Raw genomic sequence first — 115343 nt, 5'->3', positions numbered from 1 at the left:
TATTGATATGTTACGCCAACGTTCACGCCCTTATTTATTCAGCAATACATTAGCACCAAGTATAGTAGGTGCAAGTATTAGTGTGCTTGATATGTTAACTGAAACTACTACCCTGCGCGATAAATTGTGGGAGAACACCAAATATTTCAGAAGCAAAATAGTAGAAGCAGGCTTTGATGTAAAACCTGGCGAGCATGCTATTGTACCCGTTATGTTATATGATGCTAAATTATCCCAAGACTTTGCTTCAAAATTATTAGAAGAAGGTATTTATGTAATAGGTTTCTATTATCCGGTAGTGGCTAAAGGGCAAGCCCGTATAAGAGTGCAGATATCAGCCGGACACGAAAGAGAACATTTAGATAAAGCCATAGCAGCCTTTACCAAAGTAGGCAAAGAACTAGGCGTTATTAAATAGATAATAAAAAGAGCGAAAACTAAAATTTTCGCTCTTTTTGTTAAAACCAATAACAATTCAGCCATACTGTCATTGGTTTGATTTTTGTAACATGGTAGAAAAACTAATACCTGTTGAATGACAACACCATTTGAAAATATGCCGGCCCACGCTAAAGTTTGGGTATATGCAAGTGATAAATTATTAACACCCACCCAAGTAAACCTTATTCAAGAAAAAGCAGCTCCATTTATTCAAAGCTGGACAGCCCATAGCAATCAGTTAAAAGCAGCATTTGCCATTTTACACAATTGTTTCTTGGTATTTATGGTTGATGAAAGTTTTAACGAAATAAGCGGGTGCGGAATTGACAAATCCGTTCATTTAGTAAAAGAAATAGAAGCTGAAACAGGTCTTAACTTATTCAATCGTTTAGCTATACAGGTTTTAGATAACGATGAATTAACCGTTTATAGAAAATCAAATCTATTGGAAAGCATCCATCAAAATTTAGTAAGCCCGTTAGCTAAAACATTTAACAATCAAGTAAGCACCAAACAAGAATTTGATACCAACTGGATAATACCCATAGAAAAAGCATGGTTCTATCCAAAGCAAAATATACTACAGAATTAAAATTACATTTTGCTAGCTCGAAACTATTTGTAGTTTTGACAAAGCAATAAACTTTAACATAACCTAACACAAATAATAATCTCAATAATCAATGGCTGATATTAATTCAAATGATTTAAAACCTAAAAACGACAACAACCCCATACCCAAGAAACCCAATATGCCTAAGTTCAATTTCTATTGGATTTATGGTGTTATTGCAGTAGTAATGCTGGTTTTGTGGCTTATGCCACGCGACTTTGCAAAAAAAACTACTTGGTTTGATGTGCGTAACAACATGATTTTAACACATGATGTAGAACGTATAATGGTGGTGAATAAAGAGCGAGCTGAAGTATTTATAAAAAAAGCGGCTCTTAACAATGCAAAATATAAAGAAATAAAAGGACAGGGAACTTTTGTAGAAGAGGTAGGTCCGCATTATTATTTTGAAATTGGCGACTTACAACAATTTGAAAAAAACATGGATGAAGTACAAAAAGACTTTACCACAAATGAAAAAATTCCTGTTGAGTTTGCCAATACCAGAGAAACCTCTAACTTTTTAGTAAACTGGTTACCTATTTTACTGTTAATTGGATTTACCTTTTTTATGCTGCGCAGAATGGGTGGCAACGGAGGTGGAGGCGGTGCACAAATATTTAATATAGGAAAAAGCCGTGCCCAGTTATTTGATAAAGAAAGTAACGTAAACATAACCTTTAAAGATGTTGCAGGCTTAGATGAAGCCAAAGAAGAGGTAATGGAAATTGTTGATTTCCTTAAAAACCCAAAAAAATATACAACCCTTGGTGGTAAAATTCCAAAAGGAGCTTTATTAATTGGTTCACCGGGAACAGGAAAAACCCTTTTAGCCAAAGCCGTTGCAGGTGAGGCAGGTGTACCTTTCTTCTCGCTTTCAGGTTCTGATTTCGTAGAAATGTTTGTGGGTGTTGGAGCTAGTCGTGTGCGCGATTTATTTAAACAAGCCAAAGAAAAAGCACCTTGTATTATATTTATTGATGAGATAGATGCCGTTGGACGCGCCCGTGGTAAAAATGCCATGCAAGGAGCCAATGACGAAAGAGAAAATACCTTAAATCAATTACTAACGGAAATGGATGGTTTTGGTACCGATATAGGTATTATTATTTTAGCCGCAACCAACCGTCCTGATATTTTAGATTCAGCTTTATTACGTCCGGGACGTTTTGATAGACAAATCTCTATTGACAAACCAGACTTAAAAGGCCGTGCTGCTATTTTCAGAGTGCATTTAAAACCACTTAAACTAGCCAACGATGTAGAAGAAACCAAGTTAGCTACACAAACTGCTGGTTTTGCCGGAGCTGAAATAATGAACGTATGTAACGAAGCTGCTTTAATTGCCGCCCGTAGAAACAAGGAAATGGTCGACATGGCTGATTTCCAGGCAGCTATTGACAGGGTAATTGGTGGATTAGAAAAGAAAAACAAAGTAATCTCGGACCACGAAAAACAAATAGTAGCTTACCACGAAGCTGGTCACGCTATTGCAGGTTGGTTCTTAGAGCATGTTGACCCATTGGTAAAAGTAAGTATAGTTCCGCGTGGAGTAGCAGCTTTAGGCTATGCGCAGTATTTGCCTAAAGACCAATATTTATATACCACCGAACAAATGGTAAATATGATGTGTATGACTTTAGGTGGTCGTGTAGCAGAAGACATTATATTTAACAGAATAAGTACAGGTGCACAGAACGATTTAGAGCGTATTACTAAAATGGCTTATGCTATGGTGACCGTATATGGTATGAATGATAAAGTAGGGAACTTAAGTTTTTACGATGCCAATCAGGAATACGGTTTTCAAAAACCATACAGTGATAAAACAGCTGAATTAATTGATCAAGAAGTCCGTTTATTAATTGACACTTGTTACCAGAAAACGAAAGCTTTATTAACTGAAAAGAAAGACCTTTTAGAAATATTAGCACAAGAGTTATTGAAAAAGGAAATCATATTCCAAGCCGACTTAGAAGTTATTTTAGGCAAACGTCCGTTCGAATACCGCAACCAGGAAATAGAAGCCATGGATGCAGAGAAATTACAACTGGACGAAGAAGCAAAACGAATAGCTGAAAAGAAAGCAGAAAACAATCAGCCATTGACAAGCCCACTTGCCGATACACATCCTGATGCTTAATTAAACTATAAAATTAAAAACTGCTTTTGAAATAAAAATCAAAAGCAGTTTTTTTATTGCCATTATTTTTCAAACAAGTATTGATATCAAAAATACACATACCAACAAGTTCGCTAAGTCAATCAATAGATTGCTTTTACTTAAACCTGGCCGATCAGTTTGAAACATCGCTCATTACGTACCCCATGCTTAACCAGGAATTGGTTTTTAACCTAGGAGAATGCTTTGAAGTAAAAGACCTGAATGATACCTATAGTACCAAATATCTAAGCAGTTGGATTAGTGGGTTGCATACAAACCCTATCCTTACGCAAACCAAAGGTAAACACCTTTCTGTTGGCATACTTTTTAAACCTTGGGGTTTATACCAAATATTCGGAATCAGTCCGGCAGCATTAACCAATACAGCTATAGATACCCAAATAATAGGCAATAAGCTGATGAAAGAGTTTGTACACGAACAAACCGAAAACATTTCCTTGGATAGCTTCCTTCCTTCATTTGAAAATTTCATGCTTCAACATTTCAAACCAAAAGAAATTAAACAGGAAGTCATTCAAACTATTCATACCATCCAATCCAGCCAAATACAAAAAGGAACCATGGGAAAAATAGCCGGTGAATTAAAAATAAGCCCTAAAACATTTATACATTATTTTAACCAAACAGTAGGCGTAAGCCCAATTCAATACCTGCATTTACTGCAAGTCAACCAAGCCATTCAGCTTATCACAAAATGTCCAACTAAATCATTAACCGATATTGGCTTACAAGTTGGTTTCTACGACCAGTCACACTTTATAAAAACCTTCAAAAAAATTTGCAACCTATCGCCCAACGCATTCAGAAACAACAGCCGTAAGCAGGTAAATTCTGTACAATTTGGATTGTTTACACATCCATACTTTTGCTAAAAAACAAACCATGAACAGCGAAAGAAAAGTAATTGTTTACATAGCAACCAGTTTAGATGGGTATATAGCTACTCCCAATGATGACCTTACCTTTTTAAATACAGTTGAACAGGAAGGAGAAGATTACGGATACCAGGAATTTATGAAAGGTATTGATACCATTATTATAGGGCGTAGAACCTACGACAAAGTATTAACTATAGTTCCGGAGCACTCATATCCGGGTAAAGACGTTTATGTGATTACACGCACACCCAAGCCCGGTAAAGATAAACTGAAATTTTATACCGACAACCTGCAGCAGTTAGTTAAAGACCTAAAACAACAACAGGGAAAAAACATTTTTGTTGATGGTGGAGCCCAAATAATTAACGAGCTGCTCAAAAGTAAGCTGATTGATGAGTTCTACATTTCAGTCATTCCTGTTTTATTGGGAAAAGGCATTCCCTTATTTGATAATAATGGACCTGAGCAACGCTTAAAGCTAAACAGCAGCAAACAATTTGAGAAAGGATTGGTGCAATTACACTATACAGTTCAGTAACAAAAAGCATAAAAATGCTTATATTCCTCATTACTAAAACCTCCTTTTTAGCCAATAATTTTGTCTTATCCTTTTGTTAACAAACCATTAGAAATTACTTATTTACGTAAAAATAATTTAGCATATTCCAATTTTCCACTAAAAACCTATATTGCACGTTCAAATTTTTGAACTAAAACCTATAGAAGACACATCTCTACTAAACATTAATTACATTATTAAAAAACACGTTGTAAAATATCCTTTTGCAACCCGTTAAAGAGATGAGAAATATAACGATGCCGAATTTTAAAAAACTAGGATTAGCCATCATTGGCGCACACTTATTTTTAAATGCTTTTAGTCAAGCAAAAAAAATCACTACTGAGGATTTACAAAATGGTCAAAACTCAATAAGTACTGCTGTGCCTTTTTTAGGTATTTCGCCTGATGCCCGTGCGGGTGCTCTAGGTGATGCCGGTGCTGCGTTACCTGACGATGTAAATGCAATGCATTGGAATTTAGCCAAAGTCCCTTTCAATACAAAAAATGGAGCCGTGGCTATTTCATATACTCCTTGGTTACGTAATTTAGTTCCCGATATTTCATTATCATATTTAACCGCTTATTACAAGTTAGATAAACGTTCAGCCATAGCAGGTTCATTGCGTTATTTTTCGCTTGGACAAATTCAGTTTACCGATAATTATGGTGCAAGCACAGGTAATTTTACACCCAATGAGTTTGCTATTGACTTAGGCTACAGTACCAAATTAAATGAAAAATTCAGTTTAGGTGTAGCTTTCCGCTACATTTATTCCAACTTAGCCGGAGGGTTTAACCAATCGCAAACCCCTATTGATGCGGGTGTTTCTTATGCGGGTGATATCAGTGCTTATTACCGCAACGATTACACTTATAAAGACAGAGCATCTGGCAATAAATACAAAATCAGTTATGGTTTTGGTGGTGTTATTTCTAACATTGGTTCAAAACTAACTTATACTTCAGCCCAGTTTGAAAACTTTATTCCTATTAATTTACGTTTAGGTGGTTATGCTAATATTGATATTGATAAATACAACAGTATAGCCATTATGGTTGATGCCAATAAATTACTGGTTCCTACCAATCCATATAAATTACGTAACTCAAGAAATAATGGTGACTCATTGCGTAACGGCAAACCAATTTACGATAAAGGAATGGATCCTAACGTACCGGTAGTACAAGGAATGATTCAATCGTTTTACGATGCACCGGGTGGATTTAGTGAAGAGATGGATGAAATTAATATAGCTTCAGGATTAGAATATTGGTACAATAAACAATTTGCTTTGCGTGGTGGTTATTTCCACGAGCCTTTTACAAAAGGTAACAGACAGTATGCTACTTTTGGTATAGGTATTAAATACAATGTTTTTGGATTAGACGTGGCTTACATATGGCCTTTCCAACAACGCCATCCATTAGAAAATACTTTACGTTTCAGTTTAACATTTGACTTTGATGCATTTGTGGAACAAAAAGATGAAACAGGTAAAAAGAAAAACGCTGATGTTCCTTTAGATAATTAATACAAGCACATGCGTATAGGTTTTGGTTTCGATGTTCATCAGCTACAGGAAGGACGTGAATTTTGGTTAGGAGGTATTAAAATTCCTGCTCAAAAAGGTATTCTTGGCCACAGTGATGCTGATGTATTATTACATGCTATTTGCGATGCTATTTTAGGCTCATTGGCTTTAGGCGATATTGGCAAACACTTTCCCGACACAGACCAATCATTTAAAGGAGTTGATAGTAAAATTCTGTTACAAAAAGTAATGGAATTAATTACCGATAAAGGTTATAAAATTGGCAATATTGATACCACAGTAGTATGCCAACAGCCTAAAATTATGCCTTATGCAGCCAGTATGCAAAGTTGTATTGCACAAATATGTAATATTACTATTGATGATATCAGTATAAAAGCCACCACCAATGAAACCATGGGTTTTATTGGCCGCGAAGAAGGTATAGTAGCTTATGCCGTGGTATTATTATTAAAAAAATAAATCAATTGGTTTTACCAAAAGTTTTAAAAGTATAATCAAACTTATTTTTCTCATCTGCTTTACAAGCCGTTTCTTCCAGTAATTTCCAACTGTTACCCAATGCAGGAAAGAAAGTATCTGCTTCAAAAGTATGGTGAATGCGGGTTAAGTAAACTACATCTGTTTGTTCCAGACTTTGTTTAAAAATACTATCCCCTCCAATAATAAAAAGCTCTGTTTCATTCAATGATTTTGCATAATCAATGCCTGCTGTTACAGTATCAAAGACAACGCATCCATCAATAGCCTTTACATTTCTCGAAATAACAATGTTTACTCTGTTAGGTAAAGGTTTACCAATGCTGTCAAAAGTTTTTCGGCCCATTAAAATAGCATGGCCTGTAGTTAAATTTTTAAAATATTTTAAATCAGCAGGTAAATGGCAAAGCAATTGGTTGTTTTTACCAATTCCGTTTTGCTCATCAGCAGCTACAATCATTGAAATTTTCATGTGTTAATGCAATTGGAATACAAGTGCAATTACGCTTTAATAAGCTAAAGTCCCAAAACACTTTTTAATTTAGGATAGCCCGTTTTACTTAAAGGAATACGTACCCCTGTTTTTAAAATGGCAGCGTGTGTGTCCTTATCCAACTGTTCAATTTTAGTCAATTGGTTAACCTGTATAATATACGAGCGGTGAACGCGCACAAATTGCGTTTGTTGCAGCGTTTGCTCAAAATAACTCATTGTTTTTTTCTTCACAAAAATGTTTTCAGCCGTATGTATTTTTACGTAATCATCGTACGCTTCAAAATAAAAAATATCAACGGTAGGAATAATTTTTATAACCCCTGCATGTTTCACCACTACCCTTTTCTCTGCTTCATTGTTAGCCGTGGTTAATATTAACTCCTCGCCTTCTTTCTGCATGTCTGTTTGATTGGTATTATTCATTAGTTTAAGCATGGCTTTATCAAATCTTTCTTTGCTAAAAGGCTTTAACAAATAGTCTATTGCATTTTGATCAAAAGCCTTAATAGCATACTCATCAAAAGCAGTTGTAAAAATAACCTGAGGCCTATAGTCTAACAATTCCAGCATTTCAAACCCTGTAATTTTAGGCATTTGTACATCCAAAAAAACCAAATCAGGCTTATGTTGCATAATGGCTTTTATACCCTCAAAACCATCATTACACTCTGCAACAACCTGCACTTGCGTGTAAGTTTGCAGGTACTCCGCTACGAGGCTTCTGGCTAAAGGTTCATCATCTATAAGAACAGCTTTCATCTTTATTTTTTACAGGTTGAGGAATAAAAAGTTGAACATTAAATACATTATTGGTATTGGTTATTTTTAACAAATCATTTCGCATAAACAATAAATAAAGCCTGCGTTCAATACTCATTAATCCAAAACCTTCCCCTTTACTTGCCTGGTAAGTTTCGGCATCAAAAGGATTGCTGATTTCTATAGCCAACATATCGTTTATTTTTTTACAAACAATACTTATTACAATATTTTCGGTAGTGCCATATAAACCAAACTTAATAGCATTTTCAACTATAGGTTGAATAATAAGGCTGGGAACTAATAATTGTTCAGTACCTGCTTCTATATTGGTTTCCACCTGTAACCTGTGTCCAAAACGAATGGTTTCAATGTTTAAATACAATTGTACATGCTGCAATTCGGTAGCCAAAGTAAGTAATTGCTGATCGTCCTTTTTTAAAGTACCTCGTAAAAAATCAGCTAATTCCTGAATCATTTTACGCGCTAACTCGGGCTTTGAACCTAATAAAGCACTGATAGAGTTAAGACTGTTAAATAAAAAATGGGGTTGTATTTGCTGGCGTAAATTTAAAAGTTCTGCTTCACGCAATAGTTTTTCATTATCGTTTTGAATCTGCAAATCTTCGTGCATAGTCGATTTGTAATTCCACATCCAACTTAAAATGGCTACACTTAAAATCATGAGGAAATTAAATGCGAGCCTCAGATTCATAGCTCCGGTAAAAAATTCACAATAGGCTTCGTTATTGTCAAGAATATAAAATATAAGCAGCCTTTCCATATGGTAGGCTATAAAAACACAGGCTGCTAAAATTATGATGGGATTGGTAAGTAACTTGCGTGTAGGCTGCGTGTTTTTGCCAATGTAAAACAACGCACAAGCAATGGTTGCGATAACGGAATTGGTTACAATAGCATCAACCAATGTAAATGAAAGTGATGGATGAAACCCTAGTAAAATACCCCATTGTATAGAGGCCCAAAGTATAAACCAACTACCAAAAAAAATGAGTACGCGTATATTATTATTCAATACTTTATTTTTTACAATTCAATCATTTCTACAGCCAGGTTACGGGCTGTTTGTTGCACATAAGCAGCATAACTATCGTTTGGCTCATTCTCGCGGGTATGTGAATATAATTCCATGCCATCCTGCAAATCTGTCAATGCCTTTATTTCCATTACATCAACAAATTTCCAACTAACCGAGGTAAGTGAATCATTCATAAAATGCTCTTCCTCTTTAATTCCCAAAACTTTAGCTTTCATTAATGCCTCATGTTTATTACCTGCCATGATAACACGTAACTGATCATCAAAATGAAAACCATTGTCAACTGTTGAAATACTAAATACTAATTTTACTAAAAATACCATACTTGTAATGTTTAACTAATTATTACTTAAAATGATTTAATATCTATTCCCCCCAAAACACTAGTACCACGCAAAATGAGTACTTTGCCATCTGCAATGTTAAGTGCCGATAAATTTTTACGTTTATCTTCAATGCCACCCAATACTGCTGTTATTTCCGATTTTACTTCCCAATGAGCCGGTAAAATTAACTTGGTACCGCCAAATACTTGGGTAATTTCCAACTCCACTACTCCGTTAATATCAGACTGCGATAAGTCAATTTCCGTGCCACCAAAAACATTAAAAATTTCGCCTCCTTTAAAATCTTTACTTACAATATTTTTTTTTACGCCACCTAATACGGCCGTAGAATCAATAAAATCATTGGTGTTATTTATACCGTCTCCGTCAAAACGGTCATTTTTGTTATTCCATCTGTTCCATGCTTTTTTTCTATTAGGAGCAAGAATCATGGTGGCTCCCAAAATCAATATAACTGTTGGCCAAAAAAACTTAATCAATCTTATATCTATAATCAAATCATCAATTAAGAAAAAAGAGCCTATTAAAACCAAAACTATCCAGCCATTCCGTCTAAAAGAATCTTTAGCCCCCATAAAAACACCCAGTACTATTAAAAACATTTCCCAGCGAAACAACCAGTAAGGTAAGTCTGCACCTAATTGACGAGCAAATAAAACTACTCCCACAATTAATAAAACTATTCCGCCCAACACTTTACCCGTACCTTTTGAATGAGTTCTGTCGTTAATTGAATTTTCCATTTTTATTTATAATTATGGTACAAATGTAAAATCAATTTACAAACACAAAATAGTGTTTAGGCGAAGCGTTTAAAAAAGTAGGTGAACCGTAAAAAATAGTAGGTGAAAAATACTTAATATTTTTACCCGACAAAAAGAGGCAATTCAAAAGTAAAAGTAGAACCTTGCCCTTCCTCACTGTTGGCGTATATACAACCCTTGTTTTGCTTAATAAAATCGTAACACAGCATTAAACCTAAACCGGTTCCTTTTTCATTGGCCGTACCCTGTGTACTTGGGTTTTGGTGCTCGGTAAAAAGTTTATCTAATTTATCTTTACTAATACCCACACCATTATCAATAACCGATATTTTAACAGCCTCAGCCAATTTAACCGTTTCAATACCCACCACACCACCTTCAGGGGTAAACTTAATAGCATTCATTATTAAATTACGGAGTACCAGGTTAATTGTATTTAAGTCGGCATAAACAGCATAGTCTGCTTCGCAACGGTTTTGTAAATCAATATTTTTTTGATGTGCAACACTCGAAGCCAGCTTAATATTGCTCTCCACCATTTCAAATATATTGATGGCTTCAAACTTTAAAGGTACCCCTTTTATTTGCGCAGCAGCCCATACCAATAAGTTTTCCAGTAAATCTATATTGTTTTCAACCGATGAAGCTATCTGTTTGGTTAACTCTTCCGTATTTTCAGGCTTGTATTTCTTATTGCTCATCAAATCAAAATACAATTTCATCGTAGTTAAATTGTTTCTTAAGTCGTGGCTTATAATGCTAAAAAAACGGTCCTTTACTTTATTCAATCCACGCAACTCATCTGTTTGGTTAGCCAACAGTTTATTCCGTTGTTCTAATGACTGCCCGATTAATTTATTTTTCCTGTAAAAATAGAAAAACACAAAACCCAGTAATATCATTAAGGCAACAATAGCCAATAACATATTACGCACTTGTATTTCTTTGGCTAATTGCTCCTTGCTTAGTTCCTCGTTTTGCTTTAATAAGGCAACCTGCTGCTGCGATTTTTCTTTATCGTAAAACAACTGGATATTTGTAATACTGGCCAATATGGAATCGTTAAACAACGAATCTTTTATTTGATTACTTAAAATGGAATAGGTTTTTGAACTAAAACTTTGGTTATTTATTTTGGCTATTAAACTCAATCCATCGTATGCATCTTTTAGTTCAAACCTTTGATTCAGTGATTTGGCTTTTTGCAAAGCTTTTTTATAATATTTTTCAGCCTCGCCATAATTGTTTAACATAAACTCTGCATTACCTAAACCAATCAGGTTACTGGTAGCCAATGCTTCGGACTGAGCCATTTGTGCAATTTTATACGACTGCTGATAATACTTCAGTGCCTGATTATATTGCTTTAGCTGGTAATACAGTTTACCTAAACTTTGCAGTGTAACAGCCTCACCTGCTTTGTTATTTAACGATACATAAATTTGTAATGCCTTGTTATAATAAGCAATAGCGCGTTCGTATTTTTTTTGCAATGAATAAATATTACCAATGTTTTCAATAATATTTAACTGGCGCAACGGAGCTTTGGTTTGCTCGAAAATACTTGAGGCTTTTAAGTTGTATTCAATAGCCTTGGTAAAGTTGTTTTGTCTTTCATAAACAGCGGCTATAGAAACATAGGAGTTTAATAAATCGGCAGATAATTTTAAGTATTCGAAAATTTTTAATGCCTCCAAATGAAAACCAATAGCTTGTGGCAGATTACCTAAAGCATAGTTAATATTACCAAGTGCAAATAATAGCTCCGCTTGGTCTTTGCTGTTTGCATCAACCAGCTTTAGTGTTTTTTGGTAAGCGCCAATAGCCGGATAAAAATTGCCCGCTAAGTAGTAATAAGCTCCTAATGTTTTATAGGCTGTTATTTTATGTGCTTTAGAATTTGTTTCATCAGCTAGTGCTGATGCTTGTTTGGCAAACTCTAACGCTTTAAAAATATTGCCATAACCTATTTGATTGGCTTTTTCAACCAATAGAGTAATGCTGTCGTTTTTCGAAAGGTTATTTCCATTGCTTGTTTGCGCACAAATATGATTTGAGCCCATCACTAAATACAAACAAAAACTTAAAATAATAAACCGCATGTTATTGATGAGTGTAACGAAGCCTTCAAACAAATCTAATAAAAGCTATATGCTTTCAAAATCATTAAAACTTATACTTCCACCATTTTAAAGCCACTACCATGTATATTATCAATAGAAACAGAAGTATCTTCCTTAAGTAGTTTTCTGATTTTATTAATGTAAACATCTAAGTTTCGGGCAGTATAAAAGTCATTTCGCCCCCATACATGCAGTAGTATATTGGCTCTTGGCAAAAGTGCATTTTTATTAACAACCAATAGCTTTAACAAAGTAGCTTCGGTATTACTTATTTTTTTATCAATACCACTTACCTGAATGGTATTATTGATTAAATCAATCCTAGTATGGCCTATTTCTATTACTTCATCTTTGGCAGATAATTCTGTTTCAGGTTTAGCGGAACTGCGTTTTAAAATAGCTTTTATCCTTGCTAATAACTCCGGTGTACTGAATGGTTTTGTTATGTATTCGTCAGCTCCTATTTGAAACCCTTTTAACTTATCCTCTTCATTTGAATTGGCTGTTAAAAATATGATAGGCACATGCTCATCTTTTTCACGTACTTTTTCTGCCAGCTCAAAACCGGTCATTTTTGGCATATTGACATCAAAAATGCACAAATCAAACCGTTCGTTTTGAAAAGAACGTAAACCTTCTTCACCATCCTTGCACAAACGAATGGTATAATCTTCTACACGTAAGGTTTCTTTTAATAAAAAGCCCAGCGTACTTTCATCTTCCACTAATAAAATATGAGGTGTAACTTGTTTTGCCATACGCTTTGTTTTTTTTACGAATTTATTAATACTTTAAAAAAATACGACTGTATTTATACATTTAAGTTATTTTTATGATAACGTAGATAAATAGCCTGTCTAGCTTTATTCCTGCAAGTTATTCTAAAAAAGTAAGTTAACCGACATATTACAAAACAAAAACATATTCATGTAACTTCAATTTAATATTAAAGCTGTAATATGCGGTGTGCTTAACATTTTTGATAAAAATACCATCAAGCTACTGCGTATACCATTTAGCCTTTTTTTAATGCCGGTATATTTCTTTGCTTTGGCTTGCTTAAACAATATTGACTTAACCAAAGCCATTACCGGCTTTTTAGCTTTGCACTTATTTATTTACCCTGCAAGCAATGGTTACAACAGTTATATGGATAAAGACACAGAAAGCATTGGCGGTTTAAAAAATCCACCCATGCCAAGTAAAAACTTATTCTATGCAAGTTTCATTTTTGATATGATTGGTTTGGTATTGTGCTGTGTAGTTAGCCTTGGCTTTGCTTTTTTTATTATGTTATATATATTGGCTTCACGTGCTTATAGCTTTAAAGGCATTCGCTTAAAAAAGTTCCCTTTTGCCAGTTGGATAACAGTTAGCTTTTTTCAAGGAAGTTATTTATTTGCTGTTTTGTTCTTTTGTTTAAGCAGTAATATTAAAGCAGAAACATTCCCATCGTTTATATTTTTTGTCCCCTCCTTGCTTATTGGCGCCACCTATCCGTTATCGCAAATATACCAGCACAAGCAAGATAAAGCTTCGGGCGATTTTACACTGAGCTTGTTATTGGGCTATAAAGGTACTTTTATATTTTCCGCCATGCTCTTTATTATCGGAACACTTTTATTTTTTATACAAACTGTATTTATTACACCTCAATTCTTGCATTTTTATTGGTTCCAGGGCTTTTTAGCACCGGTGGTTATTTATTTTTTGTGGTGGGCTTACCAAGTATTCAACGATTATTCAAAGGCAGATTTTAAAAACACTATGCAAATGAATATGTTATCGTCAGTAAGCCTGAGTGCTTATTTTATTTTAGAAATAGTAGTTAAACAATTACACTGATGAGTTTTATTAATACCATTGGAACAGCCACTGCACCCTATAAAATGAATCAAATGGATATTGCAGCCTTTATGCAAAACTTTTACTCCATTGATGAAAAAGACAAAAGGCGCATTCAACTGATGTATGAAAAATCAGGTATTGAAACACGCTACAGTGCTATTCCTGATTATGGAGCGCAAGCCAATGAACGGGAACTATTACCTTTTGATTTAAACAACAACTTTCCTTCGGTAAACAAAAGAATGGATGTATTTTTTAAGGTAGCTCCGCAAATGTGTAAAACAGCTATTTTAAATTGTCTTGAAAGCCCCAACGAATTAAACACCATTACACATTTAATAACTGTTAGCTGTACAGGAATGGCAGCTCCGGGGCTTGATTTAATTTTATTAGAAGAACTACAGTTGCCCAACTCAACCAACAGAACATCTGTTAACTTTATGGGTTGTTATGCTGCTTTTCATGCTTTAAAAATAGCCAATGCCATTTGTAAAGCGGACGCTGATAGTAAAGTATTAATTGTATCGGTTGAATTATGCACGCTCCATTTTCAAAAACATTATTCCATGGATAATGTAGCAGCCAATTTATTGTTTGCAGATGGTGCTGCTGCTTGTATAGTGAGCGGTAAGGCCTTACATAAAAATGTAATAGAGCTAAACCGGTTTTATAGCGAAGTAATGTTTGATGGCAAAAAAGACATGGCCTGGCATATTAATGAAAATGGTTTTTTAATGACCTTAAGTGCTTTTATTCCGCAATTAATTGAAAGTGGTATCAGTAAAATGTTACATAAGCTTTTAAAACTGGCCCAATTAAATATAAGCGATATTGACAACTGGGCCATTCATCCCGGAGGAAGAAAAATTATTGAAAGCATTCAAAAGGAGCTACAATTGAGCAACACTCAGGTAAGCGCTTCGTATGATGTATTGAAACATTATGGCAATATGAGTTCAGCTACTATTTTGTTTGTGCTCCAGAAAATGATGTACGAAAAGCGAAGTGGAAATGTATTTGCCTGCGGTTTTGGACCCGGTTTAACATTAGAAACCTGCATTGGAAAATTCATTTCTCAATAATGATTTACTAGTTAACAAATCCTTTGTTGCGATAAATGAGAAAGGCAAGTAATGTGTATAGTAAAGTAGATTTACCCCGTAAAATTTGATTTTTTGTTCTTAGAAAAAGTGTTTACTTGCCAACACTAAAATGAACAAATAAAATGAAAAAAAGACTACTACAGGTACTTAGCATTGTTACATTGGCACTAATTAGCCTAGGTGTAAATGCACAAACGCGTTATGTTGATGAGGTTTTCCAAAACTACAACAAAGTTTCTGACATTGAATATGATAGTAACCGTACTATCAATCTTCAATATCAACCGGGAGTAAACTCTCCTATTATTACCGCTAAATTACGTTGCGATATTTACACTCCAACAGGAGATACTATTGCAAAAAGACCTGTAATTATATTAGCACACACAGGAAGTTACTTACCGGCTATTATTAACCAACAGCCTACCGGTAACAAAAACGATAGCTCAATTGTTGAAATGGCTACCAAATTTGCTAAAAGAGGTTATGTAGTATTTGCTATTAACTACCGTTTAGGATGGAATCCGCAAACTACAGTTCAGGTTGATGCAGCACAACAATTAATTAAAGCTACTTACCGCGCTATCCAAGACGTACGCAATGCAATCCGTTTTGCTAGAACAAACGCTACCGCATACGGAATTGATACTTCAAAAATTATTGTTGGCGGACAAGGTACAGGTGGATACGTTGCTTTAGGTGTTGCAGCAGTTGATAAAGTACAAGATATTATTACCAATCCTAAATTTCAAATTGGTTTCGATCCAATGATTAACATTGACACTTTGGGCGACTGGAACGGTTTAGGTGGTCTTCCATTCTTTAATTATGGTGGCGAAACTACTGTTTCAGGTAATGCACATATGGTATTTAATATTGGAGGTGCAATGGGCGACTCTGCCTGGATGGATAACAACACTTTACCGATTGTAGGTTTACAATGCCCTAGCGATCCATACGCACCTTACAGAACAGGAAATGTTGTGGTACCGGGTAGTAATATTACTGTTATTCCTAGTGCCAGTGGTGCAGGTGTAGTAGTACCTTTTGCTAATTCGCTAGGTATTAACAGCACAATAAATGCACGTGCTTATAACGATGCTATCAGCGTAAGAGGTTTAGCTGTTACCAGCAATACCAATAATTTATATCCATTTATTACAGGTTTCCCTTACGAAAGTGCTCCTTGGGAATGGTGGGACAGACCAACTGTTCAATCTATTGATTTTCCAAGTGCAGGTGCAGGAAGAAGAGCTGATTCATTATCAATGTTAACTAACCCAATGATGAGTGCAACCAGAGGTAAAGCTTATTGCGATACTATCGTACGTTTCGTAGCTCCTAGAATTGCTGCTCAGTTTAGCTTAAGCGTTGGTGTAAAAGAAGTAGTAAACTATGCTAACAGTGTATTATTATTCCCTAACCCTGCTAAAGATGTATTAACAGTTAGTATGGACAGAAACAATGCCCGTATCAATGAAATTAACATTTTTGACGTTACAGGTAAATTGGTGAATACTACTACTGCGTTAAATAGCTTTGAACAAACTATTCATATTGACTATTTAAACAAAGGTATTTACTTAGTTAATATTAAATTAGACAATGGCGCAAGCGCAACAAAACGCTTGGTAATTGAATAATATTTAATAGAAAAACAATTAGAAAGGCTGCCAGAATTTGGCAGCCTTTTTTTGTGCTTTAAAAAGTCTGAATAAACTTTAATTTGGATTTTAGCCTCAAAATCACTTACTTTTGCAGCCTCAAATTTTAAGACTAAAAAAATATTTATAGTGAGAATTGTTGTAATTGGAGGTGGGGCTGCAGGTTTTTTTGCAGCAATTAATGCCGCTTCTGCTAACGCAGAAGCCGAGGTAATTATTTTAGAGAAAACAGCTAAATTATTGCAAAAAGTTAAGATAAGTGGCGGTGGCAGATGTAATGTAACCAATGCTTGTACCGACTTGAAACAACTTTCGCTTTCATACCCTAGGGGCGAAAAGCACTTAAAAAGCGCTTTTAGCCGATTTACCACTACTGATACTGTTAAATGGTTTGAATCGAGAAAGGTAAAATTAAAAGCTGAACCCGATGGCCGTATGTTTCCTGTTAGCGATGACAGTCAGACTATTATAGACTGCTTGATGAAGGAAGTAAAAAAACTTAAAATTGAAATTTTAACGAATAAAGAAGTTAGACGAATTGAAACGCGCGATTTGAGTTTCAAAGTTTATATAGCTGACGGTGAAAACATTGAGTGTAACAAAGTAATTGTAACAACCGGTGGTGGTCCCAAAGAAGAACAATTTAACTGGATAAAAACTTTAGGCCATGAAATAATAGCTCCAGTACCTTCTTTATTTACATTTAACTTACCTAATAACCCTATTACCGAACTTACTGGTGTATCTGTTAATCCGGTAAAAATAAGAATTCCTGATTTAAAACTGGAGAATAATGGTCCATTATTAATTACGCATTGGGGTTTAAGTGGACCTTCCGTTTTACGTTTATCAAGTTTTGGAGCCCGTTTAATAGCTGAAAAAAATTACCATTTTGAAGTAATTATAAGCTGGTTAAACGATAAAAAAGAAGAGTCGTGCCGCAATGAATTAATGAATATAAAAGCGGCTAACCCTAACAGACAAGTAAATAATTTATTCCCTTTTAAATTACCGGGTCGTTTATTGGACTACCTTTTTGAAAAAAGCACTATCAACCCAAAATTAAACTGGGCTGAAATAAGCAAAGAACAAGTAAACAAGCTAGTACAAGCTTTACTATATGACAGTTACCAAGTAGAAGGAAAAACAGGCTTTAAAGAAGAGTTTGTTACCTGTGGTGGTGTAAACTTAAACGAGATTGATTTTAAAACAATGCAAAGCCGTAAAATAAAAGGTTTATACTTTGCCGGAGAAGTGTTGGATATTGATGGTGTTACCGGTGGTTTTAATTTCCAATCAGCTTGGACAACCGGCTTTTTAGCAGGTGTAGGAGCAGGTAGCTAATTTACTCTTACTATCTTTCAATTACAATTTATGCTGTTGTTTTCATCCCTTCGGTGAAACAATACCTGCAGCGGGCTTCGTAAGTATCTTGCTCGCCTAACATAACCAAACTTGCATTGTTAATTTTGCGAAATGAATGGGTAGCAATATCGCCACATACCATACATATAGCGTGCACCTTGGTTACATACTCAGCAATAGCCATTAAAGCAGGCATAGGACCAAATGGTTTGCCTAAATAATCCATATCAAGACCTGCCACAATAACCCTTACTCCTTGTTCTGCCAATTTTTCGCAAACAAAAATTAATTCGCTGTCAAAAAACTGTGCCTCATCTATACCAATAACACTGGCATCGCCTGCCATGAGCAAAATATTAAGTGAAGAGTTAACGGGTGTAGACGAAATGGAATTTTTATTGTGCGATACAACTTCTGTTTCATCGTAACGGGTATCAACAGTTGGCTTAAATATATGCACCGCCTGATTAGCAATTTTTGCCCTATTTAATCTACGTATTAGTTCCTCTGTTTTACCTGAAAACATAGATCCACAAATAACTTCAATCCAGCCTTTCTTTTTATCGGTATGTGCGCGAGGTTCAATAAACATGGTCAGGCGAAAGTAATTATTTTATTTTTTAATTATACGATGCCATTAGAAAATAGCTGAAGAATAGGTAGTAAAATATGGGCTTAGGTTAATAACACATGTTTATTACTATTTATTGTATGATTATTTTATTTGGTGAATTTTGCCATTATGAATGCTATTCAATTAATTACAAAAATAAATACCCGTATAGAAGATTTGGCTATGTACAGTAGCGAAATATTAAAACCACATGCTGATTTAAGTGAAGTTGAAAAAGAAGTTTTAAAAAGAAATTGTGCTGATTTGTACGAACTTATTTTGCGTTTAAAAACAACCAATGATTTAAACGAAGAGCAAATTCAGTTAAAAGAAAACATATCGAACGAGTTGAAAAAAGAAGAGCTTAACTTTAAAGATATTGTTATGATGGGCTCACAGGAAGAGTTAAGCATTAATAATATTGCAGAGGTAGCCGAAACAACTATTCAACAAACGGAAGTGGCACCCAATATAGTTTTCTTTGAACCTGAGCCAACCTTAGTTGTTCCTGTACAGGAAGAAACACCTGCAGCTGTAGAAGAAATTGTAGAACAACCGGCTATTATTAATGAACCTGTTATTGTAGCAGAGGTTCGAACAGAACCAATTATAGCAGCGACACCTGTGGAAGAAATAATTGTGGAACCAAAAGCGGAGGAAATAATAGAAACCAGAAGCCCCGTTACTGCTCCTCATTTTGAAATAAACACACCTGCACAGGAGCCTAAAGAAAAACCTGCTCCATTTTTCAGTATTGGTAAAACGGTGATGCCTGCAACTGAAATAAGTTTAAACGAAAAAATGGCGCACAACAAAGAAGGATTCCAACATGCTGAAAAAATTGTTGAACCTAAAATTGATAGTTTAAAAACCGCCATTTCATTAAACAAAAAAATAGCTTTTGTAAATGAGTTATTCAAAGAAAATGTAGTGGAATATGCCAAATCTATTGATAAAATAAACAGTGCAGATGATTTAACAGAAGCCAACTTAATTTGGACTGAATTAAAGATTTCGCATAACTGGAGCCATGATAATGCACTGGTAAAAGACTTAGAAAAATTAATACAACGTAGATTTAGTTAAGCATAAACGTTATCAGAGTCATTGCAAGTAAAATATTACTACAACTTGCAATGGTTATTTTTTATACTTATTGATAATACCTTCAATAATAGCAGCCGTTTCATCTTTATAATTAACGGGAATAGGTTTACCAAAATGTAACCAGTTTTCTATTCTTTGGTAAAAATTGTCTTCTATTTTTTTTACGCGTGTTCCACCCAGCAATTTAAATGCTTTGGCATTGCACAGTTGCTCATACTGATTAGCCATAGGAATACACATTACTTTTTTACCTAAAAAACTAGCTTCCGCTGGACTTTCAAACCCACCATTGGTAATTAAACCATTGCTACTGGCAAGGCTTGTAATAAAATCGTTATTTAAAACCGGTTTTACGGTTACGTTCTTTTTGGTATATGCCTGTTTGGTATGTTTACTAAACACTTCAAACTGAACTGATGGAATTTTATTGAAATGTTTTAGCAATATTTCATCGGCATAAGCCGGCAAATAAACAGCAATATGTTCTTTATTACTTACCTCCATTTGCCTTACCTCACTCCTGATAACGGGTGTATGTATAAAGTCATCGTAGGTATCAAAGTGAAAGGCTACTTTATCCGTACAAGGAGCATAATTTTTCAATACGTTTTCTGCAAACTTATCGCGCTTTTTTATACGTGGCGTATTTTTACTCAGGAAAGAAGCCTGGTGACTAATAGCTACACAATCTAACTGATGTATTTTACAAGCCCAGGCACTCACTGGCTCATAATCGTTAATCACCAAATCATATTCTTTAACAGGTATTTTATAAATGTCTTTTATAAACTTAATGGGGTGTAAGTCTTTCACACTTTTGCCCATATCTATACCACCATCTTTACCAAAAACAAAACCAACTCCCTGTAACTTATATTTTACTTCGTATGGTAATTGTACATCGGCTTGTGTACCGCTAATGAGTAAATCCAATTCGCAATAGTTTTTTAGAATAGGAATTACTTCGCGAGCCCTGCTTATATGGCCGTTTCCGGTTCCTTGAATGGCATAAAGTACTTTCATTTTTTTGTTTATTTAAACCAGGCCTGTACATCTATATTGAACAGATTCTGCAAGGTTATAATGAGTATTGACCAAAAGCTCAATGAAAAAAACATGACTAATTTAATATGCCATTTGTTTTTTTCTATAGCTCTGCAAATAAGTGTACCCACCGGCATTGATATAATAGTAGGTGTTACCAGTGCTATACCGTAAATACCCCACGTTCTTGAAAAACGAACCATTCTACGAATGCTCTTGTTAATTTTTATATGCACTACATGTGGTTTTGGCTTTACTATTTTCTTTTTTATAAGCAATATAAAGTCCCAAAGGTATAGGTAAATAAACACCCCCAGCATACCTCCGCCAACTGTAGTCAAGTAAAAAACAACCGGTTTAAAATTATAAGCCAATGCCATTCCTAAACCAATAATAAATTTAATGGTACAAATTAATGTAACACTAACTATTTGCCACCAATCGTTCATTTAGTATATCAATAATTAAGCTCCAATATTAGCAATAGTTTTGCTTTATTGTGTTAAACCAAAAATAAATCAGCGGCAATGCCATCGGCTAAAAACTTACCTTTTGGGGTAGTTAATAAAATACCCTGCTGAATAGTAAGTAAATCTTGTGTTATAAACTTTGTTGCTGCTTTTAGTATACGTTCTTTATGTGCCACACCAAACTGCTGTTCAATAAAACCCAAATCGCAACCCCAAATGGTACGTAAACCTGTCATTATGTATTCGTTTATCTGGTCATTTACACTGAGTATCTCCTCCGTTAATTCAAAGTTATCATTTTGTAATGCCTGTATATATGCCTGGTTATTGGCTACGTTCCAACTGCGAGACAGGGTATTAAAGGAATGTGCAGAAGGACCAATCCCTAAATAATGTTTGCCTTTCCAGTAATTGCCATTGTGTTGTGCTAAAAACCCTGCTTTACCAAAATTGCTTATTTCGTAATGTATAAAGCCATTTTCTGTTAGGGTTTTTACCAAAATATCAAACTGCTCTGCGGCTTGCTCATCGTTGGTTTGGGCATATTTTCCTTTTTCTATAAATGAGGCTAATGCTGTTTTAGGTTCTACTGTTAAAGCATAGCTGCTTACATGGTTTACACCTAAAGCCAAAGCGGTATTGATATTGGTTAGCCAGTTGGCATTACTTAAACCGGGTGTTCCATAAATTAAATCAATGGTAATATTATGGAAACCAATCTCTTTGGCCAAAGCGATCGCTGTTTCTGCCTGGTTGACATTGTGCGCACGATTCATCCATTTTAAATCAGCATCAAAAAAACTTTGTACACCAATACTTAAGCGGTTAATTGGTGTTTGCTTCAGTTCCTTTAATTTTTCTGCGGTTAAATCATCCGGATTGGCCTCCAATGTTACTTCGGCTCCTTTGGCTATAGTAAAATACTGTTGTATGGCTTCAAATATTTGCCCTATTTGTTGGTTATTAAGTAAACTGGGCGTTCCCCCACCAAAATATATGCTGGCTAAAGTTTTGTCTTGTAAATAATGATGGCGCAAATGTATTTCCTTGCAAATAGCCTCCACCATATCGTCTATATTTTTCAATTGGGTTGAAAAATGGAAATTACAGTAGAAACACGCTTGCTTACAAAAAGGAATATGGATATAAATGCCCGACAAAACTTAAATTGGAAATATTTGGCAATTTAAGATTAAAAAGGTTCTGTTGGAATATGGCAAATATTTTCTCTTTGTGCTGACGCTTAATTAAAGCCACATCTGGCTAATTTTTAGGGGAATGTTTGTTTCCTAATAAAAACTTTTTACATTTGCAGCCTTATTCATTAAAAATAAACAAAATAGATCATGCATTTGACAAGCGAGGCTAAACAAGCCATCTTCGAAAAATTCGGTACAGCTAAGTCTAAAACAGACACTGGTTCTGCTGAAAGTCAGATTGCTCTTTTCACTGAGAGGATCAATCACATTACTGAGCATTTAAAAATTAACAAAAAAGATTTCTCTGCAGAGTTAAGTCTTGTAAAGTTAGTTGGAAAAAGACGCTCTTTATTAAATTACTTGATGCGTAAAGACGTTTTCCGCTATAGAGCAATTATCAAAGAACTTGAAATCCGTAAATAAGATATTCGGATTAAAACTAATGTTGCCTTTGAATTTAAAAAAAGAGGTAACACTACATTAATTTATTGAAAGCAGGGGCCAATTATATAGCTCCTGCTTTTATGTTTTTAAAGGAGTAAAATTTAAAACAGAAAAATCTTTCGTTTACTAATCCCATCTTAGTAAGTAAAAGTTATAAAAGTAAAACAGATGGGGCTGAAAATTTAAAAAATATGTCACAAGCAACAATTAAAACATTTGAAATTGGTGGTAAAACCATCAGTATTGAAACTGGCCGTTTAGCTCGCCAAGCTGATGGAGCAGTAGTAGTAAAAATGGGTGATACCATGATCATGGCTACTGTAGTATCGGCTAAAGAAGCCAAAGAAGATATGGACTTTATGCCACTTACGGTTGATTACCAAGAAAAATTTGCTTCCGTAGGTCGCATACCGGGAAGCTTTCACCGCAGAGAAGCTAAATTATCTGATTACGAAGTATTGATTAGTCGTATAGTAGATAGAGCTTTACGCCCATTATTCCCTAGTGATTACCATGCTGATACGCAAGTAGCATTAACTTTAATATCGTCTGACCAAAACATTATGCCTGATGCATTGGTTGGTTTAGCTGCTTCGGCTGCTTTATTAGTAAGTGATGTTCCTTTTAACGGACCTATTTCTGAAGTACGTGTTGCACGTATTGATGGTCAGTTTGTTATCAATCCATACAAAGACGAATTAGAGCGTGCTGATATGGACTTAATAGTAGCAGGTACTGAAAAAGACTTAAACATGGTTGAAGGTGAGTGCCAAGAGGTAAGTGAAGTGGATATGTTAGCTGCTTTAAAAGTAGCTCACGAAGCCATTAAATTACAAATAAAAGCACAGTGGGAATTATGCGAAATGTTAGGAGGCAAAAAACCTGTACGTACTTATAACCACGAACGCAGCAATCCTGAATTAGAAACTGCTATTCGTGCATTTGCTTACGATAAAGTATATGCAGTAGCTAAATCAAAAGCAGGTAAAAATGAAAGAAGCGCTGGCTTTAAAGCTATCAGAGAAGAGTTTAAAGCTTCGTTACCGGAAGGAACTGAAGTTGATAAATTTTTAAGCAATAAATATTTTCATGATGTAGAGTACGATGCAGTTCGTGCGATGATTATGAATGAAAGACAACGTTTAGACGGTAGACAATTGGATGAAGTACGCCCAATATGGACAGAAGTAAGTTATTTACCTGCTGCTCATGGTTCGGCTTTATTTACCCGTGGCGAAACACAATCATTAACTACGGTTACTTTAGGTTCTAAATTAGATGAGCAATTATTGGATAGCCCAATGTTAGCCGGTTATGCTAAGTTTATGTTACATTACAATTTCCCTTCATTCTCTACTGGCGAGGTTAGACCTAACCGTGGACCGGGAAGACGTGAAATTGGACACGGTAACTTAGCTTTACGTGGTTTAAAACGTGTATTACCTCCTTTAATTGAAAGTCCATATACTATCCGTATTGTATCTGATATTTTAGAATCAAATGGTTCATCAAGTATGGCTACTGTTTGTGCGGGTTCATTGGCATTAATGGATGCAGGTATTAAAATTACCGGTGCTGTTAGTGGTATTGCTATGGGTTTAGTAAGCGATGAAACTACCGGTAAATATGCTATTTTATCTGATATTTTAGGAGATGAAGATCACTTAGGTGATATGGATTTTAAAGTAGTAGGTACTGCAAAAGGTATTACTGCCTGCCAAATGGATATAAAAATAAACGGTTTACGTTGGGAAATGGTTGAAGAAGCATTAAACCAAGCTAAAGCCGGTCGTGAGCATATCAGAAACGAAATGAATAAAACTATTTCGGCTGCTGCTGACGATTTAAAACCACATGCTCCGCGTATTGAAACTTTACTAATTGATAAAGAATTTATTGGTGCAGTAATAGGACCAGGCGGTAAAATTATTCAAGGTATTCAAAAAGAAACGGGTGCTACTGTTTCTATTACCGAAAATGATAAAAACGGTGTGGTTGAAATAGCATCGAGCAACGCTGAAAGTTTACGCAGAGCTATGCAGTTAATTAAAGGCATAGTAGCTGTACCGGTTGTTGGTGAGGTATACGAAGGTAAAGTTAAAAACATAATGGACTTTGGTGCATTTGTTGAATTTTTACCGGGTAAAGACGGTTTATTACACATTAGTGAAATAAGCTGGAACCGCATTGATAAAATGGATGGTGTATTACAACAAGGTGAAACAATACAGGTTAAATTAATAGAGGTTGACAAAAAAACAGGTAAATTCAGATTAAGCCGCAAAGCTTTATTACCTAAACCTGAGCCAACTCCTAAGCCTGAAACTCCACAAGAGCCACAAGCTTAATTTTAGCTTATCATACAATAACAAAAAAAGAGAACCTAGGTTCTCTTTTTTTATGGGGTTTGTTTCAATTAGCTTTAGCAAACAAACTAACTAATTATATTACAATATTAACTCTTTACCGAATCCAATCAATTTAATTTTCACCCTGCTACTGTTTGTTGGATTTCTGAGTGATTGTAAATCAAAACATAAATCCTCGGTAAAATAAGCTTGGCACATTTCTGGTACTGCATCTGTTAGTTTTATTTCATAGGTTAAAGTACTTCCTTTACTAATTAATTTGCCAACTAAACCGAATTTTTCGGCATTCTTACTGCATCCGCTATAACCAATATTTAGTTTTAAACTGGTTCCTACAATTGATGCTTCGCCTATGTTTACCTGCGCTAAATCCAGTTGGTCGTAGTTATTAGGTACAGTAACAGGTTTGCATGTACCTACGGGCTTGTTTATTACGGTCATAAAATCAATGGTAACTCTTTTAAAAGGAAACATCATCATATCGCAATAGGGTTGAAAATCGGGATAATCACCCTTGTAAGCACTATAGCTTAATTCTACCCTGTCGCCTTCATGCAAAACAATAGGGCAAAGTGTTTGAAACGATTGGGCACAAGGTTGTAATAAAGTGCCATCATCTAATTTAATCCATAAGCCATCTCCGTAAATACCAATTCCACAGCCTTGGGTATATATGATTCCCTTTACATGTGTTTGGCCACCTTTACCTCCCCCGCCTTTACCTCCACCACCATTTTCTTCTTCATAACCCCACCAACCTTTTTTACAGCTTGTAAAACTCAAGCTTAAAATCATTGCCAATAACACTATTGTCTTCATTGCTAAAATTGCTTTTTTCATAAAAGTATTGTTTAATTATTTTCATGCTTTTTGACAATACCAATTTTCAAAATGTTGCATTACTAAATAACGATAGTTCTAAAAGTTAAATTTATTCTGGGTTTGGAAACCAATTTTGTTGGTGGCAATCTATGCAGCCAATTGGCTTGGGTAATGTCTTTCATGAGTAATAAACTACCATGCTCCAATAGCATTGAAACGATTGCTTTGGTTTGTTTATGTTTAAAGGCAAATTTACGTTCGGCACCAAAACTTACAGAAGCAATGGTTCCATTCTTTTTTAAATCTTTTTCTGCATCGCTGTGCCAGGCCATACCTTCTTCGCCACTATGGTATAGGTTTAACAAGCAAGAATTAAAGGTTTCGCCTGTTTTAGCTTCTATTGTATTCTTTATGGTTAATAGCTCTTTTGTCCAGCTTAAAGCTTTTTTAGTCATATTGGAATAGGTATAGTTAAAATCGGTATCGCCATACCAGGCTACTTTCCGTTTGGTAACAATATGTTTACCAAAAATAACGGCTTCGTCATTTTTCCATGCTATGGTATTTAACAAATCTGTTAAGTATTGATTGGCTTCTTCCTGGTTAAATAGCTTACCATAATAATTTACTACACCATCGTAAGGCAATAGGTTTTTGTCATGGTCTGTTTCGTCAGTGAATAAATTCATATTTATAAATTTATTTGCGATGCTTCCCAACCTATCATAGCTGTTTTACGCGTAGTGCCCCACATATAACCACCTAACTTTCCTGTTGCTTGTATTACTCGGTGGCAAGGTATTAAAAAAGCAACTGGATTATCGCCAATGGCGGTACCCACTGCTCTTGGGGCATTGGGCTTATCTATTTGTTGTGCTATTTTTCCGTAGGTTGACAACTCGCCCAATGGTATTTTAAGTAATGTTTCCCAAACTTTTAATTGAAAATCAGTTCCTTTTAAATGCAATTTTATTTGTGGCAACTTTTGCCAATCGTGGTTAAAAATAAACAAAGCATTTTGTTGCATTGCATCGGCATGTCGGTTAAACTGTGCATTGGGAAAATGACTTTGTAATATTTGAAAAGCTTGTGCTTCATCATCGGTAAATGCTATATGGCAAATACCTTTGGGTGTAGAAGCTACTATTATATTACCAAAGGGGCTTGCTGCAAAACTGTAATTAATGGTTAAATTTTTACCTCCATTTTTATATTCGGCCGGACTCATCCCTTCTATGTTTATAAACAAATCGTGCAAACGGCTGGTACCAGAAAGACCTGTTTCAAAGGCTGCTTCAAACAAAGTAACCTGATTTTCTTTCAATAAACTTTTTGCATACTCTATACTTATATACTGTAAAAACTTTTTAGGACTGGTGCCTGCCCATTCGGTAAAAAGTCGTTGAAAATGGTAGGGACTTAAATGCACTTTTTCTGCTACTTCTTCTAAACTAGGTTGTGTTTTAAAATTGTTTTGTATATAGTTAATGGCATCAGCTATGCGTTGGTAATTGATGTTTTCTTCGTTATTCATTTTCTGAGCTTTTACTATACAAATGTCGGACGTTTTTTATCATTATAAAATCTGAAACTTGCCTTATTTTTTATGTACTATCATACCCTATGTTGTTCGCTTTGAGACAGCGCACATCCATTTTTTTAAAAATTAGCAGAAACTATTCTGTTAAGAAATAATTATTACTCAAAAACCCAACATAACTTTATAAGTTAACGTACCAGCATTTTATAGAAACAGAACTATTTATTTTAATGATGTAATTACTAATAAAATTAATTAACCTAATGGTATATAGTTTTTATTTATAACAGCTACATACTTACTAATACGTATATGTTATGGTCTATGAGTTCAACTTACTATTAAATGATGTTCGCTTATTCTTTAAAAAAGTAATCGCATCAATGGTTTTCAGCAACCATTTTATTTCGCCTGCGCAACTGCACGAAAAATTTATTCAAAACGAACTACCTAAAGGACAAGATGTTTTTTGGTTAAACCATAGCCATACACTAAGCAAGGAAACAAATAAATACAATAACATAAAACAGCTGACTTACACAGGTGATTTGCTTGTTTACTACTTAACAGCACCTAAAGAAAAACAAATTGTTTTTAACGAATCGGTTGATACTTTATTTTATTCCACTACGCTACATGAAAGAGATATTGAAACTTACCTTATTCAACTGTGTTTTAAACTAAAAACCAAGGGAACTATTTTTATTGGCATTCAGTGCCATACTAACGATTGCTCCAATGCTTCCATGCATGAGCTAATACAACTCATTAAAAGGTATTTTAGCAATGCTGTTATTTATAGTTCGAGTATGGATAAAGGTTTTACTGATTTATTTAAGCAAGCTCAAATACCTACAGTACGTTTAACAAACAATGAGTATTTGCCTGCGGTTGCCAGCCAAATGCAACAAACCACCAATCTTATATTTAAGGCTGAAAAGTTAAACACACCTAAAACATTTCGCAATAGCCGGTTTTTCCACGACTAAAATTTTAAACTTATATTTAGCATGATATTTAATAGAGAACGACCAAGTTTTGAAACAGCTAATAATGTAACAGTAAAACGTTGTTACTATGCTTACCAATTTTCTAACACGTATATAAAACCTCAACACAAAGTAGTTGATATTGGCTGTGCCAATGGATACGGAACGGTTGATTTTACTTTAAAAAGCAATAACGTTATCGGGTTGGATTACTCTAAACAAACCATAGCTGATGCCAGTAAAAAGCAATTACTAAACAAACGTATTACTTTTAAGCAAGCCAAGGTACCACCTATACCTATGGATGAAAACTCTGTTGATATACTAACCTCATTTCAGTTTATTGAACATATAGAACAAAGGGAGGAATTTGTAAAGGAAGCACATCGTTGTTTAAAAACGGGTGGGCAGTTTATTTGTACTACACCTAACCGCTTGCAATCGTTTGCGCGAAACCCTTACCATGTTTTTGAGTATACATTTGAAGAAATGGAAACGGAAATAAAAAAGTACTTTTCATCGTATACCATTCTGGGTTTACATGGCAACGACTCTGTAAAAAAATATTATAAAGACAACCAAACCTGGGTGGATCTGGCCTTGAAATATGATAAGTTTGAGTTACATAAAAAACTCCCTTCTTGGTTACTTACTTTACCATATAATATTATAACCAGCATTATGAGGAAACAGCTTTTAAAACAGGACGAAAGAAGGGCCTCTATTTCAACACACGATTTCTTTTTAAGTGACAGGAATCTGCACGAGGCAATTGACATATTTGTAATAGCTACTAAATAAGCTTGTTTTTATATTGATTTTGAATGGTAATATCCGTAGTTATAGTAATAGCTACGGATATTATTTTTATTTCAATTGTTAGTCTCAATGGGTTGACTACACCTTCACCGGAAATATTGTTATTATTACCTAGCTCACTTTCAACCAAAACAATATTTTTTTACATTTTATTTTTCTAAAAACCCAACACATACGCCATACGCATACGTACCCAATAACAGAAAGAACAATTAATCAATTATTATATGAAAAAAATAATCAAACTACCCTTCACTTATTGTATGGCACTGCTAGTTTATTGTGCTTTGTTTTTAAACACAAGCACACTTAAGGCACAAACTTGTAATCCTTATTACACCTCTTTGGTTGGCACAGGCACTGCCAACAAAACAGTTAACTTTAACAGCACCAATTACGACAGTACAGTACAACACTTCTGGACATTTGGTGATGGAAGTACAGGCATAACCAGAAACCCGACTAAAACTTATGTTAATTATGGCACCTATATGGTTTGCCACCGTGTAACCAAACCAGGTGTATGTAATGATACTTTTTGTACCGTACTTTATTTAACGCCTTCAAGCCCGTGCACGGCTAATTTCAATTACTTTAAAGATACCATAAACAGTACGGTGTATTTTAACAATACTTCTACCGGCACTAATTTATTATATACCTGGACGTTTGGTGATAGTACAGGCTCTACCTTGCAAAACCCAAGCCATGCGTATGCTAATCCCGGAACTTATACTGTTTGTTTAACTATACGTGGTGCGTTTGACTCTACCTGCTACAGCACAAAATGCTCTACCATTGTTGTTACCAATGGTAACAACCAACCATGTATAGCTAATTTTACTTATTCTAGAGATAGTTTAAATAATGTTCATTTCATTAATTCGTCAAGCGGCAGTAACTTAGCTTATTACTGGACATTTGGAAACAACAGCACTTCTACAGCAATGAACCCAACTAAAACATTTACACCGGGTACTTACACTGTTTGCTTAACGGTACAAAATTTATTGGATTCTAATTGTTACCATACCAAGTGTTCAACCATTACTATACCTGCTGCAAACATACCATGTGTGGCTAAGTTTACTTATTACAGAGACACCATTAATAATGTTTTCTATTTTAACAATACATCAACAGGTAATAACTTAGGATATTACTGGAACTTTGGCGATGGTACTACTTCTACTACCATGAACCCGAATAAAACATTTACTTTACCGGGTACTTACAATGTTTGTTTAACCGTTAGAAACTTATTAGACTCTACCTGCACCAATACCAAATGTTCAACCATAGTGATAAGTGCAGGTAATACCCCATGCCATGCTAATTTCACCTACTCGTTAAACCCACAAAAAGTTAATTTTAACGATTACCCTTGTTTGTTTAATGCAACAAGCAGCACTGGTAACAACTTATTGTACTATTGGAATTTTGGCGATGGATGGACAGCAACAAGCGCCAACTATTTACACCTTTTTAAACCCGGCACTTATAATGTTTGCTTAACGGTAAGAAATGCATTTGATTCAACCTGTATAGATACCAAATGTACAACAATAACTGTAACAGGTGATTCTTCACAACCATGTCATGCAGATTTCGTTTTTTGGCAAAGCAATGCATCAGCACATTTTAACAACACGTCAACAGGAAATAATATAAACTTCTCATGGAACTTTGGTGATGGAACTACTTCTACCAGCCAACATCCTATTCATTACTATACATATGCTGGTAATTTTACTGTTTGCTTAACTATTTCCAGCACAACTGATTCCTGCTACGACACTAAATGCAAAATAATATATGTTGACTCTGGTTTATTTAAATGTAATGCAGCATTTAATTACCACTTAGACAGTTCACGTGTGGGTGTTTTCCAAACATTAAATCCTCAACCAAGCGGCACTAATTATTTCTGGGATTTTGGTGATGGATCCTCGTCTAATTCTCAAAATCCAGCGCATCAATATGCTACAAATGGCTGGTATCAAGTTTGTTTAACAGTATGGAATAACATTGACTCGTGCCACCAAACAGTATGCGACAGTATACACATTAATAATGTAGGCACAGGAGTAAAAACTGTAGAAGGCATGAGCATCAGCAATATGTACCCAATACCTGCCAACAATGAACTGAACATTGATTTACTTAGTGTATTCAACCAACCGGTTGAAGTAAGTATTACTGATATGGCCGGAAAAGTATTTTTAACTAAAACTTTTACAACACATGTTGGACAAAACAATATTAAATTAGATATTAGTGATTTATTTGGCGGCATGTATATGGTACAAATAAGTAACGAACAGGGACGGATAAGTAAAAAAATGATCAAGTAATATATATTCAACAATAAACACAAAAGACAGTAGACTAAACTCCTACTGTCTTTTGTTATAAGTAAATGCAGGAACTCAACGAGATTATAGCACAATGTAAAAAACAGGATACAAGGGCAGAGTATGCCTTGTATCAAAAGTGTTTTACACTGCTTATGCCTATATGTTACCGATATAGTACCAATCGCGATGATGCCTTGGATTTACTGAATAAAGGCTTTCTAAAAATACTCAACAACATTTCAAAATACAATAATGAACTGGCATTTAGTAAATGGGCAAAAAGTATTTTAATAAATTCCATAATTGATGAATTTAGAATGAATAAAAAATATAGAGAAAATCAGCAGGTAACAGACTTTTCTACATTTAGTAGTAACGAACATCCATTCGATATTAACAAAGCCGAACAAAAACTGAGTGCAGAAGAAGTTTTAACTCAAATAGGCAAGTTGCCTAAAATGAGTAAAGAAGTACTTAACCTTTATGTATTTGAAGGATTGAGTCACAAAGAAATTAGTTTATCATTAAACATTAGCGAAGGAACATCAAGGTGGCACTTGTCTAACGCAAGAACACTTTTAAAAGAGAAGCTGAGTACTATTTTATCATCGCTTAAAATGTTAGTATTATGAAACAGGAAGATGAATTATTTGATGAGTTTCTGAGAAAAAAAGGAAACGATGCAAATATACAGTTTACGGAAAGCGACTGGATAATGGCAAAGGATATGATTGCCAACGATCGCTTACAAAAAAAGAATAGAAAACGCTTTTTTCTGCTCTTTTTAACCATGCTGTTTATTGCATTTATTAGTGCTGTTACCTGGAACCATGTAATGTCATTAGATGCTACGGACAATAACAATGCTACCGTTGCTTCATCATCTCATTCTACTACCCCTGCTAACAATAGCCCTGCTACTAATACTACACCATCAACAAATACTGCTAACAACAACGCTGCAACTATAAACACAAAAGATAAAAACAATACAACTGAGGCCGGCAATGATACTCAGGAACCTAACAAACAACAAACTGCTGTTAATGTAAAGGATTACAAAACACGACCTGATAAAACCAATAATATGAGTAATACTGCTAACTCCAATAACTCACAAAGCAGAAAATATAAAAAATTAGCTAGTGCAGCTTTAGCCAATGGAAACAAATTGGATGTTGCATCGCCAGCAGAAAAAGAAGCGCTGATTGAAGAACAAAACAGTGATTATTTATTAATGGATAGTAAAAAATTAGCTGGCTTTAATGTTCAGCTAAACACCTGCGATACTTGCGTACAGGAAAAATCAATAGCTTATAAAATATATAAAAAACAAAAGCAGCGTGCGCAGCAACAAGTTTGGCTGGAGGCAGGGTTAACTTACTACAACCCAAACAACGCTTGGTATAATCCCATTGATTTTTATGCAGGTTTAAAATACCAATACTTTATGGGTGCTAAAACTTTTTTAAGCAGTGGTATCTATTACAGCCGCATTAACCAAAACCAACAAGAGCGTATTATTACCGAAAAAACATATAGTTTTGGTGTGAATGAAAACATAAAAAAATTGAGAACCACTCGTCTTGATTATATTGAAATACCCCTTATGTTGGGTTACTGCATTACACCCAAACACAGTGTACAAGCTGGCATTTCATTTATGTATGTAATAGAGTCTGCTGAAGTTTTAAAAACTACACTGAGCAAAGAATCAAATAAAGAAAGAACTGATTATTTAAATGGATACAGAAACCATATAAATGATATTGACTGGCAAATCAATTTATCATACCAATATTACTTACGCCAAAACTGGCTTATTAATACCGGTTTTTATTATGGCTTAACCAATGTTTCTGTTACCGATAACAATAACAACATCGGCTTGCGTTTAGGAGGCGCCTACAAATTTTAAGCACATGAAAAAATATATTGTTTACATATTACTAATGTGCATTGTTTCCTGCAAAAAAAACATTGATCCCGTTGGCAACACTGGTAATCCTGAGTTTAATGTAACAGGGTTGGTAAACAGCCAAAACCTTAACATAACAGCGGGTATTGATGATTTTTATTTATTTACCGACTATGGGTACGATTCAACCAATGATATAATAACTTATGTAAGTGAGTTCAAAAAACCATGTATTGATTGCAAGGAATCTTTAAAAATAATTATCAGAAATAACCATAACGGAAAAAACGTACCTTTTGCTTTTGACTCTATTTTTGGTTACAGCAATTACAATTATTACATAGATAACCCCACCAACTATAAAGTAAACTTTTTTGCTGCTGATACGATAAATACCACTCATCAGTGGGATTTTGGTGATGGAACTTCTTCTACACTATCCAACCCAACAAAATTATTTCCATCCAATAACAATCCAATTATTACGTACAAAAGTACAAATACGGTAACGGCATGTACTTCAAGTATTGCTAAAAAAATATTCATGAATGCAGATACTATTAATTTAGTTTATCCTGATATGAATATTTTTCCTGATGCTGACACTGCACAAAACGTATCCATATATTTTAACGACACCAGTAATATAAAAACCATATCCTGGCAACTGGGTGATGGTGATACATCAAGCAGTAAATCTGTTTATCATAAATATACAAATCCGGGTATATACCTGGTAAAAGCTACCATTACTACGGTGTACTTAAACCAAACAATAGAAGTAAGCAAAAACATAGCTATTAATACTACTGCCTGCAAGGCTAATTTTAATTTTACTATTACCCCTGAACATAACATACCACAGTTTTCCACTGTAATTATTGAATATACGGATAAAAACGGAGAGGTTTGGCGCTCCAATATAGCCAAACAGGATGCAAGCAGCTATTTTAAAGTATTATCAAAAGAGCCTTATCTGCTTAACGAAAAAAACCAAGCAACACATCGTTTTGATGTAGAATGGAATTGTATTTTAAGCAATGGCAGCAGCAAAATAAATATGAATAATGTGAAAGCTAAAATAGCTTTTGCGCACCCTTAGTTTTTAACTACTCTATTAGTTTGCCTTGTTTTATTTTCTCGTCTAAAAACTCACCGCTTGAATTGTTGTCTTTGGCTTTTTGCCAATAACGCATAGCAGCTTCTTTATCGTTTAGCCTATACATTATATCACCCAAATGTTCTAAAACATCTGCACTTTTTGGCGATATTTTTAACGATTGTTCAATGTATTGTTTTGCTCTTTGGTAATCTTGTTTTTGGTATAAAATCCAACCATACGTATCAAGGTAACTTGGGTTATCAGGGTCTAACTGTAAACTCAAATAACTCATACTGTCAGCTTTATTTAAATTGGTTTTGCGTAAGCTTAAAAAATAAGCATAATTGTTTAATGCATACGCATTATTGGGTTGCAACTGCAAAGCCTCATTATATACAGAATCAACCAAAGCAGGACGCTTAGCATAATGGGCGGCATCGCCAACTATACTTAACAACTGTACTTTTAAATCATCATTATCTACTACATATTCTAAACCTTGTAAAGCGGCAGTAATAGCTATGTCGTAATTTTTTTCCTGTACGTTAATCAATGCTTTAAAATTATAAAACAAAGGCTCGCTTGGAAACAATGTTAAAGCCTCTTCGCAATCTTCTAAAATACCTTTGTTATCGTTTAACTCCTGCCCACAATACAATATTTGTTGCCATACCGCAAAGTTGCTTCCATCCAGCTTGGCTGTTTTTCTATATTCTTCTCTGGCCTCTGCATATTTTTTATCCTGCATATACAAATCGCCTAACAACATAGTGGCTGTAGGTTCGGCCTTATGTGCATTTTTATATATCTGAACCAATTCGTAGGCTTGGGATTTGGCTGATTTGCCAGCTTCCGGTGTAACAAAAGGCACTAAAATTTGTATCTTACTTTTTATCTCTAAATCGGGCGATGCAATGGCCTTTTTCAAATAAGCATAAGCCAAATCAATTTTGCCTTTTGAACGGTAATACTCGCTTAAAGCTATACTGGCATAACCGTTGCTTGAGTCTTGCGCCAATATCTGGTTATAAATCTCCAATGCTTTTGCATCCTCTTTGTTGGTTATATATAAATCGGCCAACATGCCTTTGTACCTTACATCAGGATATAATTTTATTAAGCGCTCTACCTCTTTTATAGCTTTGCCTATTTTATTTTGTTGCAGATATATTTGTTCTTTCTTAATAATCACTTCTTCTTTCTGCCCCTGCCCTGTTGCTTCTATTCTATCCAGTATTTTAATTGACTTGCTATACTTTTGTATATAAAAATAACAAGTAGCGGCTTCGTATAAATAATTAACCTCTGGCTTTATCTTATCGTACATGTAAAGGTATTGCTCTGCCGATTTTTCATAGTTCCTGGTTGATTTATATAAATCAGCCAACAGGTTATTATACCATACATTAGTGGCATTTAGCTTCACGGCTAAAGCTGCGTACTTTAAAGCTTCGCTGGGATTTTTTTGGGTATACAGAATTTCTGCTATCTGGTAATAGACGTTAGCATTATCAGGGTCTAAAATAATAGCTTCTTTAAAAGCAAATGCAGCCTCGCTTAAGTTGCCCTGCATCTTATCCTTCATGCCTCTAAAAAATACTTTATCAAAAGCTAAGCGTTGTTCTTCTGTTAAATTTCCTGTTTGTCCATGTACGCCATATATCATGCCCAACATCAATACTATTACTAGTTTTATACTATTCAATTTCAATTGCTTTCTCCAATCTTTAATCTAAACAAACATACATATTTTCATACGGTAAATTCAATACTTTCATCTGGCATAATTACCTCTTAACAATTTTTATCATCTCATTGTTTCCCCACTGTGCCATAGAATTTAACACCGGATCCAATGATTTACCTAAGGCACTTAACGAGTACTCCACATACGGAGGCACAACAGGTTTAGCCTTACGCACCACTAACTGATCCATTTCCAATTCCTTTAGTTTTTCAATAAGCATTTTTTCCGATACGTTGGGAATGGCTTTTTTTATTTCATTGTAACGCTTGGTTCCCTGCGAAAGTTGCCATAAAATTAATGGTTTCCATCGCCCTCCAATTACACTCAATGTTAGCGTTACCGGGCAATGATAATTTTCAATTTGGTTTTGAAAATTGGTTGAGGTCGTTTTTCTTTTATTCATTTTTTAACACACTTTTTAGTAAGTACTAGTAAAAAAGTAAGTACAAATTTATGTTTGTCCCACAATTAAACAACATAAAAAAAATGAAATACATTATCACAGGATCGTTAGGCCATATTAGCCTACCAGTAGTAAAAAATTTAGTGGCCGCAGGCCACCATGTAACAGTAGTTAGTAGCAACGCAGATAAGACCAAAGCTATTGAAGCATTAGGAGCCCAGGCGGCTGTTGGTTTAGTAAGCGATGCTGCTTTCATAAACAAAACCTTTCAGGGTGCCGATGCCGTTTATTTAATGATTCCTCCCAATTTTGCAACTACCGATTTGCTGCAATATCAAAAAGAAGTAGCTGACATTTACACGCAAGCCATTGAATTAAACAAGGTAAAAAACGTAGTACAATTAAGCAGCATTGGTGCACATATGCGCAATGGAGCCGGACCGATTGATGGCGTAGCTTATTTGGAAGAAAAACTAAATCAATTGAGTAATACCAATATAAAAATGTTACGACCTTCCTACTTCTTTTACAATTTATTTAACATGATTCCTTTAATAAAAAATGCAAATATTATGGGAAGTAACTTTGGCAATACGGATGAGAAATTGGTATTGACTCATACCAGTGATATAGCCGATGCAGTAAGCCACCATTTATTAAACTTAAACTTTACAGGTGCAAGCATTCAATATGTAGCCAGCGATGAATGCTCCGTTGCTGATATTGCCACAGCCTTATCAAGTGCAGCCAATAAACCAAACACACCTTGGATAACTTTTAGCGATGCCGACTCCTTAAATGGCATGTTACAAGCTGGTTTGCCGGAAACTATTGCCAATGGGTATGTACAAATGGGTAAATCAATACGTGAAGGTTTAATACAGGCTGACTACTGGAAAAACAAACCACAATTAGGTAAAGTAAAGCTAGCTGATTTTGCAAAAGAATTTACTGCTGCTTACAACGCTTAATAACCTGCCTATTACTTAGTCAAATGCCAAGGGATATTTTCCTTTGGCATTTTTTTTATAAAGTAACGTTTACTCTTCTACACTAAAACTTTGCTTGCCGCTTAATAATTCAAAGTATAAAATAAAATCGCTGAGTAAGCTATACAAGGGATAGGTAAAGGTAGCGGGTTTGTTTTTTTCAAAAAAATAATGCCCAACCCAAGCAAAACCGTACCCAGCTATTGGGCAAAACAGAAACCACTTGGGTTGATGAAAAATAAAAGCCCCGAAAAAAATAAACAGAAACAGGCTGGTGCCCGCAAAATGAAGCACTCTACTGGTTGTGTTTTGGTGTTGGCTCAGGTAAAACGGATAAAATGTTCTTAAACTGGTGTACTTTTTTTCCATACTGCAACATAAAATTAAAAACCTACATTTTAAACTAACAAGGTTCAGGTATTTTATTAATCGAAATTTGATTTTGAATATTGATACTAAACCGTATTTTAGCTGCCATAAATAAACAATAACATTTTATAACAATGAACTTTCCAGAAAACTTAAAATACACAAAAGATCACGAGTGGATACGTATTGAAGGCGATGTAGCATATATCGGAATTACTGATTTTGCACAAAAAGAATTAGGCGATATCGTTTATGTAGATATACCTAGTAAAGGTAAAACAATTGCCAGACATGAAGTATTTGGAACAGTTGAAGCCGTAAAAACAGTATCCGACTTATTTATGCCACTTTCCGGTGAAATTCTAGAAGTAAATAGTGGTCTTGATCAAACTCCTGAAGATGTAAATTCAGATGCTTATGGCAAAGGATGGATGGTTAAATCAAGCATAACTGAGCAATCGGAAGTTGCCGATTTATTAGATGCTGCTGCTTATAAAACCTTAGTAGGTGCTTAATAGCAAAAAAAAATATACCAATGCCTTATTCAAACTTGTATTGAATAAGGCATTTTTATTTACCCTAGTTGCTGGTTTTGGCACTTTACATACTTTTGGGCAAAACAGGAACCAATTAGGCAATTTTATCAGTGTAAATGGCTTTGTGAATGGCCAAAGTAAATTAAGAAGCAACGATTCCCTACTCAACAACAGCGCTTATCGTTTTGATTACCGACAAGCTGGTATCAGTTACAAACACAATCTATTCTCTAAATTTAACCTGATAGATAACAACCTTACATTTAGTCAAGTTAGTATAATACCGGGTTTACAACTGGCACATGCCGATTTTGGTAAAGACCAGTTTACCAGAAATTTTATAAACTTAAGTTTAGGCTTATTAGGTATTTTTCATACCTCGCCTAAAAATACTTTTATTGGTGCGGCAACAGCTATGGCCAATGAAGATGAATATACTTTACCCAATGCCTATTTAAAATACGCAGGCGCTTTTATTTACACCAGAAAAGTAAATCCAAAATTTTCGTATAGAGTGGGTATTGCTTTAAGCTATGTTTTTGGCGACCCACGTGTGTTACCCTTGTTAGGGGCCAGGTGGCAGATTAACAAAAAATCTATTTTAAACTTTACGCTACCACTTAATATAAACTATAAGCACAGTACCAAATACCAAAACTTGTTTTATGGTTTTAGCAGCAGAAGTTTTGGTGGTTACAACCGTTTTCAAAACAAATTAAACATTGACACCATTAACAGAGTGCTGGTTATGCGCAGAAGGTCGTTTCAAATTTCAACTGACCTGAAATACATCGGTAATAAATGTTCCATTATTGGGCAACTAGGTATTAATGCCAATCAAAACGTTCGGTTTACCGAAGAAGACAATAACAATATATTAAACAATTTTGAGTTTAGTGGCACCAATACATTGTTTGCACGCATTAGTTTTATAATTCCTGTCGGACAGGTAAAACATAGAAAAAATAAGGATAACAAGCTGGAGTCTGTAGATAGCGAAGACCCCGCCATCAATGATGAAATAAACGATTCATGGATGGATTTTTAGCTTTCCAGATTAGCCACTATGACTGCTACTGCATTTTCATTCACCTCGTGCTTACCTTCAAAGGTTTTAAATACGCAATTGGCATTTGCAAACAATAACTGGTGTGCTTCAATTTTCTCAGGTTTAATAATTTGTTCTTGGTCGCCCACCAAATACAAACTTTTCTGGGTAGCTAGTTTTGGAGGCAATACTTCCTGAAACTCCTTCCCAATTTCGCCTGCAATCATTACCGCATAATCAATTGGGTAATTACTTTGGTTAATAAAACGTGTTTGGGTTGATACACCTTGGCTAAAACCTAAAACAATATGTTTGGCTTTGGTAAACGAGGTTAGTTGTAATGCCTCAACCAGCGTATTTAAATAATGGGTGTAATCGGCTATTTCATGCTCACGTTCTAAACTGGTCATCCAACTGGCTACAGGGCTGCCGCTAAAACCACGGGAGTAAAATCTATTTAAACCTTCGGGAGCTATTACAAAATGTTCATCGCCTAAACTTTCAAAACTGTTTAGAAAAGCTTCGGCTGTTTGCGCATAACCATGTATAACTATCCAGATATATTTTGTGCTATCCGTTAAAGTACCTTGGGTAAAATAACGGGCAGTTTTGCTAACTGATAGGTAGTGTTTTTGCATTTGTATAAAGCAATGACAATAACCAAGTATTGTCATTGCTCAATTAAATCTATTTCAGTTTGTTTTCTAACGCAGTATTGTAAATAGTAGCAAAATCGGCAGCTTTACCAAAATCAATTCCATTTACCTGAATGTTATTATCGGTTACTGTTCCTAGTTTTTCAAAAGGCATATTCAAACCTTTCAAGAAACTTTCTACCTGTGCGCAATTGCTTTCTTTTACTGAAACAACTACCCTGCCTTGTGCTTCACCAAACAAAAATGCATCATTTCTAATGGCTGTCGTGTTGAGCGGAGTCGAAACATCGAAACTTAAACCTCTGTTCATGGCACTTTCTAACAAAGTAATAAATAAACCACCTTCACTTACATCGTGAGCTGACTCAATATGATTGCCATTGATTAAACCTAAAACAGCTTTGTGTAATTGGTGTTCTTCATCTAAGTTAAAGTATGGTGCCGGAGAGTATTGTTCTTTTTTATAATGTGCTAAGTAATGAGATGAACCAATATCGTTTTTACTGCTACCTAATAAATAAACAGTATCACCTGCATTTTTAAAATCCATGGTCATGTGTGCTTTGTTACCACCTATTAAACCCACCATTCCAATGGTTGGGGTTGGAAACACCGCATCGTTATCGCTGCTTTGGTTATAAAAACTTACGTTTCCACCCGTTACAGGCGTATCAAACTTTATACAAGCTTCGCCCATTCCTTTTATAGCATATACAAATTGGTAATATACTTCCGGGTTATATGGATTTCCAAAGTTTAAGCAATTGGTTATAGCTGCTGGCTCAGCACCGCTGCAAACCAAATTACGTGCTGCTTCGGCTACCGCAATTTGTCCACCAACAAAAGGATCAGCCCAAACAAAACGGCTGTTACAATCTACCGTCATAGCAATTGATTTATCGGTACCTTTTACTTTTACAACCGATGCATCGCTTGGTGCATTGGTAGTTTGGTTAATGGTTCCAACCATGCTGTCATATTGGTTATAAACCCATTTTTTAGAAGCTATATTTGGATGAGCTGCTAAAAATTTAGCTATATCAACAGCTTGTTCTATGCTGCAATCTGCTACTTTGTTTAAATCAAATTTTGCAATCTCTGCAAAATATTTTGGCTCGGTATATTCTCTGTGGTACACAGGAGCACCACCACCTAATACTAAACTTTCTCCGGGAATATCAGCACGTAATTCATCATTCATATAATATTGAACACGGCCTGAATCGGTTACTTCACCTATAATATTGTAGGTTAAATCCCATTTACGCAATACATTTTCCACTTGCGCTTCCATTCCTTTTTTCACAATCACCAACATACGCTCCTGGCTTTCTGATAAAAGAATTTCCCAATCTTTCATTCCCTCCTGGCGCATAGGTACTTTATCCAACCACACTTTCATACCTGTTCCACTTTTAGCGCTCATTTCGCTGGTTGAACAAGTAATACCTGCTGCACCCATATCTTGCATACCAACTATGGCATCGGTTTCTAAAAGTTCCATGCTGGCTTCTAAAATTAATTTCTCCCAGAAAGGATCTCCTACTTGTACCGAAGGTAAATCCTTGGCTGAATCTTCTGTAATATCTTTACTGGCAAATGCAGCTCCATGAATACCATCTTTACCCGTAGCTGAACCAAATATATAAACCGGATTGCCAATACCTTCAGCAATAGCCGAAACTGTTTTTCCTACTTTGGCTATACCCACACTCATGGCATTTACCAATGGGTTTATCTGGTAACAATCGTCAAAATACACTTCGCCACCCACTGTTGGAATACCAAAAGCATTTCCATAATTACCAATTCCTTTTACTACACCGCGAACCAGCCATTTGGTTCTTTCATTGTCAATGTTTCCAAAACGCAACGAGTTTAATTGCGCAATAGGGCGTGCTCCCATGGAGAAAATATCGCGGTTAATACCACCAACACCAGTTGCAGCGCCTTGGTAAGGCTCAATAGCACTTGGATGATTATGGCTTTCTATTTTAAAACAACAAGCTAAACCATCCCCAATATCTATTAATCCCGCATTTTCTTCGCCTGCTTTAGCCAACATTTTTTCGCCTTCTTTTGGCAATGTTTTTAACCAAACAATTGAGTTTTTATATGAACAATGCTCACTCCACATTACAGAGTATATACTCATTTCGGTAAAAGTTGGAGTACGTCCTAGAATTTCTTTGATTTTTTCAAACTCTTCTGGTCTTAAACCCAACTGTTTTGCTTGTTCAAGCGTGGCTAAATTGCCATTTGGAATTGATTGATTCATGTTGTGCTAAAAATAGTTTGCAAATTTGTTCAATAATTTAACCTATCCAAAACCTAATTTCATTATTTTTGGCCTATTATTTGCAAAAGCAAGTTTTATTAAACAACCAACCATGAAACGCCTTAGTTTTATTTCTCTAATATTTCTGTGTTCATTTATGCCACAGAACCAAGTACCACAGTCAGAGTTAGACGATGTATTATCAAAAATAAAAAAAGTGAATAATGCATTTACCTATGGCGAAAAATTAACGTACCGCGTTCATTACGGACCTCTGGACGGTGGTAAAGCGTACTTTAGTATAGATGCTGCCCCCCAAGTGGTAAATAACAGAAATACTTATTATGTTAAAGTGCATGGCAAATCAGCCGGCTTGGTTGATATGATGTTTAAAGTAAAAGATGAATTTGAAAGTTATATTGACCAGGAAGCTTTGGTGCCTTTAAAAGCCACTAAAAAAATTAAAGAAGGAAAATATACTGACAGCGATTTTATTTTATTTGACCATACAGCCAAAACTGCAACCGGACGTAGGGGCAAAACAGAGATTGTAACCAATACCCAGGATATTATTAGCGCAATATACTATGCCCGTAGCATGGATATGGGTGCAGCAAAACCCGGTGATGTATTTCCTGTTCCGTTTTATATGGATGGTAAAACGTATGAGTTGCGCTTTAAATTTGTGAGCAGAGAAACTTTAAAAACAGATATGGGTACCTTTAAAACCATAAAAGTAAAACCTCAATTAATTGAAGGCCGTGTTTTTAAAGACAACGATGCATTAACCTTGTGGGTTACTGACGATGAAAACAAAATACCTATAAGAGTAGAAAGCGATATTTTTGTAGGAAGTATAAAGGTAGATTTGGAAGAAATGAGTGGACTACGGAATCCACTAACATCGAAAATAAAATAAAAAAAGAGGCCACGTGCCTCTTTTTTTATGTTTATACATTATTCAATAATGAGTTTTTTATACTGCAATTGATTGTTTGTGTTTATTTGTAAATAATAAACACCTGCTGGGTATTTATTATCATTAATGTCAATGGCTAATTGATGCTGACCTGCTTTTAACACTTGCTCAAAAACCATTTGATTTGTTTTTCCATCTATACTCATTAACTGCATAGTTACCACATCAGCTTTCGTTAAGTTTAAATCAACCTGGAATACATTTTTAGCTGGATTGGGAAATACATTGAACAAGCTATTATTAGCAACACCTGCTATATTGGTTGACGTTTGTTCATGAACAGTTAAAGTCTGTTTACTTACATTATTATAACCATTTACAAAAGCACCATATAAGTTTACATCGCCAGTTCCGGCAACGGGTGCAGTCCATAAAAACGTCCATACTGAAGATGTGCTGGTTTTAGCTGCTGAATGTGTAATATACTTTGCACTCAATAATCTGGAACCTGAACCGGCAGCCAGACTGCCTACTATTTGTCCATCGGCATTTTGTGGCGATACTTGAAAACCTTTACGGGCTGTAGTGCCAGCAATGGTAACGGTAATAGTATACGTTTGGCCTGGTACGTAACCTGTACCCGGTACATTACTGGTTAATACATTGCTTGCCTCGGTAGTAGCTACGCCATGACAACTGCCACAAGTTTGTCCATCCGCAGGTGAGCCTGAATAACCAGCAGGTGCTCCTGTAGGATTGGAGATAACCTGCGTACTTAAAAAAAATGTGATAGAAATAAGGGAGATTAAGGTATATATTTTTTTCATTTTTAAAATTTGCTGCCAATATTGTAAAAAAAGTTCATAATCATACATACCTATTGCCGGCAACCAGCATAATATGACATGTACATTATAAAACAGTTAAATTAAAATAGAAAGCCCGACTTTATATAAAGCCGGGCTTTCACCATTAATAAGCTATCAATTATTTTGTAGCTACTACTCTAATTTTAACGTTGAACTTATCGTCAATTGCTTTGTCGCCAATACCTTCAAAAAAGCTTTTTGAACCATACTTAATATCGTATGCTGTTCTGTCAATATCAAAGCTAGCGTTTGCAACTACTTCACCTGTTTTTTTAATTACTACCATAGCAGGGAAAGCAACTTCTTTAGTAATACCTTTAATAGTTAAATCAGCTACTACATTGTAGTTATCAGCACCTGCTTTAGCACCTTTAATAGCTGTAGCTGTTTTAATTTTAAGATTAGCTGTTTTGAAATTATCAACTGCAAAAAAATCAGCTGATTTTAAATGTCCAATCAATTTTTCATTCCACTCACCGGTTAAATCAGTACAAGAAATAGAAGTCATGTCAACATCAAAGTTTCCACCTATTAAAGTAGTTCCGTTAGCTTCAATAGTTCCAGTTGCAAATTTCACTAAACCCATGTGCTCACCGGTTACTTTTTTAGCATGCCAGTTAAATGTTGATTTTTCAGCACTTACTTTGTAAGAAGTTGAAGTTGTTGTTGCCGGTTTAAAGGCCACAGCTGCCATTGAGATTGCTGCTACTGCAGCGATGATTAACTTTTTCATTTTATTTATTTTTAGTTTATGTTTATGTTGTTTCGTTTTGTCTTATTCTATCTAAAATATTATTTATAATATCTGCTTCATCATCAGATAAGGTAATGCTCCCTTCTGAATCAATTAACTTTTGATCAATTTCTAAAAGCAAATCAAGTCCTGATTGCGTAATGGAGATATCCATTTGTCGCCTGTCATTTGGACAAACAAAACGATGAACCAATTGTTTTGCTTCTAATTTATCAATCAATCTTGATGCATTAGATTGTTTATCCAACATCCTGTCTTGTATTAAACTTATACTTACAGGATTTCCATTTTGCCCCCTTAAAATACGCATTACATTGTACTGTTGGGGTGTTAAATTATAAGGCTTTAAAAGTTTACCTTGTATAGTATTGATATAACTGGCCGTTACAATAATATTCAACATAGCTTTTTGCTGCTTACTCCTGAATTTCTTTTGTTTTATTTCGTCTTCTAGTTTCATTCAATTCAACGGCACAAAATTATATGTATATACATGTAATTTCCTAATAATTTATTCTTCATACTATTAATTTACTTTAAATCAGTTGATTAATTATTGGATAGTGTAGCGTAAACTAAAGCCACCGCTTGAAATAATGGTTGGAAATTGGTTGGAGGTAGATGGATTGGTTTGTCGTCTGTCGTAAAAAATACGAAGCATTAATTTTTCATTTATCTGGTAGTCAACACTCGGTCTGAAACTATAAATAGTTTGCCCTAAAACCGGTTCATTGCTTATTCTATCTAAGTTTCTAATTTTTGTTTCATTCTCGCGTATGGAGAAATCAATCCTGAAATTAACATCGTTTTCCAATACAATCTGGCGTGAGCGTCCCAGTGGAATTTTCAATTTTTTAGTCCTGTAACCAAAACCAAACGTAAACTCTTCGCCTATTTGTTCATTCAGCTGACGTGAACCTAAGGCCAGATTCAACATTCTATCTTTATTATACTTAACTGATGTTGTTATATTGTTAATCAAAGTAATCTCTACACCTATTAACGGAGCAAATCGCTCACTTATACTTACACCACGTATAATATACTTTGAAGGCACATCGGTTTCACCTGCAGCGGTATCTCTTTCTAAAGCTGTTGGTGTTAAAAAGTTGCCAACCGTATAGGTTGATGAGTAGCTATGGCTTAAGGCTATATTATTAGCCCATTTTTTAACAAACGATAATTTCGATAATCCATTGTAGTTAATACGCCAGTTTGGAATAGGCAATTTAGGGAAAGGAGTCAATGCTATACTACTTGCACTATTGCCACTGTATGCAGCTAAAAAAGCAGGTATTAATACATCTTGGCTATAGCGGCTGTAACCAATCACATAACCATTATCATCGCGTGCTAATCCTGTGGTAGTTCCCCCATTTTTTTCGGCAGCTAAACGATTGGATATTTCAAGTCTGTTGTTTTCAAACTGGGTAAATACGGACGATATTCCTTGTGCATTGTCACTGGTAAAAGCAGTGCTCCAAGTTCCGTAACTAATACTATAGCTTCCCGTTTCCTGGTAGCCAAAATCTTTAAATGGTTTTCCGGTAACATCAAATTCATCGTAACGGAATATAGAAGTAATATTATTCTGGGTTGACTTTTCTACACTTAGCTCTACCCTAAAATCCTCAAAAGGTTCCAAGGTAATTCTTCCATTTATACGCTCCTGAATGTTTTGCCCATAAGCATTATTCATTCTAGGATCCGTACCCAACCAACCATTTTTAGCTGCTTCGAACCTAAAGTTAGGATCCTGGTCTCCCAATATAAATCCATATCCGGGAGCATTTAAATCATTGTTTTGTCCAAAATAGTTTGGCTTGGGCTTAAAGCCCGGCATAATGGTTCCCTCTGTTAAACTGTATGAACCTGAAATATTTTTGATAGCCATTAAGAACTTGAAGGCAGCAGTAGCCGCGGCTGGCATTTTCTTGGCTTCCTCCTCTTCCTCTTCAGGCGTTTCTTCCTCTACCACTTTTTTACCTTTATTGTCTTTCTTATTGTTTTTATTTTTTGGTTTAGGCTTAGCTGCCGGTTTAGGTTTACTGGCTTGCTGTGGTGTATTTATATCGCGCAAAAACTTAAACTTATTGTACAGTGTAGTAACATTAGCTCCTAAATTAAATTGTTGCTGACGCGAGTTTTGAATAGTGTTACCCAAACTATCAGCAGCAGGTGGTGCTTGTTTCCACTGATAAGTAACTGCGTATGTATAACTTGATTGATTGATAAAATCTAAAAACGGTAACTTAGCTATTGGTACATTATAATTGGCTCTGATTGTTTGGTCGTATTGCGTTAAACGCCCTCCTTTCCAAAAATTATTATAAATACTATCTGTTTTATTAGGTGTTGAACCATCTATTCTTCCATTGGGTTCATCAATTCTGGCATCAGCTATCGCATTGTAATCTATCCGAATGCTCTTGGTAAATTGCCAGCCTAAATCATACGTTCTGCGCATGGTAAATAACTTATCGTAAAAAGCAGGCATAAGTAATGAACCAGTATTGTCATTGGTTCTGTTAATGGTTTCACCATAACGCCTGTCTACTTGTACCCTTGCTCCCCAGTTAGATGGCAAATAGTTAAAGTTTATATCCTTTATCAGTGCCAAATGTTTTGATTTTACAACTTTGGCAAATGGTTCTACGGGCTTGTTCACAAAAGTATAATTATACCCAAGTATGGTTTGATAAATCTGTAACAAATAACTTTCGTACTGTTGGTTTCGCCTAAAGGTTTCGCTAAATGAATAAGTAGCCGATAAATTTTCTACATCCCAAGGATAGGCTTTTTTACTGCCTACCCTGTTTTTCCTGACATTGGTAAAATTATAACTCCGCCTTGTGGTGTAATCATCTGCAGCCCGCGATACTTGTTCCCGCCTTGTTGGATTGGTTGTTTCATCTAACTCCTTTTGTAATTTGGTATCGGGATTTAATGGATTGTATAATGGTCTGATTAAAGTATTACCGTATGAAAAGAAGAATGGAATAGATAAACCTGATTTTACCGGGAAAAATTTACCCAACTCAAACTGTGTTGTTAAATCATATTGGTAAGTATCATCCATAGCACGTTGCTGCAATTTTTTATCTACACCACCCCAACCATTGGTAACAATACTTCCTGCTAACTGAACGGTTCCTAAATCGGCTAACTTAGCCTGCATTCTACCATTTGCAGCCCAACCACCTCTGGTATTAAATTCAGTCATACGCAACTCATTAAACCAAACCTCACCACATAAAGGTAAACCATTATCGATTGTACTACCCGACTCACGCTTAGGATTACGAATACCCACCATTAAAACACGGGCCTGGCTAAAGTCAGGCATACCTACTACGCTTATTCTTCCATTTCCTTTTTGTACAGAATAAGGTAATGTAAAAGCCCAATTGGCATTGTTACGTGCTATCTTAGCTTCTACTAAATCTTCTAAGTTAATAACCATTTCATTAGCCCAAACTTCACTTTTGTTCGAGGTTCCTGATAATGATGTTAAGTTTAATGGTATTTCGTACTCGTAATAGTTATTTATTAAATCTGTTCCTAAACGAATAAATGCACGTAAATCACCATTCTTAGCTTGCGCACTTTCAGCATGCACAAACATGCGTAATTTACCGTACTGACGCATATCAACGTTGGCTGTTTTAAATGCAGCTCTCGCATCACCATCTTTTAAATTACATACCAATAAAGAAAGCGATTGCTCATTTTGTTGAATGTTTTGTGGGGAGCTGAAATCTATCTGCCTGTCAATGCCAGGGGGTGTGGTATAAGGTACGGGTGTTCTGCTACCGTTTTTTTCAATATTAACTGTTGATACTACAAATTGGGTATTATCAGTTGGATCAACAGGTTTATGCTCGCCACCTGTTTCCAAGTTATTGGTATATTTACGCCAATCCGCTCTTACCAATTGCAAATAGGCAAAACGCAATACGGTACTGTCTTTAAAACCTCTCATAAACATACGCATAAAACGTACTGATTTAAAATCGGTAATATCACCCACCTGGCGCTGAAATTCCCTTACCGGAATTTTCAATTGGTACCATGTTTCAGGAGCCGTATTTTGATTGGCAAACGAAACAACATTTCTTACACTGTCCGTCACATAGTTTTGCCCGATTACAAATTTCTCTTTCGATATATCTATTTTATACTGGAAATAAGCTTCAATATCATTCGTAGTAAAATCTCTGTTTATATCTTCTACATCGGGTTGGTTGGAAGCTGCCGTGGGGTATGACTCAGGACCCTGACCAACAATTGGCGAGTTTCCTTGTGACATATTATACTTTTTATAACGCTGCAATACATCTAAGTTACCTTGGTCATAATCACCTCCCAAAAAGTAATGGTAGTTATCGGCAGATGGATCTTCATTAGCTAAGTTATAAGCAGTAGAAGTAGGGCCAAACTTTTGAGCTATTGCACCCAAATAACTGGTTTTAAAAAACTCTCTTTCTGCATTATCGTCCAAACCATCCAAACCCACATCCTGTCTTTGGCGAACCCCGGCATCGGCATCAAAAGCATAATTAATAACCTGGTTATGCGGTACTCTTCCCCATACAGTCGTATCTGTTGATTGGGCTATGGATAAACTATCAGCTTCTTTAGCCAAACCATTCTCAGCCATTCTTCTGTTATCACGTAATATATCCTCACTTACGTTTCCTATGTTAATATACAACTCTCCTTTATCCGTACTGGCCGGATTGTCTTCATACGGATTTTGCATCCATATTTCTATATAGTCAATATTAGATTGTTCAAAGTCATTCTGATCAATCCTTCTCATAATACCACCCCAGTTACCTGTTGGATTACCTAACCTTCCATCCGCCTGTAAATTGTTTACGTTATAATTAAACGGCCCTCTTTCACTTGGATAAAAAGATAAGTCTAAGGTTGGTAAAGTATTTGGCAAACCTGGTTGAATTTGTTTAGCCGCAAAAATATCCTGTACAATAACTTGTCGTACATTGTGTTTTGAAATAACACCCGGATTGTCCTTTATATGTTGTGGCATATAAGGATCGTTGGAGTTATGGAAATTTGTAGCAATAGTATACCACGCAATTTTTGCTCTCTTGTATCCATTTTCCAATGAGTTTAAAGTATTCCCTTCCGGAAACATATCCGGCTGCCCTTGCGGAGTACTTGCTAAAAACCATGAGCTTTGTGATTTTAAATCAAATGGAATTTCAGCATTTTCAAAGTTATCAATATAACCTGTGCCACCTTGGCTAAGTGCGCTGTTTATACCCGGTATCAGGTGTGCATACTCGCCCGTTACGGAGAAAGTAGAAGGTTCTTTGGTTTCAATAAATGGTAATTTATCGACCATTTTTGTTAAAAACCTTGAGTTGCGTCTGTATGTTCCGTCCAAGCCAACTACTAAATTTGAAATAGGCTCCTCTCCCACATTTACTATTCGTGTTAAAGGCTTTTCATTCATGTAAATAAAAGTCGATCCCAGTAAAAAATCCTTATGCACTTTATAATCCAAACGAGCTCCTACTAGGGTACGCTGCTGCACATTAAACAAACTATTTCCTTCTGTTGAAACTTTAATGGTAGCATTAGAATTTAACAACGCTGTATTTACAATTCTAACCCTGCCTAAACTATAATCAACTGTGTAATCTACGTTTTCTGTTAATGGTGCGCCATTGGCAGTTACTCTTACCGAACCCGGCTGTAAATTGGTTGACCCTACTGAAATTTCGTTATTGGAAGAACCTTGAAAACTTCCTCTTAAAAAGAATTTATCAAACTGAGGCAATTGAATAGCTGCAAACTTGGTACTATCGTATAAGGCCGAATAACAATAATAATCGGCCAAGGTTGGATTATTAATAAACTTTGACTTTAGATATTTTCCAAATGGTTCTACTGATGGTAAAATAATTCTACCCGTTTGAGACAATACTGTTACGCCTTCAATAAAATCAAAAACACCATCCGAAACTCTTTCCTGCTGAAGATTTAACTTATCTAAATTGAACACATTTAATAAGGCCTGATCATTCAATAAAGGCTCATTTTTTACAGGTAAATAATTTAAATCCGCTCCCGATGGATCATCAGCATACACTAAGTTTAACCTGAAGTTAGTAGGTTGTATACCAAACGAACCTAATGAATAAACGTTTTTCATCATTAACTTCCACATGGGTAAATCCGGACGTTGCGATGGCCCTTTTATCATTTTCAAAAACAACACATTCGGGTCATCAGGATTAGGTGCTTTATCAGCACTAAACTCTCCTACTTTAAATGGCCTGCCATTTATGCTTCCTTCAAAAGCCACCATTAACACATCATCATTGTTCAATGCCTGGTTCAAGGAAATAAATCCGAGTCTGTTATTAAATGTATACTCGTTAGGGTTTAACTGGCGAGCGTAATTAACCAACATATATTGGTTCAATGGCTTAAGACCTGTTACAGCTTCATCTGCCACTAATTGGTTCAATACATTTTTTGAAGAACTCAACTTGGCTTTTACATCTGGATTAGTAATTGGTCCTTCTGCCACAGGTGCATTACCCCTACCATTTAAATAACCCCACAAACCATTTACTTTATTACTCAATGCCGTATCAAAAGGGCTGCTGTTTACCTGCCATAATTGATTAATACGATGACTGGCCTCACTCAAATCAGAAAAACCAACAACATCGCGCGAGTTATCAAAAGCTCCTGTTCTATTGGTTACCCAAACCTCCACACGGGTAATCACTACATTACTATTAATAATGGGTAAATTACTTACCGCATTATCATACGTTTGATAAAAATATTGCGCCAAAAAGAAATGGCGGTTCATATCATAATTACTTGATTGAATATCGAATTTAGTACTGGTGGCACCGCCTTGCAATTCCGTTTCAGTACTGCGCCCTCTTTGTTGTGAAACAACGGCTGTAGCGGTTAAGCGGCCAAACTGCATGGTTGTTTTAACCCCAAACAAACTCTGGCTACCTTGTATTAAGCTTGAACTTAAAGGCAAGCCAACATTACCCAATTCTATTTTCTTAATAATATCGTCTTCCTTACCCGAATAATCCAATTTCATTTGATTCTCAAACTCAAAAGTGGCTTCGGTATCGTAATTCATGTTTACCTTTACCTTATCACCAACCGAACCTGCAACATTCAACTGTATTTTTTGTTTAAAATCAAACTGAGAGGTACTTTGTTGGCGTAAAGAGAAAGCAGGATTACGCACTTCATTTCCGTTATAAGAAAATATAAGTTCAGCTGTTCCTCTTGGTCTTATATCAATAACAGAACTTCCAAATATTTTATCAAAAGCCTTGCTTGGTATTTGAATAGGCGGAACTATGCTACTTCCTTTTGCAAAATTATTGGCTTGCGATCTTTGTTTAAAATACTGCTTATTGGATTTTTTGTTTTCGTTTTTTAAACGCTCACTAAATGTTTCACTGGCAGGTAAACCGTAATTATAGTTTCCAATTTTTGAAGAATAATTATACTGGTTTTTTTGAGGATCTAACTCATACTTGCTTTTAATATTTGGTGGATCGTTTAAATCAAATGGATTGGTTTTTCTGGTTGTTTCCCAAGGTTTTTTATCCTTAAGCGGAAAAGGTAATTTCTTAGTGGTAGTGTCTTTTTTGTTAGTGCTATCAGGAGGTAATAAAATAAAATCCCTTCGCAAACGCGCAGGACGAGCACTTGTGGTTGACACCATAGCAAAAGCCATACTGCTTAACACAGCAAACAGACTTATGTTGTATAAACTAAATTTAAATTTTCTACTTAACAATGTAGATTTTTGACATAGGCTTTTTTTAAAATTGATATATGTAAATTTTGTTACTTCCAAAATGCTTCAATAACTAAATACTTTGCTAAAAGTTTATAATTGTTTTAAAGCTTGTTTGATGAGTTGCTCCACACTAAAATCGGGATTGGTTTGCCTTACTTTAACCAATACTTTTTCAGCATCAGCTTTTGTAAAACCAAGCGAGACCAAAGCTCCCAGTGCTTCTGCAACAATTGAGTTTGTTACTCCCTGAGCAGTATTTTGAGGTTGATTTAAATTGATCATTTTAACTTTATCTTGCAAATCAACCACCAGTCGCTGGGCTGTTTTAGGCCCAATTCCTTTTATTGATTTTAATAAAGTCCAGTTACCAGTACCTATGGCGTGTCTAATTTCTGCAGGTTTAAGCGATGATAATATCATGCGGGCAGTATTGGTTCCGACCCCGTTTACTGAAATCAGTTGTAAGAAAAGCTGTTTTTCTTCATCATCGGCAAAACCATAAAGCGTATGTGCATCTTCTTTTATACTCAAATGAGTTAAAAGTTTTACTTCCGTTAATGCACTAATTTGTTCGTAAGTATGCAGTGAAATTTGAACACCATACCCAACACCGTTGCAATCTATAACAACAAAAGCGGGCGTTTTTTCACTAATCTTACCTTTTATATGAGATATCACTATTTAATTTTTACAATAAGGGTGCTAAAATATAAAATGTTTTTAAATTTGTTAAGTAATTAAAACAATATATGTCCTTAAAAATCAGCCACTTTTTCATTATAATTCTTTTTTGTTTCAGTTTTCTTATTACAATTAGTCAGACTAGAACGGAAAAAGTGAAAGAATATTATACCAACGGAGTTATAAAGGTAAAAGGTAAAATAAAAAATAATGAACATACCGGGTTTTGGTATTATTATTCAGAGAAAGGGCGCCTAACAAAAAAAGAAAGATGGAAAGATGGAAAATTAAAATGGACCATCATATACAATGAAAAGCAAAAACCTGCCGAACTCATCAATGAAAAAGGCGAAATAAAAAAACTAAAAGGCTGTGGTTGTTAAACCATTTGTTTTTTAACGTGTTTTCAAACAGCGCATTTACAAAAAAAATAACTATTTAAAATCCATAGTTATTCTTTCACCGTAAATGGCTACAAACAACCTTAAAAACAAATCACATGAAAACAATTAAAACAATTGCCATTGCATTAGGAATTTTTGTAATGAGCCAGGTAAATGTAAGTGCTCAAAGTACCGTAACAGTTGGTGGAGAAGCCATGTATCCTAGAAAAAATATTGTAGAAAATGCAGTAAACTCTAAAGACCATACTACACTTGTAGCTGCAGTTAAAGCCGCTAACTTAGTTGAAACACTTCAAGGCAGTGGTCCTTTTACCGTATTTGCCCCAACAAATGCTGCCTTTGCAAAACTTCCTGCCGGAACAGTAGAAAATTTAGTAAAACCGGAAAACAAAGCTACCTTAACTAAAATATTAACTTACCACGTAGTAGCCGGTAAAATTGATTCGAAAGAATTAATGAAAAGAATAAAAGCCGGTAATGGTGTAGCTACTTTAAAAACAGTAAGTGGTGGTACTTTATATGCTATGATGAATGGCGATAAAAACATTGTAATAAAAGATGAAAACGGAAACGTTTCAAACATCTCTATCTACGATGTGTACCAGTCAAACGGTGTAATACATGTAATAGATGCAGTAGTTACTCCTAAAATGTAATTTCCTTCAATTTTTTTATAAATAGTTTTAGTTAATTAAGTCATCTGCCAGTTATTAGCAGGTGGCTTTTTTATTTTTAAAATCCCCAATTTAAGCCCTTTATCAATATTGATTTTGTAATTGCCTATTTTATTAAGTAATTCCGCTTCCCAATTTATTTGAAAATGATTAATACTATACACAAAAAATTAGCTTTAATTTTATTAGGCAGCATTTTGTTTCTACAAACAAATGCACAGAAAAAAGCACCTGACAACTGGTTTAATTTAGATCCCAAAGCCAATAAAGTTTATGGCGTAAGTACAGATAGAACATACAACGAATTATTAAAAGGACGTAAATCAAAAACAGTTATTGTTGCCGTTATTGATGGAGGAACTGATGTAAGCCACGAAGACTTAAAAGATGTTATTTGGGTAAACCCAAAAGAAGTTGCCAATAATGGAATTGATGATGACCATAATGGTTATATTGACGATGTAAATGGTTGGAACTTTATTGGGGGTAAAGACAGCAATGTAGTACAAGACAATATGGAAATTACCCGTGTTTACGCCAAGTACAATAAAAAATTTGCCAATACCACACGAGGTGAACTGGTAAGCAATGTAGAAAAAACAGAATTTGATTTATATAAAAAAGCAGAGGCTTTATACTTAAAAAAATTAAACGAAGCCCAAAGAAATGCCACCATTTATAAAAAAATTGGAGAAGGCATTAGAAGCATAGTAACCTATTTTAACAAGGAAGATATTACCCTAGACGAATTAAAAACTTATCCTGTAAAAAGCAATATAGATAATCTGGCTGTTATCAATGTAACCAATGCTATTAAACAAAAACTACCTATAAAAAGTTTGCTGGCTGAACTGGACGGAGCATACAGCTATTTTAACAACCAGCTAGAAACCCATTTAAACCAAGAGTTAAATACTAGACAATTGGTGGGTGATAATTACGACAATGTAAATGAAAAATATTACGGCAATAATAGAGTGAGCGGGCCTAAAGGCGACCATGGAACACATGTGGCCGGTATTATAGCTGCAATAAGAAACAACAGTGTAGGTATGAACGGAGTAGCAGATAATGTTAGAATTATGGTGTTACGTGTAGTACCTGACGGAGATGAACGCGATAAAGATATTGCCAACGCCATCCGTTACGCTACTGATAATGGTGCAAAAATAATTAACATGAGTTTTGGCAAATCTCTTTCACCTAACAAACACGAAGTAGATGAAGCCGTAAGATATGCGGTTAGTAAAGATGTATTATTGGTACACGCTGCTGGTAACGACCATAATAATATTGATACAGTTGGAAATTTCCCTACAGCCAGATACGAATATGGTACCGACAAAGCATCAAACTGGATTGAGGTAGGTGCCAATACATGGAAAAACAAAAAAGATTTAACAGCAAGCTTTAGTAACTATGGTAAAAACACTGTTGATGTTTTTGCTCCTGGTTTTGATATATATTCATCTGTACCCGAAAACAAATACGAAAGCTTTAACGGAACAAGTATGGCCGCTCCGGTGGTTGCAGGCGTAGCTGCTGTGTTACGTTCTTACTTCCCTGATTTAACCGCTCAACAAACCAAGGAACTAATTTTAGAGTCAGCCATTGTATATAAAAAGAAAGTATATATACCAGGTAGCCAAACAAAAACCAAATTGAGCGAAATATCTAAAACCGGTGGCGTAGTTAATTTATACAATGCTGTGAATTTAGCTTTAAGCAGAGGCTACAAATCATACAATTAATATTGCTTCAATACCAAAAAAGCCGATTGAAATTCAATCGGCTTTTTTTATACATAAAATACAAATAATGCTCTTAATGGACACCAAAATTATAAGAGAAACCAAGCATTAAGCCTCCTGGTTTTAACACATTCATTACATTTTTACTTCTGCTTGTTAGCGTATACCTGTTATCCAATAACTCATAACTGGCACCATCAATTAAAATAGAATAACCCATTTCAAAAACAAGCCTGTTACCTTTTTTTCTTATCCATTGGCGTTGCACAGATATGTTAAACAAAGTAGCAGGATTATACCTCATATTCACCTCAACAGTACCCATTCCATACATATTTTGCACTTCCATCTTTAAAGGTAGCTCATTAATTCCCGTTGCCCTTGAAATACTAATAACCGGGCACCATGCATTGGTATTAATTGCATTAAACACAAGGCCTAAACCAACTTTATTGCCCCAGCTTCCAACACCTGCCGATGCATCCAATAATAATTTATCACTTAATCTAACACCCAGTTTAAGTCCAACTAAACCACAGTTATTATTTAAGCCTGAACCAACACCAATATAAAATGCTGGGGGTTTACTCACTGTACCATAGTCATTTTTTGATTGAGCCATTGCCTTATTCAATAAAACAATAACAAACAACGAAGTAAATAATTTAATTCTTTTCATAAGTAAGGCAAATTAATTGAATTGTAATTAATAATAAAACATTTACTCCATAACCAAATAATAATTTAACCAAGGATAGCCAACTAATTCTGTTAATTTTTCCGTTTATTTGAATGAATGAATTTAAAATATTTAATAATTATTTTTTGTTTAGTAAAGCTACATATATGTTCCGCACAGATTGTATACGATAATGCCACTTACGATAAAAACATTAAAACAGTTCAGCTACTTATTGATGGAACTGACGACCGTTACCCGATATTATTACTCAACAGCAATCAGCAATTAAAATTAAGTTTTGATATAATTGGCAACAACAACGAGTACTTTCAATACACCTTAATTCATTGCGATGCTAATTGGCAACCCACCCCTATGGCACAAAGTTTATATATAAAAGGGATGACCTTTGATAACATAAACGACTTTAAGTTTTCAACCAATACCTATGTTAAGTATGTGCACTACAATTTGCGTTTACCAAACGACAATATGAAACCCATGCTAGCCGGTAATTATATTATAAAAGTGTACCGCAACTTTGATGAAGAAAAAGTAGTATTAACAAGACGGTTCATGATACTAAACAACCAGACAAAAATTGCAGCTACCGCAAAACCAGCATCCTTAGCCGAATATCGGTTTACAAAACAAGAACTTAATTTCACTGTTGAATACAATGCTGCCATTATACCCAATCCTTTACAAGATATAAAAGTAGTAGTGCTTCAAAATAACCGTTGGGATAATGCTTTGCGGGGAGTACCGCCTTTATTTGCCAGCAATGGTAAATTAGATTTTAATTATTTAGATAGAACGTTATTTAGTGGAGGCAATGAATTCCGTTTTTTTGATACCCGTAACCTCAGGCAATATAGCGTAAACGTGCGCACCAAATATTTTGACTCCGTGTATAAATGCCTTTTAAACATTGATGAACCAAGAAGCAGCAAACAATACTCACAATATTTAGATTATAATGGAAAACGCATTGTTGATAACAAAGAAGGTACTAATGCCGACTTAGATGGTGATTATGCTCTCATGCAATTTCAACTAAGTGCTACAGCCATATTGCCCCCTAATACCGATGTATATGTTTTTGGCGAGTTTACTGACTGGAAACTAAAACCGGAATTTAAAATGACATACAATGCCAACCGAATGCGGTACGATTTGGATGTGTCATTAAAACAAGGCCGATATGAATATGCATACGCATTATTAAATCCGGAAACCAATTTACCTGACGAGTCAGATTTTGAAGGCAACTATGCCAATACCGAAAATGAATACATGATTTATGTTTACAACCATAACCTGCAATTCAATTATGACGAATTAATAGGTTCCTATCTATTTAATACGTTGCGTTAAATTTTAAACTTTTGACTTTCACATACAATTGTTTCAATTTAAAAATGTTTATAAATATTTAATAGCCATACAAAAGCCTCAATTACTTTTGAAATAGAAAATAAAGAATATTATGAGTGATAATAAAGAAAAAATAAAAGCACTTCAGCTTACTATGGATAAGCTTGATAAGCAGTACGGAAAAGGAACCGTAATGCGCATGAGCGATAAATTAGTTGTTGCCAGCGAAGCCATTTCAACAGGCTCGTTAAGTTTAGATATTGCTTTAGGTGTTGGCGGATTACCAGTTGGTAGAATTATAGAAATATACGGACCAGAATCGTCAGGTAAAACTACATTAAGTATGCACGCCATTGCCGAAGCACAAAAAAAAGGCGGTATTGCTGCTTTTGTTGATGCAGAACATGCATTTGACAAAACATACGCAGAAAAATTAGGCATTGACGTTGACAATTTAATTATATCGCAACCCGATGACGGAGAACAAGCATTAGAAATTGCCGATGCATTAATCCGCTCAGGTGCTATTGATATTATTGTAATTGACTCGGTAGCTGCATTGGTTCCAAAAGCCGAAATAGAAGGCGAAATGGGTGAAAGCAAAATGGGTTTACAAGCCAGATTAATGAGTCAGGCATTACGTAAGTTAACCGGTACCATTAATAAAACAGGTTGCGTTTGTATTTTCATTAACCAATTACGCGAAAAAATTGGTGTTATGTTTGGTAACCCGGAAACAACTACCGGTGGTAATGCACTTAAATTTTATGCTTCAGTACGTTTAGATATCCGTAGAATAGGCCAATTAAAAGAGGGTGTTGAAATTATTGGTAACAGAACAAGAGTAAAAGTAGCCAAAAATAAATTAGCTCCTCCTTTCCGTACAGTTGAGTTCGACATTATTTATGGAGAAGGTATTAGTCGTTTAGGCGAAACTATTGATCTTGGTGTTGATTTTGAAATTATCAAAAAAGCAGGGTCGTGGTTTAGCTATAACGAGACAAAATTAGGCCAAGGGCGTGATGCGGTTAAACAAATATTAACCGACAACCCTGAATTAACCGCTGAAATTGAAAAACAAATTATTGAAAGAGCCAATTCAGGTAGTGTTAAAATTAAGGTAGAACCAGAATAGAAATAACTATTTAACACATTAAAATTCAAATAAAAAGGCCAACACTTTATAAAGCGTTGGCTTTTTTGTTTAAATAATATTAATTTTTATTGTGTCCTATATCCCTTTAAAACCAATACTTAACAGTATCATTTTAAACACTTTAATTAACTTATTTATCTCACTAGGAACAATTTGTCATTTATTTAGCTATCTTTGTCGCTTATTTTTATAACAGTACTTTGAAAAATTTTAGTGATTTGGGCGTAGAAACGCCCATCTTGAATGCGATTCAAGAGATGGGGTTTGAGACCCCAACGCCTATACAGGAACAGTCTATTCCGGTATTTTTAGAAACAGGGCAAGATATTTTAGGATTGGCCCAGACGGGAACAGGTAAAACGGCAGCATTTGGAGTGCCAATTATCCAACTTATACAGCCTACCAACAAAAATATTCAAGCATTAATTATTTGTCCAACTCGTGAACTTTGCATGCAAATAAGCAAAGACCTTGGAAACTTTAGCAAATTTAAATCTAATTTAAGTATTGTTGCCGTTTACGGAGGTAGTAGCATTGAACGTCAAATTTCTGATATTAAACGTGGAGCAAACATTATTGTAGCAACTCCGGGTCGTTTAATGGATTTAATGAGCCGCAGAGCTATTAACATTTCAACCGTTAATTTTGTGGTACTTGACGAAGCAGATGAAATGCTTAATATGGGATTTGAAGAAGATGTTGAATACATTTTAGCCGAAACTCCTGCTGAAAAACGCGTATGCTTATTCAGTGCAACCATGCCTAAAAGCATCAGAAATATTGCTAATAAATACATGAAAAACCCATTTGAGATTACCGTAGGTAAATCAAATTCAGGTAATGTAAATATTACGCATCAATATGCAGCAGTGCATGCTCGCGATAAATATGCAGCGTTAAAACGTTATTTAGATTTTAATAGTGATAATCTTTATGCTATTATTTTCTGTACTACCAAACACGAAACCCAAGACATTAGCGATAAATTAATCAAAGATGGTTATAACGCTGATTGTTTACACGGTGATTTAAGCCAGGGACAACGTGAAAAGGTAATGAACCGTTTCCGCCATCACGCTATTAAAATATTATTAGCAACTGATGTAGCGGCTCGTGGTATTGATGTTACTGGTTTAACCCACGTAATACATTTCCATTTACCAGATGATATCGAAAACTACACACACAGAAGTGGTAGAACAGGTAGAGCAGGTAAATTAGGTGTTTCATTTACTTTACTTAATATGCGTGAAAACGGCAGATTAAAAGATATTGAACGTCTTTCAAATGTTAAATTTGAAAAAATTCTTATTCCAAGTGCCGAAGAAGTACGTGATAAAAAATTATTAGCTTTTACTGATACCATTATAAATACTGAAATTGAAACAAGTATTTTTGATGAAAAAGTAATGGCTGGTTTACATCCATTAATGGCTATTCCATCTGAAGAGTTAATTCAAAAATTCCTTTCACTTGAATTACGCAGATTTAGTGCTGAATACTTAAATGCTCCTGACTTAAATGTTGATAGCAAAGCGCCACGTGACCGTGATTCGGGTTCAAGCGAAGGCAGAGGAAGAGATAGAAATCAACGCATTTTTGTAAGTTTAGGTAAAAAAGATGGTTTTGATATCCGTAGTTTTAAAGATTGGGTTGCTCAAATGAGTGGTTTAGATTGGAAAGAATTACATGTTGACGTGAGTGGTGTTTTTAGTTTTGTTGATTCCAATACAGAACACGCAACTAAAATTATAGATGCTTTAAATGGCAGTACTTATGAAGGCCGTCCGGTACGTGCTGAATTAAGTGGTGACAAACCAGGTGGTAGCGGTGGACGTTCTCGTAACGGTGGTCGCAGCGGTGGATATGGAAGAAGTGAAGGTGGCAGCAGAGACAGCGGAGGACGTAGTGAAGGTGGTAGAAGCAGAAGCTACAGCGGAAGTAACAGAAGAAGTGAAGGTGGCTCTAATACTGGTGGTGGATACGGAACACGTGATTCAGGTGGTAGCAGAGATGGAGGAGGAAGATCATACCGTTCTGGTTCATCTGACAGACCTAGAAATAGTGATGGCGGAGGAGAAAGAAGACGTAGAAAAGATTAGTTAATCAGATTCACATAATTATACTAAAAAGCCAAATCAAATTGATTTGGCTTTTTTTATGGATAAGCATCTCTACTATTTATCAATTTAGTTTTGGAAGCTAAGATACTATACTCATCCTTTTAAATTTATTACTTCTCTATTCAAGTAAAGCCATAAGCATAAAAAAAATCCGAACCAGTTTAACTGATTCGGATTTTATATTAATACTTTTATAAAGCCTATTTCTTTTTGTTTTGGCTTCCTAATCTATCCATTACACAACGGAAACCAATGGTTGCAGTTGCTTGCTCTTGGTCTAAATATCTTCTTGTTCCCGGACTTAACCAATATGCTCTATCGTTCCAGCTACCACCTTTATAAACTCTGGCAGCATTGTTAATTAATGATGTTACGCTGTACTCGTATTTTTGATCAATATCTGCATAAGTTAACTCATCACGGAAACCGATATTATCAGCTCTTTGGTAGTTACGTCTTTTTGCATTTTCAGCTTCTGTTACATCTCTGTAAATAACCCTACCTAAACTATCTTTTTCAGTAATTGCTCCATCGGCATCACGTACCTGAGTTTTGTAAACATTACCTCTGAATGCATCCATATCGCTATTATCTTCTAACGAAAGTGGACGATAAACATCCATTACCCACTCGCTAACGTTTCCAGCCATATGATACAAACCAAAATCGTTAGGAATAAAAAACTTGTCTTTTACTGCAGTAGTATATGAAGCATTATCGTTTAAGTTACCTGCAATACCTTTGTAATCACCTCTTCCTCTTACGTAGTTAGCGTACATTCTTCCACGTGTTTTTTCATTATCGCTTCTACGTAAAGTTAAACCGTTCCAAGGGTAAATTCTTCTAACATCAACATTCTCGTTATATGAAGCAGTCATGTAACCATTTGCAGCATATTCCCACTCAGCCTCTGTTGGTAAACGGTAATCAGGTAATAAAATACCATCTTCCATTTTTACCTGACGTTTTTTACCATTAGGTGTATAGTCTTTAAGTTCTTTTTTAATATCAACAGGAGTTAAACCTAACATATAGGCTTCTGTATTAAATGTTTCCTGACCTTGTTTTAAAAGATTGCTATTTTTCATTAAGCCTTCTCTTATCATAATCATTTCGTTCACACGGTCAGTACGCCATTTACAATACTCATTGGCTTGTAACCAGCTTACACCTACAACCGGGTAATCTCTAAAGTTTGGATAACGTAAATAGTAATTTACGTAAGGCTCATTGTATGAAAGTTTTGAGCGCCATACTAAAGTATCAGGTAAAGCTTTTTCAGCTACTATCGGATTTTCAGCACTATAAGCGCGATTTAACCAATATACATACTCTAAGTAATGTAAGTTAGTTACCTCTGTTTCATCCATATAGAAACTATTAACGGTAAGACGTCTTTTTAAATTATTTCTATCGTAGGTAACATCTTGTTCAGAAGCTCCCATTACAAAAGTACCACCTTCCACAAATACTAAGCCTGGCCCGGTCTCTTGGTCTGTGAATTTATGTTTCTCAAATCCTCCCCATTTAGTATCGTTGTATTTCCAACCTGTTGAACTTGATTTTTCAGAGCAAGCTGAAAAAACCATGGTGGCGGCAAACGATGCAAACAATAATTGATTTACTAATTTCATATAGTTTTCTTAAAGTTTCCAAATATAACGGATTTTAAGACTTTAGTGTATAAATACGAAAAAAAAATGTTAAAAATGTGTGTTTCTGGTTGATAAGTTTGAAATAGAAGCACTTAAAACCATTGAAAAATGGCACAAAAAGACCCTTTAAACCAATGCGAAAGTAATTAACAAAAATTATTTATTTCTTTAAAATTTACCTGCCAATAAATTTATAGGCATTTAAAAACTAACACATTAGAGAGTCAAAGGCAAAATTTAGGCAAACAAACAATCAACAATGTTTTGAAAGGCAAGTAATAACAATTTTATTTGAACCTTAATCGGTGCGCAAATTTATGAGCAATGACCAAATTAAGGACGAGGTAAGGCAAAAATTTATTACATTTTTGGAGCAAAACGAACAACGTAAAACTCCTGAACGCTTTGCCATACTTGATGAAATTTATAACAATAAAGAGCATTTTGATGTTGAAACGCTGTTTGAGCACATGAAAAAGCGCAATTACAGGGTAAGTAGAGCTACTGTTTACAACACACTTGATTTGCTATTGGATTGTGGCCTAGTAATAAAGCACCAATTTGGTAAAAACTTAGCCCGTTTTGAAAGAGCATATGGTTTTAGGCAGCATGACCACATGATTTGTAATTATTGCAGCAATATTTTAGAGTTTTGCGACCCAAGAATACACCAAATAAAAACCATGATGGGCGATTTAATGCAATTTGAAGTGACCAATCACTCTTTGTATTTATTTGGTAACCCAAAATTAGATGAAAACCGCAATTGTTTAACCTGTCAAAAAGTAATTCCTAAACCGGATTATTAATTGATTTGATAAACTAATTAAGCAACAGCCAACACAATTAATGGCTTAAAGATATAAAAATAAAATAAAAATGATAGACGTAGTATTAGGCCTACAATGGGGCGATGAAGGTAAAGGTAAAATAGTTGATGTACTTACTCCACAATATGATGTGGTGGCTAGATTTCAAGGAGGGCCAAATGCCGGTCACTCATTGGAGTTTAATGGTCAAAAACATGTATTAAACACAATCCCTTCCGGTATATTTCACAAACACTGTATCAATATAATTGGCAGTGGTGTTGTTATTGACCCTATTACGTTTAAAAAAGAAATTGAAAAAATAAGTATTGGTGGAGCTAACCCACTTGAAAATCTTTATATTTCAGAGAAAGCGCATATCATTCTTCCAACACACAGACTAGTAGACGCTGCAAGCGAAGCCAATAAAGGTGAACATAAAATTGGTTCTACACTTCGCGGAATCAGTCCCACTTACCAAGACAAAATTGGAAGAAGTGGCTTACGTGTAGGCGATATTTTATCAGCTAATTTCAACCAAAAATACCAGATAGTAGCAGCCAATCACCGCACTTTATTGGATAGATTTAGCCATCCTTACAATATGGCTGACCATGAACCGGCTTTTTTTGAAGCTGTTGAATTTTTAAAACAATTTAAAATAGTAAATACTGAATACTTTTTAAATGATTTAATTAACGATGGAAAGAAAATTTTAGCAGAAGGTGCGCAAGGTACTTTGTTAGATATTGATTACGGTACTTATCCATTTGTAACTTCATCAAATACTATTACTGGTGGTGTTTGTAACGGACTTGGAGTAGCCCCTCAACATATTAAACGTGTATATGGTATTTTCAAAGCTTATTGTACACGTGTAGGAAGCGGTCCTTTTCCAACAGAACAAGACAATGAACAAGGTGAAGAACTAAGACAATTAGGACATGAATTTGGCGCTACAACAGGCAGGCCAAGAAGAACCGGCTGGCTTGATTTACCTACTTTAAAATACAGCATTATGCTAAATGGTGTGACTGATTTAATTTGTACCAAAAGCGATGTATTAAGTGGTTTAGGACAAATTCCTGTTTGCCATGCTTACGATATTGATGGTGTTATCAGCGATAAAATTCCTTACAGTTTAGTAGATACCGCTATTGACCCACAGTACCAGAATTTTGCCGGTTGGACAGGTGACTTAAGTAAAATAAAAACGTATAACGAATTACCGGAATCTTTTAAAACCTATATGGCTTTTGTTGAAGAGCAAATCGGTTTAAAAGTAAATACCATTTCTGTGGGTCCGGATAGAGATGAAACTATCGTAAGATAAACGAATGCAAAAAAACTTATTGTTAGCTTTTAAAAGAATAGCCTTTGCCGAAGGCTGTTCTTATTTATTGTTTGGTATTACCATGCCACTAAAATATGCATATGGTATAATGGAACCCAATTATTATATTGGCATGACTCACGGTGTTTTGTTTATGTTGTATGTATTGTTTTTAGTGTTGGTAGCTATTCAATACAAATGGAGTTTGGGTAAAACATTTTTGTTTTTTCTAGCCTCATTTATCCCGTTTGGCACTTTTTATAGTAATACAAAACTGTAATTTTTTTTCAATAGCTATTTGTTTAAAAAACCCCTTAGTTTAGTAGAAGACCGCAGCTTTATAAAGCTTTGCACCTGACTTTACTTTATAGTAAATATTACCTTTTTTCTATTAACTCAAAACCTTCTTTTCCATCGCGTTCTATAAAGTCAACTTGCATACCTGCAAAAAATAAAGCCTGACCTGGATGGTAAATAATTTTTATTCCTTCAACCTCCACTATTTTATCTTTATCGGTAGGTTCATCAAATCCAATAACCAAGCCCTTATCACTTGCATTTTTTTGTTTAATGCCTACACGCAAAAAATAATTTTCGGGTATTTGTAAGCTCACTTTATACTGTTGAATAGCCTTAATGGCTGCGGGTGTTAAATGTACTAAATTCATGTTGTTTGTAATCTTTTACTTTGAAAACTTAGCTAACTTTTTTACCAATTGAGGGCCTCCATAAATAAAGCCTGTATACAACTGAATTAAACCTGCTCCTGCGGCTAATTTTTGTTTAGCTGTTTCTACTGAATGAATACCGCCAACGCCAATGATTGGAATTTGCCCGTTTGATTTTTGCTGAATATAAGCTACTATTTCGGTTGACTTTTCGCTTAGTATTTTTCCGCTTAACCCTCCTGCCCCTATTGCTTCCACTTCGCCTTTATCAGTAATCAAATCTTCCCTGCTTATGGTTGTATTGGTTGCTACTAAACCATCAATGCCCGTTATTTGTACTATTTCAATTACATCGTCTAATTGCGATAAAGTTAAATCCGGTGCAATTTTCAATAAAATGGGTTTTTGCTTTTGTCCTTCTTTGATAAATGTTTGTCTTTCTTCTATTAAAGCCATTAATATTTCACTTAATGGTTTTTTGTCTTGCAGTTCGCGCAAATTAGGTGTGTTTGGCGAGCTTACATTCACCACAAAATAATCGACTAATGGATACAAGCCCACAAAACATTTTACATAATCGTCTTTGGCATTTTCGTTGGGTGTAACTTTGTTTTTACCAATATTGCCCCCAACTATTAAATCAGCGGGCCTGTTAACCAAACGTTGTTTTATTACTTCTAAACCATCATTATTAAAGCCCATTCGGTTTATAATACATTCATCTTGGGGTAAACGAAATAAACGAGGTAAATCATTGCCACTTTGCGGCAAAGGAGTAACCGTTCCTATCTCCACAAAACCAAAACCTAAGGAACTTAATTCTTTTAAATATTTTGCATTTTTATCGAAACCGGCTGCTAAGCCTACGGGGTTATAAAAATTTAAACCTAAAAACTGAACGGGGTTTTTCACCCTGAATATGGCTGAGCAAATATTTCTTACGAATGGTATTTTGCAAAGTATCCGGTAGGTATTTAAGGAGAAATAATGCGCAGTTTCTGCCGGCATTAAGAATAATATTTTAAGGAGTATTTTATACAAAGCTTTTAGTTTTTGCGCGAAAGTAATTCCCTATTGATAAAAAACCGAACTGATTATAATTTATTTAAGTTAGACAGGATAATTGAAATGGCTTTTTCAATTTGCTCATGGGTAATAATTAAAGGTGGAACTAAACGAATACAGTTGTTGGCAAACAAAAACCAGTCAATAATGAGCCCGTCTTGTAAGCACAACTGGCATACTTTTAACACCTCATCAAAATTATTTAATTCAACGGCCAGCATTAATCCTTTACCTCTTATTTGCTTAATTTTCGGGTGTACCAATTGTTGCCTGATTAAAGCCTCTTTTGTTTCAATTTCACTCATTAAGTCTAATCTTTCTAATTCCTGTAAACCAGCCAAGGCAGCAGCAGCAATTACGGGATGCCCGCCAAAGGTAGTAATATGCCCCAGTATCGGATTATCAGTTAAAGTATGCATAAACTGTTGTGAGCTCACAAATGCACCTATGGGCATACCTGCTCCTAAGGCTTTACCTAATAATAAAATATCGGGAATAATATGCCAATGCTCAAAAGCAAACATTTTACCTGTTTTACCAATGCCTGCCTGTATTTCATCAAAAATCAACAAACAACCCTGCTCGGTACATTTGCTGCGCAATGCCTGCAAAAATTCTATATCGGGTATTATATAACCTGCTTCGCCCTGTATGGTTTCTACAATTACACAGGCAGTATCGTTATCTATGAGCGAAAGACTTTCTATATTGTTAAATTCTATAAAACCTATATTGGGCAATAATGGCCTGAAGGCTTGTGTATAATACTCGTTGCTATTTAAGCTTAATGCCGCATGTGTACTGCCATGGTATGCGTTTTTACAGGCTACTATTTTTGATTTTTGGGTAACTCGTTTGGCTAATTTTAAAGCTCCGTCTGTAGCTTCGGCTCCACTGTTTACAAAGTAAACGGTGTTTAAAGAGTCGGGCAAGTACGAAACTAATTTAGATGCTAACTGCGCTGTAGGTTCCTGCACATATTCGCCATACACCATTAAATGCATGTAATCGTCTACTTGCTTTTTAATGGCTTCTTTCACTGCTTCATTACCATGACCTAAACTACTTACTGAAATACCTGAAATAAAATCAATATGTGGTTTACCGTTGGTATCGTATATATAAACGCCATCAGCTTTACTTACTTCTAACAATAAAGGGAAATTGGTAGTTTGTGCCTGATGCGCTAAAAATAGTTGTCGGTTTGAAAGCATTGAGCAAAATAAATGTATTCATCGCACTTAAATAAAAAGAATCTGCTTTTTTAGTATGATTGCTGCTAAATAAAATGTTTACCTGTATTTGTTTTGCATAATGTATTTGTTTGCACGACTACAGGTGTACAATGTTTCATACATGAATAAACAAATCGCTACTCTTTTTTTTGTTTTGGGGCTTTTACTTTCCACAGTATGTGCTCAGGCAAAAGCTATATTGTTTAATGAAGAGGCGGGCCTGAATAATATTGAGGTAACAGCTATTACCAAAGATAAATCGGGTATGATGTGGATTGCAACCAAGCATGGACTCTACAAATATGATGGCAATACTTTTTCTGAAATTGCACCTCTTAAAAAGCTCTTCATATATACTATTCTGTATGATGAATTTCGTGATGTTGTATGGATAGGAACGGATATAGGGCTTCAGTATATTTCTTGTAAAGATGGCCATATAATACAATGTACTCCTTCGTCAAAAAAAAATGCGGTCATGTGTTTAGCACTCTTTCATTCCAATATCATTGTTGGCTTTCACTATAAGTATATTCTACAAATTGCTCCCGATTGGAGTTGTAAAGTAATATACCATTTTGCACAAGGTCAACTCAAGAATAACAGAATGCAGGTGGATAAGTTGGGAAATATTTATGCTCGCCTAACAAAGAGAGACGATATTATAAAATTAGTTGCCGGAACAGAAAAAGTGGCTTATATACCAAGTCAGCGTAACCGCTCCATTACTTTTTTAACACTCATTTCTGATCAACTGTATGCAGGTGGTGTTAATATAGGGATTAAAAATTTAACACATGCTGCTCATGCAATCATTTCTTTCGATTCATTGAATTCAGTTAAACAGGACCCGGAATATTTATTGGATCAAAAAGACCACGTTTTAATAGGATACAGGAATTTTACCAAGATTATTAAAATAGAAAAGAAAACTTTTAAAACAACAGACATATCGGTAAACGATAATAACGTGATTGGCCATAAGCGTATTTTCTGCCTCTACGAAGATGAGTTTAATGTAATTTGGATTGGTACCAATAAAGGGCTTATTAAATTAATTCCCGACAAACCTAAACCGGTATTTGAAAAATTACTTTATAACGAGCCTAAAAAAGTAAGTACAAGACAAATTATTGAAGACACCAACGGAGATATTTATGTGGCAAGTTATGCGGGTTTTTTGAAGTATGAAAAAAGAAGACATACATGGACCAACCGGGATAAAATAATGTACCAAGGGAAAACTGAACCCTTTTCTCTGCGCTCACTTTTAAATGTTGATACCAGTTATATTTATATGGGCTCTGATGCTAATTATTTTGTCCGTTATAACAAGCATACTCAATCTATTGAAAGTTTGTTCTACCGTTCTGAAGATGGAATGTGTGATACAAAAGGTTCTTCTTTGGCACTGGTACAGGATATTGAAGGAATTATCTGGCTAGGTTCTGAAAATGGATTGTTGAGCTTTGATATTGTTAAGTCTAAACTTTTTTGCCATACAAATGATAAATACAGTGTAGGAGGATCGGCTGTACGTTTTATGTATATGTTACCGGGTAAAAGGCAGTTTTGGGTAGGTACTGACAAGGGAGCCTATTTGGTAGACAAATATAAAGGAACGATGTTTTATATTGATGAACGTACAACACCAGCCTTAAGTGGTAGTCTTATTAATGCCATAACAACTGACACCAAAGGAAATATTTGGATTGCAACAGAGTCAGGAGGAATCAATGTATTATCAGCAGACCTAAAGAAAATATACACGATTGCGAAGGAGGATGGTTTAAGCAGTAATGAAGTGTATAGTATGCAATGGCAAGATTCCGTGAGGCTATGGATAAGCACTTACAATGGGTTAAATTATTACCACACGCAAACCCAAACGATTATTCAATACTACAAATCGGATGGCATAACAGATAATGAATTCAATCAAAACTCTTCATTCAGGGCAAACGATGGAAAGTTGTATTTTGGAGGAATTAATGGCATAACATCCTTCTATCCGCCTCAATTAGACATACATGAAATTCCATATCAGGTTTTTGTTTCCGGTATACATAAATGGGAAAAAGAATCAAAAGAAATTTTGGATGTTCATGTACAAGCCGACAATAAAATTGTTATGTATCCCGGAGATAATTTGTTAAGCTTTTCGTTTTCAGTAACTGATTATACCGCTCCCGAATTGCATACTTATTTTTACAAAATAGAAGGACAACATGCTGCTGACTGGATTTCATTAGGCACGGAATCAACATTGCGTTTAGAGAGCTTAACAAGTGGGGAATACAAGTTATTAATTAAGGCTACCAAAGGAAGCAGGGGTATATCATCAACTAATATATTAACGTATAATTTATTGGTTAAGCAAACCTTTTATCAAACAATATGGTTTTACCTTTTGCTGGCAACGGGCATTGCAGCACTCATTTATTTTTACTTTTTAAACAGGTTGCATAACCAGAAAAAACTAGAATTATTACGCATGAAAATTGCAAGTGATTTGCATGATGAAGTGGGTAGTTTACTTACACGTATTACTATGTCGGCTGACAGGCTGGCAACAAGAATGTCAAGAGATTCGGAAACAAGAGATAAATTAGAAGGAGTGGCAACACTGAGCAGAGAAGCAAATGTGGCTATGAGTGATGTATTGTGGGCCATTGATTCCCGAAATGATTTTACGGGCAACTTAACTGACAGGATGCGGGAACATGCTGAAGATTTACTTTTCCCAAGAGGAGTAAGCTTATCTATTGATTTTGCGAAAATTGACCACCAGGAAAAACTATCACCTGAATTCAGGCAGCATTTATTTTTGCTGTTCAAGGAAACAATCAATAATATTATCAAGCATAGCAATGCGCAAAATGTTCAAATCACCTATAAGCAATCAAAAGAACATTGCTTGTTGAAAGTAAAAAATGATGGTGTAATACCCAATAAAGAAACGGTGCATACGGGCCAGGGACTTAGTAATATTAAGATGAGGGCAGAGCTGTTAAAGGGGACATCTGTTATTCATAAAACGGAGGATTCTTTTGAAGTAACGGTATTAATATAGCCCCTACATTGTCATGTGGTTTATAAATCCAATTATTTACTGAAATTTGATGATTAATTAGCAAGAGGATGAGTAAGATTAAATTAGCCATAATAGAAGACATTGACGACATAAGGGAAAATTTGCAAGATTATTTTGAGCAACAGCACGAAATGGATTGCATTTTAGTAAGCAATAGTGTGGAAGCCTTTTTTAATGCCGTTGACTCAACTCACAGGCCGGATCTTATTCTTACAGATATTGGATTACCGGGAATGAATGGCATTGATGGCATGAAAAAAATTAAAGCGCAATGGCCCGATACCGACATTATTATGCTAACGGTATTTAAGGATAACGATAAAATTTTTAAATCTATTTGTGCTGGTGCAACAGGGTACTTATTGAAAGATACTCCATTACCTGAAATCAAAAAAGCCATCATTGAAATAAACAAAGGAGGCAGTTACATGACTCCTTCTATTGCCAGGAGGGTTATGGAATATTTTTCACCGGTAAAGAAAGAATACGATGAACCTCTAACACAAAAAGAGAAACAAATTATTATGGCTTTAACAGAAGGTTTAAGCTATAAATTGATTGGCGAAAAACTGCTCATCACTATTGATACTGTTCGATTTCATATTAAAAATATTTACCGCAAACTGCAGGTAAACAGCAAAACAGAGGTAATTACTAAAGCGCTTAAAGGAGAAATATAGTTTTAAGTAGTTTCTACAATACTAAATTATCCATTTGACCTTATCATTTATTCTCTTTCAAATGATTGCTCATTAACGCCCCAAACGCCTTATTTTTCAATATCCTACATGCTCATGTGGGTGCATTCATGCAGGTGAACCTATAGATTTGATTCGAAAATTTTAAACCAAATAATGAATCAAAAATTACAAAACACATCCTTTCGATTGGCTGCTATGGTCTGTTTACTTTTTACCATGCTGCTTGCAGGAAAAAACGCATTTGGACAATTAACAGGTTCTATTACTGTCCCTTCCACCAATTATTCTTCTATCAAAATTGCCATTGATTCTTTAAATTTATATGGTGTTGGTACGGGAGGCGTAACATTTAATGTTGCGGCCGGCTATACGGAAACATTATCCGGTCAGCTACAGGTAACGGCAACAGGAACCGCTGCAAACCCTATTGTTTTTGCAAAAAATGGTGGTGGTGCCAACCCAGTTATTACGGCTTATGCAGGTACACAGCTGGCTTCATCTAACGCCTCTATTGATATTATGTGGAGCCTTGTTGGCTCTGATTATATTACCATAAATGGAATTGATTTAGTCGATCCGATAACGAATACAACGGCTACTACTCAAATGGAAGTAGGTTACGGATTGTACAAAGCAAGCGCTACAGACGGGGTAAATAATAACACCATTAAAAACTGTGTTGTAACGCTTAACCGAAATAATTCAACAGCTTCAACAGGGCCGCGTAGTAATGCTGTAGGTTCGGTAGGTATTGAAGTAATGGCCTGCACACCCACTTCGGTTGGAAACATCATTACGGTTACTTCTGTATCGGGAGCCAGCTCTAATAATAAATTCTACGGTAACACTATTCAAAATGTAAATTTTGGAATTTCGTTAGGTGGTTATGCTGCCCCAAGTCCATACACATTAGCTGATGTAAATAATGATATAGGTGGAAGCTCAGCTGCAACAGGAAATACCATTATTAATTTTGGTGGTGGTTCAGGTGCAACTGCTCAGTGTGGTGCTATTTTCATTCACAATCAATGGAGTTTTAATATTTCATACAATAATATCAATAACAACAACGGTGCGGGTATAAACCATCCAACCAGCAACAGAGGAATTTGGTTGTATGGGTCTTCTATAGGAGCAGGTTGTGATATAACATATAACAAAATTACCATTAATGGAGGAACAAGTACAAGTACCATAAACTGGTGCATTGATATGGAAATGGCACAGAGCGGGGCAAATGGAAATACTATTAACATTAAGAATAACCAATTTTTAAATTGTAATGTAACAGCAGCAAGCACAGTAGCTTTCACAGCGGTTTGGTTAAATACAGCAGCAACTACGGTAAATGTTACTAACAATTATTTTTATGGTTTTAGTTATGCAGGTACTGCAACCTCAGAAGTTATTTTGAGCCAGTTGGCATGTGGCACATTAAATATTTTAAATAATACTATTGATTCTACTGTATTAACAGGGGCCAATCTAACAGGTAGCTTTTATACTATTGGTGTATTAGCAGCTCCATCAGTAGCTTTAAATATAAACAGTAATGCTATTACTAAAACAATACTTAGTACGGCAGGCTCTGCAACTAAAACAATTTATGGAATATTTTACAACAGCACTACACCTGCTATAAGTATTTCAGATAACACCATAAACGATATTTCACGTAATGGAACCGGAGGAGGAACTACTATTGGTATTTATCATTCAGGCGGATCAACAGGAACATCAACAACTACTGTAAAAAGAAATACAATAAGTAATATTAATGTTGCCGGAACAGGAGTATCAAGTACGTTGTATGGAATTCAATTATCTGGTGGAACTATTATTTGTGACAGCAATACTATTTTTAATTTAAGCTGTACCGGAACAGCCGGTTTGTATGGAATTTACGTTTCGTCTACAACTACTAACGAGAATTATAATTACAATACTATCTACAATCTTTCGCACTTGAGCACAGGAAATACTTATGGTATTTATACGGCTACTACTACAGGTGTAAGAACGGTTTCCCGTAACACGTTGTACGCAATCAGTGGTGGTGGTTCGGTAAGCGGAATATTTCAAACCTCTAGTGTACCAAGCATTTTTTCAAACAAAATTTATAATATAAGTACAACAAGTACTTCATTGATTGTTTCGGGTATTACTCTATCAGCCTCAACAGCAGGTAAAGCAACCGTTTATAATAATTTAATTTCCGGCTTGAGCGCATCTGCATCAAATGGAGGTACAACGCCTACTGTAAGAGGTATTGATTTGACAAGCACATCTGCTTCAACTACTTTAGGCGTTTACCACAATACTATTTATTTGAATGCCACGTCAACGGGAACCAACTTTTCAACTGCAGGTGTTTACCATACTTATAGTGCTACAGCCACCTCTGCTGCGCTTGATATGCGCAATAATATTATTGTGAATACATCAACCGCAAACGGAACCGGTTTCACATCAGCTTTCAGACGATCGGCCTCTACTAATTTGAGTAACTTTAATTTAAACTCAAACAATAATTTGTTTTATTCGGGTACTCCAAGTGCAACCAATCTCATTTTTTACGATGGCGCAAATGCTGATCAAACAATAGCTGATTACAAAACAAGGGTAACACCAAGAGAAACTTTATCAGTAACTGAAATTCCTAACTTTTTAAGTACAACAGGTAGTTCAAATTTATTCTTAAATATAGATTCAACTATTTTAACACAAATTGAAGCCAACGGGTCTGTTATAACTGATGTTAAAACAGATTATAGCGGAAAGGTAAGAGCCGGGTATTCGGGTTATACCGGAACATCAGGGCTGCCTGATATAGGTGCCTTTGAAGGAAATTATACAGGCAATGTTGCTAATCAAATGATTTTTGATTCCGCAAATGCCGACCAATATACGGGTTTGGTTTTAAGGGGGACTAATAATGTAAAAATGTTACGCGTAAGGGTGTATACTGAAAAAGGAATGAATGCTTTACAGGCAACTGCTTTCCACTTAACTTTAGCCAGTTCAAGTAGTACAACAGATATTGCCAATACTAAAATTTATTACACGGCTTCTGATTCTACCTTCACAAATCCACAGTTGTTTGGGTCGGTTGCTCCGGCAAGCTCTTATACTATTTCAGGTTCGGCCACTTTAGCCGGAGGCGCTAATTATTTTTGGGTTGTATACGACATTTCTTCAACAGCAACTCCAAACAATTTTGTTGATGCAGCCGTAACCAGTATAACTATAAGTGGAAATTCATTTGGATTAATCAATGGAAACCCAACCGGTAATATCCAGGTAAAGGCACCTATGTCAGGAAATTACTATATAGGGGTTGGGTACGTTTTTCCTACCATTACATCTGCAATAAATGAACTTACAACTATAGGAATAGACGGGCCCGTAACCTTAACGCTTATGGATGCGTTATACAATGCAAGTTCCGGTGAAACATTCCCAATCATATTAAATACAATAACCGGAGCTTCTGCAGTTAACACAATTACTATTATACCTAACGTAGTTGGCTCAACAATAGAAAGCTCAAACAATACAGCAACTATTGACTTTAATGGAGGTTCTAACTTTATTATAGACGGAAGTATAAATGGAAGTGGTGGATTTTCTTTAGGAGCTAATTTGGTCATTAGTAATACAAGTACAAGTGCTCCTGCTGTTCGTTTTATAAATGATGCTTCTAAAAATAAAATTTTGTATACCGATTTACGCGGGACTAATACGGGAGCAGCGGCTATAGCTACCGCAGGTGTGGTGAATTTTGGAACAACCACCGGTACCAATGGCAACGATTCAAATATTATCCGTTTTTGTGATATTCATGGAGGTGCTACCGGTTTGCCGGCAGTTGGTATCTCATCAATTGGTTCGGCAACAACAACGTTAACCAATAATGACAATAACCGCATAGAGAATTGTAATATTTATGATTTCTATTTAACCTCTGCAACGACTGCTGGTATTTATGTTGGAGCTAACAACAGCTCTTGGGTAATCAAAAAAAATCATTTGTATCAAACAGCTAAGCGAATTTATACAGCAGCCGTTGTGCACAGAGGGTTCTGGATTACACCTAATACTGCCGACTTAACAACTTCAAGCGGATTTGCAATTGATAGTAATTTTATTGGAGGAAATGCAGCAGACGGAACGGGAATTTACGAAATGGCGAGTGCGTCTTCTTCAACAGGCTTACGTCAGTATATTGCAATGGAAATATCTGTTGGCAAAGGTGCTGCAACCACAGTACAAGGAAATACCATTACCAATTTTAACGATTCAACTTCTGCTTCATCTTCAGTATCATTTGTTGCATTTAATTTTTCAGGTGGAAAAATTAACTGTAACGGGAACCTGATTGGTTCAAGATTTGTAAATGGGGCAATCACGTTCACCACTTTTACAACTACCAATGGCGGTTTTATGGTAATAAGAACAGGTGCCGGTCTTGGAACTTCAAGTGCGGCTGCAACTACAGATACAATCAATATAACCAATAACATTGCTAGTGGAATTAATTTATACGGAAATAGCACTACTACGGCTCCTGAGTTTTTTGGATTTAATATTTCAGGTGGAGCAAAAGTTAATGTAATCAATAACCTGATTGGAGATACTACTTTGTCCAATAGTATCAATATATTAAGCACGAGCAGTTCGAGTGTAACATTACAACGAGTAAGCGGTGTATTTGCAAACTCGTCTACAGCAGGTCATTCATATAAAATCTTTAATAACACTATTGCCAATATTACAAATGCGTATGAATCTGCAACAACCCTTAACTCAGCTACAAGAGGAATTTATATAGGGCCAACTGTAACTGGTACTGATTCGGTAATAGGTAACACGGTAAAGAATATCCGTGCGGCTTCCCGTGTAAAAAATAACGGAGTTTTTGCAACATTGGGGGGTATTGTGGTTGATGCTGTTGCATCTACTTCACAGGTTGCTTCCGGCAATGTGGTTCATTCATTGGTATTAACCAATCCGTCAATCGTGGACACGATAAATATTGCGGGCATTGTATTTAATACCAATACCACCGGAAATAATGCGGTGAATGGCAACCTGGTACACAGTTTATCCATAACCGCTTACAATCCTTATGTTGTTATGAATGGATTAAATTTATTAGCAGGGAACACAACTGTAACCAATAATATGATTAGTCTTGGTTTTGACAATTTGGGTTCGAGTGTATCAGCGGCTTGTGCTATAAACGGAATTATTAAAAATACAGGTTCTGCCAATATTTACTTTAATACTGTTAAAATTGGAGGAGTAGGCGTTTCTCCCGGTGTTAACAGAACTTTTGCGTTTCAACGTATTGGTGCTGGTACAGATGATGTAAGAAACAACATATTTGTGAATGCAAGAAACAGTGGTGGATTTGGTGCAGGACATTTAGCCATTGGTTTAAATAATGCAAATACACTTACACAAAACAACAATATTTACAGGGCTGATTCTATAGGTATATTTAACAATCTGGGACAACAATTTTTTGCTGACTGGCAAACAGCTTCAACCGTTGATGCCAATTCTAAAGACACTATTGTAGCTTTTGTTTCCAACCAGGATTTACATTTAGCCACAGTTATGGCGGGTGTACATACTTTCGAAGGTGTTATAATAAACGGTATTAATATTGATTTTGATGGGCAAACAAGGTCTGTTAAGCCATATATCGGAGCTGATGAGATTGCAAGTTCTCCATTACCTGTAAAGTTATTGCAACTAACCGCAAGATTGAAAGCAACAGATGTTATCATATCATGGTCAACAGCATCAGAAAACAATAACAAAGGGTTTGAGGTAGAACGTTCCACAGATGGTTACACATTCGAATTTGTAGGATTTGTGAAGGGTGCAGGTAATAGTAACAAAGTATTACATTATACTATTTCAGATAATGAAGCCTTTGCTAAAACCAACAGTAACCTGTTATACTATCGTTTAAAGCAAATAGATACGGATGGAAAATATACGTATTCAAATTCAGTAAAAGTGAGCACTGATGGGCAACAAACAAACGCAGTTTCAGTATATCCAAATCCATTTATAAACGACTATACACTTGCTTTAAGCACCACTATTACCGGAGACGCATTAATAGAAACAATAGATTTACAGGGAAGATTAGTGGGTAAACAAATTGCGCCTGTTATGCCTGGTACCAATAATATACCTGCAGCTAAAATAAACGACCTTACATCAGGAGTATACTTTGTAAAAGTCACTATTAATGGTGAAACACAAGTATTAAAAGTGATGAAACGATAATAAAGCCTATAAGCCAATCCTTAAAATGTTTGGGTTGTTTGAAAATCGCTCTGCAGAAATGCAGGGCTTTTTTTATGGTATTTTTTTTATATCCTTTACCAGATAATTATACTACTGACGAAGAATTTAAATGTAATGCATAAAAAAAGCCGCTTACTAAAAGTAAACGGCTTTGCTCCCCGGGCTGGGCTCGAACCAGCGACCCCATGATTAACAGTCATGTGCTCTAACCAGCTGAGCTACCAAGGAATGTTCTTCATGTTCGTTATCTTTTTCATCTAACGAGGGTGCAATGATAGGAATTGATAATTTATTATGCAATATTTGCACCGAAAAAAATTAAAAAAAGTTTTAAATATTTATTTATGAGTTTATTAGTTGTTGGCTCAGTAGCATTTGACGCCATTGAAACGCCATTTGGCAAAACAGATAAGATAGTTGGCGGAGCTGCTTCTTACATTTCTTTGTGTTCATCGTACTTTACTAAAAGTGTAAATTTAGTTGCCGTAGTTGGCGATGATTTCCCACAAGAATTTATCAATCATTTAAATACAAATGGGGTAAATACTGACGGACTTCAAATTAAACAAGGAGAGAAATCGTTTTTTTGGAGTGGTAAATACCATAACGACATGAACACCCGCGATACATTAGTTACTGAATTAAACGTATTAGCCGATTTTGACCCTATTGTTCCTGCATCTTACCAAGATTGTGAATTTTTAATGTTAGGTAACTTAACACCAAAAATCCAACAAACAGTTATTGAAAGATTAACTAAACGTCCTAAGTTAATCGTAATGGACACCATGAATTTCTGGATGGAAATTGCGATGGATGATTTACGTGAAACCTTAAAAATGGTTGATGTATTAACCATCAATGACGAAGAAGCGCGTCAACTTTCAGGTGAATATTCGCTGGTAAAAGCTGCCGCTAAAATTCAGGCTATGGGCCCTAAATATTTAATTATAAAAAAAGGCGAGCACGGTGCTTTATTATTTTATGGTAAAGAAACTTTTTATGCGCCAGCATTGCCATTAGAAGAAGTATTTGATCCAACAGGAGCAGGTGATACTTTTGCAGGTGGATTTATTGGCTACTTAGCTAAAACAAATGATATCAGCTTTGAAAACATGAAAAATGCTGTTATTTATGGTTCGGCTATGGCAAGCTTTTGTGTAGAACGTTTTGGAACTGAACGTTTGGTTAACTTAACTGAAACTGAATTAAATGGCCGTATTGCAGAATTTAAAAAACTGTCATCATTCACTATTTAATTTACCCATTATACATATAAAAAATAGCCGCATTTAGCGGCTATTTTTTTGCATAAAATTTTGCATAAAAAAAGCAACTTTTTTCAAAGTTGCTTTACCAGTGTGGGCCCACCTGGGCTCGAACCAGGGACCACCTGATTATGAGTCAGGTGCTCTAACCAACTGAGCTATAGGCCCAACAAACTATTGTCTGTTTTTGTGGGTTGCAATAGTAGGGTTTTACTATTATTGTTGCAAATAAAAATTGCAAAATGCTTAAATATAAAGCCATTATTTTTGATTTAGGGGGAGTTATAGTTAATCTGGACCAAGACAGAACCATCAGAAGTTTTAAAAGATTGGATGTAGATTTAGATGAAATAAACGAAAAACTACCCATTTTTAAACAATACGAAACCGGCAAAATTGATACCGACACTTTTGTTCAAACCATAAAAGCAGAACTAAAAGGAAAAGCCACTGTGGAAGAAATTGTAAGTGCCTGGAACAATATGATTTTAAATGTTACGGCTGATAGAATCAGCATTTTAAAACAATTGCGCAAATCATATAAAATATTTATTCTGAGTAACACAAACGAGTTACATATAAAAGAATTCAAAAGTATTTTCGAAAACGACCACCCTACCGAAAATTGGGAAAACTTATTTGATAAAATTTATTACTCACATGAAATAGGTTTAAGAAAACCACATGCTGAAGCCTGGCAACACATATTGGATGAACAACAACTAAAAGCAGAAGAAACCATTTTTATTGATGATACACGCATGCATTTTAAAACGGCTGAAAACATGGGTATGAAAAGTATTCTGACAAATAAGCCTATCGGGCAGTGGTTTGTTGACGAAATAAAATCATTTGAAGTAATCAATATCCAAAGAGGTAAATTATAAATTATCAAATCATTACATTTTTCTGATTTCCTTTTATGTGATACTTCAATTAATAAATCGTTGCTTTTTGGCTGTCAATGCAGATAGTTTTAACCCTACATTTTAAAATACTTTTTACTGAATACAAGATATTTGATATAAAAATACGATATTCGCCCACATTTATAAGAATTCGATACCAATTTTAATGAGCGAAAGCACAGGAACAAAACGATTAAACGCAGTAGTAAAAGAGCTGAATGTAGGAATGCAAACCTTAGTGGAGCATTTGGCTAAGAAAGGACATAGTGTTGATGCTAAGCCTACTACTAAGCTTTCAGATGAGCAATATACAATCTTGCTTAATGATTTTCATAGCGAGAAAAAAACCAAAGAAGAGTCAAAACAACTTAGCCAAAATAAAGTTAAACCTAAAGACGTAACTATAGAACAAGCTAAACCTAAAGTAATTGTCGAAGACGATTACGAAGATGAAGTTGTTGTTGTAAAATCAGGTTTAACCAATAAAAACGAAAAACAACCTACACCGGCAGTTAAAACCGTTGAAAAAGTAGTTGAACCCGTTGCAGAGGAAAAAGTTATAGAGAAAGTAGCTCCTATTGAAACACCAATAGTTGAAAAAGCTCCAAAACCAGTAGTTGAACCCATTGCAGAAACCAAGCAAGAGCCTAAAGAAACTAAAATAGTTCCTGCTGAAATTAAAGCTCCGGCAACTGATAAGGCTGACGATGATGATGCACCAAAACTAACTGTTTTAGGCAAAATTGATTTAGATGCGCTAAATACCAAGACAAGACCTGATAAAAAGGTAAAGGATAAAAAACAAAAAGACGAACCTAAACCAGTTCCGGCAAAAGAACCGGAGGCTAAGGTTGTTGAGAAGCCTGTAGAAGAAACTCCTGCACCAATTGTTGAAAGCAAAGCCAAACCTGAAGTAGTTGAGCCTGCTGCTGAAAAAGTAGCCCCTACAACGACAGTAGAAAGTAATGATTCAGAAGACGCTGCTCCACAAGTAATGGAAACTAATTACGAAAAACTTTCGGGTTTAAAAGTAATGGGTAAAATTCAATTACCAGTTGAACAACCAAAAACTTCTAAGCCTATTGCATCAAGCGATGCCAATAACAAAAAGAAACGTAAACGTAATAACTACATTGGCGGAAGCGATACTGCTAATGATAAGTTAAATAAATTTGGTAAATCTCCAAGTACTGAAGGTACAAATACAGGAACTCCAAGAACTCCTTACCAAGGTAACAACAATAATGCTGGTGGAGCCCGCCCGGGTTACCAAGGTAATAATAACAATAACGGACCAAGAACTCCTTACCAAGGCAATAACAATAATGGAGGAGCCCGTCCACCGTTTAACAGAAATAACACCAACAACAAAACTGGTGGAAATAGCTTTAAACCGACTGAGAAAAAAGAAATTACCGATAAAGAAATTCAGGATAAATTAAAAGCTACTTTAGCTCGTTTAAATCCGGGAAGTAAATCACAAAACATTGGTGCTGTTCGTTCTAAAATTCGTAAACAAAAACGCGATGATGCCAGAACTGATAGAGAAGAAGCAGCAATGGAAGCAGAAATGGCAACTAAGGTATTGAAAGTAACTGAATTTGTTACGGCCAATGAGTTAGCCAAAATGATGGAAGTAACCATTACTCAAATTATTTCTGCTTGTATGAGTTTAGGTATGATGGTTTCAATTAACCAACGTTTAGATGCCGAAACCATTAGTATAGTTGCGGAAGAATTTGGATTTGAAGTTGACTTTGTAAGTGCAGAAGTACAAGAAGCAGTGGAGGAAGATGAAGATGATCCTGCTGACTTAGTATCACGCGCTCCTATTGTTACCGTAATGGGTCACGTTGATCATGGTAAAACCTCATTATTGGATTATATACGTAAAGCCAATGTAATAGCTGGCGAAGCGGGAGGTATAACCCAACACGTTGGTGCTTATGAAGTAACCTTAGATAACGGTAAAAAAATAGCATTCTTAGATACACCTGGTCACGAAGCTTTTACAGCGATGCGTGCTCGTGGAGCTAAAATTACTGATATAGTAATTGTAGTAATTGCGGCTGACGATAGCGTAATGCCTCAAACAAAAGAAGCTATCAGCCATGCGCAAGCAGCCGGTGTACCAATAGTTTTTGCATTTAATAAAATAGATAAAGACGGTGCTAATGTGGAGCGTATCCGCGAGCAATTAGCCCAAATGAATATATTGGTTGAAGAATGGGGTGGTAAATTCCAAACCCAGGAAATTTCAGCTAAAAAAGGATTAAACATTGACTTATTACTTGAAAAAGTATTATTAGAAGCAGAGATATTAGACTTAAAAGCGAATCCAAACAGAAGAGCGGTTGGTTCTATTATTGAAGCCTCACTTGATAAAGGACGTGGAATTGTAGCTACCTTAATGGTTCAAAATGGAACGTTAAAGGTTGGAGACCCAATTATTGCGGGTACCAATTCTGGTAAAGTAAAAGCCATGTTTGATGAACGTGGTAAAAAAATGACTTCAGCAGGTCCTTCAACTCCGGCAGTAGTATTAGGTTTTGATGGTGCTCCGCAAGCGGGTGATAAATTAATTATTACCAAAAACGAGCAGGAAGCCAAAGAAATTTCGAACAAACGTAAACAGTTACAACGCGAACAAGGCTTACGTACCAATAAACATATTACATTGGATGAGATTGGACGCAGGTTAGCAATTGGTAACTTTAAAGAGTTAAAAATTATTGTTAAAGGTGACGTGGATGGTTCGGTAGAAGCATTGAGCGATTCATTGATTAAACTATCAACCGAAGAAGTACAAGTAAGTGTAATCTACAAAGCGGTAGGTCAAATATCAGAAAGCGATGTAATGTTGGCTTCTGCGTCTGATGCTATCATTATAGGTTTCCAGGTACGTCCTTCGCCACAAGCACGTAAATTAGCCGAGAATGAATCAATTGATATACGTATGTATTCAATTATTTACAACGCTATCAACGAAATTAAATCGGCTATTGAAGGTATGCACACACCTAAAATGGAAGAAAAAATTACAGGTAATATTGAAATACGTGAAGTATTTAAAATTACCAAAGTGGGAGCTGTTGCAGGTTGTATGGTTACCGATGGTAAAGTATTCCGTAACTCTAAAATCCGCTTAATCAGAGATGGTGTAGTGGTTCATACAGGTGAGTTATCATCGTTGAAACGCTTTAAAGATGATGTGAAAGAAGTAGCATATGGATTTGATTGCGGTTTAACCATTGCAAACTTTAACGATATGAAAGTAGGTGACTTTGTAGAAGCATACGAAGAAGTTGAAATCAAACGTCCAACTAGTAAATAAATAAGTATAAAATACTGATAGCAAAAAACAGCCAAACTGAAAAGCTTGGCTGTTTTTGTTTACAAAAAATACAACCAATATTATTATGACAAAACATATTAAACCTGAAAAATATATAAAAGACAGAGGTCAAAGTTTGTTGATTAAAACTTGTTACTTAAATACCAACTGGCAAGAAACCGGAAAGGCTACTATCTTAATTGTAAAACATATTCCTAAAACCAATTATATTATTGGAAGTTTTCAAATAGACTTACATTGTTTGGGTATTAAACAAACATCATGGGGCTACGGTGTAACTGAGAAAAAAGTAGGTGAAATTTATACCCGCTTAAGTACCGGTAAAACAATGGCTGAGGCACCTTATAGTTTATGTAGTCAAATTATTAGAGAAGCCAATCAATATGCCAATAGCATTGGATTAAGCACACCGGCTAATTTTACAACAAGTCAGTATTTAATTGAGGATGTTACTGAAAATCCTATTGCCATTACCTTTGGCAAAAATGGAAAACCCCATTACGTAAAAGAAGAGTTTAACGACAACGATTTAATCATTAGTCAACTTACTGCTACTTTGGGTGCTGATGGTTTTACCGTTGAATAAATAGAGCGAAAATCTTCGTTTTGCATTAAGCTGCGTTAAGCATAATTCTAAAGGTAGTTCCTTTACCAACCTCGCTATTTCTTACAAATATTTTGCCCTTGTGGTAACCTTCAACTATACGTTTTACTAAGGATAAACCAAGACCCCAACCACGCTTCTTGGTAGTATAACCCGGTTTGAAAACGGTATTGAATTTTGATTTATGTATACCTTTACCTGTATCGCGGATATCAATATATACAAACTTGGCATCACGACTGATATTTATATTTAAAGAGCCTATTCCATTCATGGCATCAATAGCATTTTTACATAAATTTTCAAGCACCCAATCAAACAATGAAATATTAATTTTGGCCCAATTGCCGGGTTGGTTAATGGTAATTTGAATATTAACCATACTTGATACACGGGTTCGTAAATACTGAATAGAATTTTCTATTACCAAATCCATATTCTCTTCTTTCAATATAGGTTCGGAACCAATTTTACTAAACCTTTCTGTTATTAATTCTAAACGCTTGGTGTCGTTCTGGAGTTCATCCAACAAATAACCTTGGTCTTCTTTTGGTGTATCTCTCAATAAATTAATCCATTCACTTAAGGAGGAAATAGGTGTTCCTAACTGATGAGCCGTTTCTTTACTCATACCAACCCATACTTGATTTTGTTCGGCTCTTCGACTGCTACTCAAAGCCAAATAACTCATAATGGCAAAAAAACCAATTAAGCCAAATTGAATTAGCGGATAGGCTTTTAACTGAGTAAGTACGGTTGAATTTTTATAATACAGTAAATTATATAATCCATTTTCTTCATCATAAGGAATTTTAATGGGTTCATGCTGACTACGCATTTCCAATAACTCTTCGCTTAAATATGCGGTATCTTTTACCAGTAATGAATCATAATTTCTGGAGTCAATTATTTTATTATCCTTATCAGTTAAAATAATAGGAATGGTTTCATTGTCTCGAACTATATCGAGCATAAAATCAATATTGCCATCACTCTTTGCCATTAAACGGGTGGCATTAGCCCATAATTTTATTTTTTTTTCTTCTTCAGTACCAAGTTGTTTTACCAACTTACTTGTGTACCAAACAGAAAAGGCTCCAATACAAATAGCTATAATGGCTAAAGCCCGCTTCCACCATTTTTTTTGTTCGTATAAACGCATATGTAAAAAACGAAAATAGTTAAATAACTAATATGTTGTGAAATTTATATAGCCCACTCAGACATTATAAAGTAATATTATTGTTTAAAAGAACAGCTAAAAAGCATAAAATCAATGTAAGAATATGCTATCCCCTATTTTAATATTTCCTTCCTGCTGCACAATTACATTTCGCCCGAATAATACTTTGTTATTTTTACTGCGGTAACTGGCTAATGTTTTTAATGGTTCTTTACCACTTATGGCCGTTGTCTGGTTTATGGTAACAACCTCGCAACGTCCGCAAGGTTTTGTTCCTTTTAATAAAACATTATTGATACTAAAATCTACAAATTGATCTTCATCAAAAGCAGTACCTCCGTCAAATACAAGATTAGGTCTAAACCTGTCTATTGTTATGGTCTCACTCAACTTATTGTTTAAATCGTTCAACGATTGTTGCCCTACAATCAGTATCGGGGATCCATCGCTAAAGCTGGTAATTTCATTATTGGTAGCATACTTTACATCTACTTTTCTTTTTGTTTCGTTTGGCATATAAAACAACTTACAGGAAAACGAAAGCATTTTACTAAACCATGCTGAACCCTTTTTGTATTCAATGGCCTCGCAAGTATCATCCCAAACTACTACTTGTTCTGTTTCGCCATCAATAGTAAACGGAATAAACAAAGGCAATGCATCTAGGTAATTTATATCAAACCCCTTTTCATCAAACTGTATTTTAAACAAAGCCAATTCCTTAAACTCACGTTGGGTTATAAATTTATTCTCCTCATTACAAAGCATCCATCTTCTATCATACTGCAATCCCCGTTCTTCTATCCTGGCTTCGCTTAACGCAATAGCCCCCAATGATTTTACAAGATAAATAAAAATTTGAGTGATATGATACATGGCTGCAAAAATAGATTTATTGCTTATTGGTTGTTTACTCATTAAACATAAAAAAACACGCCTTGAAGCGTGTTTCTTTTTTAATATTTAATCAAATTTATGATAAGCTGATTTTTTTAATTCTTCCGGTGAAAGTGATTTAAAATACTCGTAAGTAATTTTTAATCCTTCTGCCCTGCTTACCTTTGGCTCCCAACCTAATATTTCTTTGGCTTTGGTAATATCCGGCTTGCGTTGCTTAGGGTCATCCTTAGGCAATGGTTTTGATATTAGCTTTTGATTAGTGCCTGTTAACTTTATAATTTCTTCACCAAAATCTTTGATGGTAATTTCATTAGGGTTACCAATATTTACCGGATGTGCGTAATCGCTTAAAAGCAATCTGTAAATACCTTCAATCAAATCATCTACATAACAAAATGCACGTGTTTGTGAACCATCGCCAAACATAGTTAAGTCTTCGCCACGCAATGCTTGCCCTATAAAAGCAGGCAATACACGACCATCGTTTAAACGCATACGCGGACCATAAGTATTGAAAATACGTACTATACGCGTTTCTAAACCATGATAAGTATGGTAGGCCATCGTAATAGCTTCCTGGAAACGTTTTGCTTCATCGTACACGCCACGCGGGCCAACCGGGTTTACATTACCCCAATACTCTTCTGTTTGTGGGTGAACCAATGGATCGCCATATACTTCGGAAGTAGAAGCGATTAATACTCTTGCTCCTTTATCTTTAGCTAAACCTAAACAATTATGAATACCCAACGAACCTACTTTTAAGGTTTGAATAGGTATTTTTAAATAGTCAATAGGGCTGGCAGGACTGGCAAAATGTAAAATATAATCTAACTGACCTGATACATGTATAAACTTACTTACATCGTGGTTATAAAATTCAAAACTCTCTAGTTTAAAAAGATGTTCAATATTTTTTAAATCACCTGTTATTAAGTTATCCATACCAATTACATGGTATCCTTCTTTAATAAATCTATCGCATAAATGAGAACCCAGAAAACCTGCTGCTCCCGTTATAAGTACGCGTTTTTTTGTCATGCTTCTATTAGTTTAAATTCTGTTAAGCGGTGGTATTAACTCCTATGCAATAGTAATCAAATCCTAGTTCTTTCATTTCAGCAATATCATAAATATTACGTCCATCAAAAATGGCATTGCCTTTCATTAATTTTTTAATGACCATAAAGTCAGGCGAACGAAACTCCGGCCACTCGGTAACTACCAATAAAGCATCGGCATCTATTAATGCGCTGTTTTCGTTTTTAGCATATTCAATTTGTTCGCCTAAAGTATGTTTAGCTTCTTTCATGGCTACCGGGTCGTATGCTTTTACATTGGCACCTGCCGCTAATAATTTTTCAATAATAACCAACGATGGGGCTTCACGCATATCATCGGTTTTAGGTTTAAACGACAAACCCCACATAGCAAATGTTTTTCCTTTTAAATTGCCATTGAAGTGTTTTACTATTTTGTTAAACAATACTGATTTTTGTGCATCGTTAACTGATTCAACCGATTCTAAAATCTGCATCGTATAACCATTGTCTTTAGCCGTTTTTATCAATGCTTTCACATCTTTTGGAAAACAACTTCCACCGTAACCTATACCCGGGTAAATAAATTTATTACCAATACGGCCATCGCTACCAATACCTTTTCTAACCATGTTTACATCTGCACCCATTATCTCGCATAAATTAGCTATGTCGTTCATAAAACTAATTTTGGTTGCCAGCATACTGTTAGCCGCATATTTTGTCATTTCAGCACTCGGTACATCCATAAAAATGATTGGATGCCCGTTTAATAAAAATGGCTTATACAATTTGCGCATTTTTTCTTCTGCACGTTTGCTTTCTACACCAATTACAATTCTATCAGGTTTCAAAAAATCATCAATAGCAGCACCTTCTTTTAAAAATTCAGGATTTGAAGCTACATCAAATTCAATAGCTGCATTGCGTTTTGCTAATTCATCAGATACGGCAGCTTTTACTTTTTTAGCCGTTCCAACAGGTACAGTACTTTTTGTTACTACTACGCAGTAATCATTTATATTCTGGCCTATTTCTTTAGCAACAGCTAATACATATTTTAAATCAGCACTACCGTCCTCTCCCGGAGGGGTACCTACTGCTATAAAAACCACATCACAATCTTTTATACTTTCAGCCAGACTGGTACTAAACTGTAATCTTTCTTTCTCCGTATTGCGCAGTACCATTTCTTCTAAGCCCGGCTCATATATAGGCATAATGCCTTTTTTTAAATTTTCAATCTTTTTTTGATCTACATCTATACAAACAACATCAATACCCACTTCTGCAAAACAAGTGCCTGTTACAAGTCCAACATAACCCGTTCCTACTACTGCTATTTTCATGTTAAATTACTTTAAATATTTTCCCAAAAATATAATTCCCTAAACAATTGCCAAACATTATTTAATTTAATATACTATTTAGCCTCGCCAATCATTTTATTTATTGATAGAAAGCAACCATTTAGCTATTTTTAAGGGCTTGTTATAATCTATGCAAAAAATTTATATTCGCATCATGTTAAATCAATTTAAAGTATTGGTTCTTTTTGTTACTTTTATGTTTGGCCAAAAGGCTTTTGGGCAGAAAAAAGGAGATGAATTTAGCAACAAAATATTTAACTTCCAATTTACTTATAATGCACAGTTCCCATCGGGCGATTGGGCTAAAATATATGGTTTAAGCCATGGTTTAGGATTTGGTGTAAACTACAAAAGTATTACCAACTGGCATTTTAGCTTAGAAGGTAATTATATTCTTTCTGAAAACTTAAAAGATGCTGTTAACTTAATTAACCTGACCAACAGCAATGGCAATACCATAAACAGCAATAACGGTACGCCTGCTACAGTAAGTGTAACCATGAGAGGCTGGAGTGGTTTTGCCAAAGTGGGTAAAATATTTCCGGTAAGCAGGTTAAATAAAAACCACGGATTTATAGTTCAGGTGGGAGCCGGTTTTTTAACACACTACTTAAATTACAGCATATCGCAAAACAATGTTCCCCAACTAAATGAAGATTTCCAAAGGGGTTATGACAAACTGCATTCAGGCTACGCTTTAAACCAATTTGTAGGTTATTACTTTCAGGGAGAAAACAGATTTACCAATTTTTTTGCAGGTTTTGATTTTACCCAGGCATTTACACAAAACTTAAGAGGTTATAACTACGATGAACGCAGATACGACAATGCCTCTAAAAACGACAATATGGTGGCGCTTAGATTTGGCTGGATGATTCCTATTTATTTAAGCAGCAAAGGCGATGAGTTTGACTTTTTAAAACGATAAATTAAATTAATGCTTTATTACATAGGCTTTGTTTTATACCTGCTTGCAACCAATGCTTATTTTTTAGTAGTAAAGCTAATAGCTCCCTTTAATGCAAGAGCCAAAGCATTTAACAGCGGTCGCAAAGGTTTATTAAAACATATTGAACAAAGCTTACAAAACGAAACCCGACAAAGCATTTGGTTTCATGTGGCATCGCTTGGCGAGTTTGAACAAGCCAAACCCTTAATTGAAGTATTAAAAGTTAAATTTCCTCAGTACTGTATAGTCATTACTTTTTTCTCCCCTTCAGGTTACGAAAACAAAAAAGATGATTCCATTGCCGACTATATTTTTTATTTACCAAACGATAGTAAAAAAAATGCCGTACCATTTATTAAACTGATAAAACCGGCTATGGCATTTTGGGTTAAATACGATTTTTGGTACTATTATTTAAACCAACTTTCAAAAAACAATATTCCGGTTTATTTAATTGCGGCCAGCTTTACCGAAGACCCTGCTTACTTAAAATGGTACGCTGCATTTTATAAAAAAATGTTCCATTGTTTCCGCTTTATTTTCACCCAAAACACAAAAACCGCATTGCTGCTAAACAATATAGGTATCAACCAAACGTTAAGCACCGGAGATACCCGTTTCGACCGCGTTTACCAGTCGGTACAACAGTTTGAATCTCTGCCATTAATTGAACAATTTAAGCAAGATAAATTACTGATTGTGGTAGGAAGTAGTTATGCCATAGAAGAAACATTCTTGCAACATTTTATGGAGAAAAACCCAAATACGGGTGTTAAAATTATTATAGCCCCTCATTTTATCAGCCCCGAAAGGTTAACTGAAATAGAACAGCGTTTTACTGGCATTTTACGTTTTAGCCAAGCCAATGCAACCAATATAGAAAAACACCAATCACTACTGATTGACAATATTGGCATGCTCAGCAAAATATACCGATATGCTGATATAGCCATTATTGGTGGAGGTTTTAAAGCAAAAGGATTACATAATATTTTAGAAGCAGCCACCTTTGGAAAACCCATTATTCACGGAGATAAAATCGGCTATTTCCCTGAGGCAAAACTACTCAATGCAAACAAGGGTTCCATTGTTGTAAATGATGAAACAAGTTTTGAAACAGCTTTGAGTAGTTTACTAAATGATAAGAATAAAAGACTGACCATGGGCAATAATGCCAAACAACTGGTTTTAGATAATGTAGGAGCAACTGAAAAAATTATATCGAAAATTATAAAAGCTTAATTAAATTTGATTTTTTAACAAACTAACTATGAAAAAAATTTACTTACTATTACTTGTTATTGTAGCCAGCTTAAACGCTTCAGCACAATGTACTCCTGACCCTAATTGGAACTCAAATGGCATTAACCCAAATAGGTTACCCGATGGTGAAGTGGGCCAGGCATACTCTACCGTTATTTCTTTTAAAATAAACAACGATACCGTTATTGTATACTCAGGCAATACTTATGACGTAACCATTGACTCAGCCGAGGTTGATACAATAAAAAATTTACCTCCGGGTTTCACCTATGCTTGTAACAATTCAACCTGCACCTGGCCAGGCGGAGGTAAAGGATGCGCATTATTTAGTGGTATGCCTACAGCACAACATTTTTACCATTACGAAATAAAAATATTTGTTAAAACATATCTTAAAATTAAAGGCCTTGACCAACAAATACAAAGAATTGATTCAAGCATTATTGATTATTATACCACAGGTAAAAGTGGCGTACAAGAATTAAACAACAATACTTTTAAAATTTACCCGAACCCTGCTACTGCCAGCATTCAGATAGAAAACAATAATGTATCAGCAGCCGGTGATTTATACATCAGCGACATAACAGGTAAAACACTAATAAACAAAACATTACCACAAAACAATAAACAAACAATTGATGTAAGTGCCTTGCCAAAAGGATTGTATTTTGTTACTTTAAAGAACAATCTTTCGCAGCAAACGCAGAAGCTCGTACTTAATTAACAACGATTTGAATAAATAGACATAAAAATAAATACGATTTGTCTATTTTGCGACATTGGTTTTTAATTACTTTTTACATCAAACAATTTTAAACCTTTGTCGTTTGTTACAATAATATGGAAATAAAAGCCGGACCTTTTTTAGACCCCATCCACTACCCTGCCGATTTACGAAAAGTAAATGAATCAGATTTAGTAAAAGTATGTGCCGATTTGCGTCAGTACATTATTGATACTGTTTCGGTATATGGTGGGCACTTTGGTGCAAGTTTAGGTGTAGTAGAATTATCTGTTGCCTTACATTATGCATTTAACACCCCATACGACCAATTGGTTTGGGATGTGGGACACCAAGCTTACGGGCACAAAATTTTAACCGGCCGAAGAGATAAATTTTACACCAACCGTGTTTACAAAGGTGTTTCAGGTTTCCCTAAAAGAGCTGAAAGCGAATACGATACTTTTGGAGTAGGTCACTCCTCTACTTCAATATCAGCAGCATTAGGTATGGCCGTTGCTTCCCGCTTAAAAGGGGAGTTTGACAGACAACACATTGCCATTATTGGCGATGGTGCCATGACTGCAGGCTTAGCCTTTGAAGGATTAAACCATGCAGGCGTTGAAAACAGCAATATCATTGTTATTTTAAACGACAACTGTATGAGCATTGACCCGAACGTTGGTGCTTTAAAAGAATACTTAACAGATATTACTACTTCGCCAACGTATAACAAATTTAAAGACGATGTTTGGAAGGCTTTAAACAAGCTGGACAAAGTTGGAAAATTCTCAAGCGATGTAATTACTAAAATACATGATACCCTTAAATCAGGTTTATTACGTCAAAGCAATTTATTTGAATCGTTACGTTTCAGATACTTTGGACCGGTAGATGGACACGATGTAAACCATTTGGTAAAAGTATTGGAAGACTTAAAGAAAATACCGGGACCTAAATTATTGCATTGTGTAACGGTAAAAGGTAAAGGTTATGCCTTGGCAGAAAAAGACCAAACCAAATGGCATGCACCAGGTTTGTTTGATAAAGTAACAGGTGAAATATTTAAAACCGTTACCGATAAACCTCAACCCCCAAAATATCAGGATGTGTTTGGACACACTTTGGTTGAATTAGCTGAAGCCAATAAAAAAATTGTGGGCATTACGCCTGCCATGCCTTCAGGTTCTTCATTAAATATTATGATGAAAGCCATGCCTGACAGAGCTTTTGATGTAGGCATAGCAGAACAACATGCAGTAACATTTTCTGCAGGATTAGCCACACAAGGTTTAGTACCATTTTGCAATATTTACTCCTCATTTATGCAACGTGCTTACGATCAAGTAGTGCATGATGTAGCTTTACAAAACTTACATGTTGTATTTTGTATGGATAGAGCAGGCTTAGCCGGTGCCGATGGTCAAACTCACCATGGTATGATTGATATTCCATATATGCGCTGTATACCTAATATGGTAGTATCAGCTCCTATGAACGAAGAAGAATTGCGTAACTTAATGTACACGGCTTCGTTGGATAAAAATGCAGGTCCATTTTCTATTCGTTACCCAAGAGGTAATGGTGTAATGCCCGATTGGAAAAGACCATTACAAGAATTAACTATAGGTAAAGGACGTAAATTAAAAGACGGACAAGAAATAGCCATTGTATCGTTTGGTACTGCAGGCAATTTAGCCAGTGATGCTATTGAAAAATTAGCAGGCGAAAATATTCAGGCAGCTCATTACGACTTACGTTTTGTTAAACCTATTGATGAAGAAATGTTACACGAAGTATTTAGCAAATACAGCAAAGTGCTAACCGTAGAAGATGGAACCATAGTAGGTGGAGCAGGAAGCGCTATATTGGAGTTTATGGCTGCTAACAATTACCATGCACAGGTTAAAATGTTGGGTATGCCTGATAAAATAACTGAACATGGTGAACAACCTGAGTTGTATGCTGAATGTGGTTTCGATGCCAAATCAATAACCAAAACAGTAAAAGTAATGTTACATGAAAATGTAATGGCATAACTATAAAAACTATTCTTTATAAATAAAAGGCTGTCTCTAAAAAGGCAGCCTTTTTTATTTTAAGGCTGTTATCAAAATCGCCTTAAATTATAAACTATCATTTGTAAAATTCACTGTTTTTAATACTTAATTGGTTGTAAGCAACTATACTTGTAATAAAACATGGCAAGTATGAAAAAAACAATCTCACTCATCGTTTTACTACTCATAAGCAGTTATACTATACAAGCACAAAACACCTGGCTTAAAACCTTTGGTTCTTTGGAGTTTGACCATTTAGACAGAGTAACCACCGATGATTCAAACAATGTATATGTGGCAGGACGAATGCGTGCAAATATGACTGTGGGCGATACTACTCTAACTAAAATAAACTCAAGTGGTTCCTATAATTATTTTGTAGTCAAGTATACTGAATCGGGCAATTTTGTTTGGGCTTTAAATGTTGATATACCTGCGGGAATTGACCAGGCAAGTGGCTTGGCTTGCGATAAGCTTGGTTTTGTTTATATGGCTATTGAAAAGCCAGGTACTCTTTTTAAAATTACCCCAAATGGAACAGTTGCTATTAAAAAAACGATGCAAGCAGGGAATGCTCGTTTATCGAACGTTGTAATCGATACCAACTTAAATGTATGGATTGGGGGTTCATTTAGTCAATATAATTTTAGTTTAGATGGCTTGCCTGCTATGCCTCATTTAAACGGAACAGGCATGTATATAGCTAAACTCGATTCGAGTTTAACAGGGCAAATGGTTATTCCTATTGGTAGCAATAGCCTTAGTTCACGTGTTGGTAGAATTGCTTTAAAAGATAGTTTGGTTTATGTTTATACCAACTCTGACAATAGTGTTTATATAGGCAACGACACTATAAAAGATGCCCGTATAATTACTGCCAGTTTTAGTAAATCGGGTAATTACAAATGGGCTAAAGGCATCTACTTAAATGGTACTTCTACAGGTAGTCAGCACGCTTGGGATATGGCCGTTTCTGATAATCATCAGGTAGTTATTACGGGCGAATTTTACGAACCAATAAAAATTGACAATACCGTTTTAAGCAACCCTAACGATAAAGAGAATTTTTTTATCGCATCGTACAATAAAGATGGAAGCTTAGGCTGGGCCAAACGTTCTACTACCATATATTCATCGGGCAATGCTGTTCAATTTTTATTCAATGGAAAAATAGCTGTTATAGCTGATTATAGTTTTTCATTTGGTTTGGGAGGCACTACTGGAGGTGATGGTATAAGTAACAAACGCTACTCCTTAATGATGGGTTTAGATAAAGACGGAAATACTGATTGGATTAAAACACTGGGTCAAAAAGATTGGACCTATGCGGTAGATTTAGCTATAGATAAAAAAGGCAACTGGTACCTTGGCGGTAATTTCCAAGCCACTACCACCAATCAAATAGACGGGAACAATGTTGCTGTAGTAGGCGAAGCTGATGCATATGTATTGAAAAACTTTGCCATTGCTGCTCCATCGATAAACAGTACAAACTTTTGTAACGACAATACGCCCAAAATTATCAGTGCAATTGGAAATAACATAACTTGGTATAGCGATTCATTGACCAATAATATTATACAACAAGGCGGCAATACTATAACTCTTAACCTAACAGCAGATACTGTAGTTTATGTAACCCAAAGCTCGGGCCCGGCTATCAGTAAGCCAGTAAAAGTAGTAGTTAAAGTATTTGCTTTAAAACCTGTTACACTAACTCAAAATGGCAATACACTTGCTGTGCAACCGGCTATTGGTAAAAGCTATCAATGGTATAACAATGGTGTGCTATTGAATGGTGTAAATACAGCCTCTATTTATGCAACGGCTAATGGGACTTATTATGCCATTGCTATTGACAGTAACAACTGTAAAAACTATACTGATTCTATTCCTTTTGTAAACAATGGTGTAAACGAAATAAAAGGTCAATATCTACACTTATTTCCAAATCCTAACAAAGGACAATTTGAAATCAGCAGCAATACAAGTGGCATCTATTATATCGTTAATCAAATAGGGCAAACAGTACATACTTTTGAAATACATGCGCATGAAACCAATACTGTGTATACAGGTGATTTGCCTGCCGGTGTGTATAGCATCATGACTCAAAATGCAAATGGTTTATTACCTCAAAAACTAGTTATTATACATTAATGCAAGTGCATGTTTCGACTCCGCTCAACATACATTAACACATAAAAAAAGAGGCTGTTAAAACAGCCTCTTTTTTATTGATAGGTTATTCTCGTCTGATAGCTCCCGATAACTATCGGGACGGACTACTATTAATTGATATTTTTAAATCTTACTCTATGTGGTGCTGAATCACCTAAACGTTGTTTTTTGTTTTCTTCGTAAGCGCTGTAATCACCCTCAAAGAAATATACCTGCGAGTTTCCTTCAAATGCTAAAATATGGGTAGCAATACGGTTAATAAACCACCTGTCATGGGAAATAACAACCACGCAACCTGCAAAGTTTTCAATGGCTTCTTCTAAAGCACGTAAAGTATTTACGTCTATATCATTGGTAGGCTCATCTAATAACAATACGTTACCACCTTCCTTTAATGTAATAGCTAAATGCACACGGTTACGTTCTCCACCTGAAAGTACGCTTACCTTTTTACCCTGGTCGCTGCCACCAAAATTAAATTTGGATACGTAAGCTCTTGCATTTACTTGCTGTGTACCTACTACTATGGTTTCTGTTCCACCGCTAATTACTTCAAATACTGTTTTGTCTGGTAATAAATCTTTATGGCTTTGGTCAACATAAGCTGTTTTAACTGTTTCACCTACTTTAAAGGTACCGCTATCAGGTTGTTCCAAGCCCATCATCATACGGAACAAGGTAGTTTTACCAACTCCATTCGGACCTATAATACCTACTATACCTCCTTTAGGTAAACTAAAGTTTAAGTTTTCGTATAATAACTTATTGCCATAAGATTTACTTACGCCTTGCGCTTCAATAACCACATCGCCCAAACGCGGACCGGGAGGAATAAACAATTCCAATGTTTGTTCTTTTTCTCTTTGGTCTTCGCTTAACATTCTGTCGTAGGCATTCAAACGTGCTTTTTGTTTTGTTTGACGACCTTTAGCTCCCTGACGTACCCAATCTAACTCACGCTCTAATGCTTTGGCACGTTTGCCTTCTGCTTTCTCTTCTGCTTTTAAACGATTGGCTTTTTGCTCTAACCAACTGCTGTAATTTCCTTTCCACGGAATACCTTCTCCCCTGTCTAACTCTAAAATCCAACCGGCTACGTTATCTAAGAAGTACCTGTCATGCGTTACTGCTATAACGGTACCGGGGAAATTTTTCAAATATTGTTCTAACCAGTCAACACTCTCCGCATCTAAGTGATTGGTTGGCTCATCTAATAATAAAATATCGGGGTTACTTAACAACAAACGGCATAAAGCCACACGCCTGCGTTCACCACCTGAAAGTACATTTACCATTTGGTCAGGCTCAGGGCAACGCAATGCATCCATTGCTTTATCTAATTTAGTATCTAACTCCCATGCATCGTTTTGGTCTAACAATTCCATTACTACGGCTTGTCTATCCAAAATTTTCATCATCTCATCGCTATCCAAATTAGGGTCGGCTAGTTTGTTGTTAATTTCTTCAAACTCTTCTAATAAATCGGTAATGTGTTTAACGCCTTCTTTCACACATTCCAATACTGTTTTGGTATCGTCTAAATTAGGCTCTTGTTCTAAAAAGCCAATTTTATAATCCTTATCAAAAACTACTTCGCCTTGAAAACTTTTATCAATACCGGCTATAATTTTTAGTAAGCTTGATTTACCTGAACCGTTTAAACCTAATACGCCAATTTTAGCGCCATAGAAAAACGACAGGTAAATGTTTTTTAAAACTTGTTTTTGTGGTGGGTGGGTTTTACTCACACCTGCCATAGAGAATATAATTTTATTATCTGACATAGTACTTTTTTAAAGGGAGGGCGAATATAAGTGAATGATTTTTTGATTGCTTGTTTTTTTTGTAGAATAGCATGGGTAGTTCATGAAGTATAAGCAAGGGTTTATACCAGACATTCAGCATTCTTTTATACTCTTTCATTAAAAAAGAGTGTTTACCCTACTAAAAAAGAGTAGTTTTCCTATTGAAAATATATAAATAAATATATTTTTTTGCGTTGCAAAAATTTTAGTAGCTACAAAATCAAGCACTTTTCAAAATTACTTTCACATTATTTTAAACAAACAAAAATGAAAAATCTTATCTCGAAAACAGTTGTATCTGTTCAAAACAAAACCATGAAAAGGTTATCCTTTCTTTCCTTTACCTTTCTTACGTTCCATTGTAATTTAAAAACTACAAAGACTATCTACGGTAAAGTACCTCAGTAAATAAATGTATGCTCGTTTATGAATGCAGTAAATGTGTTCATTCATAAAATAATAAAAGGTATGCTATTTTTAGTTTGGGCACATATGACTGTGCCCAAACTAAAAACAAAAGTTTAAGGAACTAGTTTGTGTCCAAATATAAGATCGCTTGCCCAGCCACGTGGTTTTTTGCGTCTTTCCTTTTTTAAATGGAATTTTTGAATGGTATGTTTCTTTAAATGCTCAATGGTTTCGTCAACGGAATCTGTTACCAATAACAAGTTTAAATCGTTAGGCGAAATGGTTTTTTCAGTTACCATTACATCCAAAAATTCAATCATTTTTTTCCAATATTCTGTACCAAAAAGCACTACGGGAAATCCTTCTATTTTGCCTGTTTGTATTAAAGTAAGTGCTTCAAACAATTCGTCTAAAGTACCCATACCACCGGGCATTACCACAAACCCGTAGCTGTATTTAATTAAAAACACTTTACGTACAAAAAAGTAACGGATGGTTACGGAGTAGTCTACATAAGGATTTAAATGTTGCTCGAAAGGCAATACAATATTACAACCTACGCTTCTTCCTCTTTTTTCAAAAGCACCTCTGTTAGAGGCTTCCATTATACCCGGTCCTCCACCTGACAGTACGGTTAAACCTAATTCTGAAATGCGGCCACCAATCTCTACTGTTTTTTTATACCACTTGTTGTTTTCATCAAAACGAGCACTCCCGAAAACGGTAATACATGGGCCTATTTTTCTAAATCCATGGAACCCTTTCCAAAACTCCCACAATACTTTTAAGCTGAATAAAAAATCGCGTCTTCTGTTACGCTTTCCTGCCAAAAACCTTCGTTCACTATTGGCATATTTCTCTCTTAATGAATAAAATTTTTCTGTCGACATATGTGATTCTTTCTAATCTTCTTTATACTTCATTTTCCCACTTAGCTACTACACTCGTTGCCAATGCATTTCCCAAAACATTGGTGGCACTTCTAAACATATCACAAAAATGATCAATGGGTAAAATAAGCGCAATACCTTCAATAGGAATATTAAACATACCACAAGTGGCTGCCACTACCACCAAACTTGCCCTTGGAACACCTGCTATGCCTTTACTTGTCAGCATCAATACAAAAAGCATGGTTAGTTGAGTTGGTAAATCGAGTGGTATTCCATAAGCTTGTGCTATAAATATACTGGCAAATGTCATATACATCATACTTCCATCAAGGTTAAATGAGTAGCCTAATGGCAACATAAATGAAACTACTTTGTCTTTTATGCCAAATCGTTCTAATTCTTCTGTCAATTTAGGAAAAACAGCTTCAGAACTGGTGGTTCCAAATGCAATCATTATTGGTGAAAATATATGTTTCAGTAATGTTTTCATTTTATAACGTAGAAAAACAAAACCGATTAATAGTAAGAAAATCCATAGTGTAGAAATTCCCACAAGAAACGACCCAAAAAATTTGGCATATGTCAACAATAATTCATTCAAATCACGTATAGCAAAAACACCTGCAATAGCACCAAATACGCCAATGGGTGCAAAATACATTACATAATTAACCATTTTCAAAATTATATGCGATGTTTTATCTAAAGCGTTGATTACTGGTTTCGCATGTTCGCCAATTGACGCTGCTGCAAGACCAAAGAATATGGCAAAAATTACAATTTGAAGAATTTCATTGTATGCCATTGCTTCTACGATACTTTTTGGAATAATGTGTTCGATAAAATTTTGAGCGGAGAAACTATGGGTTTTTTCTGTTACATCCTTCGCACTAGTTATATCAATATTGGAAAGGTTTAATCCATTTCCGGGTTGTAAAATATTTACCCAAAACATACCAATTAATAGGGAGATAAAAGATGCTGTAAAAAACCATCCCATCGCCTTGGCTCCTATTCTTCCTACTGCTTTTATATCACCAAATTTTGCAATGCCAACTACCAATGTGGTAAATACCAAGGGTGAAATAATCATTTGCACTAATCTTATAAAAACGGTTGCTAACATTTTTATATAACCACTAAAGGTTTTGGCAAAATCAATGTCATAATGAGTATGAATAACAATGCCCAAGATTGCCCCCAATATCATAGCGATAATGATCTGAACTGTTAAATTACCGATTAGAGGTGTTTTAATGGTTTTAGGTTTTATCATTTTAGTTTAATTAAATAATGAATATTTTTTTTGATAATGAGTAAAAGTTCTAGTTTCTTAATATGCTTGTTTCATTCAATGCGTTAAATTAAATGTGCATAGTTTTTGTTTCAAAGCAGGTATATTGAGTAAGGTATATTTGATTATTCGGAGCGAACATACTAATTTAATTACTGAAATAATACTATACGCCATGATGGGCAAAGGCCAGGCCTGCCACACTTATTTGTAAACCTTTAATTTGCAGTAGCTCATTGGCGCAACTTTCAATGGTAGCTCCGGTAGTTATTACATCGTCTATCAATAAAATATGTTTGCCTTCAAATGCTTTTTCATCGGCTACCTCAAATACGTTGCTTACATTATCGCTGCGTTCTATTCTCGATTTTTTTGTTTGTGTTTCGGTGAATTTATTACGCACTAACCAAGGGCTCAGATCTGCTATTTGTAATGTTTCGGCCAAGCCTTTGGCTAACATGGCACTTTGGTTATAACCACGCATACGCAATTTTGCTTTATGCAATGGAATGGCAGCTACTGCTGTTATATTGTTTTCTTTGCAAAAATTTTTAATTTTTGTGCCATAATACCTTCCTAAGAAAGTAGCTATTTCGGGGTTGTCGTGGTATTTTAAGGCAAACAATAATTTAGCTGTTTTACCTCCTTTTTTATAAAACAACAATGACATGCCTCTTTCTATTTTTACCCTACCCCAAAAGGTTTTTTCTACCTGATTATTACTAACTAAATGAAAATTGGTTTCAGGTAATTCTAACAGGCAGGTAGTACATACAAACTGCTCACTGGCTACCAAATGATTTTGGCAACAAATACATAAATTGGGATAGATTAATTGGACTAAGTATTTGAGCATAAAAAAAGCCAAAACCAAATATAAATTTGATTTTGGCTTTTTTCAATATGTTACAATTATTTTAAATATTGTGCTATTTCTTCGCTTAACGGTTCTGTTTTACTAGGGAAATACGCTACAAATTTGCCGTTTTCATCAATTAAAAACTTACCAAAGTTCCATTTCACTTCTACGTCTCTTGCTCCATTGGTTTCTTTATTGGTTAACCATTGGTAAACGGGATGTTGGGTTGGACCTTTTACATCTATTTTTTCAGTTAAAGGAAAAGTAACACCATAGTTCTTTTTACAAAATGTAGCTATCTCCTCTGTTGTTCCAGACTCTTGTGCCATAAACTGGTTGCAGGGAAAACCTATAATAACCAGTTTATCTTTATGGGCATCGTATAGCTTTTGTAAGCCTTCGTATTGCGGGGTATAACCACATTTGCTGGCCACGTTTACGCACAATACTTTTTTACCTTTAAACTGGCTTAAGTCAATGGTTGTTTTACCATCAAGCGATTGAATTTTAAGGTCGTAAAAACTTTTTCCTTTTACTGTGTTTTCTGCTTTGCGGTTTCTGAAACTATAAAACACAAATGCACCTACTAATAATAAGGCTGAGGTAATAATTATTGCTTTCATTAATTTATTTTCTAAAATGATAATATGGTTTCTTTTACTTCTTCCATTTGCCATTGTGGAGTTGAGGTTGCCCCACAAATGCCAATAGAATCGCCTTCGGCAAACCACTCGGGTTTTACTTCGGTTCTACTACTTACAAAATAGGTATTAGGATTGTTTTCTTTACACACATCGTACAGCACTTTTCCGTTTGATGATTTTAAACCGGCTACAAAAACTACTTTATCGAATTTTTTTACAAAGGTTGGTAATTGCACATCGCGGTTACTTACCTGACGGCAAAGGGTATCATTAAAATCAACTTCAATGCCTTTTTCTTCTAATGTAGCTTTTAGCTTATACAGGTTTTTAGTCCGTTTGGTTGTTTGGCTAAACAACTGTAGTTTTTTTGGCAAATCGTGTTTTTCTAGTTCGTCAAAGGTTTCTACTACTATGGCTTCTCCATTGGTTTGCCCTACTAAGCCTTTTACTTCTGCATGACCGTGTTTACCGTAAATAAGTATAGGCTCTTTATCGTTATAGGCTTCGCGTACCCTGTTTTGTAGCTTTAGCACTACGGGGCAACTTGCATCTATTAATTCAATGTGGTTATCCATAGCTAACTTATACGTTTCCGGTGGTTCGCCATGTGCCCTTATCAATACTTTTTCGTGGGTAATTTTTTTGAGTTGTTCGTGGTCAATAATTTGCAATCCCTTTGCTTTTAGTCGAGCCACTTCTTCATCGTTATGAACGATATCGCCAAGGCAGTATAATTTGCCTTCGGTATCTAATATTTCTTCTGCCATGGAAATAGCAAATACTACTCCAAAGCAAAAACCAGAATTATCGTCAATAGTTACTTGTACATTCATAAAACGCTACAATATTAAACTATTATATTGTGATTTAGTTTTGTAATTGCAATTTTTATGTGCTGTTATAAAACAAAATTTGTTTTTTTTACTTTGTACTATTTAACACTAGTTATATGACCACAGAAACTCCTTCGGAAGAATATTATTCGGGCCCTGCAAGCCTGTCGCCAATACCATTGAGTATTGGCTCGCCTGTTATAAGACCTGAAGATAAAAATAAAATAAAGGCCAATGCCGTAGAGGCTATGCACCATTATGCCAACCAGGAAATAGCCTTATTGAAAAAACAAGCTGATTTAATTATGAGTCAGGTGCGTGAAATTGAAGCCAGACTTAAAATTTCGGAACGTATTTATGAAAGCAATTTAAAGTTTGTGCCTGTTATTGGTCAGGTATATCATTTGTATGAAAGGGATAATTATTACAACCTTTCACTTATTAGCCCTGCTGAATGGGGAAATAGCAGAACGGCCGGTAAATATGTAGCCAGTGTAAAACTATTGGGCGACCATAGCTGGGACGTAATCAGTAAATCGGAATAATAATGTTTAATGGATAAATAAAAAGGCCATCACATGATGGCCTTTTTTATGAATCGAATTAGCTATTTCTGTAGCTTTCTATAATTTCGGTTAAAGCAGCGGCATTGGCCAAACGTGGTGTTATTTCGTAAATTAAAAAATAATCGTCAAAGTTTAAAAGCAAGCCTATTTCTAAGTGTTTTTTGGCTTCTTCTATTTGGCCTAAATCGTATAAATAACATACTAAACGGTAATGGTATTGATGGCAATCGTAATTTATTTTCAAGGCTTCCATCATCATATCTACCGCCTCTTGTAATAAACCTTTGCTGTATTTTACAAAACTCCAGTCTAACCAGGCTTCTATCATGGTAGCATCTAACTCTACTAATTTAGCATAAGTTTCTTCGCATTCTTCTATCTGGTTCAGGCGATATTGCATTTCGCCCAACACCAATAAATACTCTGTATTATCCGGCTCTAACAATACTGCTCGTTGGTAAAAAGGTAATGACTCTTTGTACTTATTTTCTTTTTCGTAGGTTAAGCCCATACCAAACCAAGCCTCAGCTATATTGGGGTTTAACTGGGTAGCTCTTTTGTAGTTTTCACGTGCTTCTTCGTTTTTATCCATGCGCTCATAACAGCCACCTAAATTGCAGTAGGTTACACTATCGGCTCCATCTTCTTCAATGGCACTTTTGTATTCTACTATGGCTTCTTCGTAACGCTCTAACTCTACCAACACATTGGCTTTATTGAATTTTGCTGCTAAAAAATCTTCGTCAATAGCTAAACAAAACTCGTATGCTTCTAAGGCTTTAATATAGTTTTCCTGTTTATAATATACGATGCCCAAATTGTACCAGGCTGTTGTATTGTAAGGATCACTATCTATCAGTATATTGTAGTAATAAGCGGCTTTATCATAATCGCCTAACTGATCAAAACAATGACCTATTTCGTAATATGATTGCTCTATTTCGGGAAACTCATCAATTAAAATGGAAAAGTACTCAATCGCTTTGCCATACATGTCTGAATCCTCGTAAACGTAGGCTATCTCAAACAACATATCCAATCTTTCATCGGTATGCTGCAATGCCTTGTAAAAGCTATTGCTGGCGTCATCAAACTGGCCTAAATTCAAATACGCTTCGCCTTTGAGCAAATGTAGTTCAGCATTGAAAGGTTCGTAGCTTTCTACTTTTTCCAGTTGGTCTATTGCTTTCTCAAATTTTTCGCCCAACATGTAAATTTCTGCTTTTTGCAATATAAACTCGCTGTGGGTTTCATATAAATTTTGGGCAAAAGCAACGGCTGCAAAAGCCTTTTTTAACTTATTTCGTTGAATATAGTAGTCTATTATTTCCTCTAATGCTTCTGTATCAAAATACTCATTGGTCTTATTGCGAAGCATTTTTTCATATCGTTGCACATCACTGCTAACATCTTCACTTAAAAAATCATCACCATCCATCATACGCCTATTCTAAATTGGTTCCACAAATATAAGTTCATATATTATTTAAATGGTCTTTTTAAGGTCAGATATTTTATAAATATTTGAACACTTGTTCAAAACAAACAATATTGATTAATGAAAAGATTTTTTTTATTTGTATCCCTGCTATTCACATGGCAACTTTTAAGCGCTCAAAACAAGTCGTTGCAGTTAAACCAAAGTAACTGGCAACAACATGTAGCCTACACCATTTCAGTTAAATTAAACGACAATACCAATGCATTGCAAGGCAACATAAGCATGGTATACACGAACAATTCGCCTGATGAAATAAAAGAAATTTATATGCACGTTTGGCCTAATGCTTATAGCGGCCGTAATACGGCTTTTGCCAAACAACATTTAGAAAATGGTAAAACGGATTTTTATTTTGCTAAACCTGAAGAGCAAGGCCGTATTGACAGTTTAAATTTTGCTGTTAATAATACGGCTGTCAGCTGGAAATTAACCAACGAGGTTGATATTGCTTTATTAACGTTAAATAACGTTTTAAAACCGGGTGAAAAAATTACCATCAGCACTCCGTTCTATGTGCTGTTACCTAATGTATACAGCCGTATGGGGCACGAGGACCAATTGTATTGTATTACGCAATGGTTTCCTAAACCAGCGGTATATGATGTTAACGGATGGAACCCTATTCCTTATTTGGACCAAGGTGAGTTTTACAGTGAATTTGGCAGCTTTGATGTAAGTATTACGGTTCCTAAAAACTATATAGTGGCTGCTACGGGTAACTTACAAAATGAGGATGAAAAGGCTTTTTTACTGGCACGTAGTAAAGAGGAAATTTCAACTGAAAACATCATTACAAGCACTGAAACCAAAACCTTGCGTTATTTACAGGATAGCGTACATGATTTTGCCTGGTTTTGCAGTAAAAAATTCAATGTAAAAAAAGGTTCGGTAACGCTAGCCAGCGGTAGAAAAGTTGATACTTGGTTGTTTGCAAAAAAGGCAAATGATAAAGGCATTGAATACACCAACGAAGCCATAAAATATTACTCGGAACATGTGGGTGAATACCCATATAGTTTGGTACAGGTTGTTATTACGCCTCTTAAAGCCGGAGGAGGTATGGAATACCCAACCATTACTAATTGCGGAAACATTGACAGAACTACTATTATTCATGAAGTGGGGCATAATTGGTTTTATGGTATTTTAGGTAGCAATGAACGCGCTTACCCATGGATGGACGAAAGTATAAACACTTATTATGAAAGCAGGTGCAGCAAAGAGAAAAATGATAAAGACGCAGCCTTATCACCTATTCCTCAAAAAAATATATTGAAAGATGTTTTTAATGCTGACTTTGAAGATTTCGGACAGCTAAGATTACTTTATAACTATTCAGCCAGGAGTAACCAAGACCAGCCGGGTAATTTGAACTCTGTGCAGTACACTGACTTGAATTATGGTGCCATTATTTATTCTAAAAACCCTATCACTTTTTATATGCTTCAAAATTACCTGGGCGATAAATTGTTTGATGACATGATGCGTGCTTACTATCAAAAATGGAAATTTAAACATCCGCTGCCTAACGATTTTAAAAACCATGCTGAAAGTTTTACGGGTAAGGATTTAAGCTGGTTTTTTAATGAAATAATGGCTACTGATAAAAAAATGGATTATAAAATAAGCCAGGTTAAAAATAACCAGGTAGTGGTAAAAAATGTAAGCGGCTTGAATGTTCCTTTTAGCTTAACATCGCTTAACTACCATAATAAACCTATCAGGACTATGCAGTATGAAGGTTTTACTGGTAAGAAAATTTTTGATTTAACTCCCTTATTAGCTAAAGACAGTATTATGCATAATTTGGTGTTGGACAATAACCAATCATCCATTGAACTGTATAGAAAAAACAATGGTTGGAAAAACAAGTATACTGTACGGTTTTTACCTGCATTGGAAAGCAATAATAAACGTCAGATTTTCTGTATTCCGCTTTATGCTTGGAATAATTACAATGGCAACATGTTAGGCTTGTTTATTAACAATGATATTTTCCCGGCACAAAAAGTAGAATGGAACATAACTCCTTTGTACAGCTTTACCAGTAATGATATTAATGGTTATTTCAGCATAGCTAAAAACATTTACCCAAGCAGTGCTTTATTCAGAAAAATAAAAATAGGTCTTAACGCTTCGCGCTTTGCTACGCAAGGGTTATTACCTACTGATGGTTATGTAGAAACTACTTATGAGAAATTTGCACCGGGTATTGAAATAGATTTTAAACAGGCTAATGCCAGAAGTTTATTTGAGAACTCAGTAAGTGTTCGCCATGTAAGTGTTTTAGAAAACAAAAGAGGCAGCGGTTACTTTAGCAATTGGGATAACCAAAGCATTTCGGCTTTTGATGCAACCTATAAATTGAACCATAAGCTGGCTACTTACCCAACTGCTATTAAAGCCATTTTGCAGGTGGGAACTGATGATTATACTTATAGCCGTGTAACAGCGGAAATTAATCAAGGTATTGCATATAATACGGGTAAGAAAAAAGCATACATACGCCTTTTTGCAGGAACTTTTTTAAATGCAGAAAGTACCTCTAAAACGGATTGGAACTTAACCCGTACTTATTTTCAACTAGGTGGCACAAATGGTGCTAATGATTATTTTTATGATGAAGCTATGTTTGGCAGAGCGGAGCAAAACCAGCAACAGAGTGTTTTGGCTCGTCAGATTATTGGCAGGGATGCCGGTTTCAGGAACTTTGTAAGTTTAGGTAACAGCAAAACATGGTTAACTGCGGCTAATATTACGCTTCCTTTCCCTTATAAATTACCTATTGGTGTGTATGCCGATTGTTCATATGGCGAGGTATTTGCTTTTGCTCCGCAAACAGGTACTACTACTTACCAAACTCAGTTTTCAATGGTAGGTGGTGTTTATATTAGTTTAGCTAAAAACATTTTCGAAATTTATATACCTCTTTTTGCCTCGCAAAATGTAACAGACAGTTGGAAAAACAATGGTGGCTTAGAGCATCCGTTTGAAAGGGTTAGTTTCTTATTGAATTTAAATGCTATGAATCCAGTAAAAATTATTAAAAATTTTAAGTTGTAAACAAACTAAGTAATACATTTGCCGTGGCTATTTTAAAAACAGCCGCAATTCAAACAATTTTTAAATACAATAATGAGCGCAACACAAACATTTTCTCTTGATTTTTTAAAAGAGTTAAACTTAAAAGAAATAAATGAGGGAACCTCAACAGGTCAAAACCATTTTGCTGACGCTAAGGCTGAAGTAAAAGAGATATACTCACCGGTTGATGGTAAATTAATTGGAAAAGTAAAATTAACTACGGAAGCTGAATACAACAAAGTTATTGGCACTGCTGAAGAAGCTTTTAAAACATGGCGTAAAATGCCTGCTCCTAAACGTGGCGAAATTGTGCGTCAATACGGAAACTTATTACGTGAGTTTAAACAACCGCTTGGCGAATTGGTAAGCTACGAAATGGGTAAAAGTTTGCAAGAAGGTTTAGGTGAGGTACAGGAAATGATTGACATATGTGACTTTGCTGTAGGTTTAAGCCGTCAGTTAACGGGTTCAACTATGCATAGTGAGCGCCCAAATCACAGAATGTATGAGCAATACCATCCACTTGGTGTAGTTGGTATTATTTCGGCTTTTAATTTCCCTGTAGCGGTTTGGAGTTGGAATAGTATGTTGGCTGCTGTGTGTGGCGATGTTTGTGTATGGAAACCATCTGAAAAAACACCTCTTTCTGCTATTGCCTGCCAGTTATTAATGGCTAAAGTTTTAAAAGAAAACAATTTACCTGAAGGAATTTTCTGTTTGATTAATGGTGATTATAAAGTAGGTGAATTGATGAGTAAAGACGAACGTGTTCCTTTGGTTTCTGCAACAGGTTCAACACGCATGGGTCGTATAGTTGGAGCTACCGTAGCACAACGTTTTGGAAAAGCTTTATTGGAGTTAGGTGGCAACAATGCTATTATATTAACACCTAATGCTAATTTAGATTTAGCTATGGTGGGTGTGGTATTTGGTGCGGTAGGAACAGCAGGACAACGTTGTACTACTACACGCAGATTGATTATACATGAAAGTATTTACGAAAAAGTAAAAGATAAATTGGTAAATGCTTACAAGCAATTAACCATTGGTAATCCATTAACGGGTAACCTTGTTGGACCATTGATTGACAAAGCGGCTGTTGATGCTTATTTACATGCTATAGAGCAAGTAAAAGCGGAAGGCGGCAATATACTTTGTGGTGCTGAAGTAATGCAAGGCGAAGGTTACGAAAGTGGCTGCTATGTAAAACCAACTATTTGCGAAGCTAAAAACAGCTTTAAAATAGTACAACACGAAACATTTGCTCCTATTCTTTACATTATGAAATATGCTGACTTTGATGAAGCTGTTGATATGCAAAATGGCGTAAAACAAGGTTTAAGCTCAAGTGTATTTACTGATAACTTACAGGAAGCGGAAGCGTTTTTAGCACATTGGGGTAGCGACTGTGGTATAGCCAATGTAAACATTGGAACAAGTGGTGCTGAAATTGGTGGTGCTTTTGGAGGTGAAAAGGAAACGGGTGGTGGCCGCGAAAGTGGAAGCGATAGCTGGAAAGCTTATATGCGCAGACAAACGAATACCATTAACTATGGTAAAGAATTACCATTGGCACAAGGTATTAAATTTGATTTATAGTTGAGTGTAACGAATAAATATAACACAATAAAAAAGCCCGAACTAGTCGGGCTTTTTTATGCACTAAACTTTATATACTAAAAAAATAATCCTGAGTTATTTTTTATTGTTTTACCATTTTTTTAGTTTCTACTGATTTACCATCAACTACCAAAGTATATACATAGATACCTGAAGTTAAATCGTCAGCAAAAATGTTTAACTGACCTTTTCCTTTTTCTGTTATATCATGTGTTCTGATTACTTTTCCTTCGGCAGTTGTGAAAACGATTTGTGCTTTTTGGAATGTGTTAGGCACATTATAAGTAATAACAGTGCTTTCAGCAAATGGATTTGGTACATTTTGGTTCAAAACAATTGCATTTTTATCGCTTAAAGAAACGTTTGATGTAGTACCAGTAACGGCAGCTTTACCTATTTCTTTACCTGATAAAGCTGCAACTAAAGCTTTTAACTCTTCAATTTGTGCTTGTTGTTCTTGTACTGCTTTTACCAAAGGCACTACAAATTGTCCGTAAGCTAAGCTATAGTTATCGTTATCAGTAGTTGGTTTATGCACACCATTAAAATCGTAACCCGCTGCTTTAGCTGCCTGCTCTACTTCTTGTGCAATAAAACCACTTTGTCGAACAGCTGTGCCAGGACCAAAATCTACTTTCATGTGGTTTTGCTTAATACTATCAGGCATATCTTTGGTTAAAAATTCTTCGAATTTTTTACACTCAAAATTGTAAACCACCGGGCGAAGTTTGGTAATAAAATCAAGTCCTCTTACTTCTTCTTTAACATTGGTTTTAAAACGACCATCAGAAGGATTGGTGAAAGCTACCTGGCCTTCAATTACCGTTACTGCAGCATTCCCAAGTCTTACTTTATCACTTGCATTTACAACAGTACCATATCCAATTGCGGTAGCATTGTTTAAATTATTATTACTTACATCTGAACCATAACCAAAAGTTGAATTACAATAACCAGTTGTGTTGTTAAACATGGCACTTATGCCCATGGCAGTATTATAAAATCCAGTTGTATTATTTAACATAGCAAAAGTTCCCACGGCCGCACTATAATATCCTGTGGTATTGTAGCCCATAGCTGCATTACCAACCGATACATTGTATAAACCTGTTGTGTTAGAAAATAAAGACCAAGACCCAATAGCGGTATTATCATTTCCACTGGTATTGCTTAGTAAAGCCCACTCACCTACTGCAGTATTCTCAAAACCACTGGTATTGGCATTCATTGCCAAGTGACCAATAGCGGTGTTCCGCCATCCAATAGTGTTAGCACTTAAACTATTGTAACCAAGAGCGGTGTTTTCAGACCCTGTTGTATTGGAATAAAGTGAATGGTAACCAACAGCAGTAAGCCCTGACACAGTAGTATTCGTAAACAAGGCTTCTTTTCCTATGGCTGTGATTCTATTGGCAGAAGTGTTATTATAAGCAGCAAACGAACCGACAGCGGTATTATCGTCATCTACATTGTTATACAATGCAAATGTACCTATGGCAGTATTGTCGTTTCCGTTCTTATTATTATACGATGCGTTTGATCCAAAGCCTACATTATTGCTACCAATATTATTGGTCCAAAGCGACATAAAACCACTAGCTGTATTATCAGTTCCATTGTTATTAAAAAGAGACTGACGCCCGAAAGCGCAACTCTGATTACCTCCAATGGGAATAGCATCATTATCAAAAGAACTGTTTTGCGCCATTACTGATGAACCTGCAAGCATTAATGCCAGGGCTGCCCAAACTTTGTGGTTTAGTTTTGAATTTGTTTTAGAATTGAATAACTTTTTCATATTAGTTTTTGTTTTAGTTTACCTACTCTATCAAAGCTTTTCGGTTTCTGCTTGTATGTTGGCCTAATACAATACCAAAACTATATGTTTAACTATTCTCTTCATAATACTTGGGCTGTTAGTTCCCGAAAGGTGGTTTCCAAGCTCCAAAAGGTAAGTTTCAACTTCCCTGCGATTTCTCCTAAAGTAAATGTTTATTAATTTTCTTTAACTTCTTTAAAGTTTTAAACCTTGCTAAAAAGAGTATAGCATAAACAAGCTTAAATAATACAAGCGATATTATTTAGCTATAAAATGTTAGTGAGAAGAAAAAAGCGTAAGGTGTAGAAGATATTACTTTTATGTAATGCTAAGCGAACTTATAAGCCCACATGGCTCCTTTGGCTGCCACTGACTTTAGCTTCAGCTTGGAGAAACGCATTAACAAGCCATTTTTCCTTGCTTTAAATGCGTTTACATCGTTTATAATCATACTTACTGCGTAATCGTAATACTTACGCTTATAGGTGCGTTTAAAATCAATGTCTCTATCGGTTGATGTTTCCCATGGTAAATCGGCTATAAAATTATTCTCCACTTCGGTATAAAGTGGTGTGCCTTTTATCGGGTAGGCTACTGTTATGGTAAAAATATCGGGGTTTGATACTTTTAAATGGTGTACTGTTTCGTAAATATCTTCTTCGGTTTCGCCCGGATAACCCACCATTATAAAGGTGCCTGCCTGTATGCCGTGTGATTGTGCTAGTTGTATCATGGTGCGTACTTGTCCCACTTCTACCCGCCTGTCCATTAAATCTATTATTTTTTGTGAACCGCTTTCTGCACCAATCCAAACCCTGAAGCAACCGCTTTTCTTTAAGTTTAAAATAACGGCTTCGCTCATTCTATCTGCCCTGGTAATGCACTCAAAGGGCATGGTTATGTTTCTACTTGTTATTTCTTCGGTAAACTCTTCTAACCATTTATGGCTTACGGTAAATACATCATCAACAAACCAAACGGAATCTACCTGATAGTTTTCTTGTATCCATGCTATTTCATCGGCAACTGATTTGGCGCTTCTACGCCTGTAGCTTTGCCCGTAAACAGCCCTGCTGCACCACTTGCATGAGTAAGGACAGCCTCGTTGTGTATTAATTGATATGGCACTGGTACCATGTTTTTGTTTCCATGCATCAAAGTATAATTGCAGATTTACTTTCTTGCGATTAGGGAAAGGTAAGTCTTCTAAATCTTTCATCTTAACCCTTGCTTCTGTTTTACATACTTCACCATTATTTAAATAGGCTATGCCTTGTATGGTATCAAGAGCTATATTTTGCTTATCAATTAACGTGACTAACTCAAGCATGGTTTGCTCTCCTTCGCCTATTACTATATAATCGGCTCCGTATTTTAAAAAGTTAGGAATATGGTTACTAACCTCGGGGCCGCCTAATATTACTTTGCAATGTTTTATTTCTTCGGTTGTTTTAATGTATTCTATTATTTTCAATACATTTAACTTGGTCATTAGATTGGTATATATACCAATGGCATCGGGTTTAAAATCTAGTAGGTATGCTTTTAGTTTTTCGAATGATGCAAAGGTTGAATCAAAAATTTCGTTTGTATAATTATATTTTTCCAGATAGGCTGAAATATATAATATACCCAAAGGTACATAAGGACGCATTATCTCTTGCTCTTTTGGGTCTTCATGTATAAAGTATCCGTGTGTAAGTAGTACCTTCATTATTTTTTTTCTAATTGCAAAATTATATGATCGCCATAGTTTGACAATAAGGAAATGTTGCCAAACAGGGAATCGAAAAATTTGAGTAAATATAGTATTGTTCTGTGCTTTTTAACTGTTTCTTCTAAATAGGAAGGTGGAATAAAAAGCCCTATTGGTCGTTTCCGCTTTAATTTAAACGCGGAGAAAATGGTTTGTAGTTCCTTATATGAATAACACCATGTATCCTGGTAATTATTATCACTTAAGTAGGCCGTTGCTTTTTGTTTGCGCCTGTTTATTTTTTTAAACTCAGAACGAAACAAAAAATACAAGCGTTCCAGTAAACAATACTTGCCTAACAAAACTATTATTAGCTGTCCGTTTGGTTTTAACAAAGCTGCTAAATCTTTATTGAGCTGTGTTAATGCATCTTTATTGATACAGTTTAAACCTGCAAAATTGGAAAACACTACATCAAATTGTTGTTGCTTATAGCTTGTTATTAATGTATCGAAACCATTTACTTCAAACTGTATGTTATTGGTTTGTATAGCTTTATTCTTAGCTATCGTTATCATTTGACTTGACAAGTCTGTAGCTGTAACATGGTGACCTAGCTGTGCAAGCCACACAGCATCTTCACCGGTACCACAGTTTATTTCCAATACTTGTAAATTGTTTTTTTGAGGCAGGTATTTTGTTAAATAATGCCAAACTTTTTTACGCTGTAAGGAACCTATAATACTTTTTGTAAAATCTTTATCATAGGTATCGGCAATAACATCAAAAGTTGTTTTAGTGTACATATTTATTCAGCACTGCTTTTGAAATGAATGTTTGCGGATACCTGTATACTAGGGATATTGCTTTCTTGAAATTTTTATGTTGTTTCCATGCCTGTAATGCCATGCGCTTACGGTATTCGCTATGCACGTAACGTTGTAGTTTTTTATAAAATTCGCCCGGAAATGTGCTTTTAAACATCATGGCTAATTCATCGGAATCGGTCCAGTTGGTTTTTTCTTTTAATTGGTTTTTTACTTTATCGTAAAACTTAGTGCCCGGTAATGGATAGGAAACGGAAATACCTACATCGTGTGGCATTAAATCAAATACCATTTTAAGGGTTAATTCTATATCGGCATAGGTTTCGTTTAAATACCCAAATTGTAAAAAGAAACAGGGTTTAATTCCTTTGCTTTTCATCAATAAAGTGGCTTCGTAAATTTGTTCTACCTGTGTGCCTTTATCCATGGCATCTAATATTTTTTGTGAGCCGCTTTCTGCTCCCACCCATGCTTCATCGCATCCGGCTTGTGCCAGTGCAGCTATGTTATCTTCTTCTAATAATAAATCAA

The 115343-nt window shown here is 35.4% G+C and carries 92 protein-coding genes and 2 tRNA genes (2 of these 94 only partly in view); 48 read left to right on the top strand and 46 right to left on the bottom strand.

Going from position 1 to position 115343, the window contains the following annotated elements; genetic code table 11:
• The 7 genes from kbl to ispF all read left to right on the top strand — a co-directional run.
• Positions 1-418, top strand: partial view of a glycine C-acetyltransferase gene (gene kbl, locus V4538_04500; protein MES2380277.1) — the 3' end only. The gene continues 773 nt to the left of window position 1, outside the view; 418 of the gene's 1191 nt are visible here — the last part of the coding sequence; its start codon lies beyond the left edge, outside the window; the stop codon is at positions 416-418.
• Positions 419-535: 117 nt separating this feature from the next.
• Complete coding sequence (locus V4538_04495) at positions 536-1033, top strand: hypothetical protein (protein ID MES2380276.1); 498 nt, start codon at positions 536-538, stop codon at positions 1031-1033.
• A gap of 91 nt (positions 1034-1124) precedes the next feature.
• Entirely contained in the window at positions 1125-3197 is a 2073-nt protein-coding gene (gene ftsH, locus V4538_04490; GenBank protein MES2380275.1) for an ATP-dependent zinc metalloprotease FtsH, read from the top strand.
• 80 nt (positions 3198-3277) lie between these two features.
• Positions 3278-4111, top strand: a complete 834-nt coding sequence (locus tag V4538_04485) for a helix-turn-helix domain-containing protein (protein MES2380274.1) — start codon at positions 3278-3280, stop codon at positions 4109-4111.
• Positions 4112-4121: 10 nt separating this feature from the next.
• Positions 4122-4655: a dihydrofolate reductase family protein gene (locus V4538_04480; protein ID MES2380273.1), complete on the top strand. Its 534-nt coding sequence runs from the start codon at positions 4122-4124 to the stop codon at positions 4653-4655.
• A gap of 263 nt (positions 4656-4918) precedes the next feature.
• Entirely contained in the window at positions 4919-6211 is a 1293-nt protein-coding gene (porV, locus tag V4538_04475) for a type IX secretion system outer membrane channel protein PorV (protein ID MES2380272.1), read from the top strand.
• 9 nt (positions 6212-6220) lie between these two features.
• Positions 6221-6694: a 2-C-methyl-D-erythritol 2,4-cyclodiphosphate synthase gene (gene ispF / locus V4538_04470; GenBank protein MES2380271.1), complete on the top strand. Its 474-nt coding sequence runs from the start codon at positions 6221-6223 to the stop codon at positions 6692-6694.
• Between the two features lies 1 nt (position 6695).
• On the opposite strand, the gene V4538_04465 is transcribed toward ispF, so the two are convergent.
• The 7 genes from V4538_04465 to V4538_04435 all read right to left on the bottom strand — a co-directional run bounded on the left by V4538_04465 (position 6696) and on the right by V4538_04435 (position 13018).
• Positions 6696-7184 carry a dihydrofolate reductase gene (locus V4538_04465; GenBank protein MES2380270.1) on the bottom strand — a complete coding sequence of 163 codons (489 nt, stop codon included), beginning with the start codon at positions 7182-7184 and terminating at the stop codon, positions 6696-6698.
• 44 nt (positions 7185-7228) lie between these two features.
• Positions 7229-7966 (bottom strand): response regulator, encoded by a 738-nt coding sequence (locus V4538_04460; protein ID MES2380269.1) that lies wholly within the window; start codon positions 7964-7966, stop codon positions 7229-7231.
• A complete protein-coding gene (locus V4538_04455) occupies positions 7944-9002 on the bottom strand; it encodes a histidine kinase (protein MES2380268.1) in 1059 nt (352 codons plus the stop codon). The genes V4538_04460 and V4538_04455 overlap by 23 nt, the downstream gene beginning before the upstream one ends.
• 11 nt (positions 9003-9013) lie before the next feature.
• Positions 9014-9349, bottom strand: coding sequence for a DUF4288 domain-containing protein (locus V4538_04450; protein ID MES2380267.1), 336 nt, complete (start codon positions 9347-9349; stop codon positions 9014-9016).
• Between the two features lie 26 nt (positions 9350-9375).
• Positions 9376-10116 (bottom strand): LiaF domain-containing protein, encoded by a 741-nt coding sequence (locus tag V4538_04445; GenBank protein MES2380266.1) that lies wholly within the window; start codon positions 10114-10116, stop codon positions 9376-9378.
• A gap of 122 nt (positions 10117-10238) precedes the next feature.
• Complete coding sequence (locus V4538_04440) at positions 10239-12239, bottom strand: tetratricopeptide repeat-containing sensor histidine kinase (GenBank protein ID MES2380265.1); 2001 nt, start codon at positions 12237-12239, stop codon at positions 10239-10241.
• Positions 12240-12310: 71 nt separating this feature from the next.
• Positions 12311-13018, bottom strand: a complete 708-nt coding sequence (locus V4538_04435; GenBank protein ID MES2380264.1) for a response regulator transcription factor — start codon at positions 13016-13018, stop codon at positions 12311-12313.
• 271 nt (positions 13019-13289) lie between these two features.
• Between V4538_04435 and V4538_04430 the strand changes: the two genes are divergently transcribed.
• The 4 genes from V4538_04430 to V4538_04415 all read left to right on the top strand — a co-directional run bounded on the left by V4538_04430 (position 13290) and on the right by V4538_04415 (position 18219).
• Positions 13290-14105, top strand: coding sequence for a UbiA family prenyltransferase (locus tag V4538_04430; protein MES2380263.1), 816 nt, complete (start codon positions 13290-13292; stop codon positions 14103-14105).
• Positions 14105-15190 (top strand): type III polyketide synthase, encoded by a 1086-nt coding sequence (locus V4538_04425; GenBank protein MES2380262.1) that lies wholly within the window; start codon positions 14105-14107, stop codon positions 15188-15190. Before V4538_04430 ends, V4538_04425 begins: the two co-directional genes overlap by 1 nt.
• Before the next feature lie 143 nt (positions 15191-15333).
• Positions 15334-16854 carry a T9SS type A sorting domain-containing protein gene (locus V4538_04420; GenBank protein ID MES2380261.1) on the top strand — a complete coding sequence of 507 codons (1521 nt, stop codon included), beginning with the start codon at positions 15334-15336 and terminating at the stop codon, positions 16852-16854.
• A 150-nt stretch (positions 16855-17004) separates the two neighbouring features.
• A complete protein-coding gene (locus V4538_04415; GenBank protein ID MES2380260.1) occupies positions 17005-18219 on the top strand; it encodes an NAD(P)/FAD-dependent oxidoreductase in 1215 nt (404 codons plus the stop codon).
• Between the two features lie 28 nt (positions 18220-18247).
• Here V4538_04415 and V4538_04410 read toward each other — a convergent pair whose 3' ends face one another.
• Positions 18248-18832 carry a thymidine kinase gene (locus tag V4538_04410; protein MES2380259.1) on the bottom strand — a complete coding sequence of 195 codons (585 nt, stop codon included), beginning with the start codon at positions 18830-18832 and terminating at the stop codon, positions 18248-18250.
• Between the two features lie 150 nt (positions 18833-18982).
• Between V4538_04410 and V4538_04405 the strand changes: the two genes are divergently transcribed.
• Positions 18983-19939 carry a hypothetical protein gene (locus V4538_04405; protein ID MES2380258.1) on the top strand — a complete coding sequence of 319 codons (957 nt, stop codon included), beginning with the start codon at positions 18983-18985 and terminating at the stop codon, positions 19937-19939.
• A 54-nt stretch (positions 19940-19993) separates the two neighbouring features.
• Here the strand turns inward: V4538_04405 and V4538_04400 are convergent, their stop codons facing one another.
• From V4538_04400 to hemW, 3 genes are read right to left on the bottom strand one after another with little or no spacing between them, the layout of a single operon-like run.
• Positions 19994-20983, bottom strand: coding sequence for a glycosyltransferase family protein (locus V4538_04400; protein ID MES2380257.1), 990 nt, complete (start codon positions 20981-20983; stop codon positions 19994-19996).
• 8 nt (positions 20984-20991) lie between these two features.
• Complete coding sequence (locus tag V4538_04395) at positions 20992-21453, bottom strand: hypothetical protein (GenBank protein MES2380256.1); 462 nt, start codon at positions 21451-21453, stop codon at positions 20992-20994.
• A 53-nt stretch (positions 21454-21506) separates the two neighbouring features.
• Complete coding sequence (gene hemW, locus V4538_04390; protein ID MES2380255.1) at positions 21507-22634, bottom strand: radical SAM family heme chaperone HemW; 1128 nt, start codon at positions 22632-22634, stop codon at positions 21507-21509.
• Positions 22635-22820: 186 nt separating this feature from the next.
• Here hemW and rpsO point away from each other — a divergent pair, with 186 nt between their 5' ends.
• Positions 22821-23096 (top strand): 30S ribosomal protein S15, encoded by a 276-nt coding sequence (rpsO, locus tag V4538_04385; GenBank protein ID MES2380254.1) that lies wholly within the window; start codon positions 22821-22823, stop codon positions 23094-23096.
• 212 nt (positions 23097-23308) lie between these two features.
• A complete protein-coding gene (gene pnp / locus V4538_04380) occupies positions 23309-25465 on the top strand; it encodes a polyribonucleotide nucleotidyltransferase (GenBank protein MES2380253.1) in 2157 nt (718 codons plus the stop codon).
• A gap of 99 nt (positions 25466-25564) precedes the next feature.
• Here the strand turns inward: pnp and V4538_04375 are convergent, their stop codons facing one another.
• From V4538_04375 to V4538_04365, 3 genes are all read right to left on the bottom strand, one after another.
• Positions 25565-26326, bottom strand: a complete 762-nt coding sequence (locus V4538_04375; protein ID MES2380252.1) for a hypothetical protein — start codon at positions 26324-26326, stop codon at positions 25565-25567.
• A gap of 62 nt (positions 26327-26388) precedes the next feature.
• A complete protein-coding gene (locus tag V4538_04370) occupies positions 26389-26997 on the bottom strand; it encodes an alpha-ketoglutarate-dependent dioxygenase AlkB (GenBank protein MES2380251.1) in 609 nt (202 codons plus the stop codon).
• A 2-nt stretch (positions 26998-26999) separates the two neighbouring features.
• Positions 27000-27842 carry a methylated-DNA--[protein]-cysteine S-methyltransferase gene (locus tag V4538_04365; protein ID MES2380250.1) on the bottom strand — a complete coding sequence of 281 codons (843 nt, stop codon included), beginning with the start codon at positions 27840-27842 and terminating at the stop codon, positions 27000-27002.
• A gap of 323 nt (positions 27843-28165) precedes the next feature.
• On the opposite strand from V4538_04365, the gene V4538_04360 reads away from it, so the two are divergent.
• The 6 genes from V4538_04360 to V4538_04335 all read left to right on the top strand — a co-directional run bounded on the left by V4538_04360 (position 28166) and on the right by V4538_04335 (position 35033).
• Positions 28166-28837 (top strand): hypothetical protein, encoded by a 672-nt coding sequence (locus V4538_04360; GenBank protein ID MES2380249.1) that lies wholly within the window; start codon positions 28166-28168, stop codon positions 28835-28837.
• Between the two features lie 21 nt (positions 28838-28858).
• Positions 28859-29638: a class I SAM-dependent methyltransferase gene (locus tag V4538_04355; GenBank protein MES2380248.1), complete on the top strand. Its 780-nt coding sequence runs from the start codon at positions 28859-28861 to the stop codon at positions 29636-29638.
• Positions 29639-29883: 245 nt separating this feature from the next.
• The gene (locus tag V4538_04350) at positions 29884-32010 is read left to right on the top strand and encodes a PKD domain-containing protein (GenBank protein ID MES2380247.1); all 2127 of its coding nucleotides are present in this window, start codon (positions 29884-29886) and stop codon (positions 32008-32010) included.
• A 65-nt stretch (positions 32011-32075) separates the two neighbouring features.
• Positions 32076-32645 (top strand): RNA polymerase sigma factor, encoded by a 570-nt coding sequence (locus tag V4538_04345; protein MES2380246.1) that lies wholly within the window; start codon positions 32076-32078, stop codon positions 32643-32645.
• Entirely contained in the window at positions 32642-33931 is a 1290-nt protein-coding gene (locus V4538_04340; protein ID MES2380245.1) for a porin family protein, read from the top strand. Before V4538_04345 ends, V4538_04340 begins: the two co-directional genes overlap by 4 nt.
• 4 nt (positions 33932-33935) lie before the next feature.
• Complete coding sequence (locus V4538_04335) at positions 33936-35033, top strand: PKD domain-containing protein (protein ID MES2380244.1); 1098 nt, start codon at positions 33936-33938, stop codon at positions 35031-35033.
• Between the two features lie 7 nt (positions 35034-35040).
• Here V4538_04335 and V4538_04330 read toward each other — a convergent pair whose 3' ends face one another.
• Positions 35041-36744, bottom strand: coding sequence for a tetratricopeptide repeat protein (locus tag V4538_04330; protein MES2380243.1), 1704 nt, complete (start codon positions 36742-36744; stop codon positions 35041-35043).
• Positions 36745-36820: 76 nt separating this feature from the next.
• Positions 36821-37183, bottom strand: a complete 363-nt coding sequence (locus tag V4538_04325; GenBank protein MES2380242.1) for a helix-turn-helix domain-containing protein — start codon at positions 37181-37183, stop codon at positions 36821-36823.
• Positions 37184-37266: 83 nt separating this feature from the next.
• Here V4538_04325 and V4538_04320 point away from each other — a divergent pair, with 83 nt between their 5' ends.
• A complete protein-coding gene (locus V4538_04320) occupies positions 37267-38154 on the top strand; it encodes an NAD(P)H-binding protein (GenBank protein MES2380241.1) in 888 nt (295 codons plus the stop codon).
• 69 nt (positions 38155-38223) lie between these two features.
• Here the strand turns inward: V4538_04320 and V4538_04315 are convergent, their stop codons facing one another.
• Positions 38224-38541 carry a DUF962 domain-containing protein gene (locus V4538_04315; protein MES2380240.1) on the bottom strand — a complete coding sequence of 106 codons (318 nt, stop codon included), beginning with the start codon at positions 38539-38541 and terminating at the stop codon, positions 38224-38226.
• Positions 38542-38675: 134 nt separating this feature from the next.
• On the opposite strand from V4538_04315, the gene gcvH reads away from it, so the two are divergent.
• A complete protein-coding gene (gcvH, locus tag V4538_04310) occupies positions 38676-39056 on the top strand; it encodes a glycine cleavage system protein GcvH (protein ID MES2380239.1) in 381 nt (126 codons plus the stop codon).
• 40 nt (positions 39057-39096) lie between these two features.
• A complete protein-coding gene (locus V4538_04305) occupies positions 39097-40125 on the top strand; it encodes a DUF6268 family outer membrane beta-barrel protein (protein ID MES2380238.1) in 1029 nt (342 codons plus the stop codon).
• Here V4538_04305 and V4538_04300 read toward each other — a convergent pair.
• Both V4538_04300 and purL read right to left on the bottom strand, forming a co-directional pair.
• Positions 40122-40763 (bottom strand): hypothetical protein, encoded by a 642-nt coding sequence (locus V4538_04300; protein ID MES2380237.1) that lies wholly within the window; start codon positions 40761-40763, stop codon positions 40122-40124. The genes V4538_04305 and V4538_04300 overlap by 4 nt on opposite strands.
• A 49-nt stretch (positions 40764-40812) precedes the next feature.
• Positions 40813-43059 carry a phosphoribosylformylglycinamidine synthase subunit PurL gene (purL, locus tag V4538_04295; protein MES2380236.1) on the bottom strand — a complete coding sequence of 749 codons (2247 nt, stop codon included), beginning with the start codon at positions 43057-43059 and terminating at the stop codon, positions 40813-40815.
• A gap of 157 nt (positions 43060-43216) precedes the next feature.
• Between purL and V4538_04290 the strand changes: the two genes are divergently transcribed.
• Complete coding sequence (locus V4538_04290) at positions 43217-43978, top strand: DUF3108 domain-containing protein (protein MES2380235.1); 762 nt, start codon at positions 43217-43219, stop codon at positions 43976-43978.
• 38 nt (positions 43979-44016) lie between these two features.
• Here the strand turns inward: V4538_04290 and V4538_04285 are convergent, their stop codons facing one another.
• From V4538_04285 to ruvA, 5 genes are all read right to left on the bottom strand, one after another.
• Positions 44017-44805 carry a choice-of-anchor V domain-containing protein gene (locus V4538_04285; protein ID MES2380234.1) on the bottom strand — a complete coding sequence of 263 codons (789 nt, stop codon included), beginning with the start codon at positions 44803-44805 and terminating at the stop codon, positions 44017-44019.
• Positions 44806-44965: 160 nt separating this feature from the next.
• Complete coding sequence (locus V4538_04280; GenBank protein ID MES2380233.1) at positions 44966-45580, bottom strand: YceI family protein; 615 nt, start codon at positions 45578-45580, stop codon at positions 44966-44968.
• A gap of 22 nt (positions 45581-45602) precedes the next feature.
• Entirely contained in the window at positions 45603-46061 is a 459-nt protein-coding gene (locus tag V4538_04275; protein ID MES2380232.1) for a MarR family transcriptional regulator, read from the bottom strand.
• Positions 46062-46154: 93 nt separating this feature from the next.
• Positions 46155-53357 (bottom strand): cell surface protein SprA, encoded by a 7203-nt coding sequence (gene sprA / locus V4538_04270; GenBank protein MES2380231.1) that lies wholly within the window; start codon positions 53355-53357, stop codon positions 46155-46157.
• A gap of 156 nt (positions 53358-53513) precedes the next feature.
• The gene (gene ruvA, locus V4538_04265) at positions 53514-54101 is read right to left on the bottom strand and encodes a Holliday junction branch migration protein RuvA (protein MES2380230.1); all 588 of its coding nucleotides are present in this window, start codon (positions 54099-54101) and stop codon (positions 53514-53516) included.
• A 158-nt stretch (positions 54102-54259) separates the two neighbouring features.
• Between ruvA and V4538_04260 the strand changes: the two genes are divergently transcribed.
• The 3 genes from V4538_04260 to V4538_04250 all read left to right on the top strand — a co-directional run bounded on the left by V4538_04260 (position 54260) and on the right by V4538_04250 (position 56933).
• Positions 54260-54487, top strand: coding sequence for a hypothetical protein (locus V4538_04260; GenBank protein MES2380229.1), 228 nt, complete (start codon positions 54260-54262; stop codon positions 54485-54487).
• 116 nt (positions 54488-54603) lie between these two features.
• Positions 54604-55164, top strand: a complete 561-nt coding sequence (locus tag V4538_04255) for a fasciclin domain-containing protein (GenBank protein ID MES2380228.1) — start codon at positions 54604-54606, stop codon at positions 55162-55164.
• A gap of 164 nt (positions 55165-55328) precedes the next feature.
• On the top strand, positions 55329-56933 hold the full coding sequence (locus V4538_04250; GenBank protein ID MES2380227.1) for a S8 family serine peptidase: 1605 nt from the start codon (positions 55329-55331) through the stop codon (positions 56931-56933).
• A 73-nt stretch (positions 56934-57006) separates the two neighbouring features.
• On the opposite strand, the gene V4538_04245 is transcribed toward V4538_04250, so the two are convergent.
• Positions 57007-57612 carry a hypothetical protein gene (locus tag V4538_04245; protein ID MES2380226.1) on the bottom strand — a complete coding sequence of 202 codons (606 nt, stop codon included), beginning with the start codon at positions 57610-57612 and terminating at the stop codon, positions 57007-57009.
• A gap of 117 nt (positions 57613-57729) precedes the next feature.
• On the opposite strand from V4538_04245, the gene V4538_04240 reads away from it, so the two are divergent.
• From V4538_04240 to V4538_04230, 3 genes are all read left to right on the top strand, one after another.
• Complete coding sequence (locus V4538_04240) at positions 57730-58992, top strand: type IX secretion system plug protein domain-containing protein (GenBank protein ID MES2380225.1); 1263 nt, start codon at positions 57730-57732, stop codon at positions 58990-58992.
• Positions 58993-59104: 112 nt separating this feature from the next.
• The gene (recA, locus tag V4538_04235) at positions 59105-60127 is read left to right on the top strand and encodes a recombinase RecA (GenBank protein ID MES2380224.1); all 1023 of its coding nucleotides are present in this window, start codon (positions 59105-59107) and stop codon (positions 60125-60127) included.
• A gap of 221 nt (positions 60128-60348) precedes the next feature.
• Positions 60349-62250, top strand: coding sequence for a DEAD/DEAH box helicase (locus tag V4538_04230; GenBank protein MES2380223.1), 1902 nt, complete (start codon positions 60349-60351; stop codon positions 62248-62250).
• A gap of 221 nt (positions 62251-62471) precedes the next feature.
• Here the strand turns inward: V4538_04230 and V4538_04225 are convergent, their stop codons facing one another.
• Entirely contained in the window at positions 62472-63905 is a 1434-nt protein-coding gene (locus tag V4538_04225) for an SUMF1/EgtB/PvdO family nonheme iron enzyme (GenBank protein MES2380222.1), read from the bottom strand.
• A gap of 338 nt (positions 63906-64243) precedes the next feature.
• Between V4538_04225 and V4538_04220 the strand changes: the two genes are divergently transcribed.
• From V4538_04220 to V4538_04210, 3 genes are all read left to right on the top strand, one after another.
• Entirely contained in the window at positions 64244-64735 is a 492-nt protein-coding gene (locus V4538_04220) for a transcriptional repressor (protein MES2380221.1), read from the top strand.
• Between the two features lie 70 nt (positions 64736-64805).
• Entirely contained in the window at positions 64806-66068 is a 1263-nt protein-coding gene (locus V4538_04215; protein MES2380220.1) for an adenylosuccinate synthase, read from the top strand.
• Positions 66069-66072: 4 nt separating this feature from the next.
• Positions 66073-66348 carry a DUF3817 domain-containing protein gene (locus V4538_04210; GenBank protein ID MES2380219.1) on the top strand — a complete coding sequence of 92 codons (276 nt, stop codon included), beginning with the start codon at positions 66073-66075 and terminating at the stop codon, positions 66346-66348.
• 97 nt (positions 66349-66445) lie between these two features.
• Here V4538_04210 and V4538_04205 read toward each other — a convergent pair whose 3' ends face one another.
• The 3 genes from V4538_04205 to V4538_04195 are packed head-to-tail and all read right to left on the bottom strand — an operon-like array spanning position 66446 to position 69015.
• Positions 66446-66736 carry a hypothetical protein gene (locus V4538_04205; GenBank protein MES2380218.1) on the bottom strand — a complete coding sequence of 97 codons (291 nt, stop codon included), beginning with the start codon at positions 66734-66736 and terminating at the stop codon, positions 66446-66448.
• Between the two features lie 15 nt (positions 66737-66751).
• Complete coding sequence (locus tag V4538_04200) at positions 66752-67777, bottom strand: quinone-dependent dihydroorotate dehydrogenase (protein ID MES2380217.1); 1026 nt, start codon at positions 67775-67777, stop codon at positions 66752-66754.
• Positions 67778-67830: 53 nt separating this feature from the next.
• Entirely contained in the window at positions 67831-69015 is a 1185-nt protein-coding gene (locus tag V4538_04195; GenBank protein ID MES2380216.1) for an aspartate aminotransferase family protein, read from the bottom strand.
• A gap of 142 nt (positions 69016-69157) precedes the next feature.
• On the opposite strand from V4538_04195, the gene V4538_04190 reads away from it, so the two are divergent.
• The 3 genes from V4538_04190 to V4538_04180 all read left to right on the top strand — a co-directional run bounded on the left by V4538_04190 (position 69158) and on the right by V4538_04180 (position 79137).
• Positions 69158-72109: a two-component regulator propeller domain-containing protein gene (locus V4538_04190; protein MES2380215.1), complete on the top strand. Its 2952-nt coding sequence runs from the start codon at positions 69158-69160 to the stop codon at positions 72107-72109.
• Between the two features lie 68 nt (positions 72110-72177).
• Positions 72178-72810 carry a response regulator transcription factor gene (locus V4538_04185; protein ID MES2380214.1) on the top strand — a complete coding sequence of 211 codons (633 nt, stop codon included), beginning with the start codon at positions 72178-72180 and terminating at the stop codon, positions 72808-72810.
• 174 nt (positions 72811-72984) lie between these two features.
• Positions 72985-79137, top strand: coding sequence for a BNR-repeat neuraminidase N-terminal domain-containing protein (locus tag V4538_04180; protein MES2380213.1), 6153 nt, complete (start codon positions 72985-72987; stop codon positions 79135-79137).
• Positions 79138-79312: 175 nt separating this feature from the next.
• Here the strand turns inward: V4538_04180 and V4538_04175 are convergent.
• A tRNA-Asn gene (locus V4538_04175) sits at positions 79313-79386 on the bottom strand.
• 116 nt (positions 79387-79502) lie between these two features.
• Between V4538_04175 and V4538_04170 the strand changes: the two genes are divergently transcribed.
• A complete protein-coding gene (locus V4538_04170) occupies positions 79503-80417 on the top strand; it encodes a PfkB family carbohydrate kinase (GenBank protein ID MES2380212.1) in 915 nt (304 codons plus the stop codon).
• A 103-nt stretch (positions 80418-80520) separates the two neighbouring features.
• Here V4538_04170 and V4538_04165 read toward each other — a convergent pair.
• Positions 80521-80594, bottom strand: a tRNA-Ile gene (locus V4538_04165).
• A gap of 74 nt (positions 80595-80668) precedes the next feature.
• Between V4538_04165 and V4538_04160 the strand changes: the two genes are divergently transcribed.
• The 3 genes from V4538_04160 (at position 80669) to V4538_04150 (ending at position 85275) form a co-directional block, all read left to right on the top strand.
• Positions 80669-81313: an HAD family phosphatase gene (locus V4538_04160; GenBank protein MES2380211.1), complete on the top strand. Its 645-nt coding sequence runs from the start codon at positions 80669-80671 to the stop codon at positions 81311-81313.
• Between the two features lie 187 nt (positions 81314-81500).
• Positions 81501-84668, top strand: a complete 3168-nt coding sequence (infB, locus tag V4538_04155) for a translation initiation factor IF-2 (GenBank protein MES2380210.1) — start codon at positions 81501-81503, stop codon at positions 84666-84668.
• 85 nt (positions 84669-84753) lie between these two features.
• Complete coding sequence (locus tag V4538_04150; GenBank protein MES2380209.1) at positions 84754-85275, top strand: hypothetical protein; 522 nt, start codon at positions 84754-84756, stop codon at positions 85273-85275.
• Positions 85276-85300: 25 nt separating this feature from the next.
• Here the strand turns inward: V4538_04150 and V4538_04145 are convergent, their stop codons facing one another.
• From V4538_04145 to V4538_04130, 4 genes are all read right to left on the bottom strand, one after another.
• On the bottom strand, positions 85301-86455 hold the full coding sequence (locus tag V4538_04145) for a HAMP domain-containing sensor histidine kinase (protein MES2380208.1): 1155 nt from the start codon (positions 86453-86455) through the stop codon (positions 85301-85303).
• 111 nt (positions 86456-86566) lie between these two features.
• Positions 86567-87394, bottom strand: a complete 828-nt coding sequence (locus V4538_04140) for an MOSC N-terminal beta barrel domain-containing protein (GenBank protein MES2380207.1) — start codon at positions 87392-87394, stop codon at positions 86567-86569.
• A gap of 45 nt (positions 87395-87439) precedes the next feature.
• Entirely contained in the window at positions 87440-88417 is a 978-nt protein-coding gene (locus tag V4538_04135) for a UDP-glucuronic acid decarboxylase family protein (protein ID MES2380206.1), read from the bottom strand.
• Positions 88418-88439: 22 nt separating this feature from the next.
• Positions 88440-89765, bottom strand: coding sequence for a UDP-glucose/GDP-mannose dehydrogenase family protein (locus V4538_04130; GenBank protein MES2380205.1), 1326 nt, complete (start codon positions 89763-89765; stop codon positions 88440-88442).
• Between the two features lie 175 nt (positions 89766-89940).
• On the opposite strand from V4538_04130, the gene V4538_04125 reads away from it, so the two are divergent.
• The 5 genes from V4538_04125 (at position 89941) to V4538_04105 (ending at position 96942) form a co-directional block, all read left to right on the top strand.
• On the top strand, positions 89941-90714 hold the full coding sequence (locus tag V4538_04125) for a hypothetical protein (protein MES2380204.1): 774 nt from the start codon (positions 89941-89943) through the stop codon (positions 90712-90714).
• 9 nt (positions 90715-90723) lie between these two features.
• Complete coding sequence (locus V4538_04120; GenBank protein ID MES2380203.1) at positions 90724-91977, top strand: glycosyltransferase N-terminal domain-containing protein; 1254 nt, start codon at positions 90724-90726, stop codon at positions 91975-91977.
• Between the two features lie 28 nt (positions 91978-92005).
• Entirely contained in the window at positions 92006-92725 is a 720-nt protein-coding gene (locus V4538_04115) for a T9SS type A sorting domain-containing protein (protein MES2380202.1), read from the top strand.
• Positions 92726-92841: 116 nt separating this feature from the next.
• Positions 92842-94761, top strand: a complete 1920-nt coding sequence (dxs, locus tag V4538_04110) for a 1-deoxy-D-xylulose-5-phosphate synthase (GenBank protein MES2380201.1) — start codon at positions 92842-92844, stop codon at positions 94759-94761.
• A gap of 171 nt (positions 94762-94932) precedes the next feature.
• Entirely contained in the window at positions 94933-96942 is a 2010-nt protein-coding gene (locus tag V4538_04105) for a T9SS type A sorting domain-containing protein (protein MES2380200.1), read from the top strand.
• 131 nt (positions 96943-97073) lie between these two features.
• On the opposite strand, the gene ettA is transcribed toward V4538_04105, so the two are convergent.
• The 6 genes from ettA to V4538_04075 form a co-directional block, all read right to left on the bottom strand.
• Positions 97074-98747 (bottom strand): energy-dependent translational throttle protein EttA, encoded by a 1674-nt coding sequence (gene ettA / locus V4538_04100; protein MES2380199.1) that lies wholly within the window; start codon positions 98745-98747, stop codon positions 97074-97076.
• Positions 98748-99289: 542 nt separating this feature from the next.
• A complete protein-coding gene (locus V4538_04095) occupies positions 99290-100066 on the bottom strand; it encodes a TIGR00730 family Rossman fold protein (protein MES2380198.1) in 777 nt (258 codons plus the stop codon).
• Between the two features lie 22 nt (positions 100067-100088).
• Positions 100089-101345, bottom strand: a complete 1257-nt coding sequence (locus V4538_04090) for a cation:dicarboxylase symporter family transporter (GenBank protein ID MES2380197.1) — start codon at positions 101343-101345, stop codon at positions 100089-100091.
• Between the two features lie 184 nt (positions 101346-101529).
• Positions 101530-102219 carry a phosphoribosyltransferase family protein gene (locus V4538_04085; GenBank protein MES2380196.1) on the bottom strand — a complete coding sequence of 230 codons (690 nt, stop codon included), beginning with the start codon at positions 102217-102219 and terminating at the stop codon, positions 101530-101532.
• 56 nt (positions 102220-102275) lie between these two features.
• Positions 102276-102845 (bottom strand): glutathione peroxidase, encoded by a 570-nt coding sequence (locus tag V4538_04080; protein ID MES2380195.1) that lies wholly within the window; start codon positions 102843-102845, stop codon positions 102276-102278.
• 11 nt (positions 102846-102856) lie between these two features.
• Complete coding sequence (locus tag V4538_04075) at positions 102857-103699, bottom strand: 4-hydroxy-3-methylbut-2-enyl diphosphate reductase (protein ID MES2380194.1); 843 nt, start codon at positions 103697-103699, stop codon at positions 102857-102859.
• A gap of 116 nt (positions 103700-103815) precedes the next feature.
• On the opposite strand from V4538_04075, the gene V4538_04070 reads away from it, so the two are divergent.
• Positions 103816-104244 carry a DUF2452 domain-containing protein gene (locus V4538_04070; GenBank protein ID MES2380193.1) on the top strand — a complete coding sequence of 143 codons (429 nt, stop codon included), beginning with the start codon at positions 103816-103818 and terminating at the stop codon, positions 104242-104244.
• Between the two features lie 58 nt (positions 104245-104302).
• Here V4538_04070 and V4538_04065 read toward each other — a convergent pair whose 3' ends face one another.
• Entirely contained in the window at positions 104303-105706 is a 1404-nt protein-coding gene (locus V4538_04065) for a tetratricopeptide repeat protein (GenBank protein ID MES2380192.1), read from the bottom strand.
• Between the two features lie 117 nt (positions 105707-105823).
• Between V4538_04065 and V4538_04060 the strand changes: the two genes are divergently transcribed.
• Positions 105824-108829 carry a M1 family metallopeptidase gene (locus V4538_04060; GenBank protein MES2380191.1) on the top strand — a complete coding sequence of 1002 codons (3006 nt, stop codon included), beginning with the start codon at positions 105824-105826 and terminating at the stop codon, positions 108827-108829.
• A 72-nt stretch (positions 108830-108901) separates the two neighbouring features.
• Positions 108902-110449, top strand: coding sequence for an aldehyde dehydrogenase family protein (locus V4538_04055; protein MES2380190.1), 1548 nt, complete (start codon positions 108902-108904; stop codon positions 110447-110449).
• Between the two features lie 103 nt (positions 110450-110552).
• Here V4538_04055 and V4538_04050 read toward each other — a convergent pair whose 3' ends face one another.
• The 4 genes from V4538_04050 to V4538_04035 form a co-directional block, all read right to left on the bottom strand.
• The gene (locus V4538_04050; protein ID MES2380189.1) at positions 110553-112268 is read right to left on the bottom strand and encodes a tail fiber domain-containing protein; all 1716 of its coding nucleotides are present in this window, start codon (positions 112266-112268) and stop codon (positions 110553-110555) included.
• Positions 112269-112617: 349 nt separating this feature from the next.
• Positions 112618-114003: a radical SAM protein gene (locus V4538_04045; GenBank protein MES2380188.1), complete on the bottom strand. Its 1386-nt coding sequence runs from the start codon at positions 114001-114003 to the stop codon at positions 112618-112620.
• The gene (locus tag V4538_04040; protein ID MES2380187.1) at positions 114003-114791 is read right to left on the bottom strand and encodes a class I SAM-dependent methyltransferase; all 789 of its coding nucleotides are present in this window, start codon (positions 114789-114791) and stop codon (positions 114003-114005) included. Before V4538_04040 ends, V4538_04045 begins: the two co-directional genes overlap by 1 nt.
• On the bottom strand, positions 114781-115343 hold the final stretch of the coding sequence (locus V4538_04035; GenBank protein ID MES2380186.1) for a radical SAM protein. It continues 868 nt past the right edge of the window; the window shows 563 of its 1431 coding nt (coding positions 869-1431); its start codon lies off the right edge, out of view; its stop codon occupies positions 114781-114783. Before V4538_04035 ends, V4538_04040 begins: the two co-directional genes overlap by 11 nt.

Source organism: Bacteroidota bacterium, assembly GCA_040388375.1.
In the GTDB taxonomy this organism is placed as follows: domain Bacteria; phylum Bacteroidota; class Bacteroidia; order UKL13-3; family UKL13-3; genus JAAFJM01.
This window is presented reverse-complemented; position numbering and strand designations above follow the sequence as displayed.

What these genes read in the sequence shown, in the direction of transcription:
- V4538_04495 (MES2380276.1), top strand. Translation starts at nt 536, where the DNA reads ATGACAACACCATTTGAAAATATGCCGGCCCACGCTAAAGTTTGGGTA.
- ftsH (MES2380275.1), top strand. Translation starts at nt 1,125, where the DNA reads ATGGCTGATATTAATTCAAATGATTTAAAACCTAAAAACGACAACAAC.
- V4538_04480 (MES2380273.1), top strand. Translation starts at nt 4,122, where the DNA reads ATGAACAGCGAAAGAAAAGTAATTGTTTACATAGCAACCAGTTTAGAT.
- porV (MES2380272.1), top strand. Translation starts at nt 4,919, where the DNA reads ATGAGAAATATAACGATGCCGAATTTTAAAAAACTAGGATTAGCCATC.
- ispF (MES2380271.1), top strand. Translation starts at nt 6,221, where the DNA reads ATGCGTATAGGTTTTGGTTTCGATGTTCATCAGCTACAGGAAGGACGT.
- V4538_04465 (MES2380270.1), bottom strand. Translation starts at nt 7,184, where the DNA reads ATGAAAATTTCAATGATTGTAGCTGCTGATGAGCAAAACGGAATTGGT.
- V4538_04460 (MES2380269.1), bottom strand. Translation starts at nt 7,966, where the DNA reads ATGAAAGCTGTTCTTATAGATGATGAACCTTTAGCCAGAAGCCTCGTA.
- V4538_04450 (MES2380267.1), bottom strand. Translation starts at nt 9,349, where the DNA reads ATGGTATTTTTAGTAAAATTAGTATTTAGTATTTCAACAGTTGACAAT.
- V4538_04445 (MES2380266.1), bottom strand. Translation starts at nt 10,116, where the DNA reads ATGGAAAATTCAATTAACGACAGAACTCATTCAAAAGGTACGGGTAAA.
- V4538_04440 (MES2380265.1), bottom strand. Translation starts at nt 12,239, where the DNA reads ATGCGGTTTATTATTTTAAGTTTTTGTTTGTATTTAGTGATGGGCTCA.
- V4538_04435 (MES2380264.1), bottom strand. Translation starts at nt 13,018, where the DNA reads ATGGCAAAACAAGTTACACCTCATATTTTATTAGTGGAAGATGAAAGT.
- V4538_04430 (MES2380263.1), top strand. Translation starts at nt 13,290, where the DNA reads ATGCCGGTATATTTCTTTGCTTTGGCTTGCTTAAACAATATTGACTTA.
- V4538_04425 (MES2380262.1), top strand. Translation starts at nt 14,105, where the DNA reads ATGAGTTTTATTAATACCATTGGAACAGCCACTGCACCCTATAAAATG.
- V4538_04420 (MES2380261.1), top strand. Translation starts at nt 15,334, where the DNA reads ATGAAAAAAAGACTACTACAGGTACTTAGCATTGTTACATTGGCACTA.
- V4538_04410 (MES2380259.1), bottom strand. Translation starts at nt 18,832, where the DNA reads ATGTTTATTGAACCTCGCGCACATACCGATAAAAAGAAAGGCTGGATT.
- V4538_04405 (MES2380258.1), top strand. Translation starts at nt 18,983, where the DNA reads ATGAATGCTATTCAATTAATTACAAAAATAAATACCCGTATAGAAGAT.
- V4538_04400 (MES2380257.1), bottom strand. Translation starts at nt 20,983, where the DNA reads ATGAAAGTACTTTATGCCATTCAAGGAACCGGAAACGGCCATATAAGC.
- V4538_04395 (MES2380256.1), bottom strand. Translation starts at nt 21,453, where the DNA reads ATGAACGATTGGTGGCAAATAGTTAGTGTTACATTAATTTGTACCATT.
- rpsO (MES2380254.1), top strand. Translation starts at nt 22,821, where the DNA reads ATGCATTTGACAAGCGAGGCTAAACAAGCCATCTTCGAAAAATTCGGT.
- pnp (MES2380253.1), top strand. Translation starts at nt 23,309, where the DNA reads ATGTCACAAGCAACAATTAAAACATTTGAAATTGGTGGTAAAACCATC.
- V4538_04375 (MES2380252.1), bottom strand. Translation starts at nt 26,326, where the DNA reads ATGAAAAAAGCAATTTTAGCAATGAAGACAATAGTGTTATTGGCAATG.
- V4538_04370 (MES2380251.1), bottom strand. Translation starts at nt 26,997, where the DNA reads ATGAATTTATTCACTGACGAAACAGACCATGACAAAAACCTATTGCCT.
- V4538_04365 (MES2380250.1), bottom strand. Translation starts at nt 27,842, where the DNA reads ATGAATAACGAAGAAAACATCAATTACCAACGCATAGCTGATGCCATT.
- V4538_04360 (MES2380249.1), top strand. Translation starts at nt 28,166, where the DNA reads ATGGTCTATGAGTTCAACTTACTATTAAATGATGTTCGCTTATTCTTT.
- V4538_04355 (MES2380248.1), top strand. Translation starts at nt 28,859, where the DNA reads ATGATATTTAATAGAGAACGACCAAGTTTTGAAACAGCTAATAATGTA.
- V4538_04350 (MES2380247.1), top strand. Translation starts at nt 29,884, where the DNA reads ATGAAAAAAATAATCAAACTACCCTTCACTTATTGTATGGCACTGCTA.
- V4538_04345 (MES2380246.1), top strand. Translation starts at nt 32,076, where the DNA reads ATGCAGGAACTCAACGAGATTATAGCACAATGTAAAAAACAGGATACA.
- V4538_04340 (MES2380245.1), top strand. Translation starts at nt 32,642, where the DNA reads ATGAAACAGGAAGATGAATTATTTGATGAGTTTCTGAGAAAAAAAGGA.
- V4538_04335 (MES2380244.1), top strand. Translation starts at nt 33,936, where the DNA reads ATGAAAAAATATATTGTTTACATATTACTAATGTGCATTGTTTCCTGC.
- V4538_04325 (MES2380242.1), bottom strand. Translation starts at nt 37,183, where the DNA reads ATGAATAAAAGAAAAACGACCTCAACCAATTTTCAAAACCAAATTGAA.
- V4538_04320 (MES2380241.1), top strand. Translation starts at nt 37,267, where the DNA reads ATGAAATACATTATCACAGGATCGTTAGGCCATATTAGCCTACCAGTA.
- V4538_04315 (MES2380240.1), bottom strand. Translation starts at nt 38,541, where the DNA reads ATGGAAAAAAAGTACACCAGTTTAAGAACATTTTATCCGTTTTACCTG.
- gcvH (MES2380239.1), top strand. Translation starts at nt 38,676, where the DNA reads ATGAACTTTCCAGAAAACTTAAAATACACAAAAGATCACGAGTGGATA.
- V4538_04300 (MES2380237.1), bottom strand. Translation starts at nt 40,763, where the DNA reads ATGCAAAAACACTACCTATCAGTTAGCAAAACTGCCCGTTATTTTACC.
- purL (MES2380236.1), bottom strand. Translation starts at nt 43,059, where the DNA reads ATGAATCAATCAATTCCAAATGGCAATTTAGCCACGCTTGAACAAGCA.
- V4538_04290 (MES2380235.1), top strand. Translation starts at nt 43,217, where the DNA reads ATGCCACAGAACCAAGTACCACAGTCAGAGTTAGACGATGTATTATCA.
- V4538_04285 (MES2380234.1), bottom strand. Translation starts at nt 44,805, where the DNA reads ATGAAAAAAATATATACCTTAATCTCCCTTATTTCTATCACATTTTTT.
- V4538_04280 (MES2380233.1), bottom strand. Translation starts at nt 45,580, where the DNA reads ATGAAAAAGTTAATCATCGCTGCAGTAGCAGCAATCTCAATGGCAGCT.
- V4538_04275 (MES2380232.1), bottom strand. Translation starts at nt 46,061, where the DNA reads ATGAAACTAGAAGACGAAATAAAACAAAAGAAATTCAGGAGTAAGCAG.
- sprA (MES2380231.1), bottom strand. Translation starts at nt 53,357, where the DNA reads ATGGCTTTTGCTATGGTGTCAACCACAAGTGCTCGTCCTGCGCGTTTG.
- V4538_04255 (MES2380228.1), top strand. Translation starts at nt 54,604, where the DNA reads ATGAAAACAATTAAAACAATTGCCATTGCATTAGGAATTTTTGTAATG.
- V4538_04250 (MES2380227.1), top strand. Translation starts at nt 55,329, where the DNA reads ATGATTAATACTATACACAAAAAATTAGCTTTAATTTTATTAGGCAGC.
- V4538_04245 (MES2380226.1), bottom strand. Translation starts at nt 57,612, where the DNA reads ATGAAAAGAATTAAATTATTTACTTCGTTGTTTGTTATTGTTTTATTG.
- V4538_04240 (MES2380225.1), top strand. Translation starts at nt 57,730, where the DNA reads ATGAATTTAAAATATTTAATAATTATTTTTTGTTTAGTAAAGCTACAT.
- recA (MES2380224.1), top strand. Translation starts at nt 59,105, where the DNA reads ATGAGTGATAATAAAGAAAAAATAAAAGCACTTCAGCTTACTATGGAT.
- V4538_04225 (MES2380222.1), bottom strand. Translation starts at nt 63,905, where the DNA reads ATGAAATTAGTAAATCAATTATTGTTTGCATCGTTTGCCGCCACCATG.
- V4538_04220 (MES2380221.1), top strand. Translation starts at nt 64,244, where the DNA reads ATGAGCAATGACCAAATTAAGGACGAGGTAAGGCAAAAATTTATTACA.
- V4538_04215 (MES2380220.1), top strand. Translation starts at nt 64,806, where the DNA reads ATGATAGACGTAGTATTAGGCCTACAATGGGGCGATGAAGGTAAAGGT.
- V4538_04210 (MES2380219.1), top strand. Translation starts at nt 66,073, where the DNA reads ATGCAAAAAAACTTATTGTTAGCTTTTAAAAGAATAGCCTTTGCCGAA.
- V4538_04205 (MES2380218.1), bottom strand. Translation starts at nt 66,736, where the DNA reads ATGAATTTAGTACATTTAACACCCGCAGCCATTAAGGCTATTCAACAG.
- V4538_04195 (MES2380216.1), bottom strand. Translation starts at nt 69,015, where the DNA reads ATGCTTTCAAACCGACAACTATTTTTAGCGCATCAGGCACAAACTACC.
- V4538_04190 (MES2380215.1), top strand. Translation starts at nt 69,158, where the DNA reads ATGAATAAACAAATCGCTACTCTTTTTTTTGTTTTGGGGCTTTTACTT.
- V4538_04185 (MES2380214.1), top strand. Translation starts at nt 72,178, where the DNA reads ATGAGTAAGATTAAATTAGCCATAATAGAAGACATTGACGACATAAGG.
- V4538_04180 (MES2380213.1), top strand. Translation starts at nt 72,985, where the DNA reads ATGAATCAAAAATTACAAAACACATCCTTTCGATTGGCTGCTATGGTC.
- V4538_04170 (MES2380212.1), top strand. Translation starts at nt 79,503, where the DNA reads ATGAGTTTATTAGTTGTTGGCTCAGTAGCATTTGACGCCATTGAAACG.
- V4538_04160 (MES2380211.1), top strand. Translation starts at nt 80,669, where the DNA reads ATGCTTAAATATAAAGCCATTATTTTTGATTTAGGGGGAGTTATAGTT.
- infB (MES2380210.1), top strand. Translation starts at nt 81,501, where the DNA reads ATGAGCGAAAGCACAGGAACAAAACGATTAAACGCAGTAGTAAAAGAG.
- V4538_04150 (MES2380209.1), top strand. Translation starts at nt 84,754, where the DNA reads ATGACAAAACATATTAAACCTGAAAAATATATAAAAGACAGAGGTCAA.
- V4538_04145 (MES2380208.1), bottom strand. Translation starts at nt 86,455, where the DNA reads ATGCGTTTATACGAACAAAAAAAATGGTGGAAGCGGGCTTTAGCCATT.
- V4538_04140 (MES2380207.1), bottom strand. Translation starts at nt 87,394, where the DNA reads ATGAGTAAACAACCAATAAGCAATAAATCTATTTTTGCAGCCATGTAT.
- V4538_04135 (MES2380206.1), bottom strand. Translation starts at nt 88,417, where the DNA reads ATGACAAAAAAACGCGTACTTATAACGGGAGCAGCAGGTTTTCTGGGT.
- V4538_04130 (MES2380205.1), bottom strand. Translation starts at nt 89,765, where the DNA reads ATGAAAATAGCAGTAGTAGGAACGGGTTATGTTGGACTTGTAACAGGC.
- V4538_04125 (MES2380204.1), top strand. Translation starts at nt 89,941, where the DNA reads ATGTTAAATCAATTTAAAGTATTGGTTCTTTTTGTTACTTTTATGTTT.
- V4538_04120 (MES2380203.1), top strand. Translation starts at nt 90,724, where the DNA reads ATGCTTTATTACATAGGCTTTGTTTTATACCTGCTTGCAACCAATGCT.
- V4538_04115 (MES2380202.1), top strand. Translation starts at nt 92,006, where the DNA reads ATGAAAAAAATTTACTTACTATTACTTGTTATTGTAGCCAGCTTAAAC.
- dxs (MES2380201.1), top strand. Translation starts at nt 92,842, where the DNA reads ATGGAAATAAAAGCCGGACCTTTTTTAGACCCCATCCACTACCCTGCC.
- V4538_04105 (MES2380200.1), top strand. Translation starts at nt 94,933, where the DNA reads ATGAAAAAAACAATCTCACTCATCGTTTTACTACTCATAAGCAGTTAT.
- ettA (MES2380199.1), bottom strand. Translation starts at nt 98,747, where the DNA reads ATGTCAGATAATAAAATTATATTCTCTATGGCAGGTGTGAGTAAAACC.
- V4538_04095 (MES2380198.1), bottom strand. Translation starts at nt 100,066, where the DNA reads ATGTCGACAGAAAAATTTTATTCATTAAGAGAGAAATATGCCAATAGT.
- V4538_04090 (MES2380197.1), bottom strand. Translation starts at nt 101,345, where the DNA reads ATGATAAAACCTAAAACCATTAAAACACCTCTAATCGGTAATTTAACA.
- V4538_04085 (MES2380196.1), bottom strand. Translation starts at nt 102,219, where the DNA reads ATGCTCAAATACTTAGTCCAATTAATCTATCCCAATTTATGTATTTGT.
- V4538_04080 (MES2380195.1), bottom strand. Translation starts at nt 102,845, where the DNA reads ATGAAAGCAATAATTATTACCTCAGCCTTATTATTAGTAGGTGCATTT.
- V4538_04075 (MES2380194.1), bottom strand. Translation starts at nt 103,699, where the DNA reads ATGAATGTACAAGTAACTATTGACGATAATTCTGGTTTTTGCTTTGGA.
- V4538_04070 (MES2380193.1), top strand. Translation starts at nt 103,816, where the DNA reads ATGACCACAGAAACTCCTTCGGAAGAATATTATTCGGGCCCTGCAAGC.
- V4538_04065 (MES2380192.1), bottom strand. Translation starts at nt 105,706, where the DNA reads ATGATGGATGGTGATGATTTTTTAAGTGAAGATGTTAGCAGTGATGTG.
- V4538_04060 (MES2380191.1), top strand. Translation starts at nt 105,824, where the DNA reads ATGAAAAGATTTTTTTTATTTGTATCCCTGCTATTCACATGGCAACTT.
- V4538_04055 (MES2380190.1), top strand. Translation starts at nt 108,902, where the DNA reads ATGAGCGCAACACAAACATTTTCTCTTGATTTTTTAAAAGAGTTAAAC.
- V4538_04050 (MES2380189.1), bottom strand. Translation starts at nt 112,268, where the DNA reads ATGAAAAAGTTATTCAATTCTAAAACAAATTCAAAACTAAACCACAAA.
- V4538_04045 (MES2380188.1), bottom strand. Translation starts at nt 114,003, where the DNA reads ATGAAGGTACTACTTACACACGGATACTTTATACATGAAGACCCAAAA.
- V4538_04040 (MES2380187.1), bottom strand. Translation starts at nt 114,791, where the DNA reads ATGTACACTAAAACAACTTTTGATGTTATTGCCGATACCTATGATAAA.